The 86041-nt window shown below is 56.8% G+C and carries 100 protein-coding genes (1 of these 100 running past the window's edge); 53 read left to right on the top strand and 47 right to left on the bottom strand.

Features of this window, described 5'->3' with window-relative positions; genetic code table 11:
- Nucleotides 1–304 precede the first annotated feature (304 nt).
- The gene (locus AC2FHW_RS12345) at nucleotides 305–1696 is read right to left on the bottom strand and encodes an aminotransferase family protein (RefSeq protein ID WP_142639090.1); all 1392 of its coding nucleotides are present in this window, start codon (nucleotides 1694–1696) and stop codon (nucleotides 305–307) included.
- Nucleotides 1697–1939: 243 nt separating this feature from the next.
- On the opposite strand from AC2FHW_RS12345, the gene AC2FHW_RS12340 reads away from it, so the two are divergent.
- Entirely contained in the window at nucleotides 1940–3568 is a 1629-nt protein-coding gene (locus AC2FHW_RS12340; RefSeq protein ID WP_496821988.1) for an acyl-CoA synthetase, read from the top strand.
- Here the strand turns inward: AC2FHW_RS12340 and AC2FHW_RS12335 are convergent.
- The 7 genes from AC2FHW_RS12335 to hmgA form a co-directional block, all read right to left on the bottom strand.
- On the bottom strand, nucleotides 3565–3900 hold the full coding sequence (locus tag AC2FHW_RS12335; protein WP_142639094.1) for a DOPA 4,5-dioxygenase family protein: 336 nt from the start codon (nucleotides 3898–3900) through the stop codon (nucleotides 3565–3567). The two genes, AC2FHW_RS12340 and AC2FHW_RS12335, sit on opposite strands and share 4 nt — an antisense overlap.
- 88 nt (nucleotides 3901–3988) lie before the next feature.
- Nucleotides 3989–4627, bottom strand: a complete 639-nt coding sequence (gene maiA / locus AC2FHW_RS12330; RefSeq protein WP_282022213.1) for a maleylacetoacetate isomerase — start codon at nucleotides 4625–4627, stop codon at nucleotides 3989–3991.
- 19 nt (nucleotides 4628–4646) lie between these two features.
- Nucleotides 4647–4844 carry a DUF2783 domain-containing protein gene (locus tag AC2FHW_RS12325; protein WP_142639098.1) on the bottom strand — a complete coding sequence of 66 codons (198 nt, stop codon included), beginning with the start codon at nucleotides 4842–4844 and terminating at the stop codon, nucleotides 4647–4649.
- Between the two features lie 5 nt (nucleotides 4845–4849).
- The gene (locus tag AC2FHW_RS12320) at nucleotides 4850–6460 is read right to left on the bottom strand and encodes an FAD-dependent oxidoreductase (protein ID WP_496821987.1); all 1611 of its coding nucleotides are present in this window, start codon (nucleotides 6458–6460) and stop codon (nucleotides 4850–4852) included.
- A 127-nt stretch (nucleotides 6461–6587) separates the two neighbouring features.
- On the bottom strand, nucleotides 6588–7538 hold the full coding sequence (locus AC2FHW_RS12315) for an MBL fold metallo-hydrolase (protein WP_496821985.1): 951 nt from the start codon (nucleotides 7536–7538) through the stop codon (nucleotides 6588–6590).
- A 10-nt stretch (nucleotides 7539–7548) separates the two neighbouring features.
- Nucleotides 7549–8805, bottom strand: coding sequence for a fumarylacetoacetase (fahA, locus tag AC2FHW_RS12310; protein ID WP_271951488.1), 1257 nt, complete (start codon nucleotides 8803–8805; stop codon nucleotides 7549–7551).
- Nucleotides 8806–8870: 65 nt separating this feature from the next.
- The gene (hmgA, locus tag AC2FHW_RS12305) at nucleotides 8871–10226 is read right to left on the bottom strand and encodes a homogentisate 1,2-dioxygenase (protein WP_496708280.1); all 1356 of its coding nucleotides are present in this window, start codon (nucleotides 10224–10226) and stop codon (nucleotides 8871–8873) included.
- A 58-nt stretch (nucleotides 10227–10284) separates the two neighbouring features.
- Between hmgA and AC2FHW_RS12300 the strand changes: the two genes are divergently transcribed.
- The 4 genes from AC2FHW_RS12300 to AC2FHW_RS12285 all read left to right on the top strand — a co-directional run bounded on the left by AC2FHW_RS12300 (nucleotide 10285) and on the right by AC2FHW_RS12285 (nucleotide 14119).
- Nucleotides 10285–10737: a MarR family winged helix-turn-helix transcriptional regulator gene (locus AC2FHW_RS12300; RefSeq protein ID WP_142639108.1), complete on the top strand. Its 453-nt coding sequence runs from the start codon at nucleotides 10285–10287 to the stop codon at nucleotides 10735–10737.
- A gap of 61 nt (nucleotides 10738–10798) precedes the next feature.
- Complete coding sequence (locus AC2FHW_RS12295) at nucleotides 10799–12037, top strand: adenylate/guanylate cyclase domain-containing protein (protein ID WP_271951484.1); 1239 nt, start codon at nucleotides 10799–10801, stop codon at nucleotides 12035–12037.
- A 262-nt stretch (nucleotides 12038–12299) separates the two neighbouring features.
- Nucleotides 12300–13691: an MATE family efflux transporter gene (locus tag AC2FHW_RS12290; RefSeq protein ID WP_271951482.1), complete on the top strand. Its 1392-nt coding sequence runs from the start codon at nucleotides 12300–12302 to the stop codon at nucleotides 13689–13691.
- On the top strand, nucleotides 13688–14119 hold the full coding sequence (locus AC2FHW_RS12285) for a glyoxalase superfamily protein (protein ID WP_271951480.1): 432 nt from the start codon (nucleotides 13688–13690) through the stop codon (nucleotides 14117–14119). Before AC2FHW_RS12290 ends, AC2FHW_RS12285 begins: the two co-directional genes overlap by 4 nt.
- Nucleotides 14120–15210: 1091 nt before the next feature.
- On the opposite strand, the gene AC2FHW_RS12280 is transcribed toward AC2FHW_RS12285, so the two are convergent.
- The 3 genes from AC2FHW_RS12280 to AC2FHW_RS12270 form a co-directional block, all read right to left on the bottom strand.
- On the bottom strand, nucleotides 15211–17487 hold the full coding sequence (locus AC2FHW_RS12280; protein ID WP_271951479.1) for a serine/threonine-protein kinase: 2277 nt from the start codon (nucleotides 17485–17487) through the stop codon (nucleotides 15211–15213).
- A 298-nt stretch (nucleotides 17488–17785) separates the two neighbouring features.
- Nucleotides 17786–18808: a hypothetical protein gene (locus AC2FHW_RS12275; protein WP_271951478.1), complete on the bottom strand. Its 1023-nt coding sequence runs from the start codon at nucleotides 18806–18808 to the stop codon at nucleotides 17786–17788.
- A 94-nt stretch (nucleotides 18809–18902) separates the two neighbouring features.
- Nucleotides 18903–20474 carry a phosphate ABC transporter substrate-binding/OmpA family protein gene (locus AC2FHW_RS12270; RefSeq protein WP_142639120.1) on the bottom strand — a complete coding sequence of 524 codons (1572 nt, stop codon included), beginning with the start codon at nucleotides 20472–20474 and terminating at the stop codon, nucleotides 18903–18905.
- A 944-nt stretch (nucleotides 20475–21418) separates the two neighbouring features.
- On the opposite strand from AC2FHW_RS12270, the gene AC2FHW_RS12265 reads away from it, so the two are divergent.
- From AC2FHW_RS12265 to AC2FHW_RS12250, 4 genes are all read left to right on the top strand, one after another.
- A complete protein-coding gene (locus AC2FHW_RS12265; RefSeq protein WP_271951474.1) occupies nucleotides 21419–21868 on the top strand; it encodes a hypothetical protein in 450 nt (149 codons plus the stop codon).
- 3 nt (nucleotides 21869–21871) lie between these two features.
- Nucleotides 21872–22090: a helix-turn-helix transcriptional regulator gene (locus tag AC2FHW_RS12260; protein ID WP_142639124.1), complete on the top strand. Its 219-nt coding sequence runs from the start codon at nucleotides 21872–21874 to the stop codon at nucleotides 22088–22090.
- A gap of 37 nt (nucleotides 22091–22127) precedes the next feature.
- Complete coding sequence (locus AC2FHW_RS12255) at nucleotides 22128–22751, top strand: class I SAM-dependent methyltransferase (protein WP_282022222.1); 624 nt, start codon at nucleotides 22128–22130, stop codon at nucleotides 22749–22751.
- Nucleotides 22752–22823: 72 nt separating this feature from the next.
- Entirely contained in the window at nucleotides 22824–23447 is a 624-nt protein-coding gene (locus tag AC2FHW_RS12250) for a putative glycolipid-binding domain-containing protein (protein WP_496702918.1), read from the top strand.
- A gap of 99 nt (nucleotides 23448–23546) precedes the next feature.
- Here AC2FHW_RS12250 and AC2FHW_RS12245 read toward each other — a convergent pair whose 3' ends face one another.
- On the bottom strand, nucleotides 23547–24356 hold the full coding sequence (locus tag AC2FHW_RS12245; RefSeq protein ID WP_142639130.1) for a division plane positioning ATPase MipZ: 810 nt from the start codon (nucleotides 24354–24356) through the stop codon (nucleotides 23547–23549).
- Between the two features lie 211 nt (nucleotides 24357–24567).
- On the opposite strand from AC2FHW_RS12245, the gene AC2FHW_RS12240 reads away from it, so the two are divergent.
- Together AC2FHW_RS12240 and AC2FHW_RS12235 are read left to right on the top strand one after the other, a co-directional pair.
- Nucleotides 24568–25455 (top strand): AEC family transporter, encoded by an 888-nt coding sequence (locus AC2FHW_RS12240; RefSeq protein WP_271951468.1) that lies wholly within the window; start codon nucleotides 24568–24570, stop codon nucleotides 25453–25455.
- Nucleotides 25456–25534: 79 nt separating this feature from the next.
- Complete coding sequence (locus AC2FHW_RS12235; protein ID WP_496752440.1) at nucleotides 25535–27121, top strand: MFS transporter; 1587 nt, start codon at nucleotides 25535–25537, stop codon at nucleotides 27119–27121.
- Nucleotides 27122–27227: 106 nt separating this feature from the next.
- On the opposite strand, the gene rpmE is transcribed toward AC2FHW_RS12235, so the two are convergent.
- Both rpmE and rplS read right to left on the bottom strand, forming a co-directional pair.
- Nucleotides 27228–27449 carry a 50S ribosomal protein L31 gene (gene rpmE, locus AC2FHW_RS12230; RefSeq protein WP_142639136.1) on the bottom strand — a complete coding sequence of 74 codons (222 nt, stop codon included), beginning with the start codon at nucleotides 27447–27449 and terminating at the stop codon, nucleotides 27228–27230.
- Between the two features lie 11 nt (nucleotides 27450–27460).
- Nucleotides 27461–27844 carry a 50S ribosomal protein L19 gene (gene rplS, locus AC2FHW_RS12225; RefSeq protein WP_142639138.1) on the bottom strand — a complete coding sequence of 128 codons (384 nt, stop codon included), beginning with the start codon at nucleotides 27842–27844 and terminating at the stop codon, nucleotides 27461–27463.
- Between the two features lie 381 nt (nucleotides 27845–28225).
- Between rplS and AC2FHW_RS12220 the strand changes: the two genes are divergently transcribed.
- Entirely contained in the window at nucleotides 28226–29029 is an 804-nt protein-coding gene (locus AC2FHW_RS12220; RefSeq protein ID WP_496821981.1) for a glycoside hydrolase family 25 protein, read from the top strand.
- A gap of 133 nt (nucleotides 29030–29162) precedes the next feature.
- Here the strand turns inward: AC2FHW_RS12220 and trmD are convergent, their stop codons facing one another.
- The 11 genes from trmD to AC2FHW_RS12165 form a co-directional block, all read right to left on the bottom strand.
- Entirely contained in the window at nucleotides 29163–29972 is an 810-nt protein-coding gene (gene trmD, locus AC2FHW_RS12215) for a tRNA (guanosine(37)-N1)-methyltransferase TrmD (protein WP_271951461.1), read from the bottom strand.
- Complete coding sequence (locus tag AC2FHW_RS12210) at nucleotides 29969–30784, bottom strand: hypothetical protein (protein ID WP_496678727.1); 816 nt, start codon at nucleotides 30782–30784, stop codon at nucleotides 29969–29971. Before AC2FHW_RS12210 ends, trmD begins: the two co-directional genes overlap by 4 nt.
- A complete protein-coding gene (rimM, locus tag AC2FHW_RS12205) occupies nucleotides 30784–31287 on the bottom strand; it encodes a ribosome maturation factor RimM (RefSeq protein ID WP_496678729.1) in 504 nt (167 codons plus the stop codon). The genes AC2FHW_RS12210 and rimM overlap by 1 nt, the downstream gene beginning before the upstream one ends.
- A complete protein-coding gene (locus AC2FHW_RS12200; protein ID WP_185956731.1) occupies nucleotides 31280–31429 on the bottom strand; it encodes a hypothetical protein in 150 nt (49 codons plus the stop codon). Before AC2FHW_RS12200 ends, rimM begins: the two co-directional genes overlap by 8 nt.
- 4 nt (nucleotides 31430–31433) lie before the next feature.
- A complete protein-coding gene (gene bluB, locus AC2FHW_RS12195; protein ID WP_271951454.1) occupies nucleotides 31434–32069 on the bottom strand; it encodes a 5,6-dimethylbenzimidazole synthase in 636 nt (211 codons plus the stop codon).
- A 12-nt stretch (nucleotides 32070–32081) separates the two neighbouring features.
- Nucleotides 32082–32471, bottom strand: a complete 390-nt coding sequence (gene rpsP, locus AC2FHW_RS12190) for a 30S ribosomal protein S16 (protein WP_142639148.1) — start codon at nucleotides 32469–32471, stop codon at nucleotides 32082–32084.
- Nucleotides 32472–32513: 42 nt separating this feature from the next.
- Nucleotides 32514–32810 carry a chorismate mutase gene (locus AC2FHW_RS12185; protein ID WP_142639150.1) on the bottom strand — a complete coding sequence of 99 codons (297 nt, stop codon included), beginning with the start codon at nucleotides 32808–32810 and terminating at the stop codon, nucleotides 32514–32516.
- Nucleotides 32807–33358 carry a GNAT family N-acetyltransferase gene (locus tag AC2FHW_RS12180; RefSeq protein ID WP_142639152.1) on the bottom strand — a complete coding sequence of 184 codons (552 nt, stop codon included), beginning with the start codon at nucleotides 33356–33358 and terminating at the stop codon, nucleotides 32807–32809. Before AC2FHW_RS12180 ends, AC2FHW_RS12185 begins: the two co-directional genes overlap by 4 nt.
- Nucleotides 33355–33909 (bottom strand): GNAT family N-acetyltransferase, encoded by a 555-nt coding sequence (locus AC2FHW_RS12175; protein WP_142639154.1) that lies wholly within the window; start codon nucleotides 33907–33909, stop codon nucleotides 33355–33357. The genes AC2FHW_RS12180 and AC2FHW_RS12175 overlap by 4 nt, the downstream gene beginning before the upstream one ends.
- Nucleotides 33910–35406 (bottom strand): signal recognition particle protein, encoded by a 1497-nt coding sequence (ffh, locus tag AC2FHW_RS12170; protein WP_271951450.1) that lies wholly within the window; start codon nucleotides 35404–35406, stop codon nucleotides 33910–33912.
- A gap of 161 nt (nucleotides 35407–35567) precedes the next feature.
- Nucleotides 35568–36056 (bottom strand): hypothetical protein, encoded by a 489-nt coding sequence (locus tag AC2FHW_RS12165; RefSeq protein WP_496821979.1) that lies wholly within the window; start codon nucleotides 36054–36056, stop codon nucleotides 35568–35570.
- A gap of 118 nt (nucleotides 36057–36174) precedes the next feature.
- On the opposite strand from AC2FHW_RS12165, the gene AC2FHW_RS12160 reads away from it, so the two are divergent.
- Nucleotides 36175–36705, top strand: a complete 531-nt coding sequence (locus tag AC2FHW_RS12160) for a prolyl-tRNA synthetase associated domain-containing protein (RefSeq protein WP_142639160.1) — start codon at nucleotides 36175–36177, stop codon at nucleotides 36703–36705.
- Here AC2FHW_RS12160 and AC2FHW_RS12155 read toward each other — a convergent pair whose 3' ends face one another.
- Together AC2FHW_RS12155 and AC2FHW_RS12150 are read right to left on the bottom strand one after the other, a co-directional pair.
- A complete protein-coding gene (locus AC2FHW_RS12155) occupies nucleotides 36706–37446 on the bottom strand; it encodes an aspartate/glutamate racemase family protein (RefSeq protein WP_496821991.1) in 741 nt (246 codons plus the stop codon).
- A gap of 66 nt (nucleotides 37447–37512) precedes the next feature.
- Entirely contained in the window at nucleotides 37513–38094 is a 582-nt protein-coding gene (locus tag AC2FHW_RS12150; protein WP_271951444.1) for an FMN-dependent NADH-azoreductase, read from the bottom strand.
- Between the two features lie 117 nt (nucleotides 38095–38211).
- On the opposite strand from AC2FHW_RS12150, the gene AC2FHW_RS12145 reads away from it, so the two are divergent.
- From AC2FHW_RS12145 to AC2FHW_RS12130, 4 genes are all read left to right on the top strand, one after another.
- On the top strand, nucleotides 38212–39090 hold the full coding sequence (locus tag AC2FHW_RS12145; RefSeq protein ID WP_142639300.1) for a LysR family transcriptional regulator: 879 nt from the start codon (nucleotides 38212–38214) through the stop codon (nucleotides 39088–39090).
- Nucleotides 39087–40001: a DMT family transporter gene (locus AC2FHW_RS12140; protein ID WP_496821977.1), complete on the top strand. Its 915-nt coding sequence runs from the start codon at nucleotides 39087–39089 to the stop codon at nucleotides 39999–40001. The genes AC2FHW_RS12145 and AC2FHW_RS12140 overlap by 4 nt, the downstream gene beginning before the upstream one ends.
- A 69-nt stretch (nucleotides 40002–40070) precedes the next feature.
- Nucleotides 40071–40334, top strand: a complete 264-nt coding sequence (locus AC2FHW_RS12135; RefSeq protein ID WP_496702939.1) for a hypothetical protein — start codon at nucleotides 40071–40073, stop codon at nucleotides 40332–40334.
- A gap of 9 nt (nucleotides 40335–40343) precedes the next feature.
- The gene (locus tag AC2FHW_RS12130) at nucleotides 40344–40847 is read left to right on the top strand and encodes a universal stress protein (RefSeq protein WP_496702941.1); all 504 of its coding nucleotides are present in this window, start codon (nucleotides 40344–40346) and stop codon (nucleotides 40845–40847) included.
- Between the two features lie 5 nt (nucleotides 40848–40852).
- Here AC2FHW_RS12130 and AC2FHW_RS12125 read toward each other — a convergent pair whose 3' ends face one another.
- Nucleotides 40853–41185, bottom strand: a complete 333-nt coding sequence (locus AC2FHW_RS12125; protein ID WP_142639170.1) for an ArsR/SmtB family transcription factor — start codon at nucleotides 41183–41185, stop codon at nucleotides 40853–40855.
- Between the two features lie 83 nt (nucleotides 41186–41268).
- Between AC2FHW_RS12125 and AC2FHW_RS12120 the strand changes: the two genes are divergently transcribed.
- From AC2FHW_RS12120 to AC2FHW_RS12090, 7 genes are all read left to right on the top strand, one after another.
- Complete coding sequence (locus AC2FHW_RS12120) at nucleotides 41269–42180, top strand: DMT family transporter (protein WP_142639172.1); 912 nt, start codon at nucleotides 41269–41271, stop codon at nucleotides 42178–42180.
- A 184-nt stretch (nucleotides 42181–42364) separates the two neighbouring features.
- Nucleotides 42365–42697, top strand: coding sequence for an AtpZ/AtpI family protein (locus AC2FHW_RS12115; protein WP_142639174.1), 333 nt, complete (start codon nucleotides 42365–42367; stop codon nucleotides 42695–42697).
- 2 nt (nucleotides 42698–42699) lie between these two features.
- The gene (locus AC2FHW_RS12110) at nucleotides 42700–43458 is read left to right on the top strand and encodes a F0F1 ATP synthase subunit A (protein ID WP_142639176.1); all 759 of its coding nucleotides are present in this window, start codon (nucleotides 42700–42702) and stop codon (nucleotides 43456–43458) included.
- A 48-nt stretch (nucleotides 43459–43506) separates the two neighbouring features.
- Nucleotides 43507–43731 (top strand): F0F1 ATP synthase subunit C, encoded by a 225-nt coding sequence (locus AC2FHW_RS12105; RefSeq protein ID WP_005981269.1) that lies wholly within the window; start codon nucleotides 43507–43509, stop codon nucleotides 43729–43731.
- A gap of 86 nt (nucleotides 43732–43817) precedes the next feature.
- Nucleotides 43818–44369 carry a F0F1 ATP synthase subunit B' gene (locus tag AC2FHW_RS12100; RefSeq protein WP_271951428.1) on the top strand — a complete coding sequence of 184 codons (552 nt, stop codon included), beginning with the start codon at nucleotides 43818–43820 and terminating at the stop codon, nucleotides 44367–44369.
- A gap of 5 nt (nucleotides 44370–44374) precedes the next feature.
- Nucleotides 44375–44935, top strand: a complete 561-nt coding sequence (locus AC2FHW_RS12095; protein WP_271951426.1) for a F0F1 ATP synthase subunit B — start codon at nucleotides 44375–44377, stop codon at nucleotides 44933–44935.
- A 178-nt stretch (nucleotides 44936–45113) separates the two neighbouring features.
- Nucleotides 45114–45974 (top strand): glycosyltransferase family 2 protein, encoded by an 861-nt coding sequence (locus AC2FHW_RS12090; protein ID WP_271951424.1) that lies wholly within the window; start codon nucleotides 45114–45116, stop codon nucleotides 45972–45974.
- Here AC2FHW_RS12090 and AC2FHW_RS12085 read toward each other — a convergent pair.
- Together AC2FHW_RS12085 and AC2FHW_RS12080 are read right to left on the bottom strand one after the other, a co-directional pair.
- Complete coding sequence (locus AC2FHW_RS12085) at nucleotides 45971–46465, bottom strand: metal-dependent hydrolase (RefSeq protein WP_271951421.1); 495 nt, start codon at nucleotides 46463–46465, stop codon at nucleotides 45971–45973. The genes AC2FHW_RS12090 and AC2FHW_RS12085 overlap by 4 nt on opposite strands.
- A complete protein-coding gene (locus AC2FHW_RS12080; protein ID WP_142639185.1) occupies nucleotides 46465–47235 on the bottom strand; it encodes an FCD domain-containing protein in 771 nt (256 codons plus the stop codon). Before AC2FHW_RS12080 ends, AC2FHW_RS12085 begins: the two co-directional genes overlap by 1 nt.
- A 150-nt stretch (nucleotides 47236–47385) precedes the next feature.
- Here AC2FHW_RS12080 and AC2FHW_RS12075 point away from each other — a divergent pair, with 150 nt between their 5' ends.
- The 5 genes from AC2FHW_RS12075 (at nucleotide 47386) to AC2FHW_RS12055 (ending at nucleotide 53989) form a co-directional block, all read left to right on the top strand.
- Nucleotides 47386–48576, top strand: coding sequence for an aminotransferase-like domain-containing protein (locus AC2FHW_RS12075; protein ID WP_496708272.1), 1191 nt, complete (start codon nucleotides 47386–47388; stop codon nucleotides 48574–48576).
- A gap of 44 nt (nucleotides 48577–48620) precedes the next feature.
- Nucleotides 48621–49028 carry a hypothetical protein gene (locus AC2FHW_RS12070; RefSeq protein WP_281995869.1) on the top strand — a complete coding sequence of 136 codons (408 nt, stop codon included), beginning with the start codon at nucleotides 48621–48623 and terminating at the stop codon, nucleotides 49026–49028.
- A 140-nt stretch (nucleotides 49029–49168) separates the two neighbouring features.
- Complete coding sequence (locus AC2FHW_RS12065; protein WP_496708271.1) at nucleotides 49169–52624, top strand: chromosome segregation SMC family protein; 3456 nt, start codon at nucleotides 49169–49171, stop codon at nucleotides 52622–52624.
- 54 nt (nucleotides 52625–52678) lie between these two features.
- The gene (locus AC2FHW_RS12060; RefSeq protein WP_281973514.1) at nucleotides 52679–53029 is read left to right on the top strand and encodes a hypothetical protein; all 351 of its coding nucleotides are present in this window, start codon (nucleotides 52679–52681) and stop codon (nucleotides 53027–53029) included.
- Nucleotides 53030–53191: 162 nt separating this feature from the next.
- The gene (locus AC2FHW_RS12055) at nucleotides 53192–53989 is read left to right on the top strand and encodes a class II glutamine amidotransferase (RefSeq protein WP_271951405.1); all 798 of its coding nucleotides are present in this window, start codon (nucleotides 53192–53194) and stop codon (nucleotides 53987–53989) included.
- Between the two features lie 20 nt (nucleotides 53990–54009).
- Here AC2FHW_RS12055 and AC2FHW_RS12050 read toward each other — a convergent pair whose 3' ends face one another.
- From AC2FHW_RS12050 to AC2FHW_RS12040, 3 genes are read right to left on the bottom strand one after another with little or no spacing between them, the layout of a single operon-like run.
- On the bottom strand, nucleotides 54010–55173 hold the full coding sequence (locus AC2FHW_RS12050; RefSeq protein ID WP_271951402.1) for a lytic murein transglycosylase: 1164 nt from the start codon (nucleotides 55171–55173) through the stop codon (nucleotides 54010–54012).
- 11 nt (nucleotides 55174–55184) lie between these two features.
- A complete protein-coding gene (gene cbiB, locus AC2FHW_RS12045; RefSeq protein WP_271951399.1) occupies nucleotides 55185–56105 on the bottom strand; it encodes an adenosylcobinamide-phosphate synthase CbiB in 921 nt (306 codons plus the stop codon).
- Nucleotides 56102–57067 carry a threonine-phosphate decarboxylase gene (locus AC2FHW_RS12040; RefSeq protein ID WP_271951396.1) on the bottom strand — a complete coding sequence of 322 codons (966 nt, stop codon included), beginning with the start codon at nucleotides 57065–57067 and terminating at the stop codon, nucleotides 56102–56104. The genes cbiB and AC2FHW_RS12040 overlap by 4 nt, the downstream gene beginning before the upstream one ends.
- A gap of 182 nt (nucleotides 57068–57249) precedes the next feature.
- Here AC2FHW_RS12040 and AC2FHW_RS12035 point away from each other — a divergent pair, with 182 nt between their 5' ends.
- A complete protein-coding gene (locus AC2FHW_RS12035) occupies nucleotides 57250–57612 on the top strand; it encodes a response regulator transcription factor (RefSeq protein ID WP_271951393.1) in 363 nt (120 codons plus the stop codon).
- Here AC2FHW_RS12035 and AC2FHW_RS12030 read toward each other — a convergent pair.
- On the bottom strand, nucleotides 57594–58583 hold the full coding sequence (locus tag AC2FHW_RS12030; protein ID WP_271951390.1) for a glutathione S-transferase family protein: 990 nt from the start codon (nucleotides 58581–58583) through the stop codon (nucleotides 57594–57596). The two genes, AC2FHW_RS12035 and AC2FHW_RS12030, sit on opposite strands and share 19 nt — an antisense overlap.
- 212 nt (nucleotides 58584–58795) lie before the next feature.
- On the opposite strand from AC2FHW_RS12030, the gene AC2FHW_RS12025 reads away from it, so the two are divergent.
- A complete protein-coding gene (locus tag AC2FHW_RS12025) occupies nucleotides 58796–59149 on the top strand; it encodes a hypothetical protein (RefSeq protein WP_142639206.1) in 354 nt (117 codons plus the stop codon).
- A 35-nt stretch (nucleotides 59150–59184) separates the two neighbouring features.
- Here the strand turns inward: AC2FHW_RS12025 and AC2FHW_RS12020 are convergent, their stop codons facing one another.
- Nucleotides 59185–60357 carry a MalY/PatB family protein gene (locus AC2FHW_RS12020; RefSeq protein WP_496821972.1) on the bottom strand — a complete coding sequence of 391 codons (1173 nt, stop codon included), beginning with the start codon at nucleotides 60355–60357 and terminating at the stop codon, nucleotides 59185–59187.
- Nucleotides 60358–60451: 94 nt separating this feature from the next.
- Between AC2FHW_RS12020 and def (AC2FHW_RS12015) the strand changes: the two genes are divergently transcribed.
- The 5 genes from def (AC2FHW_RS12015) to AC2FHW_RS11995 are packed head-to-tail and all read left to right on the top strand — an operon-like array spanning nucleotide 60452 to nucleotide 62859.
- Nucleotides 60452–60970 carry a peptide deformylase gene (def, locus tag AC2FHW_RS12015; RefSeq protein ID WP_271951383.1) on the top strand — a complete coding sequence of 173 codons (519 nt, stop codon included), beginning with the start codon at nucleotides 60452–60454 and terminating at the stop codon, nucleotides 60968–60970.
- Nucleotides 60967–61461, top strand: a complete 495-nt coding sequence (gene def / locus AC2FHW_RS12010; protein WP_496678766.1) for a peptide deformylase — start codon at nucleotides 60967–60969, stop codon at nucleotides 61459–61461. Before def (AC2FHW_RS12015) ends, def (AC2FHW_RS12010) begins: the two co-directional genes overlap by 4 nt.
- A gap of 2 nt (nucleotides 61462–61463) precedes the next feature.
- On the top strand, nucleotides 61464–62378 hold the full coding sequence (gene fmt / locus AC2FHW_RS12005; RefSeq protein ID WP_496678768.1) for a methionyl-tRNA formyltransferase: 915 nt from the start codon (nucleotides 61464–61466) through the stop codon (nucleotides 62376–62378).
- A 6-nt stretch (nucleotides 62379–62384) separates the two neighbouring features.
- On the top strand, nucleotides 62385–62621 hold the full coding sequence (locus AC2FHW_RS12000) for a hypothetical protein (protein WP_271951377.1): 237 nt from the start codon (nucleotides 62385–62387) through the stop codon (nucleotides 62619–62621).
- A 1-nt stretch (nucleotide 62622) separates the two neighbouring features.
- The gene (locus AC2FHW_RS11995; RefSeq protein ID WP_496821970.1) at nucleotides 62623–62859 is read left to right on the top strand and encodes a GlsB/YeaQ/YmgE family stress response membrane protein; all 237 of its coding nucleotides are present in this window, start codon (nucleotides 62623–62625) and stop codon (nucleotides 62857–62859) included.
- A gap of 7 nt (nucleotides 62860–62866) precedes the next feature.
- Here AC2FHW_RS11995 and AC2FHW_RS11990 read toward each other — a convergent pair whose 3' ends face one another.
- The 6 genes from AC2FHW_RS11990 to AC2FHW_RS11965 all read right to left on the bottom strand — a co-directional run bounded on the left by AC2FHW_RS11990 (nucleotide 62867) and on the right by AC2FHW_RS11965 (nucleotide 66693).
- The gene (locus AC2FHW_RS11990; RefSeq protein ID WP_142639216.1) at nucleotides 62867–63496 is read right to left on the bottom strand and encodes a trimeric intracellular cation channel family protein; all 630 of its coding nucleotides are present in this window, start codon (nucleotides 63494–63496) and stop codon (nucleotides 62867–62869) included.
- On the bottom strand, nucleotides 63493–63960 hold the full coding sequence (rnhA, locus tag AC2FHW_RS11985; RefSeq protein ID WP_142639217.1) for a ribonuclease HI: 468 nt from the start codon (nucleotides 63958–63960) through the stop codon (nucleotides 63493–63495). The genes AC2FHW_RS11990 and rnhA overlap by 4 nt, the downstream gene beginning before the upstream one ends.
- Nucleotides 63953–64537: a class I SAM-dependent DNA methyltransferase gene (locus AC2FHW_RS11980; RefSeq protein WP_282022241.1), complete on the bottom strand. Its 585-nt coding sequence runs from the start codon at nucleotides 64535–64537 to the stop codon at nucleotides 63953–63955. The genes rnhA and AC2FHW_RS11980 overlap by 8 nt, the downstream gene beginning before the upstream one ends.
- Entirely contained in the window at nucleotides 64534–64986 is a 453-nt protein-coding gene (locus tag AC2FHW_RS11975; protein WP_282022242.1) for a DUF3429 domain-containing protein, read from the bottom strand. Before AC2FHW_RS11975 ends, AC2FHW_RS11980 begins: the two co-directional genes overlap by 4 nt.
- Nucleotides 64983–65933 carry a 4-hydroxy-3-methylbut-2-enyl diphosphate reductase gene (gene ispH, locus AC2FHW_RS11970; protein ID WP_271951367.1) on the bottom strand — a complete coding sequence of 317 codons (951 nt, stop codon included), beginning with the start codon at nucleotides 65931–65933 and terminating at the stop codon, nucleotides 64983–64985. Before ispH ends, AC2FHW_RS11975 begins: the two co-directional genes overlap by 4 nt.
- Before the next feature lie 190 nt (nucleotides 65934–66123).
- Nucleotides 66124–66693, bottom strand: a complete 570-nt coding sequence (locus AC2FHW_RS11965) for a LabA-like NYN domain-containing protein (RefSeq protein ID WP_142639223.1) — start codon at nucleotides 66691–66693, stop codon at nucleotides 66124–66126.
- Nucleotides 66694–66833: 140 nt separating this feature from the next.
- Here AC2FHW_RS11965 and folK point away from each other — a divergent pair, with 140 nt between their 5' ends.
- From folK to recO, 14 genes are all read left to right on the top strand, one after another.
- Entirely contained in the window at nucleotides 66834–67403 is a 570-nt protein-coding gene (folK, locus tag AC2FHW_RS11960) for a 2-amino-4-hydroxy-6-hydroxymethyldihydropteridine diphosphokinase (RefSeq protein ID WP_496821968.1), read from the top strand.
- Nucleotides 67404–67497: 94 nt separating this feature from the next.
- Nucleotides 67498–67851 (top strand): DNA-directed RNA polymerase subunit omega, encoded by a 354-nt coding sequence (rpoZ, locus tag AC2FHW_RS11955; protein WP_142639234.1) that lies wholly within the window; start codon nucleotides 67498–67500, stop codon nucleotides 67849–67851.
- 26 nt (nucleotides 67852–67877) lie between these two features.
- Nucleotides 67878–70010 carry a RelA/SpoT family protein gene (locus tag AC2FHW_RS11950; protein ID WP_496821966.1) on the top strand — a complete coding sequence of 711 codons (2133 nt, stop codon included), beginning with the start codon at nucleotides 67878–67880 and terminating at the stop codon, nucleotides 70008–70010.
- A 16-nt stretch (nucleotides 70011–70026) separates the two neighbouring features.
- On the top strand, nucleotides 70027–70725 hold the full coding sequence (locus AC2FHW_RS11945) for a DUF2062 domain-containing protein (protein WP_142639238.1): 699 nt from the start codon (nucleotides 70027–70029) through the stop codon (nucleotides 70723–70725).
- A complete protein-coding gene (locus tag AC2FHW_RS11940; RefSeq protein WP_142639241.1) occupies nucleotides 70718–71464 on the top strand; it encodes a pyridoxine 5'-phosphate synthase in 747 nt (248 codons plus the stop codon). The genes AC2FHW_RS11945 and AC2FHW_RS11940 overlap by 8 nt, the downstream gene beginning before the upstream one ends.
- Nucleotides 71461–72084, top strand: a complete 624-nt coding sequence (locus tag AC2FHW_RS11935) for a LysE family translocator (RefSeq protein ID WP_271951355.1) — start codon at nucleotides 71461–71463, stop codon at nucleotides 72082–72084. The genes AC2FHW_RS11940 and AC2FHW_RS11935 overlap by 4 nt, the downstream gene beginning before the upstream one ends.
- 81 nt (nucleotides 72085–72165) lie before the next feature.
- On the top strand, nucleotides 72166–72630 hold the full coding sequence (locus tag AC2FHW_RS11930; protein WP_281973501.1) for an ABZJ_00895 family protein: 465 nt from the start codon (nucleotides 72166–72168) through the stop codon (nucleotides 72628–72630).
- A 3-nt stretch (nucleotides 72631–72633) separates the two neighbouring features.
- Nucleotides 72634–73053, top strand: coding sequence for a holo-ACP synthase (gene acpS, locus AC2FHW_RS11925; protein ID WP_271951349.1), 420 nt, complete (start codon nucleotides 72634–72636; stop codon nucleotides 73051–73053).
- A gap of 57 nt (nucleotides 73054–73110) precedes the next feature.
- Nucleotides 73111–73950: a signal peptidase I gene (gene lepB / locus AC2FHW_RS11920; RefSeq protein ID WP_271951346.1), complete on the top strand. Its 840-nt coding sequence runs from the start codon at nucleotides 73111–73113 to the stop codon at nucleotides 73948–73950.
- The gene (gene rnc / locus AC2FHW_RS11915; protein WP_271951343.1) at nucleotides 73947–74627 is read left to right on the top strand and encodes a ribonuclease III; all 681 of its coding nucleotides are present in this window, start codon (nucleotides 73947–73949) and stop codon (nucleotides 74625–74627) included. The genes lepB and rnc overlap by 4 nt, the downstream gene beginning before the upstream one ends.
- A gap of 202 nt (nucleotides 74628–74829) precedes the next feature.
- Nucleotides 74830–75738 carry a GTPase Era gene (gene era, locus AC2FHW_RS11910; RefSeq protein WP_496690318.1) on the top strand — a complete coding sequence of 303 codons (909 nt, stop codon included), beginning with the start codon at nucleotides 74830–74832 and terminating at the stop codon, nucleotides 75736–75738.
- The gene (locus AC2FHW_RS11905) at nucleotides 75735–76064 is read left to right on the top strand and encodes a DUF1491 family protein (protein ID WP_142639253.1); all 330 of its coding nucleotides are present in this window, start codon (nucleotides 75735–75737) and stop codon (nucleotides 76062–76064) included. Before era ends, AC2FHW_RS11905 begins: the two co-directional genes overlap by 4 nt.
- Before the next feature lie 148 nt (nucleotides 76065–76212).
- A complete protein-coding gene (locus AC2FHW_RS11900) occupies nucleotides 76213–76536 on the top strand; it encodes a SemiSWEET transporter (RefSeq protein ID WP_271951337.1) in 324 nt (107 codons plus the stop codon).
- Between the two features lie 96 nt (nucleotides 76537–76632).
- Complete coding sequence (gene recO, locus AC2FHW_RS11895) at nucleotides 76633–77358, top strand: DNA repair protein RecO (RefSeq protein ID WP_496678787.1); 726 nt, start codon at nucleotides 76633–76635, stop codon at nucleotides 77356–77358.
- Here recO and AC2FHW_RS11890 read toward each other — a convergent pair.
- Complete coding sequence (locus AC2FHW_RS11890; protein ID WP_496678789.1) at nucleotides 77342–77734, bottom strand: META domain-containing protein; 393 nt, start codon at nucleotides 77732–77734, stop codon at nucleotides 77342–77344. The two genes, recO and AC2FHW_RS11890, sit on opposite strands and share 17 nt — an antisense overlap.
- A gap of 232 nt (nucleotides 77735–77966) precedes the next feature.
- Between AC2FHW_RS11890 and AC2FHW_RS11885 the strand changes: the two genes are divergently transcribed.
- Nucleotides 77967–79196: an SGNH/GDSL hydrolase family protein gene (locus AC2FHW_RS11885; RefSeq protein ID WP_496678791.1), complete on the top strand. Its 1230-nt coding sequence runs from the start codon at nucleotides 77967–77969 to the stop codon at nucleotides 79194–79196.
- 2 nt (nucleotides 79197–79198) lie between these two features.
- On the opposite strand, the gene AC2FHW_RS11880 is transcribed toward AC2FHW_RS11885, so the two are convergent.
- Together AC2FHW_RS11880 and AC2FHW_RS11875 are read right to left on the bottom strand one after the other, a co-directional pair.
- Entirely contained in the window at nucleotides 79199–79756 is a 558-nt protein-coding gene (locus AC2FHW_RS11880; RefSeq protein ID WP_496821963.1) for a hypothetical protein, read from the bottom strand.
- 216 nt (nucleotides 79757–79972) lie between these two features.
- Complete coding sequence (locus AC2FHW_RS11875) at nucleotides 79973–81664, bottom strand: acyl-CoA dehydrogenase family protein (RefSeq protein WP_496821961.1); 1692 nt, start codon at nucleotides 81662–81664, stop codon at nucleotides 79973–79975.
- 144 nt (nucleotides 81665–81808) lie between these two features.
- On the opposite strand from AC2FHW_RS11875, the gene AC2FHW_RS11870 reads away from it, so the two are divergent.
- The gene (locus AC2FHW_RS11870) at nucleotides 81809–82573 is read left to right on the top strand and encodes a sulfite exporter TauE/SafE family protein (RefSeq protein ID WP_271951324.1); all 765 of its coding nucleotides are present in this window, start codon (nucleotides 81809–81811) and stop codon (nucleotides 82571–82573) included.
- Here AC2FHW_RS11870 and AC2FHW_RS11865 read toward each other — a convergent pair.
- The 3 genes from AC2FHW_RS11865 to AC2FHW_RS11855 form a co-directional block, all read right to left on the bottom strand.
- On the bottom strand, nucleotides 82570–83112 hold the full coding sequence (locus AC2FHW_RS11865; RefSeq protein ID WP_271951321.1) for a hypothetical protein: 543 nt from the start codon (nucleotides 83110–83112) through the stop codon (nucleotides 82570–82572). The genes AC2FHW_RS11870 and AC2FHW_RS11865 overlap by 4 nt on opposite strands.
- 36 nt (nucleotides 83113–83148) lie before the next feature.
- Nucleotides 83149–83526, bottom strand: coding sequence for a hypothetical protein (locus tag AC2FHW_RS11860; RefSeq protein ID WP_246097302.1), 378 nt, complete (start codon nucleotides 83524–83526; stop codon nucleotides 83149–83151).
- A 275-nt stretch (nucleotides 83527–83801) separates the two neighbouring features.
- Entirely contained in the window at nucleotides 83802–85400 is a 1599-nt protein-coding gene (locus AC2FHW_RS11855; protein ID WP_142639267.1) for a phosphoenolpyruvate carboxykinase, read from the bottom strand.
- 347 nt (nucleotides 85401–85747) lie between these two features.
- Between AC2FHW_RS11855 and AC2FHW_RS11850 the strand changes: the two genes are divergently transcribed.
- On the top strand, nucleotides 85748–86041 hold the 5' portion of the coding sequence (locus AC2FHW_RS11850) for a response regulator transcription factor (protein WP_142639269.1). 411 nt of this gene lie beyond the right edge of the window; 294 of the gene's 705 nt are visible here — the first part of the coding sequence; the start codon lies at nucleotides 85748–85750; its stop codon lies beyond the right edge, outside the window.

Raw genomic sequence — 86041 nt, 5'->3', positions numbered from 1 at the left:
GATCAGACATGTTCACCGCTCGTTTTTGAACCGTGAATCACGCCGCAAAACGGAAATCAATGGGTCCTGACCCTAGACAATATGCAATGGAAACAAGAGGCAGATCAGGGGCTAATTCGGGGGTCAGTTGCACCGCTTACGCTCAAAGAATACATCAACGGATTCTACAACCCGGGCCACCGACATTCAGCACTGAGCGGGAGCATCCGGTCGCATATTGAGGGTTCGGGCATCCGTATTGAGAAAAAACCGACGCAAGCAGCGCCGGTTTTCATAGTCTCATCCTAAGAGACTGCTAACGGTGTCAGCCGAATACACGCCCCAGTGCGCCATCGACAGCATCGGTGATTTGGTCGATGTCATCCGCGGTGGCAATCAGCGCTGGTGAGAAGCACAGAGTGTTGTTCCGACCGGGGACCGAGCGGTTGGTGACGCCGATGATCACGCCTTGCGCCATGCAGTCGGCCACAACGGCCTGGGCAAGCTTCTCATCAACTGGCTCACGGGACGCGCGGTCTGCGACCAGCTCAGCACCCAGGAACAGGCCCTTGCCGCGGACGTCGCCGACGACCTTGTGCTTTTCCATCAGCGCCTGAAGGTTGCCCGTCATCCGGTCACCCATAGCGACACAGTTGGCCAGCAGGTTCTCATCCTCGATGATCCGCATGTTCTCGATCGCGGCCGCTGGACCGGCGGTGCAGCCCCCAAAGGTCGAGATGTCGCGGAAATAGCCCATCGGGTCCGAGGCGTCTTCTTTGAACATGTCAAAGACTTCCTCAGTAGTTACCATGCAGGCGATGGCGGCATAGCCCGAGGCGACACCCTTGGCCATGGTCACGAAATCCGGCTTCACACCATATTGCTGATACCCGAACCAGGTACCGGTGCGGCCAACGCCACAGACGACCTCGTCGATATGCAGCAGGATGTCGTACTTCTTGCAGATCTCCTGCACACGCTGCCAATAACCCTCGGGCGCTTCGATCACGCCGCCGCCTGCGGTCACGGGCTCAAGGCACAGGGCGCCAACCGTATCCGGGCCTTCGCGCAGGATCACCTCTTCGATCTGATCCGCGGCCCATTCGCCGAAATTCTCTTCGGGCGCACCGTCCAGCTCGTGCTTGCGGTATTCCATGCAATGCGGCACGCGGATGAAACCGGGGGCGAAAGGCCCGTACTGCGCGTTGCGCTCGTCCTGACCACCTGCCGACATCGCTGCCAGGGTCGAGCCGTGATAGTCGCGGTCACGGTACAAAATCTTGGTCTTCTTGCCACCGTATTTCTTGTGGGCGATTTGGCGAACCATCTTGAACGCCTTCTCATTCGCCTCGCTGCCCGAGTTGGTGTAATACACGCGGCTCATGCCAGGCATTTTCTCGATCAGCTTTTCGGCGAACAAAGCACCTGGGATCGAGCCCGCCGAGTTGGCGAAATAGCACAGCTTCATCAGCTGGTCGTAAACCGCCTTACAGATCGATTCGCGGCCATAGCCGACATTCACAGTCCATACGCCGCCCGATACAGCGTCCAGATGCTCTTTGCCTTTTTGATCCCAGACACGCATGCCCTTACCTTCGACAATGATGCGCGGGTCGTTGGTTTCAAAGGGTTTATGCTGGATCAAGTGGTGCCAAATATGGGCGCGGTCGGCTTCGACGACGCGGGAAAGATCGTTTTCGTTGAACGTGCCGTCCATGACATGTCCTTTCAAAATTAGCGTGTGCACATCTTACAGAGGCGGTGTCGCCTCGGCTTGTATATTCGATGGCTCAGATCAGCGTGAATGGCCAGTACAAGATAGGGCCAGATCGGGTAGGTTCGTATCGCCAGTCGGGCACAGCACAGTTATTTGGCCGCCTCAGCCCGTATTTCTACGGGTTTGTCATGGGACTATGTTTGTGTTCAATTCGCGCAACTTGCGATTTGGGAGGATCCGCAGATGACAGGGGCCAACATATATGAACGCCACTTGGATCAATGCCAGGCGAATTATACGCCGCTGTCACCGCTAAGCTTTATCGAACGGACGGCGCAGGTCTACCCTGATTACCCATCAGTTGTTTATGGCGTCCGCCGGTATTCCTGGGCCGAAACCTATACCCGTTGTCGTCGACTGGCGAGCGCCCTGGATAGGCGTGGAATAGGGCGAGGAGATACAGTTTCGATCATCGCAGCAAACATCCCCGAACTGTACGAGGCCCATTTTGGCATTCCCATGGCCGGCGCCGTGCTGAACGCGATTAACACCCGGCTGGACGCGCCGATCATTGCCTTCATCCTGAACCATGCTGAATCCAAGGTGCTGCTGGTCGATCCGGAATTTTCTGCGATTGTGCAAGACGCATTGGAACAGGTTGATCACGATATTCTCGTCATCGATATCGAGGATCCCAGCTTTGATGGTGGCGAGAAACAGGGCAGTCTGACTTACGATGCGCTCTTGGCCGAAGGCGATCCCGAGTTCGCATGGTCCCTGCCAGCGGATGAATGGGATGCGATCACGCTGAATTATACCTCGGGCACCACAGGCAATCCAAAAGGGGTTGTGTATCATCACCGCGGTGCGGCCCTGAATGCCCAATCTGATCTGCTGGACTGGGGCATGCCCCGGCATTCAGTCTATCTGTGGACCTTGCCGATGTTCCACTGCAACGGCTGGTGTTTCCCTTGGGCCATGGCGGCAAATGCAGGGGTCTCGGTTTGCCTGCGGGCGGTTCGGGATGAGCCGATTTATGCCGCCTTCCGGGACGAGAAGGTCACGCATTTCTGCGGTGCGCCGATTGTTCTGAACATGTTGGCCAACGCGCCCGATCACCTTAAGGATTTCGATCACGAGATCAAAGTGATGACCGCAGGCGCTCCACCTCCGGCGGCTGTGGTTAAGAAGATGGAGGATATGGGGATCGAGGTTACCCATGTCTATGGCCTGACCGAGACTTATGGTCCGTCCGTGGTCTGCGCCTGGAAGGATGAATGGAACAGCAAAGAAGGCGAAGAACGCGCCGCTTTGAAGGTTCGTCAGGGTGTGCGGTATTCGGCCCTGTCCGGCCTTATGGTGGCCGACCCGGATACGTTGGAACCCGTGCCTGCGGATGGCGAGACGCTGGGTGAGATTTTCATGCAGGGCAATGTTGTCATGAAAGGTTATCTCAAAAACTCCGATGCCACGGACAAGGCGTTCCGGGGCGGCTGGTTCGCCTCGGGCGATCTTGGGGTGATGCATGCGGATGGATATGTCGCACTCAAGGACCGGTCCAAAGATATCATCATCTCAGGAGGTGAGAATATCTCATCGGTTGAGGTTGAGGATATCTTGTACAAGCACCCCGTCGTGATGGAGGCCGCCGTGGTCGCCCGCCCCGATGACAAATGGGGCGAAACACCCTGCGCCTTTGTTGAACTCAAACCAGATGGGCAAGCGACAGAAGCAGAGATCATCGCGTTCTGCCGGGACAACATGGCCCATTTCAAGGTGCCTAAGACGGTGGTCTTCGGTCCTTTGCCAAAGACCTCGACCGGCAAGATTCAGAAGTTCAAGCTGAGAGATCAGGCGAAGGCGTTGGGTTAAAGCTGGTCGAAGATCGACAGATCCAGATCCAGCATCTCACCCATCCAAATGGCGCGGTCGCGGTGGTCTGCCAGATGCTCGCCGGTTTCGGGATGGGTGAATATCGTCAACCCTTGCCGATTCAGCGTCAGCCAGGGAATGACCTGATCAAATGCGTCGGCTGCAAAGCCCAACTGGCAGCTCCACCTTGGATGTGGGCCTACATTGCGGGCGTGCATCCGCCCCATTGCAACTGGGAACAGGCGCACTGCTTCTTCACAGAGCTGCCGGGCGGTATCCTGCGTTTCTGCATCGAAATAGACATGGGCGTGATAGCCGATGATTTCGGGCATTGGGGCCTCCTGCATTTTGTTTTGAAGAACGTAAGGCAGGGGTCAGGCAATTCCCATTCGCATCGTCACACAGACCCTGTGCAGAGGATCAGGTGGGGGCGTGTTGATCGGGATGCGCTGCGGCAAAGGCTGGGTGTTTGGCGCAGGCGGCCTCGACGCCCAGGATACGGGGCAGGTCGGTCAGATCGACCTGATAGCGGCGGGCATTGTACATCTGTGGGATCAGGCACAGATCAGCCAGCCCTAGCTGCGGCCCAGTGCAATATGGGGTCTGTTGGAAACCGCCCAACTGGGCTTCGAACGCAAGCAGACCCGGTCGTATGAAATGGTTCATCCAGTTGCCAGGCATGCCTTCTGCATTCCCACTGAGCGCGGTTGCATGGCGTGCGACTGACAAATTGCAGACTGGGTGAAGATCAATGGCTATCGTTTGTGCCAGCGCCAGTGCTTGTGCGCGAATACCGGGTTCCGCAGGAAGCAACCCCAGACCCCGTGTCATGTCCAGATAGTCGATGATTGCCAAAGATTGCGTCAGCCGCAGCCCGTCAATCTCAAGCACAGGAACCAGCCCCTGCGGGTTGCGCCTCAGATGAGCGTCAGATTTGTGATCTCCGGCGACAAGATCGACAGACACCGCACGATAGGTGATGCCAGCCAAGTTTAATGCGATCCGCACCCGGTAGCTGGCCGACGAGCGCCAATAATCATACAGAACTACGCCACTCATCGCTGGCCTCCTGTTTACGTCAATTCTCGTTCAGCTTGGCGGCTTTCAGGGCTTCAGACAACACCTCGGCATTTCCGATATGGTTGGCTAGCACCAGTACCAGCCGCGCATTCAGCGCGTCGCTGTCGGTTTTATCCAGCCCGTCATGGGCGGCGATCAGTTCAAAATAGAAATCATCTGCATTGTCCAGATTAGGGGTGAGGATCAGTTGGGTCATCTCGCTTACTCCTTACCGGTGGCCCTGCGGATCGCCTGCCGGAATGCGTTTTCTTCGTACGTATCACGGCGGGCGGCCACGTGTTGATCGGGACGGATCAGATAAACCGCGCTGGTGGCATCCCCCAGATAGCGGCGCTTGAGCGCCAGGGTCGGATCGTCCTTAACGGACAACGCCAAGCGGGTTGCCTGAACCCCGTCTTCCTCAAGAGTGTCTGGTGCGTCGGCGTCAATCGTCAAAAGGGTAAACTTGCCCGCGAGTTTCGGCAGCAGGAACGCGGCGCCGAGGGGGGCATCCGGACACGCAGCGCCGGGACGGGTAATATCTGGCCCGTTCAGCGCATCTGCGGAATTCAACGACGAGCCCGCATAGGTACAAGGTGTGCTCAGACGGCCGGAATTCACCAGAGGGCGCGCGAATTCGTAGTGCTCGCCCAGGTCAAGAACGGCGTCGCGCAACAGGCGGGACATCTGGGATTTCGGCGTGATGAAGTCGGTCGAGCGACTGGAATAGGCAATATTCTCATCAGCGGCCTGCACCCGTTCATGGCTGTAGCTATCCAGCAAATAATCGGGCGCTTTTCCGTCGATAACCAGCTTCAGCTTCCAACACAGGTTGTCCGAATCCTGCACACCCGAATTGGCCCCACGCGCACCAAACGGGCTAACCTGATGGGCGCTGTCGCCGGCAAACAGGACCCGGCCATACCGGAATCGCTCCATCCGGCGACACTGGAAGGTATAGATCGAGACCCATTCTAAATCGAATTCGACATCTTTGCCCAGCATCTCCTTGAGGCGCGGGATCACATTCTCGGGCCGTTTTTCCCGTTCCTTGTCGATATCCCAACCCAGTTGCAGGTCAATGCGCCAAACATTGTCAGGCTGTTTGTGAAGCAGGGCGGATTGCCCCCTGTTGAACGGTGGATCAAACCAGAACCAGCGTTCGGAAGGAAAGTCAGCCTCCATCACGACATCAGCTATCAGGAAGTTATCTTCGAACACGCGCCCGTCGAAATCCAACCCGAGCATCCTGCGGGCCGGAGAGTGCGCGCCGTCACAGGCGATCAACCAGTCGGCTTCTATGTTGTAGGGGCCTTCGGGGGTCTCTACCTCAAGCGTGACATGGTCCTCATGGGTGCCGATCGCCTCGACCCTATTGCGGCCGCGAATATCGATTGGCGCGCCTTCAGCTTGGAGTGCGCGCAAGCGGTCCACAAGGATCTGTTCTAGGTGATATTGCTGCAGATTGATAAATGCCGGATTGGCATAGCCTTGTTCTGGCTGCAAATTGAACTCATAGATCTGTCTTGTGTCGAAAAAGACCTTGCCGGTATCCCAAAGAACACCTTTCCGGACCAAGGGCTCTGCGCATCCAAGCCTGTCGGCTATGTCCAGCGTGCGCTGGGAAAAACAGATGGCCCGGCTGCCAAAGCTGACCTTGTCATTTTCGTCCAGAACGACAACCTCAACGCCCTGTTGTGCCAGATCAATAGCTGTGGCCAAGCCGATTGGCCCGGCGCCGATGACGATCACCTTGTGGCGTATTGGGGCTACGGCGTCCTGATCGGGATTTCGCGCGTAGGCGTAAAGCGGTATTTCGAAGATCTTGTTCATGGGGCTCTCCCATTGCGCTGCGCTGAGGGTCCTTTCCACCAGCCGTTCAGGCTCAGTGGTCCCGATCCCAGGGTCTCACCAATCCGTCCTGCGAAAAACGATCTGGATCAAATGCGACCGTATGTCCTTAACTCTGCAAGGCTTCCCACATCTCCAGATCTCGTTGGGCGGTCCAGATGCGCGGGGTGTCGATCCCGCGCGCCTCGTCATAGGCACGGGCGACGTTGAAGGGCAGGCAGTGTTCATAGATCGCGTAATCGGCGAATTTCGGGTCGCATTCGGCGCGCACCGCGTCCCATGCTTCTTTCAGGCTTCCTCCGCGCGCCGCAACCTTGGCTGCTGGACGATAGGTGCTGTCGACAAAATCCCGGGTGTTTTCGATGGCTGCATTGACCATGTCCTTGCCGACCAGGGCATCGCCACGGCCTGGCGCAATGGCGTCGACATCAAACCACTTGATCTCATCCAGTGTATCGCCCCAGTCGCCGAAATGCCCATCGCCGCAGTAGCAGGCCGAGTGATACTCGACGATGTCACCGGTAAACATCACATTCTGATCGGGTACATGGATCACGATATCGCCTGCTGTATGTGCGCGGCCCAGATGCATCAGGTCAATCCGACGTTTGCCCAGATACACCGTCATGGTGTCGCTGAACGTGGTCGTGGGCCAGGTCAGACCGGGAATGCTTTCGTGCCCTTCGAACAGGCGCGGGAAACGCTGGAACTCACTGTCCCAATCTTCCTGTCCCCGTTCCACCACCATCGCGCGGGCCATGTCTGACATCATGATCTGCTGCGCCCCAAAGGAGCTGGCACCCAGAACACGGACGGCGTGATAATGGGTCAGCGCCACATGCGTGATCGGCTTGTCGGTGACCGAGCGCACGCATTCGATTACCTTGTTGGCCAAACGGGGCGTCGCCTGTGCCTCGACAATCATGACACTGTCATCACCGATGATGACGCCCGAATTCGGATCCCCTTCGGCGGTAAAGGCATAAAGCCCGTCTCCTACCTCGGTGAACGAGATTTTCTTTTCCGACATGTCCCCTTGGGACGCAAATGCCTTGGCCATTTCTGGTTCCTTATCGCGAATATGGGTTTTCGAGAGCGGGCAGCACGGTTCCGGCACATTCGCCAAATCCGATCGTGTACCCTTTCCCCTTGGCCGCCCCTGTCAGGGTCAGCGTGTCGCCATCCTCGATAAAGCTGCGGCTTTCGCCGGTTTCCAGTGTCAGCGGCTCTTTCCCGCCCCAGCTGAGCTCCAGCAACGAACCGCGCTCGGGCTTTGTCGGGCCAGAGATCGTGCCGGACCCCAGCAGATCACCTGTGTTCATCGGGCAGCCCGACGTCGTGTGATGGGCCAACTGCTGTGCGGCGGAATAGTACATCTGACTATAGTTTGTTCGCGCGATTGTGGTTGCGGCCTTGCCGTCCGGAGCCATCGTGATCGACAGATCAATGTCATACAGCATCGGGCCGGTCTCTTTGAGGTGACCCAGCAACTCAAAATCCCGCTCGGGCGTGTCACAGCGGAAAGGTTCCAGCGCCGCCTTGGTCACGATCCATGGGCTGATCGACGTTGCGGTTGCCTTGGCCTGAAACGGCCCAAGCGGCTGATACTCCCACGCCTGAATATCGCGGGCGGACCAGTCATTCAGAAGGACATAGCCAAAGATATTGTCGTCTGCCTCTTGTACGGAAATTGGTCCGTCAGAGGGCGTGCCCACGATGGCGCCCATCTCAAGCTCGATGTCGAAACGACGGCTGGGAAGGAAGGCCGGAAGGTCCTGATCGGGGGATTTCAACTGGCCCCAGGGGCGGCGGATATCTGTTCCCGACACCACGACCGAAGACGCCCGGCCATTATACCCGATGGGAATATGCAGCCAGTTAGGGGGCAATGCATTCTCTGGTCCACGGAACATGGTGCCGACATTTTGGGCGTGGTGCCGACCGGCGTAGAAATCGGTATATTCGCTGACGGCAAAAGGCATGTGCAGCTCGGCATCTACCTGCGCCACAAGCAAAGGCGCGACGTCATCTTGTGCCGCGCTGCCTTCGGCCAGCAGATCCATCAGACGGTTGCGCAGGGCGGCCCAAACGGCGGGGCCTTGCTCCATCAGCGGGTTCCAGAAAGGCAGGTCGAACAGCGGTTCGTCGTCCAGAACGACCAGTCCCTCGGCCTCGGCAGCTGTGACATCAAGGATCATTTCGCCGATTGCAACACCACAATGCGGGTCTTCGCCGCCTGTCGAAAACACGCCATAAGGCAGGTTGTTCAAAGGAAAAGGGTGATCGGCAGAATTGGCCGAGCTCACCCAGGATTTCTTCAATGGCATTTTGTCTCCAAACCTTTGTCAGGGGCCAAGATTTTTCGTCGAAAAATCTGCGACCTCAATCGGAATTATTTCTTGCCCGGTGTACCGTCGAACTTTTTCTCAAGCGACGTCCAGCAGTCAATGTAATCATCCTGCAGCGGGGCCTCGGTCGCTGCAAATGATGTCAGATGCTGCGGGAACCGGGTTTCGATCATGAAGGACATCGTATTATCCAACTTATCCGGTCCAAGGTTCGAATTCGACGCGTTGTCAAAGGCATCCTGGTCAGGTCCGTGCGGCAACATCATGTTGTGCAGACTCATGCCGCCGGGAACAAAGCCCTGTGGTTTGGCGTCATACTGGCCATAGATATTCCCCATCAACTCAGACATGATGTTCTTGTGATACCAAGGGGGGCGGAACGTATCTTCGGCCACCATCCAGCGTTCGCGGAACAGGACAAAGTCGATATTGGCCGTGCCCGGTTGTCCAGACGGCGCGGTGAGTACGGTGAAGATCGACGGGTCAGGGTGGTCAAACAGGATCGCACCCACCGGGCAATATGTGCGCAGGTCGTATTTGTACGGGGCATAATTGCCGTGCCAGGCGACTACATCCAGCGGGCTTTGCCCAATCTTTGTGGTGTGGAACTGCCCGCACCATTTGACAGTGACGGTCGATGGTACCTCACGGTCTTCATAGGCCGCGATAGGTGCCTTGAAATCGCGTGGGTTGGCCATGCAGTTGGCGCCGATCGGCCCGCGTCCGGGCAGTTCGAATTTTTGCCCGTAATTCTCGCAGACAAAGCCGCGGGCAGGGCCCTCAAGAACCTCAACCCGATAGACCAACCCGCGCGGCAGAATGGCGATTTCCTTGGGCTCAAGGTCGATGATCCCCAACTCGGTCGCAAAGCGCAGGCGGCCTTCTTGCGGCACCACCAGCAATTCGGAATCGGCCGAGAAGAAATAGTCATCCACCATCGATTCGGTGACCAGATAGATGTGGCTGGCCATCCCGACCTGCGTATTCACATCCCCTGCTGTGGTCATCGTGCGCATGCCTGTCAGCCATGTCAGCCTATCTCGGGTATGAGCGACGGGGTCCCAGCGATACTGGCCCAGGCTGGTCACATCTGGGTCAACACAAGGTGCCGATTTCCAATAGGGCAGGTTGATCTTATCGTAGCGATGCGAATGCTTCACCGAAGGGCGGATACGATAGCACCAGGTGCGCTCGGGTGGGTTGGCGGTAAAGGCAGTGCCGCTCAGTTGTTCGCCGTATAGCCCATAGTTGCAGCGTTGCGGGCTGTTCATGCCCTGCGGCAGCGCACCGGGTAGGGCCTCGGTTTCGAAATCATTGCCAAAGCCGGGCATATAGCCCGGATGGGTGCCAGCGGGCGTACTGGCCTGGATCATTTTATGCGGGTCTGTCGGATGGTTCATCCTTGGCTCCTGCTGTTTTCTGCTTGTGAGATAATAGTTGATTTTGTAACTAACAAGCATGACAAAGACAGAAAGTACCGAAAGAGACGGGTTTGATCTGCTGGATTTCCTGCCCTATCTGCTGAACCGGGCAGCCGAAGAAAGCGCACTGGAATTTCAGCGTGTATACAAAGACCGCTATGGGATGCTGCGCACGGAATGGAGAGTGTTGTTTCATCTGGGCAATTACGGAGAATTGAGCGCGAAAGAAATCGGTCAACGCGCCAGGATTCACAAAACCAAGATAAGCCGCGCGGTCAGCAGGCTTGAGCAGCGCCGATTTCTTGTCAGAACCGTCAGCCAGACGGATCGCCGCGTTGAACATCTTGCATTGACCACGGCCGGACGGTCGGTTTATCGCGAATTGCGTGGTATTGCGCAGCAATATGATGCTCAGCTTGCCGCAATGTTCACAGAAAACGAGGCTACCTTGTTGCGCAAAATGTTGCGAAAGCTGGCTGATATGAATTGACCTCTGGTAATTCGAACCCTTCGCTCCCAGATGGAAGCCAGAGCGGACACAGGAATGTGAAATGACAGCCCCGAACCAAAACGCGGCAAAATCAAATGATCTGATCAACTGGCTGGTGACGCGGGGCATTGAAGGTGCCGAAAAAGAAGAATTGCTGGACGGCTATTGTACCCGTCTGATTGAACTTGGTGTGCCCCTGATGCGATTTCATGCGGCGCAATCGGCGCTGCACCCGGTATATGGCGGCACCGGATACAGCTGGTATCAAGACACCGGCGGTGATTATCAGAAATTCGAGTATTCAGAAGAGACCAGAGAAGACTGGATGAGCAGTCCTCTATATGCGATTTTACATCACGATCTTGACGGCGTCCATGAACGCATGGTCGATCAGAACGAGCCCAGCCGCTATCCATTGATCAATGAATTACGCGAAGCTGGTGCGACCGAGTATTACGCTAAAGGTGTGAATTTCGATCCGCGGTCGCAGACCTCAAAAAAAGCCGTAGATGGAGTCCTGTTGTCGTGGGCCTCGAACGCGCCGGATGGGTTTCGGGAACAGGATCTTGACCTTATCAATACGGCTCTGCCCCATTTGGGCCTGGCACTAAAGTCAGCCTCGAACGCGCGGATATCCAAAGATCTGATGCGCGTCTACTTAGGTCGGGATGCTGGACGGCGTGTTTTGTCGGGTGAAATTCGTCGCGGATCCCTACAGCAGATCGACGCCGTGATATGGAATTTCGACCTTGAAGGCTTTACCAGCCTCTCCGAGAATCTGCCCGGAATCGAGATCATCGATATGTTGAACGACTATCTGGCGGTTGCCGTTGGCGTCGTGCACGATAATGGCGGCAATATCCTGAAGTTCATGGGCGATGGACTGATGGCTATGTTCAATGTCGGCGAGATTGAAGAGGACGTGCAGGCGGCCCTGCAGGCGGTTCCCATGTTGCAGGACCGGATCGCCGAACTGAATGCGCAGCGCGAATCCGCTGGACTGCCGGTGGCCAACTTCACACTGGCCTTGCATGCGGGCGAAATTCTGTATGGCAATATCGGTTCTGAGACACGTTTGGATTTCACGGTGATCGGCCCAGCGGTGAATCAGGCCGCGCGTATCGCTGGCATGCATCGGTCCTTGGGGCAACGGATACTGATCTCGGATGACGTAGCTCGCGCGGCGCAGCCCTGCGATCAGGATCTGATCTCGGTCGGGCGCTATATGCTGCGCGGTGTGGCCGAGCCGAAAGAGCTGTTTACGGTTTATAATGTTGCCGGAACGCAATCAGGCGTTTGAGCGTCCGGTTTGAGCCCATATTAGCGATTTTCTGCAACGCGGCGTAAGTCAGCTTCCGCAAAATCGGATGCAGTCTAACCGCTTGACGACAGAAAAATTTCAGATTAGCCAACGTACAGGCTGTGGACGCCTGCCTCCCGCTGACTTTTGTCTTGGTTAAGTTCTGCGACTTAATTCTCTATCTACCTCTTTCCGCATATCGCGCGGATGGTAATGCGGGTCCCATCTCAAATTGCGCGATCAGGCAAGAGAGATATGGGATATGACTGATACCCCCACTAATACATTCACCGATGGGCCGCTTGGCACCATCTACTTTAGGACCGCATTTCCGATCATTTTCGTGATGGGGATGAATGGGCTTCTGTCTGTTGCAGATGCGCTGTTTCTGGGCATTTATGTGGGTCCTGATGCGCTGGCTGCGGTCACGTTGATGTTCCCGATCTACATGCTGATTGTGGCGCTTTCCACGCTTGTGGCGAACGGCATGTCGAGCCTTCTGGCGCGATCCCTTGGCGCGGGTGACATGAACGCCGCGCGTGCCACGTTTGCAGGCGCACATGGGCTGGCAATTGGACTGGGCGCAGTCCTGATAGTGTTGTTCCTTCTATTGGGCCAGCCAGTTGCATTGCTGGCCGCTGGTGGGTCAGAGACTTTGGCCCAGATGGGGGTGGTCTACCTGCGGATTACGGTGTTTTTCTCGCCACTGTTGTTCGTGTTGTCAGTCAATTCTGATGCGTTGCGCAACGAAGGGCGCGTGGGCTTCATGGCGGCGATGAGTCTGTTGGTTTCGATTGCAAACATCGGGTTCAACTACGTACTAATCGCCGTTCTGGACATGGGCGTCGCTGGGTCAGCCTATGGAACTGCGGCGGCACAAGCGCTCGCGTTTGCGATCATTTTTGCGTTCCGATTGTTTGGGGAAACATCGCTGCGTCCTGCGACCTTGCTGTCCCATTCCGCATGCGGAAAATGGGGGCGGATCCTCGCACTGGGTGCACCACAAAGCCTCAATTTCATTGGACTAGCTCTCGGGTCGGCCGCGATTATCTCAGCCCTGCAATGGATTGGTCGTCCGGGTTATGCCGACACAATTACTGCTTACGGGATCATCACGCGAGTCATCACCTTTGCTTTCCTGCCTCTTCTGGGCTTGTCGTTTGCAATGCAGACGATCACGGGCAACAACTATGGTGCTGAACTTTGGCAAAGGTCAGATGCAAGCCTGCGCATGGCACTTTGGGTCGCGTTTGTTTATTGCGCAATCGTACAGGTCGTTGTGATTAGCATGCCTAGCCGGATCGCCAGCGCGTTTGTAGACGACACGTCGGTCATTGCAGAGGTTGCGCGCATTTTGCCGGTAATGACATGTGTCTTTTTCCTGTTGGGCCCGTTGATGATGATTGCGACCTATTTTCAGGCGATTGGATCTGCAGGAAAGGCAGCCCTTCTAGGGCTGACAAAACCTTATGCCTTTGCGATCCCGTTGACGTTCCTGTTGCCCCTCTGGTTTGGCGAAGTTGGCATCTGGTATGCGGGCCCGCTGGCCGAAGTGATGATGTTGGGTCTCACTGTTGTAGTGTTGTGGCTCTCCGCCCAAGACCCAGAGTTAAAATGGGGTATTTTCCACACCAAAAAAGGAGTGGCGTCATGAACACGCAATTTCCGTCAGCTACGCAAGCCAAGGATCAAGCTAAGCGTTTGCGCACAAAATTGACCGAAGAAGGGGCATCGATTGGCCATGCCAAGTCCCTCGAGTTGGTCGCCCACCAACACGGGTTCCGCGATTGGAACACGATGTTTGCAGCCATCGGAAACGGACCACCCAATGGATGGGCCATCGGGGACAAGGTCAGCGGAACGTATCTATCGCAACCGTTCACGGGGCATGTGGTCTCTATTTCGATCATGAAACCAGGATGGTTCCGGTTAGAGCTGCACTTGGATGAAGCCGTAGACGTTGTCACATCCGAAGGCTTCTCAAATTTCCGCTCGCGCATTCGTGGTGTAATTGGTCCCAAAGGACATTCTGTTGAACGGACAAGCGACGGGCAGGCGCACCTTCAAATCAATTTATGCTGACTGGGAAATCCGGTTCTTAAATTTGTCAGCGGCTGTTGGCGCGATTGAAGCCGATGGCGGTCTTGTCCCGTAACCTGTGAATATGTCGTATTAGAAATTCTGCGCAATCGGCGAATGGCAGATTTTGCCGCTGTCTTGCGGCGGCGGAACCTGACCTCTTACGGAGATTTTCGTGCGCGAGCGCGCGCAGCAAAAATACCAAAGGTACAGATTGGGCTCAAAGCCGTCATCTGACAGTTTTTGTATGGTTCAAACGATCAGAAGTGGTGGTCGATGTCTGCTGTGCGGACAAACATGCCCCTGGTATTTTCCGCTCGAATGACCGCTTTGTACGCTTTGTGATCGCGGTGAAAAACATCTCTGGCGGGAAGTAGGCCTTCGGTGGTGATGTAAAACTGAACGGTTGCTGGATAAGATCAAACCTTCAATCTGACAGAAACAGTAGACTTCTTTCTGTGGAGAAAGCCTCTGATTGAGTTATGTAAATTGCAAGATTATCGAAGTCCTTTTGATCTGTTTGAAACGAACCCACGTTGTTGGCTTCGAGTACTGATTGATGGACCAAACCAAGGTTAAAAGGCCAAGAAGGTTTTTCCGTGAGGACCAAAGACGGCAATTGCCCAGCACCTGCACTCCGATTTTCTCTGGTAGGAAACTGAAAACACTGCATTTTCAGATCCTGAGTCTCTAGTATTCGGACCTGATACCGAGAGGCTTCCAAACAATAAAGCCTAGCCATCTTTTCGCATGGAAATACCGTTCATCCAACGTTCACATTCTATATATGCGCTTTTCATCTCTGCGAGCCATATTGTCCTACTGAATTTAAATACCGTTGGTTCACAGAAACAACCGACGAGTAACCATACCGCTGCTCAGAACACCGGCTTGTTCAGAGAACTTTGGCTCACTCTCACCATATACGGTGAAATGAAACATACCGGTTTCGTTATCTTTGTCTGTTACGCACGCCCAGACAGTGGTGTCGCAAACTTTTCGAAAGACTAGAACCAGTGTTATGCTTTTTCACAACCCACCTATTCAATGTGGCGTGGTCAACTCGCACACTGCGTTCAGCCATGATCTCTCTATTACTTGCCCACGTAGTGCAAGTCCGCCAGCCACAAAGAAGTGCCTCTTCTGACCGTGAACTTGAAGTCAGTCTGGCCGTCATTCAAACCTGCACGCAGAAGATCGGCAATCGTATCTTGCCCATCGATATTTTCATCTGTCGGAAAATATGCTGTCAGCTGGTCGTTCGGTTTCAGAGTTGTGCCTGGGCCTACATCTTCTGGGACATGAACCACGCTCGTAACCCATTTTCCATTCTCTGCATATTGAGTTTGAAAAACGACTCCATTCGACAAGGTCGTGTCTTGTACGACACCCAGTGTAACGTCCCGCACTTCTACACCGTCTCTTGGGTTTGAAAGCCCGATGGTCACATCCATGGTTCCCTCTTGCGAAGGAGTAGCCCCAGATTGAAGTAGAACGGCAGCGATGGAGTTCAGATCATTGATTTCAATCCCATTGACAGAGTCAATACGCAGCCCCGCGTGAACCCAAACCGGGGCCTCGCTAGCGACGTATTCCACAGTATCGGGACTATCCGCCGACGCTACAAAAGGCAGAAGAACCTTCCATTCAGATTTCACTGAAGTCGGCCCTAAATCCTGAACGATTTGAGTGGTAGTATCAGCTTCGAGATTCGCCTGATCTGTGTCGCCAGTGCTCACTTTAGCAGCAACTTCAACGCTAGCCTGCGCGCGCGATTCTGCCTCTGCCATCGCCATTGCGACTGCTTCGATCTCAGCCTGTGCTCGGGCTTGCGCTTCTGCTGCGGCTTTGGCTGCCGCTTCGACTTCGGCCTGCGCGCGCGCTTCTGCCTCTGCCGCGGCTTTGGCGGCCGCTTCAACCTCGGCTTGCGCGCGTGCTTCTGCCTCGACAGCGGCTTTGGCACGTGCTTCGGCTTCGGCTTGGGCCGCCGCCTGAGCAGCCGCTTCGGCCTCAGCCTGTGCACGAGCTTCCGATTCGGTTGCCGCTTTGGCGCGGGCTTCGGCTTCGGCCTGAGCCGCTGCCTGAGCTGCGGCTTCGGCCTCAGCACGCGCTATGGTCTCTGCCTGCGCGCGGGCTTCGGCTTGGGCCAGTCGTGCCTCGGCTTCTGCGACCCGTGCGGTGGCATCTGCGATTGCTTCTGCTGTCGCCGCTGCTTCGATCTCAGCTTGGGCGCGGGCTTCAGCTTCGGCAGCCAAAACGTCCTCTTGCGTTGCTTGTGGCTCGGAGGATGGTGAAAATGCTCCGATGGCCAGCACGCCGACTACGGCACCTACAACTCCAAATGCCAGCAGCCCGCCGGTTATTGCGACACGGTTGATTCCGCCGGATGAAGAGACCGCAACTCTAACATCCTGTTCAACGGCGGTCGGTTCGGTCAAGTGATCTATCGCCTCGAGCCACTCATCAGCGGTTTGAAAGCGATCCTTTGGCATCGCCGACATAGCCTTGTCGAGCGCTTCGAGAAAGACGTCATCATACTTATCAAAGCGCCCCTGCAAAGGTTTGCAAGGATCGGGCTTTTGCTCGGCAATCGCAGAGACCCGAGTCTGGCTGTCTGGCGCGCGCTCTCCGGTGATCACATGATAGAATGTTGCCGCCAAGGAATAGAGGTCGCTAAACGGTCCTTGCACGCCGTCAGTGACATAAAATTCCTGTGGGGAATAGCCATCCTTGACTGCGCGTAAGGCAGACAAAACTCGGTTTGTTTTCCTATTTTGCTCGCGTGCAGCACCAAAATCAATCAATACAGGTATCTTGTTTGGTCCGACCAGAATGTTGTCAGGCGATATGTCCCGATGCAACATCCCTTGCTTGTGCATAAATGCGACCGCATCCAGAATCTGCCGCAGGATCGACATGACATCGGCTTCGTCCAGCTGGGTTTCAGCGTCGTCGATTGCGTCCAAAAGATCCGGGCCTTCAACGAAGTCCAGTGCCATATAGGCGGTGTCATTGTCCTCAAAGACTTGGTGCACGCCAACGATATTGGGGTGATCCATAGTTGCCAGGCGCTGTGCTTCGTTGATGAAGTGCCGCACAATCTGGCGAAGATCTTCTTTGTGTTTTTGCACACGAGCCTTCACCAGCAGATTCTGTCGGCGCGCGAACATGGCTGGAAAACACTCTTTGATGACCACCTTGCGGTTGAGACTGTCATTGGCCAGATAGGTAATGCCGAAGCCGCCGCTGTTCAGGTAGTGGTCAATTTTGTACTGACCATGCAACAACCGGGCGCCGGCAGGGAGATCATCTGCGGAAGAGGCTCCGATCATCTGACCCGTATCTTCATCACCAGTCGTTACTAGTTTCATTACGTTGCCCATGCCTCGTCCCGTCCGTTATCGTCCCTTGCACATCAGGAATTATTCAATTTCCAATCACAAAACGTTTCTCAGTTATACACACTCTTTACGCGAGTCCGTTTGTTTCGTGATTTCCAGTATGCACACTGTTCGATCCAAGTTGGTCAGCGTAGGAAGTCAGTACATACAAACGTTTTACTTTTGCTTTATCGGAACCGGAACCATTGAACGGTTAAGCTATTTTGCAAAGGTTCACGACGCCTTCAAACATGTGATAATCTCAATCAAACCTTGTTTTAGCTATATGTTAGATCTTGGCTTTCAGATTAGCGGCAATGCAAGACGATCGAATGCCACGAGAGTAGTGGCGGCGCATGTTGTTTACCAACTGCGCGAAGATTTCGACCGAACGATTAGAATTCATGAATGTAGCCTGGTCAATTGACCCCTCAACTGGGGTGCGGATGGACATCAGCGTCTTGTAGCCACCTATGATTTCCAGAGCCTGAACCACGCAATCGTAGTCTACTGTTTCACCTTCGCATGAGTCGCAGTAGCGTTTTACGATGTTCAAGTATTTATCGGTTTCACTGATGCGAGAAATGCTTTCGTTCAAGCGAACCAAATCGACACTTTCAGGCAAGTCCGAGCCCCGGCCCAGCATCACTGTCGTGAACTGGTTGGCTTCGTCGGAAAAATGCTGATTGAGGTTCAACAGCCGTGCCAGTCGTTTGAGACCCAACAACCCCGAAACACGTTTGGGATTGGATTCTTCCACAAAGGCCCGCATCGTGATCGCCTTGTTTTCCCGCGCCATATAAGCTTCGATCCACTTGAGAAAACCGGCTTCGGACAGGCCGTAGTTTTCTGAAGGCATGGAATTGATCAGATCAAAGCGGCCGTTATTCAGTGTATTCCACAATACATACTCGGCGCCTTCAATCTCACCATGAGTTTGCAGTGCTATCGCATTGCTGATTGGCTGACGACCAACCCGATATCCAAAGATGGCCTCGCCGTGTTTTTGTAGGGCAGGATTGCTCAGAGCAAGCAACCAGTTTACGGTTCCCTTATCGGGATCCGGTGCACGAAGAAGCTGGTCTCGTGCCTGATGATTGATCAAGTAATCGGAAAATCCTCCAGGTACAGTATCGCGATCGATCTGACCAAGGATCATTTGCGCCGATGTGTTCCCCTGACTGGCCGCTTCCGACAAACCTTGCAGGCCTACGGCCTCGCTACCATTGAGCCAGCTGTCTACTGCGGATTTGTATGGGTCTTCCTGCGCGACAGCCGCCCCTGACAATTGCAGTAGGAAAACATTGGCCAATACTGCGAGCATTCTCATACGACGTTACTCCATTGAATTATCGTCTTGGTCACTGACCGTTGTATTCCCGTTCCGAAGCTGAGTTGGCGCTTCGCTACTGGGATGTGGTGACAACGTCTCGCAACCAGACTTCCACTCGGCGGTTGATACGGCGACCATTCTCAGTGTCGTTGCAACTTAGCGGCGAGATCTCACCATAACCCAGAGTTCGGATGGTTAACCCGTCCAGGCTGTTGGTAGGCGCTGCTTGTAGCAACGCATTGCTAACTTGTTTGGCACGCTGCTGACTGAGTGACCGGTTGGATCCGCCAGCACCGACAGAGTCTGTGTATCCGATCAAAAGAAGTTCTTTGTTTGTGGTTTCTTCCTTGGCAAGCAACGAAGCAAGGCGCCTTATGTCGTCCTGTGCCCGCGTATCCAGGCGAGAGGATCCGAATGCAAACCGAAAGGTTATAGAACTACGGTCGGCACCCGACAGCTCAGCCGACATTTCCTGCAACTGTTTCAGAGTAACCTCTGCATCGGTTGGCATAACTGCGCCAAGATAGCGTAGTCCCTGCTCATTGGGGCCTTGCAGGGATTCCCCAAGTGACACAAAGCCCGAAGCATCAATTGTCTCTTGCGCCTTTTCGCTTTCGAGGAATTGCATGAAGCGGTTCAACTGTGCTGGCGCAGTTTTGCCGGTATATGCATACAAGCGTCGGCTAAGCGGGTATTCTTCTGTCTTGATGGTGAAAGGTGTCGCTGGAACCTGAATTCCACAAACACCGCGAATTGCAAGAACCTTGGCCTCATCAGCACTTGCGAGGCTGGTAATTCCGATGCCAAGCGGATCAGAAGCAACTGCTGCAACCAATTCCGTGTCTGTTTCGAAAAAGCTTGTATCGCTCGCGTATGTTGCGCCCACGGGGTTCATGATCAGGTCATTGAAAACCAACGCAGTTCCGCTTTCAGGCACTCGCATGTAAAGCTGGATCGGGGCATCGGGCCCACCAATCTGGCTCCAGTTGGAAATGGCTCCGGAAAATATTCGCGCTAGATCCTGTTCGGCGACTGCCCGCAGTTGGTTACTTTGCGATGTAATAACAACTAGACCGTCCAGCGCAAAAATTTTCTCGTTTTCACTCGAGGTGATATCCCCGAGTCCAGCCTGCGATGCGCTTGCCAGCTCGTCGGGTTGAGCCGGGCGTGTGGTCACTGCCAGTGCTGAGTTTCCATCGACCAGTTGTTTGATCCCGTCTGCGGAGTCACCACCCATCAAGGAGACTTCGGCCAAAAACTCGCCTAGTTCGTTGCGGAGCAGTAGCTTATCAACACCTTCTTCCTCAGAGCGCAAAGCAGTGCCGCCAATCTCCTCACCGAATTGCGTCGTAAGATCGGCGAATAAGACATCGACCAGGCGAGAAGAACCTGAAATGCCATATTCGACTGGACCTTCGTTCCGACTGGGGCAGGCTTCGCCAATGCATTCAACTTTGAAAGCGTCAACCGTGATTGTACCAACCACCGTTCGGAGTTCGTAATTGGCGCCATCAAAATCTATTAGCTCTCCGGTCAGAGTCATTCCGCCGTCTAAACTGTTCAACTGAACAGTTTCAGCGTTTGCCATGGTCGCGACGGACAACATCAACGCACCAGAGGTAGTTTTCAGGACCCGATTTAACATTTTCCTAACCTCAAACTTCTGATTATTGATTCTCATTTTACTCAAGGTTGTTTCGCAAAAACTGATACAACCTTCATAATTTCTTAATGACGTAGCGGTACCCGGGAAGTTTAGTCAAGGCTGCAGCGGGGATACATAAAATTGCCTTGCTTCCCCCCACTTATGGACACGTTTGAGGCAGATTCTGACCACAGTTGGCGCTCTTTCTTAGCTTGTATCCGAAGCTGACGCGATTCAACGTCGAATTGAGTCGTGATTTTAGGGGCTCAGGTTTTCCCTGAGATTTCCCAGAACGAACCTCATACCTTTCTTGCCACGCATTCGCAGCCTTTGACCCAGGTGATTCTTAACTATTTCGAGCACTCGAACGGTTCTGTTACAAAGTTCTGAACCTGCCGAGCGGTTTCAGCAATCGCTCGTGAGTTAGGCCGCGAGCTCGGCGAACTGCCGAAACGGACAGAATCCGGGTGTGAATTGCCCCTTGCGGATTATGTGAGGGACTTTGATATCGTCCAAAGTTGCCGCTGCTGAAGCGAAGGGGTTGTGCCGCAAACTTTAAATGACGCGTACGGCACATGTGTGGGTTCAAGCCATTTAGATCAGCTTCAGCCACACTGGATGGCATTGAGGTAGTCAACATGATCCGGAAGAAACAATTCTCTAGTAATACAACCTCTGGCTTTCGGATGTTTGCTGAGATCGCAGGATAACTGGGTCTAGCATAACGCTGGTTCTAGTCTTCGAAAAGTTGGCGACGCAACCTTTGGGCCAGTCGCAAACGCGCAGCACTCCAGTTGAAGGGTAGATGCCCATCATCGAGCATAAGCTGCAACTACGCTTCGATATTGAAGTATAATATTTTTGACATTGAGTATAATATTTCATACAAGATGTAAATAATAATCGACTCACTAGAAGTGATTTGTCCAGAAGGGATTTCAGAAATGACCTACCAAGATCGCAATACGGTCGTCTCGATCTTCGTGAACCTCGCCGTTAGTGCATTTGTTGTTTCACGGCTTCTGGATATGAATGCCTCTGGATTGTTTGATGGCCCAGACGCTGTAAACAACTGGGCCCGCATGGTGATCTGGCTGATCCCCTTGGGCGTCGTGGCCACCATCATCGGCACCATACTGTTCAACATTGGGTTTGCGATTGTTACTCACGAACCCAAACCCAGCTTCGTCGTTGATGAACGTGACAAGATGTTCGAGCGCCGTGGCAGCTACGCCATCATTATCTTCGCGGGTGCGGGTTTTGTCTCAGCTGTCGTCGCCATGGCTCTCAACGCATCAGCGCTCACCGGCTTCAACATCATCTATTTCGGAATGGCTTTCGGATCCCTGTCAGCAGATATTGTCAAATTTGCTAGCTATCGGCGGGGGTATTGATCCATGGGCAAGCTCAGGATCACCAACAACATTAGACGTCTACGCTTTGACGCAGATGAAATGACGCAAAAAGAACTCGCCGAAAAGGTTGGAGTCACCCGACAAACCATCGTTGCCATTGAAAACGCCAAGTATTCGCCAACGCTCGAACTGGCGATCTTGATTTCTCGTGTATTCGACAAGCCCCTCGAAAAAGTCTTCGACATCCAAGACGCCAGCTAAATCATCGCGTCTGCTGCACCCTACCATAGGAATAGATATGTTCATCAAACCCACCCGGTTCTGGAATCTGATGGCGAGATCCTATGCCCGCCGTCCGGTCCAAAACCAAGCCGCGTATGAATACAAACTGGACATCACTGCAAGACACCTGTCCCCCCAAGATCGTGTCCTGGAATTTGGTTGTGGCACAGGTACGACGGCGCTCATTCACGCCCCAAAAGTCGCCCATATCGACGCCATCGACTATTCATCCGAAATGATCTCAATCGCCCGGGAAAAAGCCGACGCGCAGGGCAGCAAGAACATCAACTTTGAAGTCAGCGCGTTCGAGTGCTGGCCTATTCCGGCGAAGGGTCAACATTATGATGCCGTACTGGCTATGTCGATCCTGCACTTGGTACTGGATCTTGACGCGACACTGGATCGTGTTCGCAGTTCCTTGAAGGAAGGTGGCCTGTTCTTCAGCTCGACGGTCTGCCTGGAAGGTCTCGAGAAGTTCGTCATACCAGCTCTCGGGACCATCGGCCTATTGCCCAAGATCCGCGTCCTGACGCAAGAAATCCTTGTAGAGCGTATGCAAGCTCATGGGTTCGAAATTGAACAAAAGTGGCGTCCCGAAACGGGTTCGACTGCTTTCATCATCGCAAGGAACAGCGGTTAGCTCGTTCGACTTCTGACAACACTGACCCAGCCGTTCATGCACGCCGCCGAGAACGGTTGGAGAGAGCCCTGATTGACCTATGCTGAAACACGCATGAATGTCCGCTATGGGGCAAGCAAAGCAATAGCGATGGTTGAGGCGATGATGCGAAGTACAATGTGGCGACGGATTGATGTCGTGGGCACAGAAGCCTGTTCGGTTAACCGTAACGGAACGTCTCGCGTAATCTCGGGCATGGCTGTCTACGTAGTTGAAAATTCTCCTGTCAGAATAGCTTATTCCGTGACCTGTAATGACGAATGGGAGTGTAGCGCCGCCACCGTACAGCGTTGGATTGGGGCAGATAGGGTTGATCTTGTTTTAGTGAAGCAAGACGATGGTACATGGACCTCGAATGACAAAGTTGTGGATGCTGTTGATGAATTGCTCGACATCGATCTTGGGTTTACACCGGCCACGAACACGAGTGCGATCAAGCGACTCCAGCTAGGGATTGGAGATCAGGCAGAGTTCACTGCTGTTTGGTTGGATGATGAAACCTGGACATTCAAACCGCTGAAGCAACGATATGAGCGGCTGAACGAGAATACCTATAGGTACACTTCGATCAATAGTGGATACGAAGCAAATTTGACTGTCGATGGATTTGGTTTCGTTCGAGTTTACCCTGAGTATTGGAAAGCAGTGATAGCTTAGGCCCAACAAGGGCTCTGAAGCTAAAACGATTGCCAGAAACGGACTTTCGTTTTTCCAGGTGAGCGGCAGTATAGTCCGTCTACCCGTCGTAAAAAGCCTCTAAAAATCGATCTCAACACCCGGCAGGTTCAGCTCTTTCATCATGTCGCGCAATTCCTGACGTGCTGCGATGTTCGAAATGTTCAGCTGTTTGATCCCGATATCCTTGAGGTCCAATAGGGTCAGCCCGCGCGGGAACAGCTCACGGAAAATAACGCGTTCGGAAAAGCCCGAAGCAACCCGGAAGCCGATCCGCTGCGACAGCATCTCGATCGCGCGCTGCATCTTTTCCTTGTTGACCATGCGTTGGGTACCGACGCGGTTGCGCACAACGACCCAGTCGATGGGCTTCAGGCCGGCTTGCGCGCGCAGCTGGCGTGCGTTCCAGACCATCTCGGAATAGACCGACGGACCCAGAATTTTCTCACCCTTTGAATCGATGCGTGCCAGCAGGTCAAAATCGATAAAACTGTCGTTCAGCGGAGTGATCAGCGTATCAGCCAGCGAATGCGCCACCTGGCTGAGACGGGTATGAGAGCCGGGGCAGTCGATCAGGATGAAATCGCTATCGCTTTCCAGCTCGGACACAGCTGCTGACAGGCGGTGGTCATAGATGTTCTCGCCGGGTTTCAGCGTGCTTGCATCAATCTCGGGCAGGTCATGGTGGCGGGGGCTGGGAAGGGTCAGGTCCGCGCTTTTCAGAAAGCTATTCCGGTTCTCGAAATACCGTCCCAAGCTGCGTTGCCGCAGGTCCAGATCCAGGGTGCTGACCTTGTGACCCAGGCGGGCGAGTGCGGTGGCCACATGCATCGACACAGTCGATTTGCCCGCGCCGCCCTTCTCGTTCCCAACTACGATAATATGTGCCATGCCTGTATTCCCAAGTCTCGCCGTGTTTGCGTACACGTTGTTGCAGGCCACTATATGTTGTGGAAAGCGGGAAGGGAAGAACCCGAAACAAGGTAGGGCTGCATAAAAAGCCCCTGTTGCGGAAATCTCAGCCTGCCCATAGGCCGCTGACTTGCGAAAGCCGGGACTATGTTTCAATCTCCAGGCTTAAGGACTGTGAGAAAGACATGGCTTGGAGCATCTGTTTCTGAACGTACTGAATGTGGTGCTGCCGGTGCTGATCTGTGCCGGGGCTGGGTATGTACTGGCGTTGACCAAAACGCCCTTTGACAACAAGGTCATTGGCGCGATCGTTTCGCGGGTTGGATATCCCACACTGATCATCTCGCATCTGTCGGCCACAAAGATCGCTGTTGGAACGTTTCTGGACGTGATGGCCGCTGCGGTGTTGGCGATTGCCGGGTTTGGTGTTCTGGGATTTGCGGCGCTGAAGGTTATGCGCCTGCCGGCGCGGGCCTTTCTGACGCCTCTGATGCATGGGAATGTGGGCAATATCGGATTGCCAATCACCTTGCTTGCGTTAGGCGATGCGGGGATGGCCTATACGATGGCATTTGTAGTGGTCGTTCTTGTCAGCATCTTCACAGTAGGGATGTGGATACCAGCCAAAGAGTTTTCGCCCAGAAAGCTCGCCACCTCGCCGATCATATATGCGGTGGTCCTATCGCTGGTGCTGATGGCCAGCGGCTATAGCCTGCCTCAGCCTGTTGCGAAGTCATTCGATATCCTGGGTGGGCTTTCCATCCCGCTGATGCTGCTGACATTGGGCCACACATTGGCCAGCCTTCGGGTCAACCGCCTTGGGCGTGCGGTGATGCTGACCGCTTTGCACCTGGTGATGGCAGTTGCAATCGCCAGCGGGTTGGTCTGGGCCTTCGGCTTTACAGGCGCTGAGCGCGGCGCGGTGATCCTGTGCTGTTTGATGCCGTCTTCGGTGGCGACCTATTTGTTCATAGATCAGCATGTGCCGGAATATGGCCCCGATGTTGCCGGGTTCATACTGGTTTCGACGCTGACAACGATCATCGCTTTGCCGCTGGCACTGTCATACTGGATCTAAAGCTAGGCGGCTTGCACATTCCTGTTAAACTATCGTTGTGACGATCCAAAACCGCCACCCGTATTTAAGGACGTATTTGATGTTAAAAGCGAATTCATCTGATACTGGCGCACGCGTTGTATTGGTCATGACGGCGATTTGCATGGTTGTTGTTGGCTTCAATTCCACGGCGGTTGCGACCATCCTGCCTGATCTTAAGAATGAGTTCGATCTGTCGCCTTCGGACCTGCAATGGGTCATGGCCATCTATACCGTGGTCAGTGCCACGTTGGTGACGATTATCAGTCGGCTGGGTGATATCACGGGCAAGCTGGGCGTGTTTCTGGTTGGCATGATCGTTTTTGCCATAGGCTCTGCCTCGGCCTTGTTCGCGCAGGACGGGGCGATGATGCTGTTTGGCCGTGGGGCGCAGGGGGCAGGGGCCGCAGCGCTGTTTGGCACGTCGTTGCCCTTGTTGACGGCAGCGACCCCGGAGGAAAAACGCGCCAGCGTTACCGGAGCATGGGGCGCCATCGTCGGACTGTCGATCGGGATCGGCCCTATCCTTGGCGGCGCATTCGCCCATTACATCAGTTGGAGAGCCGTATTCGCCACCGATCTGATCCTGCTGACCACCGCGTTTATCATTGGCTTGACCGTGAGAAAACGGAACTATGTACCGAACACGCGACTGGCCGGTGCCCGGTTCGATTATCTCGGCGCTGTGGCTCTTGTGCTGTTTCTGGGGCCGCTGTCATTTGCCCTGAGCAATGGGGAAAGTGGAGGATGGCAGGCACCGTTGACGCTGGTGCCGTTGGGTGTGGCCATGCTGGCCATGGTCGGCCTTGTGCTGGCTTCGCGCCGCAGTGAAGATCCGTTGGTCGAGCTGCGCTATTTCCTTCATCCGCGCTATTTCATGGCGGCAGCGGGGATGTTCCTTACCGGCTTTATGCTGTTTGGTTTTTTCGTCTACTTCAACACATTCGTCCAATCGCCTGATACATTCGGATACACGTCTGTCGGGGCTGGGCTTGCGATTATGCCGTTGAGCCTAAGCATGTTCGCGATCTCGGTCATCGCGCCCCGATTTCTTGCGCCCTACAGCTTTCAATGGCCTGTTGTGATCGGGCTGGGCGCAATGGCCGCTGGGTTTTTGTTGCTGACCACGATTACAGTTCCCACTCAATATGCGCAGATCTGGTGGAAGTTGATGATCGTCGGCATTGGTCTTGGTATCTGTTTCTCGCTGCTACCGCGTCTTGGGTTGCGGCTTTTGCCTGATGAGCATGTGGGGCAAGGCTCAGGTGTAATCAATGCCTGCCTCTATTTCGGGGCTACGTTGGGGGCTGTGGTCTGCGGGCTTGCCGAAGCCATCACCTCTCGTCGGGGTCTTACCGAAGTGATCGACGCGTTACCGGCCGGCTCGGCCCCCCGCGATGATCTGGCTCATGCGCTGACCCACGGAACGCCCAGTCAAATCCAGCAACTGATCGCCGGCATGGATCCGACGTCGGGAAGTGCTCTGTCAAAGGCTTTGCGCGACCTGCAGGACAACGCTTTTGACAGCGCCATGATGGTGACGGCGATTGCGGCGCTGATCGGCGTGACGCTGGGGTTGATGTTGCTGCGCGGCCCTGTGCCCCCGGTGCACAGCGCGGCGGATCTGACACGCGCGACGAAACCCTGAGGGATTGATCCTGACCCGTTTCTTGTCAGGGCGGTGTCAGAGGTTTCGGGTAAAACGAAAAAGGCCGCCCAGAAGGGCGGCCTTTCGCATTCGAAACGGGTCAGGCTTAGAAGCCCAGACCTTCGTATTTCTTTTTGAACTTCGACACACGGCCACCGGCGTCCATCAGACGCGCGCCGCCACCGGTCCATGCGGGGTGCACGGAGGGGTCGATTTCCAGAGCCAGCTGATCGCCTTCGGAGCCCCAGGTGGATTTCATCTGAACTATGGTGCCATCGGTCATTTTGACGTCGATGACGTGATAATCGGGATGGATGTCTTTTTTCATCTTTCCGTTCCTTACGCTTCGGCGCCAGCTTTGGGCTTGTAGTTGGTGACCTCTGCGATACGTGCGGATTTACCGCGACGAGTGCGCAGATAATACAGTTTGGCGCGACGAACGCGGCCACGGCGGACAACGGTGATGCTGTCGATATTGGTTGAATACAGCGGGAACACACGCTCCACGCCTTCACCAAAGGAAATCTTACGCACGGTGAACGCACCGGCGATGGTGTTGCCACCTTTACGGGCGATGCAGACGCCTTCGTAGTTCTGAACACGGGTGCGCGACCCTTCGGTCACTTTAAAGCCGACACGAATGGTGTCACCGGCTTTGAAATCAGGGATGTCTTTCCCCAGGGCGGCAATCTGTTCCGCCTCAAGCTGTGCGATCAGGTCCATCGCAGGTTCTCCTATCTGCTCGTGGTTGGTCCACGAAGTTTGGGCACGGCCTGAGAGCTCTTGGTCTTCACCGGGTCCTGCGTACAGCCCGCCAGAGGTCAGATCGAATGTTCACTTGGTCTCTGGCCTGCCCGCCGCGCCGTGGCTGAAGAAAGCCGGGCGTCACGACATGATGCAAACCAAAACACCGGAGTCGCGAAGTTGCGGCACCGGATTGCGGTCATTTACGGGCATCGGGGGCAGGGATCAAGCCTAAATCGCCATGCAAGGCGGGGAAAACGGTGGGTTTCCGCCGCACGCAAACAGAACCATTGCCTTGCGGGGCTGATCAGGCAAACTGGACGTAATTATAAGAGCAGTCATTTGATACAGGATTAGATCATGCGCACCGCATTGATGCTCGCCGTCATGGCCTTTGCGACCCTGTCCTGCGGTCGCAGCAGCCCGCCGCCGCAACTGGTCGAGGCCCAGTCGTTTCCAGATGCTACGCCGCCCTCTGTGATCTTCCCAGCCTTTGCAGATGCAGACCCCCACGAATGGGAAGGGAGACATCCGGGGCATTACCCGGTGCACGGGCTGGACGTATCGCGCTGGCAAGGAGCGATAGACTGGCGCACCGCCAAGCAGTCCGGCGTTAGTTTCGTCTTTATCAAAGCGACCGAAGGGGGCGATGTCGCCGACCCCATGTTTGCCAGCCATCGGCAAGGTGCGCAGGCTGCGGGCGTGCCGTGGGGGGCATATCATTACTACTATTTCTGCCGGTCGGCGCGGGAACAGGCCCGCTGGTTCATCCAGAACGTACCCAAGGGATCGGATCTGCCACATGTGCTGGACATGGAGTGGACCCCGCATTCTAAGACCTGCACCTTGCGCCCCGATGGTGCGACGGTCCGGGCCGAGGCTCAACAGTTCCTGGATATCCTCGAACGCCACTATGGGCGCCGTCCGATCGTCTATACGACGGTGGATTTCTATGGTGATACGAATATCGGGCGGCTGCCCAAGACTGAGTTCTGGTTGCGTTCGGTCGCCGGTCATCCGCGAAATGTGTATCCCAAAGCGGTGTGGCGGCTCTGGCAATACACCGGCACCGGGCTGGTGCCCGGTGTTCAGGGGAGGGTTGATATCAATGTCTTCAACGGGCCACCGGAAATCTGGGCGCACTGGAAATCTGGTAGCCCTTAGACTTTGGGCACCCCATAGGTTTCGATGGTGTCGCCCACGACGAAGTGATCAAGCCTGCATTCGCGCTTTTCCCCCCCGAATAATTCTGCAACCGGGACCGCTCAGCTGCGGGGCTCATGTCACACGGGGGATGTCAGTCAGACGTCTCTTCCCGTTCACTCAGATAGGCCTCCCACAGATCGGGTCGCCGTTCGCGGGTGATCTGTTCGGACATATCGTGACGCCATTCGGCGATGCGACCATGATGGCCTGACATCAAAATCTCGGGGATTGGGCGGCCTTTCCATTCGGCCGGGCGGGTGTACTGGGGGTGCTCCAGCAGGCCCGACGAAAAACTCTCTTCTTCGGCCGAGGCCTGATTGCCCAGAACGCCGGGGATCAGACGCACCGTGGCGTCGATCAGCGCTTGCGCGGCAATCTCGCCTCCGGTCATCACGAAATCCCCCAGCGAGACCTCTTGGACGCCGTAATGCTCCAGCACCCGTTCATCAACACCTTCAAACCGCCCACATAGCAGGGTCATGCCATCACAGCGCGCGAGGTTCTGCATCATGCGCTGGTCCATGCGGCGACCGCGCGGGCTAAGGTAGATCAGAGGCCAGTTTCCTTGCGCCTCGGTCATCGTGTGCTCGATTGCTTCGCCCAATACATCAGAGCGCAACACCATCCCCGCTCCGCCCCCGGCCGGGGTGTCGTCCACATTGCGATGCTTGCCGACACCGAACTGACGCAGGTCAACGGTTTCCAGCTGCCACAACCCTTCTTGCAGGGCTTTTCCAGTCAGGCTTTCGCCAAGAACTCCGGGAAAGGCCGACGGAAACAAGGTGATGATCTTGGCCTTCCACACCCCATGCAAATCGGGCGTGGGCGTAAGCAGTTCGCGCGGTTTCAGCGTAGGACGGATCGCCTTGCGACCATGAGATTTCGGGGACGTATCAGTCATGATGTACCAATCAGGTCTGTCTGCGCGCGTTCAATCACGGCAGTCTTTTGCGCAACCAGAGCCGCTTCGTCCAGGCGCGAACGGTTCAGTTCCAGCAACTCGGACAGGACGTCTTCGGGGAGCCGGGTATTGACCTGAGTCGGAGGCACCAGAAGGTTGGCCTTGTCACGCGACAGGTCCATAAATTCGGCAAAGGGGTCGCCAGGTCCAAGCCGTCGCAGTTGCAAATCTTCCAGCCATTCAGTCGTAACAGAGACGGAAGGCAGCTTTTCCTTGATGCGGCTGACGGTGTCTTGCAGCGGGGGCAGGTGGTCCAGGTTGTCGCGAAAGGTTTCAAAGTCAAAAACCTGTCGCATCCGTTCCAGATCATGTGCCCACAGGCTGCGCAACCAGCCTCCGCGCTGGCGCAGAGACAGGTATATCGTGATCTCAACTTCTTGCCCTGAAAATCGCTGGCGAATTGAATCCACCAGACAGGCAGCCAGATCGGAGGCCGCAGCATAGCCTTGGTCGATATTGCGGCTGGGCCTTAGGCCGGCGAAGTTTTCTTCGCTCAGGATCAGTCCCCGCTTGTCGCCGAAATCCAGGCTGTCCAGAAATTCGCGCAGCTGACTGCCAAACTCGGAGAGGGTTCCCACTGTTCCATAGACGGAATGGTTGGTGGCCGCGCGGGACAGGCCGGAATTGCGGGTGCGATACGGTAGGACCAGCGCAAAATGCGGCCAAATCAGCTCGCGATTTTCATAGAGGAAGGATTGCGCTGCTGTTGTGCCAGTTTTGTGCAGGCCCAGATGCAGCAGGACCCGACGCATCAGATCAGCCCTTCGGGCGGGTCGGCGACGATGCGGCCCTGTTCCAGATCAACTGTTGGAACCGACTCGAGTGTGAACGGTAGCAAAATAGTGGAATTCAGGCCCGGCCCGTGCAATTCCAACAGGTCCGCCGCACCGTGGTTCTGGACAGATTTAACCTGACCCAGCAACGCGCCCCCTGTGTCATAGACCGCAAGCCCGATTAGATCTGTGTGGTAGAACTCGTCATCAGGAAGCGAAGGCAACTGATCGCGCCGCGCAAACAGGCGCAGCCCCTTCAGGTCATCTGCCTGTTCCTTGGTTTCAACTCCGCCCAATCTGGCGGCAAAGCCATTCTTGATCGGACGAGTCAGGACCAGCGGATAGCGTTCCGCGCCCTGTTCATCCGTCAGCGGCGAATAGGCTTCGATATCCTCAGGGATCGCGCAATAGCTTTTCAGGCGCACTTCGCCGCGCACCCCGTATGAGCCCGCAACACTTCCTACGCAGATCAGGTCATTCATTTGGTCCATCCACCGTCACACATAGCCCGTCTTGCCATAACCCGCGTGCCTCACACGCTTCGCGCTGGTTCGAGCGTTCGAAAAACACGCCCACAATAAAGGCGATCATCAACAGGATAGGAAGCCGTAATAGTCCGAACATACGTCTATCGTACCTCCACAAGCAGGTTGTCGTCGCGGAATTCCCAGCCAGATTGCTGCAACTCGGGGGTTTCCGAGTGCTCTTCTGGCCATCCGACACAGAAGTAACCGATCAACCGCCAGCTATCCGACACATTCAGATCACGCGCCATTCGTTCGGGGTCCAGAATAGACACCCATCCCAACCCCATCCCTTCGGTCCGCAAGGCAAGCCAGAACAGGGTGACTGCCGAGACCACGGAATAGCGCCGCATCTCGGGCATCGAACCTGCACCCAAACCGCGCCCCTTGTCGGTGGAATCGTCGCAGAACACGGCCAGCTGCACCGGTGCTTCCTGCATTCCCGTCAGTTTCAGCTGACTGTAGAGCCGCGCATTGTCGCCCGAGTATCCCTTTAGGGCCTGGGCATTCGCCGCCTGAAAGTTCTTAAGCGCAGCCTCACGCGCGGCGGTACTTTCGACTCGGACCACACGCCAAGGCTCGCTGAGCCCAACAGACGGCGCCAGTCGAAATGCGTCGAGGCAGCGCGTCAGCACTGCCTCGTCCACAGCATCGTCGCGAAACCGGCGCACATCGCGCCGGAGCCGCAACAACAGATCGAACTGCGCGCGAAAATCGTCGGTAAAGGTCTGATCCCGCACGCGCCGCCCTGCTTACTCTTCTGCTGCTGCTTCTTCAGCAGGCGCAGCAGCAGCTTCGGCAGCTTCAGCGGCCTTTGCAGCTTTTTCTTCCGCGCGCTCCTGAGCTTTCTTGCCCGGGGTACCCTTGTTGGGGTTGCTACGCTCAGCTTTTTCCTTGGCGCCGGCTGCTTCCAGCATGCGGGCGATCCGGTCGGTGGGCTGGGCGCCCTGGTCCAGCCAGTACTGGATGCGCTCCATGTCCATTTTAACGCGCTCTTCGTTGTCTTTCGGCAGCAGCGGGTTGTAGGTGCCCAGCTTTTCGATGAAACGGCCGTCGCGCGGCATGCGGCTGTCGGCAGCCACGATGCGGTAGAAGGGACGCTTTTTCGAGCCGCCGCGGGCGAGACGAATTTTCATTGCCATGGTGGTATCTCCTTTAGATGGCGTGTGCCGGGAACGGCCCGGTCAATTCTGGTGTTTCTTATGGTGTCGGATGACTTCCTGAATGATGAAATTCAGAAAAGCCTTGGCGAAATCGGGGTCAAGATCGGCCTCTTTCGCCAGGTCTTCTAACCGTGCGATCTGCGCAGCTTCGCGCGTGGGATCGGACGGGGGAAGGTCGTGTGCCGCTTTCAGTTTGCCAACGGCTTGTGTGTGCTTGAACCGCTCGCCCAGTGTGTAAACCAGAATCGCGTCCAAGCGATCGATGCTTTCGCGGTGGTCCTTGAGCAACGCGGCAGCCTGAGTCACGGGATTGGTCATTGGCCGGTCCTTTCGGTGGTCAAAGCAGGTTCGGATAAATCGAGCGTGGGATGGCGCCAGACCTGGCAGGGCTTGCCCATCACTTCGCCTTCGCGCTCGAAGCTGGCCCCCATACGCTCGGCCAAGGCACGAGAGCGCGTGTTTTCATGCGCGATATAGCTGATGACGCCATTCAAACCCTGTTGGCGCGCAGCATAGTCGCGAGCTGCAAGGGCTGCCTCGAAAGCCAGACCTTTGCCTTCCGCCCCGTCCATCAGGGTCCAGCCGAGTTCGGGTTCGTCCCAGCCAGGTACATCAATGATGCCAACCGCGCCAACAAAGCGACCGCTGGAATTCTCGGTCAGATGCCAAAGGCCGTAGCCTTTCAGCGCCCAGTGACCCAGACGCGTTGCCAGAGAGCTCCAGCTGCCCACCTGATCCCGCGGACCGCCAACCATATGGCTGCGCTCGGATGCATAGAAGGCAGTCAACTCAGGCAAGTCATCCGCATGCGGGGCCCGCAGAACAAGGCGTTCAGTTTCGATGATCGGGATGGAGAACGTCGTCATGCGTATGCCTCCACTCCACCGTTCTCAAGGTCTGATGGAGCCGGATGCCGCCAAACCTGCATCTCGCCATAGGCCGGGTGTTTATAGATGCTGTCAAACCGCGCACCCAATCGATCGGCCACGGCTCTGCTCGCCAGATTGTCGGGGTCGATCAGAGAAATAGCAGTATCCCAGCCCAGTACGTCATAGGCATATGTCCGTGCTGCGAGCGCCGCCTCGGTCGCGTATCCTTTGCCTGTTGCGCTGCTCATCAGTGTCCAGCCGATTTCCGGCTCAGGCCAGCTATGCGGAAACCACAGCCCTACATGGCCGATGTATTTGCCGGCGCCTTTTTCCTCTACCGCCCAATACCCATAGCCGCGAAGGGTCCAGTGACCCAGCAGTAGGGCAAGTGTCCGCCATGTCTCATCCGCACGTTTGGGACCGCCGACGAATTTCGATGCGTCGCTGGCAAAGAATGCTTCCAGCGCGCTGAAATCGTCCTCGCACGGGGCGCGCAGGATCAGGCGTTCGGTTTCAAGCCGGGGGATATGAGGTGCAGCGGCGGTCATTTACTTCTTTTTGCCAAATCCGCTGAGGCCCGGAGGCAGGGCCATGCCTCCGCCCATTCCGGGCATCTTGCCACCCATCGCTTTGGCCGCCTGCTCCAGCGCCTTGGGGTCCATGCCTGCCGCCATGTCTTCTGGCGAGGGGCCGCCTTTACCAAACATGCCCTTCATGGCCTGTTTCAGCATCTTGCCTTTGCCCATCTTGCCCATCTTCTTCATCATGTCCGACATCTGCCGGTGCATCTTGAGCAGCTTGTTGAGGTCGCTGACCTCCATACCCGAACCCGCCGCGATACGTTTCTTGCGGCTGGCTTGCAGCAGTTGCGGGTTGGCGCGTTCACGCTTGGTCATGGATTGGATCAAGGCGATCTGGCGCTTGAGCACCTTGTCATCCATGCCCGATTCTTCGACCTGTTTGGCCATCTTGCCCATGCCGGGCATCATGCCCATCATGCCTTGCATGCCGCCCATCTGGATCATCTGTTCCAGCTGCATCTTCAGGTCGTTCATGTTGAACTGACCTTTGACCATACGCTTCATCATGCGCTCGGTCTGTTCGATCTCCATCGTTTCCTGGGCCTTTTCGACCAGGGCAACGATGTCGCCCATTCCCAGAATACGTCCTGCAATCCGGTCCGGCTCGAACGTCTCAAGCGCGTCCATCTTTTCGCCCAAGCCCACAAAGCGGATCGGTTTGCCGGTGACCGCGCGCATCGACAACGCCGCGCCACCGCGCCCGTCACCATCCATCCGGGTCAGAACCACGCCCGAGATACCGACCTTGGCTTCAAATTCCTCGGCGACCTCAACGGCGACCTGACCGGTCAGACCGTCGACGACCAGCAGGGTTTCGCGCGGGTCGACCGCGTTGCGAACCTGCTCGACCTCGTTCATCAGCACTTCGTCGATGTGCAGACGGCCCGCGGTATCGAGCATATAGACGTCATAACCACCCAGCGTCGCTTGCTGCTTGGCGCGTTTGGCGATGTCGACGGGCTTCTGGCCGGGAACAATCGGCAGCGTATCGACGCCGACCTGCGTGCCCAGAACGGCCAGCTGATCCATCGCCGCCGGGCGATAAACATCCAGCGAGGCCATCAGGACCTTCTTGCCCTCTTTCTCTTTCAGGCGTTTGGCCAGCTTACCGGTGGTTGTCGTCTTACCCGAACCCTGCAAACCGACCATCAGGATCGGGGCAGGCGGGTTGTCGATCTTGAGCGCACCGGGGTCTTGCTCACCGCGCAGCACGTCAACCAGCGTGTCATGCACGATCTTGACGACCTGCTGGCCGGGGGTGATCGACTTGGTCACCGCTTGTCCGGTGGCTTGGTCCTGCACCTTCTTTACGAATTCCCGCGCGACCGGCAGCGAGACGTCAGCCTCAAGCAAGGCAACCCGTACTTCGCGCAGGGCGGTCTTGACGTCCTCTTCAGACAGCGCACCCTGTTTGGTCAGCCGGTCAAAGACGCCAGAGAGGCGTTCGGATAGATTTTCAAACATGCCTGCGGCCTCCTTAGCCGGTTATCTGGTGGCGCTTCTCAGATAAGAAACACCGGTTAAATACACAATTGCCCCCACGGGCGAAACTCGCTGGTGGGGGGCGATCCCTGAACGACTCAAGGGACCGGAAGATCTGAGGCTTCCGGATGTTGCGGTGGGATTTAAGCTGAACGGCTAGCGGTGTCAACCTTGTGCGCGGGAAGCCAGTTATTGACCGCATCAACCAGCCGATGCGCACCACGACCGTTCGAGAACGCTTCGACGATAGGATGACGTCCCGCGCTCATCCCCTTGTCCAATATTAGCACAGGGCGATAGAGGGTGGATGACCCCTTGTCGCTTCTAGATATCGTGCTTTCGATCTCCGCATGGGATAGGTTTGAAAGCACATGCTCGACAGTATCATAGCCAAAAACCGACTGCCTGCGGATCATTATGCGGTCTTCCTTTCGGTCCAGGATGACCTGAACACGACGGACAAAGGCGCAGAATGCTCCAAAGCCCATTCCACCGCCGAACAGTGCAAAGAAGATGCCGAACAAGATGCCCTCACCGCCTTCGCTGGCCAAGAACAGGCCTGCGCCGACAAATGCCAGAATGAAGAAGACCAGCATGATGCCGATAAACCAAGGGGTATCGGAAAGGATCAACTGGTTAGAGGAATTGCGCGTCACTTTCATGGCGGCACGCTAGCACCCGTTTTGCGGTTTGTCTCGGCTTGAAATCGTGCCCGTGTTGGGCGATGAGCGAGGCAGACAGGAGGTTCCCATGGACGCATCATCCGCTTTTCAAGACACATTGCCGCTCAGTTCCGATGGGCTGTTGGCGCAGCTGGATGCGTGGGGCCTGACCTATAGGCTGCATACCCACATCCCGCTGCGCACGGTTGAGGATGCGAAAGGCGTCGAAGATCAGTTTCTTGTGCCGGGTGAGCGTACCCTGCGCCTCAAGAACCTCTATCTGCGCGATAAGAAAAAGCGGAACTATCTGGTGACGCTGGAACAGAGCCGCGACATCGACCTCAAGGCGCTGGGCGCCGAGCTGGGTGTCGGCAGCCTGTCCTTTGGCTCGGCGGATCGGCTGTTGCAAAACCTCGGCATCCGCCCTGGGGCTGTCAGCCCGCTGGCGATGATCAACGGGGTGCAGAATGATGTACGCTTTTACATGGATGCTGCCGCACAACAGGCCGATGTGATCAACATGCATCCCTTGGTCAACGACCGCACAGTTGCCATATCGCGCGCTGATTTGATGGCCTTCTTCGATCGGATTACATGCGCGGTGAACTGGCTGCCCTGATCAGGGCACTAACGCCTCCTCCAGGGCCGCGGCCACATGTGCAGCGGACGGGTTGATGAACAGATGCCCGTCAGCCTCGAACACAGGGTCGTCCAGATGATCGGGAAAGGCCAGCGGCAGTTCCGTACAGGCCAGAAGGATTGCGGTTCCGTGTTCGGCATGCCGGTTACAAAAGGCCAGCAGGCGCACACGGGCGCTTTCTGACGCGCCGCCGTAGAAATCACCGTCGATCATCGCTTGCATCTTTGCAATTTCGCCTTCGGGCAGGCGGGCGTTTGCGCTGATGCCAATCTCGCCCAGTTTGTTGGCATAGTGCGTCGCCTGCATCGTTACCGTGGTGCCCAGAACCAGCGCGCGCGTGGCCTCTGTCGAGGCCGTAACCTCGGCGGTTGCATCGAAGATGCTGAGAATGGGCATCGTAACGCCCTGTCGGATTGCATGCAGCCGCGCGTGGGGTGTGTTCGAGGCGATAATCCCAAAGTCACAGCCAGCGGCTTCAAGAGTTAACAAAGCTTCCCGAAATACAGCATCAAATCCGGTCCAACTGGCCTCATCGCCCGCGACGCCGCGTAGGGCGCGGGTTTTAGCCTGGGTCACGGACTCGATGGTCATGGGTGGGATGGGCAGAGGGGATCCATGTCCGCGCTGGGCGAAAAACCGCCCCGCGCCTTCGGCAATCGCCCGGTAATAATCAACGGTCGAGGCCCAGCCCACGCCGCCCAGAATGCCGATCTTTTTCATTGCGTGCGTCCAGTCTGCCCATTTGGTATCCAGGACAGACTGGACGTTTTCTGAGGTGAAGGTCAATCAGGCTGCCAGTTGCGAAACCGCATTTCGTGCATTGCTGAGAGAACCTTCGGCATCCAGCGCCAACTGGTCGGCGGCGACGATTTCGACGTCATGGATACCGATAAAGCCAAGTACATGCTTGGCATAGGTGGTGGCAAAATCGACATCAGACCCGACAGCTGTGCCACCCGACGCCACGGCTAAAACCGCGCGCTTTCCATCCAACAGGCCTTTTGGACCGCTTTCGGAATACGAAAAAGTCACTCCGACGCGGGCAATCAGGTCGATCCAGGCTTTGAACGCCGCGGGCACCGAGAAATTGTAGATCGGCAGGCCTATGACAAGCGTATCGGCCTGCTGCAGTTCAGTTACCAGCTCGTCAGACAGGGATAACTGGTCCTGTTGCATGGCACTGCGCTGATCGGCAGGGGTGAAATTTGCGCTGACCCAGGCTTCGGTCAGCAGCGGTAGAGGTGTGGCAAGGTCACGGCGAATTATGCGGTCAGCGCCCAAGTGATTGACGATGCGTGCCGACAGGTCACGAGTGGTCGAGCCTTCGCGGCGGGCCGATGCGTCGATATGCAGGATAGTTTTAGTCATGGTTCAATTTCCTTTGGTGTGCAGGATGTGTCTTGGCCCGATATGAGCGTTGCGCGAGCGAACAAAACTCTGGTAAGTCAACAGGGTCTGTTAGAATTTGCACAATGGAAAACCGCAGTGGACAACTGGGACGAGGTAAGAACCGCCTATCAGGTGGCGCGTATGGGAACGGTCAGTGGCGCGGCCGAGGTGCTGGGTGTGCATCATGCCACCGTCATTCGCCACATTGATGCAATTGAGGCCCGGCTGGCGGTCAAGCTGTTCCAGCGCCATGCGCGCGGCTATACACCGACCGAAGCCGGAGAGGACCTGTTGCGTGTGGCACAGGCGACTGAGGATCAGTTCAATCAACTGATCGGCCGGATGAAGGGTCGGGGTGATGACGTGTCGGGCGAGTTGGTCGTGACGTCGCTGTCCTCTCTGGCATCTCTGGTGGTGCCGGTTCTTGCCGAGTTTCAGCGACGGCACCCGGAACTGATCGTCCGGTATCTGACCGGTGATCGGCTGTTTCGTCTGGAATATGGCGAAGCGCACGTGGCGATCCGTGCCGGGTCAGCGCCTGATCAGCCCGACAACGTGGTTCAGTCCTTTATGAAGCAAGAGGTCGGGTTATACGCCAGCACCGATTATGTCGCGCTGCACGGCAAGCCTGGCAGTCTCGATGACTTTGCAGATCATTCTTTCATCAGTACCGATGACGAAAACAGCCGAGCGCCGTTTTCCCGCTGGTTGCGCCAGACCGTGCCAGCCGAGCGCATCACCTTCCGTTGTACCAACAACTTCTGTATCCGCGAGGCGGTCCTGTCCGGCGCGGGTATCGGTTTTATGCCACGTTGGTCAGCTGCAGGAGATCCGAACCTGGTCGAAGTGATCGACCCGATGCCGGAATGGTTTGGTGATCTGTGGCTTGTTACCCATGTGGATCTGCATCGCACGACCAAGGTGCAGGCCTTTCTGACCTATCTGAAAGAGCAATCCAAGAGCTGGGCAAAATGAGTCAACAGGCGCGTGGCCATCTGGCCATGCTGATTTTTTCGGCCCTGGTTGCAGGGAGTTTCTCGCTGGGGTCACTGATCGCCAATCAGATCGCGCCCGAAGCCATTACCGCGGCCCGGTTCGGCATCGCATCCGTGGTGATTGGGGGTGCCGCCCTTATGACCACCGGCCTGCCGCGCAGCGCGGCACAAGCCCCGTGGCGCTATTTGGTTCTGGGCGGAGTATTCGCGGCCTATTTCGTGTTGATGTTCTACGGGTTGAAAACTGCACCGCCTGTCAACGCGGCAGCGGTCTTTACGCTGACTCCGGTTATGACCGCATTCGCCGGTTGGATCTTGTTGCGCCAGATCACCACACCAAGGATGGCGCTTGCACTGACCCTTGGGGCAGTCGGGGCGCTGTGGGTGATCTTTCGCGCCGATTGGCAAGCCGTGCGGGCGTTCGATATCGGGCAGGGGGAAATCATCTATTTCTGGGGCTGTGTCGCGCATGCTTTGTATACCCCCCTTGTACGCAAGCTGAACCGTGGAGAGCCTGCAGTGGTGTTTACCTTTGGTACGCTTCTGGCGGGATGCCTAATGCTGACGATCTACGGGTGGTCCGAGATCCGTGCTACCGACTGGGCGAACCTGCCAGCGATAGTCTGGGTGGGTTTGATTTATGTTTCGGTCTTTGCAACCGCGGCCAGTTTCGTGCTGGTTCAGTATTCAACGCTGCGCCTGCCATCGGCAAAGGTGATGGCTTATACTTATCTGGTTCCCAGTTGGGTCATTCTGTGGGAAATCTCTCTGGGGCAGCAGGCGGTTGGCCCTGTCGTCTATTTTGGTGCCGGTCTGACGATCCTGGCCCTGGTTTTGCTGCTGAAATCCGAGGAGGGCAAACCCGCGCGTCCTTTGCCGCAAGCCGATTGAACTTGTGAAACGACCAAATTGTGTCAGGCTTGGCCCTAGACCAGAATATGAAACGTCCAAGGGGACGACATGAAACCAGTTCTTTCCATAATGATATTGGTGGTTTGCGGCGCCTGTGCCGGGTCATCTGAAACGGATTTACAAGCCAGTTGCGAGGCGCTGGTCGCAGCCGAAACCGGAACGCGGCCCGGGGATGTTCGGGCATTGTCCACCGATACCGAACCGGGCGGGTCGGTCACGACGGTTTCCGTTACCGGGGCCCAGGCCCCGTGGTTGTGTCGGGCGGACCCTTCGGGGGTCGTGACCGGTGTTGAATACAGTCAGGAAGGCTAGCCCGTTTCAATGTTTGACCAAGCGGGCGAGGGTGTTGAGGCAGATCAAGGCCTGGCACCCTCTGGTTTCTCTATGCTTCAGGCCAAGGAGGAACGTCCCATGTACAGTCATATCATGATCCCGGTTGATCTTCATCTGCCACCCGAGGTGCGCAAGGCCGCCAAAGTTGCAGCAGCTATAGCCGAATGGCAGGGGGCCAAGATTACTTTGGTCAGTGTCACCGGCACCCAACCGGGTGACCCTGTTCAGTCAGATGCTGCGATTGACAAGAACCTACGTGATTTTGCCAAACAGTTGGCTGAAAGCAGCGGGACCGAAGTGGCGTATCGCAATATCCATTCGGTTGATGTCGCCGCCGAAGTTGACGGTGACCTGACACGAACTGCCGAAGAAATCGAAGCTGACCTTATCGTCGTCGGCACCCATGCGCCGCGTATTACCGACTATATATTCTCGAGCCATGCGGGGTATCTGGCGAAACATGCCAGTGTCTCTGTTTTTGTAGTCAGGTAGGCGGATCATTCCTCGGCTGCGGGCAGTTCAACCTCAAGAAATCGTTCGAACGCGTCCAGATTGACCGGCTCGAACTGCCCGAACCCTTGCATCCAGACGGATGCGGATCGCAGCGCGTCAGGCTCCAGCTTGCACCACTTCACCCGTCCGCGCTTTTCTTGGCTGATCAGACCGGCTCTGGTCAGGATCACCAGGTGTTTTGAAATCGCGGCAAGCGACATCTCGAACGGTTCGGCGACATCCGTCACAGCCATGTCATCCTCCAGCAGCATCGCAAGGATGGCGCGGCGTGTGGGGTCGGCAAGGGCCGCAAAAACGGTATCGAGATCGTTGGACATACTCCTTTCCTAAAGCGCAAGAACCGGTTTGACAATTTTCGGTATGAGGTCACTGTGCCCCGGCATGTGTTTCGGGGGTTGGGATGTCACTAAAATACTGGCTGGTGATTTGTATTCTTGGCATCGGCTGGGGCATGTCCTTCATGTTTAATGCCATTTTGCTGCGGGAACTTGGGCCGCTTTCGGTGTCGATGGGACGGGTTGCATTTGGGGCGCTGGGGTGCTGGGTCTATGTGATCGGGGCGCGATTGCCAGTCAATCTGACACTGGCACGTGCGTTTGGGTTGTTGGGATTTGGTGCGCTCAGCTATGCCGCGCCCTTTGCCTTCTATGCGCTTGGGCAACAGCATATCGCTTCGGGTGTGGCAGGGATCGTCAATGCAACGACACCGGCCTTTGCCGTCATTGTTTCGCATTTCTGGCCCGGAAGTGAACGTGCCACCCTGTTAAAGTCTCTGGGCGTGGTTTGCGGCTTCACCGGTATCGTTGCGCTGTCCCTGCCTGTACTGGGCGGTGGCGCGTCGTCCGAATTTTGGGCGATCCTTCTGACACTTTGCGCACCGATCTGCTATGCGTTCTCAGTCAACATCGCGCGGGCCTTCCGGGATATGCAGCCTGTGGTTCTGACCGCCCTTGCATTGACGGGTGCTACGCTGGCCATCACGCCCTTGGCGCTTTGGCAAGAAGGACTACCCCATATAACCCGGGCCGAGACTTGGGCCTCGCTGGCGATGATTGGGTTTGTGCTGACATCCGCCGCCTTTATCGCGTTCTACTGGCTGCTGCCCAAAGTTGGCCCGACCAATATCTCGACAGTGACATTGATTGCGCCTGTTTCAGCGCTGGTGCTTGGAACATGGGTGCTGGGGGAAACCCTGCGGCCCGAGCATCTACTGGGAATGGCAGCGATCTTCGCCGGTCTGCTGCTGATCGACGGGCGCGTGATCAGACGTATCTGGCAGGGGGTGTCGGGCAAAGATCAACCAAAAGGTTGAATATGCGGATTCCGTACCTTTGTACCCGCTTCCTGTGGTTCGGGCTGATCACGCCTATGCTGACTCAGAATAAATACCTTTAAAAACAATAGAGTAAAGTGCGGCAATTCGAGCTGCCAACGCCGTTGACTCTGCGCTCTCCGCCCCTTAGCACCGTGCCCAAGACTGTACGAGGGAAACGCCCGTGACTGATGATGACCAAAAGCAGCGTATGGCGCAGCTTGAGGCTAAGATCACGGCGGCGAAAAAGGCCAAGTCAAAGCCTGAGGCCCGTGCGGACGCCGATTATTCGGGAGGCGAGCTTGCCTGGCGGATGGTCATCGAAATGGTATCCGGTCTGGGGATCGGATTTGGCATCGGATACGGGCTGGACAGCCTGTTCGGGACAATCCCGATCTTTCTGGTGCTGTTCACATTGCTGGGTCTGGTCGCCGGGGTAAAGGTTATGCTCCGCAGCGCACAACAGGCGCAAGAGAAACAGATGGCCGACAAGGCCGACGAAGACGAGAGGGACTGAACGTGGCAACCGAGACCACCGCAGCAGAAGGCAGCAGCCTGGTTTTCCATCCGATGGATCAGTTCATCGTCAAACCGCTTTTTGGCGACGGTGCGATTGCTTGGTACACGCCCACTAACGTCACTCTGTGGCTGTTTTTCGCAATTCTCGCCGTGATCGGCCTGCTGGTGCTCAGCACGTCCAAGCGCGCCATTGTTCCGACGCGCATGCAGTCGGTGGCCGAACTGGCCTATGGCTTTATCTACAAGATGCTTGAAGACATCTGCGGCAAGGATGGCGTCAAATACTTCCCTTATGTCATGACCCTGTTCATGTTCATCGTGACCGCGAACTTCCTGGGTCTGATCCCGACCTCGTTCACAACCACATCGCATTTCGCCGTGACCATCCCACTGGCGCTGGCCGTGTTCCTGACTGTGACCATTCTGGGTTTTGTCAAGAACGGCGCCGGGTTCCTGGGCCTGTTCTGGGTCTCCAGCGCGCCGCTGGCGCTGCGCCCGATCCTGGCGATCATCGAGCTGATCTCGTATTTCGTGCGCCCGGTCAGCCACTCTATTCGTCTTGCCGGTAACGTCATGGCAGGCCACGCGGTTATCAAGGTTTTCGCAGGCTTCGCCGCGATTGCCGTGATCTCGCCCGTGTCCGTTCTGGCGATCACCGCAATGTATGGTCTTGAGGTCCTGGTGGCCTTCATCCAGGCCTACGTATTCACCATTCTGACCTGTGTATATCTCAAGGATGCACTGCATCCGTCGCACTAAGGTCCGATACCCAAACATCGAAACTTCCAATTCGTAAGGAGAAACATCATGGAAGGCGATCTCGCACACATCGGCGCAGGCCTGGCAGCAATCGGTTCCGGCGCAGCCGCAATCGGGGTGGGCAACGTAGCAGGCAACTTCCTGGCTGGCGCTCTGCGCAACCCTTCGGCGGCTGCTTCGCAGACCGCAACCCTGTTCATCGGTATCGCATTTGCAGAAGCCCTGGGGATCTTTGCATTCCTAGTTTCGCTGCTGCTGATGTTCGCCGTCTAATCTGCGGAACCTGATCCTTACGCGCAGGTGGGCCCAAGCCATAGCGGCCCGCCTGTTGTAAAGACAACGTTCCGACGGAGGACATCATGGCGACAGAACCCGTATACGAAGAGGTGGCTGGCACCTGCGTTGACTCTCATGGGTCGGCGATTGGTATGCCTCAGCTTTGCTTCGATTGGTTCCCCAACCAGATCTTCTGGCTGGTCATCACGCTGGTCGTCATCTTTCTGGTCCTGTCCCGCGTGGCTCTGCCCCGCATCGCGGCAATCCTGGCGGAACGTCAGGGGACCATTACAAATGACCTGGCTGCGGCCGAAGATCTAAAGGCCAAAGCGGTCGAGGCTGAAGAGGCCTATAACAAGGCGCTGGCCGATGCCCGTTCTGAGGCACAGCGTATCGCTGCCGAAGCACGCGCCGAAATCCAGTCTGGTCTGGATGACGCGATTGCCAAGGCAGATGCTGAAATCGCTGCAAAAGCGGCTGAATCGGAAAAGGCTATTGCCGACATCCGTGCAGGTGCGCTGGAAAGCATTCAAATCGTTGCCAAGGATACGGCAGTAGAACTAGTTACCGCTCTGGGTGGCGAGGCTGATGCCAAAACCATCAACGGTGCGGTTGACGCGCAGACAAAAGGATAAGTGACATGCGGAACACTCTTGCCCTTATCCTGACATTTGCTGCCGCCAGCCCCGCGCTGGCCGCAAGTGGCCCGTTTTTCTCGCTTGGCAACACCGACTTTGTGGTTCTGCTGGGCTTCATCGTTTTCATCGCAGTCCTGTTCTACTTCAAGGTCCCGGGCATGATTGGTGGAGCGCTGGATAAGCGTGCCGAAGGCATCAAGTCCGAACTGGACGAAGCTCGCGCCCTGCATGAAGAAGCGCGCAGCCTGCTTGCCTCGTACGAGCGCAAGCAACGCGAGGTTCAGGGTCAGGCGGATGCCATCGTGGCCGCCGCAAAGGAAGATGCGGTTCTGGCAGCTGAGCAAGCCAAGGTCGATCTGGAGAAATCCATCGCGCGCCGTCTGGCGACCGCGCAGGACCAGATCGCTTCGGCTGAAGCGTCGGCTGTCAAGGAAGTCCGCGATCAGGCTATCACCGTTGCTATTTCTGCAGCCAATGCTGTGCTGGCCAAGCAGATGACCGCCACGCAGGCCAACAAGCTGATCGACGCATCCATTGCGGATGTGAACGAAAAGCTTCACTAAGACAATTCCGGCCCGGCAGCACATCTGCCGGGTCCGGACATTGGGCTGCGAATCTCGCGCCCCGCTTCCCGATTTGACCGGGGACCGATTGTCTGCGTTACATATTCGGAAACACTCCAACCAAATTTTGCGCCCGTGCGACGGCATATGCCGAAACCGGACTGGATAAGAGCCCTTTATGACCGAATTGCCGACGATCAGTGTCGTTATTCCCAACCTGAACTGCGTCGATTTCATCGAACGGACAATCCTCTCTGTGCTCGAGCAGGAATATCCCAAGCTGGACCTGATCCTGTCGGACGGCGGTAGCACCGATGGTTCGATGGAGGTGGTCGAAAAGTACCGCGATGCGTTTTCACATATCATCTCGGGCCCGGATACCGGGCAGGCCAACGCTGTAAACAAAGGCTTTGCAGTGGCCACGGGCGACGTAATGGGTTGGATCAATTCGGACGATGTTCTTATTCCCGGCGGCCTTGCCACGGTAGGATCGCTGTTTGCGTTGAACAAAAACATGAATTGGATGACCGGGCGGGTCACGTGCATTGACGAGGAAGACAATGTCCTGACTGTACGGCGCCCAAAGCCTGTTTCACGGGTAAGACTGCTTGCCGGGGATTATCAGTGGGTTCAGCAGGAATCGACCTATTGGCGGCGTGACCTATGGGATCAGGTCGGGGGCCAACTGAACGAGAACCTCAAGCTTGCCGTCGACGGAGAGTTATGGCTGCGGTTTTCGCGACATACCGATTTGGTGCCCGTGCATGCTCAGGTTGGGGCTTTCCGGTTCCGCAAGGGCCAGCGGTCCGAAGCGGCTGAGGCTTACCATGCGGAAATGCTTCAGGCGATTGAGGTCGAGCGTCAGGCGCAGAGCCGGTCGGATGACCTGATCGGGGCGATATTGGACACGCCGTTGGAATTGCGCTCTCGGACCGAAGCTGAAGGGTTGTTTCCGTCGCTGTCCAGTCAGGACCCGAAGGCAATGAAACGGCCAAATTTGTGGGTTCACAGTCTTAAGCGGCGGCTGAACGGAATTTAACCCTCAAGGCCCTGCTGTTTCTTGCGCCTGCTGGTCCACCACACATAGGCCGCCAGGAGAGTGATTGCGATTTCGATCTTGAAGGTCCAATGGCTTAGAAAAGATAAAATCCAATGAGAATGCGTGGCCTGAACAACCACCAGCGGGTGGGTGAATTCGGAAATTGGCCAAGCCCATGCCACTTCGCCAACGATCGAATCCAAGGTCATATGCACCAGACCCCCGGCGCCGAAGGCTGCAGTAATGAGACCTGCGCGCGGGAATCTTAGCCGCAGCAGCAGGCCGAGCGTCAGGATGCCGAGCCAGAGCAGAGGGCGGTGTGTGAGGTATTCGTGATGGTGGTGGCTGCGATTGTCTACGAAATAGAACCACAGCAAATCGATATCCGGGGCGATGGAACCAATCATCGCAGCGGCAAACGCAGCTTTATCCAATCCGGGCGTCGCAGTGCGAAAGACCAGATACGCACCTGGTAGGTGCCCAATGAACATCAGTGCTGTCCTGTCTCATGGTCCAGGCGCTGCTGCGCAATGGCTTCGTTCCGCAGGGCTTTCTGGTGGTCTTCCATGCAGATGCGAACAAAGCCCAGATGCTCCTGGACTGCAACGCGCGCCGCCTCAGGGTCGCGAGCCTGCAGCGCTGAATTGATTTCCCGGTGCTGATCCAGAATGGCGTCTCGCGTCGTACGCTGCCGGAACATCATCTGCCGATTGTAGAAGACACCCTGTCGTAGCAGGTCGAACATCGACCGCATCATATGCAGCATGACCACGTTGTGACTGGCTTCAATGATGGCCATGTGGAACTGCGCATCCAGATGGGCCTCTTCCTCGGCCGCATTGCGGGCATGGGCGGCTTCCATCTTGTCAAAGATCGCCTGTACGACCTTCAGGTCGCTTTCCGACCCCAGTCTTGCCGCGCGTTCTGCTGCAAGCCCTTCCATGTCCCGACGGAAGGACAGATAGTCGAAAACCGCCTCGTCATGGCTGCTGAACAACCGGATCAGAGCCGGTGAAAAAGCTGAGCCTAAGACTTCGGCAACATAGATTCCTGACCCCGCCTTGGCTGTCAGCAAACCCTGATGCTGAAGATCAGAAATCGCTTCGCGTAGTGAGGGGCGTGAAACGCCCAGACGGTCGGCCAGTTCCCGTTCTGCAGGCAAACGTTCTCCGGGGCGCAGGATCCCGCGCAGAATCAGCAACTCGATTTGTTTGACCACCGCAATGGACAGCTTTTCAGTTTGGATCTTTTGGAAGGGCATGGCGGCGCGTTTTCGAAATTGGTCAATTCATATGACCACGTATCCGGGCCTGGTTCAAGCAGGGGGGTGGAGTTGAATTTAGGTCAGCAATGTTGACATTAAAGAAATTGCCCCTAGAGTAGGTCGCAACAGGGCAGGAGGAGGCCAAGGATGACCCAGAAACTATTTGCAACGCGGGCGTCCCGGATGAAAGCATCGGAAATCCGCGAGTTGTTGAAACTTCTTGATCAGCCGGGAATCATCTCGTTCGCGGGCGGCATCCCAGACCCAAACCTGTTTCCCACCGAGGCCTTTGCCCAAGCTTGTCAGGCCGCTTTGAATGCTGGGCCGCAGGCGCTGCAATATTCAGTCAGCGAGGGCTATGGTCCATTGCGCGAATGGCTTGTGCAGCATATGCGCGAGATCGGCGTCGATTGTAGTGTCGATAACATCCTGATCACCTCGGGATCGCAACAGGCCTTGGATTATCTGGGCAAGCTCTATTTGTCGCCAGGGGATACTGCGTTGATCGGCTGGCCGACCTATCTGGGGGCGATCAACGCCTTTGATGCCTATGAGCCCCGGTTCGACCGTCTCATGCTTAATGGCAATAGAGGTGCCGCCGAATATTCCGAAGCCGCAGGCGAGGGCGCGGTCAAATTCGCTTATCTGTCGCCTGATTTCGCAAATCCAACCGGTGAAACCGTTGACCTGCGTGGTCGAGAATACCTGCTGGATCTTGCCGATGATCTGAATATCGCGGTGATCGAGGACGGCGCCTATCAGGCTCTGCGCTATGAGGGTGACGCGATCCCTCCGGTCCTGGCGTTGGAACAGGCGCGAAAAGGGTCGATCGAGGCCTGCCGTACGATCTATTGCGGCAGCTTCTCGAAAACGCTGTCTCCGGGTTTGCGCGTTGGTTGGGTGGTGGCTGCCAAGCCTGTCATCTCGCAACTGGTGTTGGTCAAGCAGGCGGCGGATTTGCATTCGCCCACATTGAACCAGATGGCGGTTGAGCAGGTTGCGCGCACGCATTTTGACACACACATCCCACTGTTGCGGCAGGCCTATGGTGCCAGGCGTGATGCGATGCTGGAGGCGCTGCAACAGAACATGCCCGATGGTGTTCAGTGGACGCATCCGCACGGGGGCATGTTCATCTGGGTGACTCTGCCTGCCGGTATGAACGGGGCAGACCTGCTGGCCCGTGCGCTCGACACAGTGAAACTGGCCTTTGTGCCGGGTCGGGCCTTTTTCGCAGATGGTTCGGGCGCCAATACGATCCGGTTGAGTTTCTCGAACTCGGATGAGGATACGATCCGCGAAGGTATTCGCCGCTTGGGAACAGTACTTAGGGCCTGAGCGAAGGAAAGGTTCTGTTAACCAGTTTTGGCAATGATGCGGATATGATCCGGATTTTGTCTTTTCTGATGCTGGCAGCATGTTCGGCCGGGACCCCTCACTTTCGCGATGTTCAGGTGACGCGTATCGCTGTGAATGGCAGCGTATTTGATGTTCGCGTGCGCGGAGATCTGGCCGAAGCCGTTCGGGTTAATTCGCAATACGCTCCGCGTCTTGGCCCGATCCGCGAACGAGCGGCCATGGCGATGGCTCAGGTCTCGGGATGCCCGATACTGGATGTCCTGGGCGACGCGGCCGTGACCGTTGGCGTTTTGGGTTGTGACCGCGCCATGGGCAAGCGGTTGCTGCTGACGGCGGTTTCAGTCCCGAATTACGAATGCATTGATACCGGGCTGTTTCAAGACCTTGGTAACGGCGACGGCTATCAGGTCTTTGAGTGTACAGCCTACTGAATCGCGCTTTTTCTTGCGGATTTAGGCAAGATGTTGTGGATAAGTGGGCCATATATCCCATATCCTGCGCGACTCCGTTGACTCACCCCCAATCCGTTGCGCAGACTTCGAAGGTATAGGAATCACGGGACCCATTGCCTTTGCGCTTTAGCAAACTCAAACTCACCGGCTTCAAAAGCTTTGTTGATCCGACCGATCTGATTATCGCGGATGGGTTGACCGGTGTTGTGGGCCCTAATGGTTGTGGCAAATCCAATCTGCTGGAAGCTCTGCGTTGGGTGATGGGGGAAAACCGACCCAAATCCATGCGCGGTGGCGCGATGGAAGATGTGATTTTCGCCGGGGCCGCCACGCGGCCGGCCCGCAATTTTGCCGAAGTTGTGCTGACCATGGACAACTCCGAGCGGCTCGCGCCCTCGGGTTTCAATGACAGCGACCAGCTTGAGATTGTCCGCCGCATCACCCGAGATGTCGGCAGCGCCTATAAGACCAATGGCAAGGATGTGCGGGCGCGTGATGTGCAGATGTTGTTCGCCGACGCCTCAACGGGTGCGCATTCTCCGGCGCTGGTCGGACAGAACCGCATTGCCGAACTGATTAACGCCAAACCCCGCTCTCGCCGCCGCATTCTGGAAGAGGCGGCCGGAATTTCGGGCCTCTATCAGCGCCGACACGAGGCCGAGTTGAAGCTGAAGGGTACCGAGGCCAACCTGACCCGTGTGGATGACGTGCTGGAACAACTGGGCGGACAGCTGGCGCAGCTGGCCCGTCAGGCGCGTCAGGCCGCCCGCTATCGCGAAATCGGAGAGCAGCTGCGCCAAGCCGAAGGCATGTTGCTCTATCGTCGCTGGAAAGAGGCCGACATGGCCCGCCAGCAGGCCGAGGAAAAGCTGCGCGAACGCCTGACCGAGGCGTCGCGCGCCGAAGCTGATGCACGCTCTGCCGTCGCAAGTCGGGCGGAAATCGAAGAAACCCTGCCACCCCTGCGCGAAGAAGAGGCCATTGCCGCCGCCGTCCTGCAGCGCCAGCAGGTGCAGCGGGATCAGTTGTCAGATCAGGAAACCCGCGCCCGTCAGACGATTGAGACATTGACTAATCGCATTCAGCAGCTTGGTAACGATATCGAGCGCGAGGCCGGGCTGAACCGCGATGCGGGGCAGATGATCGAACGGCTGGAATGGGAAGCTCGTGAATTGGCCAAAGCTGCCGATGGCCACGACGAAAAAGTCGCCGAGGCCGCCGAGGTCGCGCGCGAAGCGGCCTCTGTCCTGCAAGACCGCGAAGACCACTTGTCACAAGAGACTGAGGATATGGCGCGTCTGGTTGCGCGCCACCAGTCCGGCCAGCGATTGGTCGACGACAGCCGCAAAACGCTGGCCAGGTCGGAAGGTGAAGAGGAAAAGGCCCGCGCAGCGGTGGATGAGGCGAAAACAGCCCTGACCCGCGCCGCCGAGGCATTTGAGGCCGCGCAAGAGGGTGAAGAAGAGGCTCGCGAGGCCTCTGAAGCCGCCGAAGAGGCACTGGCCGCCGCTGACGAGTTACGCAATGAAACCCAGGGCCGCGAGGCCGAGGCCCGTGCGAAAAGATCCGAAGCTGAAGGTGAGCTGGGTGCGATCCGCGCCGAAACCACAGCTCTGGCCAAGCTGGTTGAACGGGATACCGCAGAAGGCGGGCAGGTGCTCGACATGCTGCGTGTGGCTCCGGGTTATGAAAAGGCATTGGGCGCTGCGCTTGCGGATGATCTGAGGGCACCCTTGGTCGAGGGCGACGGGCCATCAGGCTGGGTACCGGTTGCTGGCTATGATGCCGATCAATCGCTGCCCAATGGGGCCGAGCCGCTGGCCTTGCATGTATCCGGTCCTGATCGCCTCAGCCGCCGGATCGCGCAGATCGGTTTGGTTGACGCGGATCAGGGCGCACGCTTGCAAGCCTCGCTGAAACCCGGTCAACGGTTGGTTTCGCGTTCGGGCGACCTGTGGCGGTGGGACGGATTCCGTGCCTGGGCCGAGGATGCGCCAAGTGCGGCCGCCCTGCGGCTTGAACAGCTCAACAAACTTGAGGCACTGAAACAGGAACTGGCCAGGACCGAGGCGCAGGCCGACGGGGCCCGCGCCGCGCACGAGACGCTGTCGCAACAACTGGCCGACGTGACCGAGGCTGACCGCCGCGCCCGCGAGGCACGCCGCGCCGCCGATCAGCGTATGGCTGAAACCGCGCGTCTGCTCAGCAGGGCCGAGGCCGATCGCAATCTGGCGCAGGGCAGGCTGGAAACGCTGGCGCTTGCCGTTGATCGCCACAAAGAGGATGCGATGTCCGCCCGTGCCCAGCTGCGCGAGGCCGAGGGCGCCTTGACCGGTCTGGGCAATCTCGACAATGCCCGCGCGCAGGTCGAAGACATCAAACAGACGGTCGAGGCGGCGCGGATCACGATGCTGACTCACCGCTCGTCCCATGACGAGCTGCGCCGCGAGGGCGAGGCCCGTACCCGCCGTACACAAGAGGTCACCAAAGACCTCAGCGGTTGGCGGCACCGCCTGGACAGCGCCGAAAAGCGAATCTCGGAACTGGCCGAGCGCAAGGAAAGTTCCGAGGAAGAGCTATCCGAAGCGATGGCTGCTCCGGGCGAAATCGCCGAGGCGCGTGAAGAGTTGAACGAATTGATCGAAACTGCCGAAGCCCGCCGGGCCGAGGCCGCCGACAAGTTGGCTGCCGCCGAGGCCCGCCAGCGAGAGATTGTGCTGGCTGAGCGCGAAGCGGAACGTCTGGCTTCGGAGGCGCGCGAAAGCCGCGCCGCCGCTGAGGCGCGCTGTGATGCAGCCAAAGAGGCCGTATCGGCAGCGGCCGAGCGTATCGCTGAGGATCAACAGCTAACCCCGAACCAGTTGCTGAACCAGCTGGATGTGAATCCCGACCAGATGCCGGCTGCCGATGCTCTTGAGGCCGAGGTCAACCGCCACAAACGCCAGCGCGATGCGATGGGCGCGGTAAACCTGCGTGCCGAAGAGGACAGCAAAGATGTTCAGGAAGAATTCGACACGCTGAACGGCGAAAAGGCCGATCTCGAAGAGGCGATCAAAGCGCTGCGCAGCGGCATCTCCAGCCTCAACCGCGAAGGACGCGAACGGCTACTGACCGCGTTTGAACAGGTGAATTCGAACTTCGCCATGTTGTTCAAGCATCTCTTTGGTGGTGGCGAGGCCAATCTGGTCATGGTCGAAAGCGACGACCCTCTGGATGCCGGCCTTGAAATCATGTGCCAGCCGCCGGGCAAGAAATTGTCGACGCTCAGCCTGCTTTCGGGCGGTGAACAGACCCTGACCGCGACGGCCCTGATCTTTGGCGTCTTTCTGGCGAACCCGGCTCCGATCTGTGTTCTGGACGAGGTCGATGCGCCGCTGGATGATGCCAACGTGACCCGGTTCTGCGACCTTCTGGACGAGATGTGCCGCCAGACCGACACACGGTTCCTGATCATCACCCACCACGCGGTGACCATGGCGCGGATGGATCGTCTGTTCGGCGTCACCATGCAAGAACAGGGTGTCAGCCAGCTGGTCTCGGTTGATCTGAAGAAAGCCGAACAGATGGTCGCCTGACCTCTCACTGCAACGTTATGAGCGGTTTCGTAAGAATTGGGTTAGGCTGCTGCCATGACCCGTTTCCTGATCATCGCCCTACTGACTGCTACCCCTTTAGGGGCCGCGGAATGGACGACCAAGCCCGATGACGTCCCTCTGACCCAACAAGAGTTGACGGCGCTGGCGGGTCGGACGCTGACCTTTTATGATGACGGGCAGTCGCGATACTCGGCTGGCGGGGCCTATTCCTATACCTATGCCAGCGGAGAATCCGCGTTCGGAACCTATTCCATCGCGGAGGATGGCAGTATCTGCGTGCAATACAGAAACGGGTTCGGTCGATGTGATCTTTATGTCCTGAGTGCTGGACGCCTGATCCTGATCACGGAAAAGGGAGAGCGTTTCCCGGTACGGCCCGAGTGACATTCAAGAAACCGCGGCATCTGTTGAAAATGATCTGAAAATTTGGATCTTTGGTGGTCATTTAATCGTAATATTTCAAAATTAGATGGGGATCAGGGGCGAATTCTCACCCCGCGTTGTTGTAAGTTCCCGTATCAACAACGGATCAAAAGAGGCGGGTCGATGTGCAGATTTCTGGCTTGGGCGGGTGCGAAACGGTTTCTGGACGAACTTGTCATGGACCAGGAACAGTCGCTGGTGCATCAAAGCAGAAACGCTCTGATTGGCAAAACGCCGATCAACGCGGATGGTTTTGGGTTGGCCTGGTATTCCGGGCGCGAAACGCCGTGTTTTTACAAAGACACCAACCCGGCTTGGTCGGATGCCAACCTGAAACAGTTGACCCATCACACGAAATCGCACCTGTTCCTGGCGCATGTACGTGCCTCAACTGGGACTGCCACGTCGCGGAACAACTGCCATCCTTTTGGCTGTGGTAAGTGGAGCTTTATGCATAACGGGCAGGCAGGTGGCCATGACCGTATCCGCCAACAGCTTGACGGGATGATACCTAGCCACCTGTACGATCATCGCCTTGGCGCAACTGAAAGCGAGGCGATTTTTCTGATTGCCCATGGCGAAGGGTTGGACGCCGAACCCATCGCCGCGATGGAGCGTGCGGTGCACCGTGTCGAGGTGCTTGCCCGCGCCAAAGGAAGCCTACCCCATATGCGCTTTGCCGCCTGCTGGTCCGATGGAGATCGCCTGTTTGCTGCGCGCTATGCCTCGGACCGTTTCGCACCCAGCCTGCATTACAGGCCCTGCGATGATGGGATCATTATCGCGTCTGAGCCGCTGGATGCGAAGAATGGCGATTGGGCCGAGATCCCGGCAAATACCGCCATCGAAACACGCGGCGATAGGCTGCAGATGCATGTGTTTGAGCCGAACGGGCGATCTTTGGACGCCGAAGTCGCCTAGATCGCCGTATCGAAGAGCGACTAGAGCCGGTTCAACAACTCAGCCGTTGGCCAGGCATCCGCAGGCAGGCCTAGTCGTGCTTGCTCTGACTGTACAGCCGCGCGGGTCCCTGCGCCCAGAATCCCGTCGATCTTGCCCACATTATGGCCGCGCGCCTGCAGCTTGCTTTGCAGCTGCTTCATCTGTGGACCCGATAAGCCTTGGGCCGCGTTGCCCGCGTCATAGACCTGTGCCCCTTCAAGCCGGGTGCCGAAATAGGCGGCGGTCAGCACATAGACAAAGCTCTGGTTCCATTCGAAATACACATCGAAATTTGGATAGGCCAAAAACGCCGGCCCGTTATGCCCTTGCGGTAGGATCAGCGAGGCGGGCAGGTTGGACAGCGACCCGTTGCGCGCCTGAACGCCCATCGCCTGCCAGTCAGAAATCGAACGCGGTTTGCCCGGGCCCGATAGCGACCAATCCATCCGTGCGGGTACGGTGACCTCTTGCAGCCAAGGCTGCCCCGGTTGCCAGCCCAGATGCGACAGCATCTTGGCGCCCGACATAAGCGCATCGGGCGCAGAGGTCTTTAGCGAAACCTTGCCGTCACCATCGCCATCGACCCCGTTTTCCAGAATGTCTCGGGGCAGCATCTGTACCATTCCAATCTCGCCAGCCCAAGCACCTGACGTGCGGGCCGGGTCGAAATTTCCCCGGCTGTACAGCTCAATCGCGGCGAACACCTGAGGCCGGAACAATTCTGGACGACGGCAATCATGCGCCAGTGTCACCAGCGCATTGCGGGTGTTGAAATCCCCCTGAAACGACCCGTAATCCGTTTCGAACGCCCAAAATGCCAACAGCACCCCGCGCGAGACACCATATTGTTGCTCGATTCGGTCAAACACCGCGTCGTATCTGCGCGACATGGCCTGACCCCGGTCGATCCGGTTTTGTGAAATCAGGTGTCGCGAAAAATCAATGAACGGTTTCTGGAACACGCCCTGTGCCCGGTCGGCTTTCAATACCGCGTTGTCTTGTTGCACACCTTTGAAGAAGGCATTGACGGTGGATTTGTCAAAGCCTTGCTGAACGGCCTCGGCCTTCAACCCCTTCACGAAGGAGTTGAAACCCCCACCACATTGGGCAAACGCAGGTGAAGCAAACAAGGCGGCGGCAACAAGGCCGGAAAGAAAACGCATGGACAGGTCCGTCAGATTATGAAGCTGACCCCAACCCACACTGACACGAGGCCAAGCGCAAGCCCCCATATCCTCCAAAGCATGTCGCATGCGCGGAAAACCTCTGGCGCGCCGATGTCGCGCGGGGCCTCGCCGTTGACCCAAGCCAGATCCCTGAGCTGCCCGTCATAGCTGCGCGGCCCGGCAAGGGCCACGCTCAGCGCGCGTGCCATTGCCGCCTCGGGCCAGCCAGCGTTGGGAGAGATATGGCGGCGCGCATCGCCCACCATCTGCTCCCATTTCGCCCATTGGTTTGACAAGATGACGATCAATAGAAAGGTCAGTCGTGCGGGGACCAGGTTCAGGACATCGTCCAACCGCGCAGCTGCCCATCCGAAATCACGGTATTTATCCGTGCGATAGCCGACCATGCTGTCGGCGGTATTGATCGCCTTGTAGACCAGAAGCCCTGGCAGGCCACCCACCAGAAACCAGAAGGCCGGCGCGATGACTCCGTCGCTGAGGTTTTCAGCCGCGCTCTCGATCGCGGATCGGGCGACCTGTGCTTCGGTCATGTCCTTGGTGTCGCGTGACACGATCATGGCGACCTTCGCGCGCCCATCGACCAGCGAGGTCTGCAAACCCTCGCCAACAGCGCGAACATGTTCCACCAGCGATTTTTGTGCCAACAGCACAGCGCAGATGATGGTGCCGATGATCGGGCCAAGCAAAGACAGAAGCCCCCCAAGCCCAGCGGCACCTGCGACCAGCAGCGCGGCAACAGCTATGCCCTTAAGGCGACGGTACGAGTCATGGTTCAGGCGGTCGTCAAGCCACTCGATGAGTTTACCAATCATAACGGCGGGGTGCCGGATGCGCGACCACAGCCAATCCGGCTCGCCCAGTGCCGCATCCAGACACATGGCGCAGACCAAGATAAAGGCGGTGCTCACAGGGCCGCCTCAAGCCGCGCCCAGCCATCTGCCGGTGGCAGGCCAAGGCGCAGATAGGTTTGCGAATAGGGGAATACACGACTCCAGATATGTGCGCGGGCCAGACGGTCTTGCCAGGCACTGGCGTCGTCGACCTGATAGAGCCGGAACAGGCTGGTGCCGCCGATCAGCTGCGCGCCTTTCTGCGTTACCATCCGATCCATCCGGGCGGCATCGGCCGCCAAAAGCAGGCGGGTCTCGTCAGCCCAGGCCGTGTCGCGCAGCGCTTGCTCTCCGATCCGCAAGGCGGGACCTGAGACCGCCCAAGGCCCGGTCAGATCGTTCAAACGTGCGATCAGACCGGAGCGTGCGATGGCAAATCCCAGCCGTAGCCCCGCCAGCCCCCAAAACTTGCCAAAGCTTTTCAGCACGATAACTCCGGGCCGGTCGGCAAGATGGATCAGCGAGGCATCGGGCGTGACGTCGCAAAAGCTCTCGTCGATAATCGTCAGGGGGGCATCCACATCGCCCACGCTCCAGATGCGCCCATCTGGGTTGTTGGGGTGCACGATCACGCGTGCCTCAACTGGGCCGGAGTTCTGTAGCGTCCAGCCCTGCACGGCAAAGGCGGCGGCATGTTCGTTATAGGTCGGAGTGGTAATCTGAACCCGGCCGGTTGCAGCCAGCGCAGGAATGCGGGCGATCAGAGCAGATGCGCCGGGCGCAGGCAGGATCTCTGCACCCTCGGGAACTGACCAGAAACTGCGGGCCGCATCGGCCAGCCGTTCAAATGCGCCATGGTCGGGCAATTCCATCCAATCCGATGGGGTGAGCCCGGCAACCTCGTATGGAACCGGATTGATTCCGGTGGACAGGTCGATCCAATCGGTTCGCTTACCGCCATAAACTGACATGGCCCCATCCAGCCCACCGCCATGGTCCCGAGCGGCCCGCGGATTCAAATCTCTATTTTCGCGCGCCATCGGGCCCCTCGCCGGAATCACCAAATTTTGCCTGTTTCAAGCGGATTTCTGCCAGTTTTACAAGCAAATCCGCGTGATCAGGGGCGTGCTCCGGCTCGGTTAACACTTTGTTAATGAATTGGCGTGAACACAAACCTTAGGGGTCGGCACCACTCACCATAAATGTGCCGAGGTTGTTGAGAATGAATGTATTGATTGTTGAGAGTAACCCCGATTTAGGTCGGGTTTGGAAAAGGCATCTTGAACGCCAGGGTGCCGATGTCACGCTTGTGGCCGGTCAGGAGGATGCAATCCTCGCCCTGTATGGGGCCGAGTTTGAAATCATCGTTCTGGATTTGGTGCTGGAGACCGGCAGCGCTTTGGCCGTGGCAGACTTTGCCAGCTATCGCAGGCCCGAGGCCCGTGTGATTTTCGTGACCAACACCACTTTCTTTTCGGATGGCTCGATCTTTGCCCATAGCCCGAATGCCTGCGCCTATGTGCAAAGCGGCACGCCGCCAGAGGATTTGGCGGCGATGGTTGAGCATTACGCGGCGGGGCGCTGATCGCGCCCATGGGGCTCCAGATAGTTCAGGATCGGGTTCGTCGGGATGATCCGGTGCGGGTTAATGCTCTCATGGCTGTAGTGATAGTGGCGCACGATATGGTTTAAGTTCACGGTCCGCGCAACACCCGGCCACTGGTACAGCTCGCGGGTATAGGCCCACAGGTTGGGATAGTCGATCAGACGCCGCCGGTTGCATTTGAAATGCAGATGGTAGACCGGATCAAACCGGATCAGCGTGGTGAACAACCGCCAGTCGGCCTCGGTGATGCGGTCGCCCATCAGATAGCGGCTGGTGGACAGCCGGTCTTCGAGCCAGTCCAGCGTGTCAAAGAGCGGGCCAACGGCTGCGTCATACGCCGCCTGGCTGGTGGCAAAGCCGGATTTGTAGACCCCGTTATTGATGTCGGAATAGATGCGGGCATTGACCTGTTCGATTTCGTCACGCATTGCCTCGGGCCAGTAATCATCGGTGTTCCCGGTGATCCCGTCAAAGGCCGAGTTGAACATCCGGATGATTTCCGAACTTTCGTTCGAGACGATGGTTTCCTGTTCCTTGTCCCACAGGATTGGAACGGTTACGCGCCCCGAATAGGTCGGGTCAGCCTTGGTATAGATTTGGTGGGCATAGTCCATTCCGTACAGTACGTCGCCCGCCGCCCCGTGTTCGTCGGTTGCAAATGTCCATCCCTTGTTCAGCATGTCTGGGTGTACGACCGAAACCGGGATCAGATCGGACAGCTCTTTCAGTTCGCGGAATATCAGTGTCCTGTGGGCCCAGGGGCAGGCATGGCTGACATAAAGATGGTACCGGTCAGGTTCGGCTTTGAAGCCGCCCGTGCCCGAGGGTCCGGCGCTGCCATCAGCGGTCAACCAGTTGCGAAATTGCGCCGCGCTACGCTTGAAGGCGCCGCCTGTGGATTTGGTATCATACCATGTGTCGTGCCATTTGCCGTCGACCAATAGGCCCATGCTTGAATCCTCCGTAATGCGGTTTCCCGGAACATACGCTTTGAAGGGGACTGATCCTATGCGAGCCGCCGCGCATTGTGCCTGCGTTTTCGCACAGGTTGGAATGGGATTTCCGTGCAACAGGTTTGGATTCGACCGCGTTGAATGATCGGCTTCACTGGATTTTTACAGTCTACGTTCCAAAATAGAGTCCGCTGCGGGGGAGTTTTGATATGAGTACCTATGTTTCCAAAGAAATCAGCGCCGAATTGGATGCTGCGCGAATCGCGAGTCTGAAGAAAACCAGCCGACTTCGTGTCGAATTGGGTGACAATACCTACAAAATTCTCCGATTGTGGAAGGATGGCTTCACCGTAGAGGCCGCGACCACGCCTCGATTGCGCGGTTTGGTCGATATCTACGATGGCGCGCGTCACTTATATCAATGCCTGATCATTGCCGATGAATGTGAGGCAGGCGAAATGCGTTATGAATTCAAGCGCAGCACGGCCGCCTCCGACAAGGCCCCATTGGATTTCTATCGATCTCCGGACGCGCCCATCGCGCTGCTTGGAAACAAGGACTAGGCTTTTGCCCATCGGGTCTGCCGATGGGCATCCCGCTATTGCAGATCGGAAAACGCGTGTTTCAGCCGTTTGCTGGCCTCTTCAACACGCCCGCGTTGCGTCGCAAGATTGAACCGCTCGAATGTCTCTCCGCCCGCACCAAAGCCGGGGCCGGGCGAGGTGGCGATTTTTGCATCCTCGCGCAGACGCCGGGTAAATTCTGCTTGGTCCATTCCGGTGCCCGAGAAATCAATCCAAGCCAGATAGGTTGCCTGTAAGGGCATTGACCACAGGCCAGGGATTTCTGCGATTGCAGCGTCAAAGATTTTTCGGTTGCTATCAAGATGGGCGATCTGTTCATCCACCCAAGCGGCCCCTTCAGGCGAATAAGCAGCGGTGATCATTGCGACTCCCAATGCGCTGGGGTCATAGTCCAGTGTCTGGATTCGGTGACGCATCGCAGCGCGCAGGTCCGGGTCGGGGATGATCATATTCCCCGTCCGTTGACCGGCGATGTTGAAAGTCTTGGACGCTGCCGTCAGTGTCACGGTCCAGGGCCGCGCATCCGGCGCGGCGACATCCATCGGAACAAAGGTCGTGCCGGGATAGACCAGATCGTGGTGAATCTCGTCCGATACCAGAATAAGGCTGTTCCGTTCCGCAAATGCCGCGACTGCGCGCAATTCTTCTGGCGTCCAGACCCGGCCCGAGGGGTTCTGAGGCGAGCACCACAAAAGCAACTTCTCGGTTCCGTCCAGCCGCGACTGCGCGTCTTCCAGATCAAGGCCATAGCCGTCGCCGTCGCGCATCAAGGGGCATTCCACCACGCGCCGACCTGACTTGTTCACCTTATGTGCAAACTCATGGTAGACGGGTGTAGAGATGACCACTCCGTCGCCCGGACTGGTCCAGACATCGAGGCAGAGTGCAATCGCATTTCCCAGACCCTGCGACGTCAGAATCCAATCAGAATCGATCTCCCACCCGTGGCGGTTCTTCATCCACCATTGGACGGAATTCAGGTAGTCCGGGTGCATCCAGGAATATCCGAAAACACCGTGATCCGCCGCGTTACGCACAGCGTCGATCACACAAGGCGCCGTAGAATAGTCGGAATCGGCCGTCCACATTGCCAGACCGTCATCCGGCGAAAGGCCATACAGCTTTTCAAGCTTGTCCCATTTCGTACTGTTGGTGCCGCGGCGGTCGATCAGGTCGTTGAATGTCATATCTGCTCCATCTGTCCGGATGAAAGCTAGCCGCATATTCGGCAGGTGCAAGGGGGGCGTTGCGGCTTAGGGCGTGATGGCCTAAATCAACCTCATGAAACGCAATATACTGATCCATCCCGACCCCCGCCTGAAAAAGATCTGCTCTCCTGTGGTGGATCTGACGGACGAATTGCGCCAGCTGGCTGATGACATGCTTGAGACGATGTATGATGCGCCTGGTATCGGGCTGGCAGCGCCTCAGATTGGGATGCTGGACCGGCTGATTGTTATGGACTGTGTCAAGGAAGAGGGCGAGGCACCGCGCCCGCTGATCATGTTCAACCCCGAAGTGGTCGCATCGTCGGACGAGACGAATGTCTATGAAGAAGGTTGTCTTTCGATCCCCGAACAATTCGCCGAAGTCACGCGCCCAAAGGTCGTGGACGTGGCTTGGATCGATCGTGATGGCAACGCGCAGCGGGAAACATTCGATGGCCTTTGGGCAACCTGTGTCCAGCATGAGATTGACCACCTGAACGGGAAGCTGTTCATCGACTATCTCAAGCCTATGAAACGCCAGATGATCACCCGAAAAATGCAAAAGCTGAAACGCGAGCAGGCGCGCGAATGACCGTTCGTACCTGCCTGCCATGGCCTGATAAGCGCCTGCGGACCAAAGCCGAAGATATCACCGAAATTACTGACGAGGTTCGTGCCATCTGGGATGACATGATCGACACAATGGAGGCGATGCCCGGCGTGGGCCTTGCCGCACCGCAGATCGGCGTCATGCTGCGGCTGGCGGTGGTCGATGGCTCGACCGAGCGGGGGCGGGCTGTGCTGCTGGCAAACCCTGAGATCCTGCACAGATCGGTCGAATTGCGCGAGCATGAAGAAGCCAGCCCAAACTTGCCTGGCGTGTCGGCCAAGGTGAAACGTCCCCGGGCAGTGACGGTAAAGTTTCTCAACGAAAAAGGCATCATCGACCGCCGTGACTTTGTCGGGATCGAAGCCACCAGCGTGCAGCACCAGATCGACCATCTAAACGGGCAGATGTATTTCGACAGGCTCAGCAAGGTCAAACGCGACATTCTGCTGCGCAAAGCTAAAAAGCTGGGGTAGGCATGCGGCTGATCTTTATGGGGACACCCGATTTCTCGGTTCCGGTGCTGGACGCGCTGATTGATGCGGGGCATGAGGTTGCCGCCGTCTACTGCCAGCCTCCGCGCCCAGCGGGCAGAGGCAAAAAGGATCGTCCAACCCCCGTTCATGCTCGGGCCGAGGCATTGGGACTGACCGTTCGGCATCCGGTCTCATTGAAATCGGCGGAAGAACAGGACGCCTTTGCCGCGTTGAATGCGGATGTGGCTGTCGTCGTGGCCTATGGCCTGTTGCTGCCCCAACCGATTCTGGATGCGCCATCGCAGGGATGTCTGAACATTCATGCAAGCCTGTTGCCGCGTTGGCGCGGGGCCGCTCCGATCCATCGGGCGATCATGGCGGGTGATGCGCAGACCGGTATTTGCATCATGCAGATGGAGGCTGGTCTGGATACCGGGCCAGTCCTGTTGCGGCGGGCCACTGACATTGGTGCGCGGGAGACCACAGGGCAGTTGCATGACCGGCTGTCCGAAATGGGCGCTTCTCTGATCGTCGAGGCACTGTCCAAACTGCCGAACCTGACGCCCGAGCCTCAAACCGACGACGGCGTGACCTATGCCGCCAAGATCGACAAGGCTGAGGCGCGTGTTGACTGGGCCAGACCCGCGGTCGAAATTGACCGTCAGATCCGTGGCCTGTCCCCCTTTCCCGGCGCCTGGACCGAGATGAATGGCGAGCGGATCAAGCTGCTTGGTTCCAAATTAGCTGAGGGGCAGGGTGTTGCAGGAGAGGTTCTTGACGACCAACTGAAGGTTGCCTGTGACGATGACGCGATCGAGCTGCTGCGCTTGCAACGGGCGGGTAAAGGGGCGCAGGATAGGGAAACTTTTCTGCGGGGGTGGCCGATTGCCGTTGGTACCCGCCTGTCATCGGAGTAGGCCGCCATGTTCATGATCCTGATGGGGACTGTCGTTATTGCTGGGATTGTCGGCTATCTGTCCGAGAAATCCGGCTTTACCCATAATGGCATTCTGCAGTCGATCATCATCTGCGTAGGTGGTGCATTCCTGTTCTATTTCGTGCGCATCATGTTCGGGGTCAGCTTTGGCCCGCCCGGTCTGGATGCAGTGCTGTCCTCTGTCGGGGCGCTGATCATCGTTCCGACCCATTGGAGGAAGTGACATGCCCCTCATCGCCCTGATCGTCATCGGCGCCGCTGCGGGTTTTCTGGCCACCCGCCTGATGCGGATTGAGGCAGATATTCCCACCACCATGCTGATCGGTATCATTGGTGCCTTGGTAGGTGGGTTTCTCCTGCGGGCATTGGTCACGATGATGGGCTGGCTGTCCGGGTTCATCGGCGCTGTGCTGGGCGCGCTTCTGGTGATCTGGATCTGGCAGACCTATATGCGCTGCTAAGCCTTGATCAAGGGCGACTGCGTGGCGGGCGGCTTTTGTAGACGGGCAGTTTCCAGCCGAACAGCAGCGATCCTGCCCGCAATGCCCAGCAGATCAGGGCGCAGGCGGCAAGCACGGTCAGCTCCTCGAACCCCATCCGTTTGGCAATAACGGCCGCTACCGAGCCTGCAAGGGCGCAAGACACATAAAGCTCACCCTGTTTCAGCACCAGCGGAACCTCGTTGCAGACCACGTCCCGCATCAGGCCACCAAAGCATCCGGTGGTGACACCCATCAACACCACGATCGTGCCGGATTGGTCCAAGGATAATGCGACGCCCGTGCCGGCAGCTACTGCAATGGACAGGGCGAAACTGTCCAACCAAACCAGCCAGTTATATCGGCTTTCGACCAGATGGGCTGTAAAGAACACAAGCACCGCCGCACTGCAGGCCATCAGGACATAGCTGGGCTGGCCAACCCAGAACACCGGATTCCGATCCAACAGCAGGTCACGCACCGTGCCGCCGCCAACGGCGGTCAGGCAGGCGATAAAGGCAAACCCTACAAGATCAAGCTGCGCGCGACTGGCGACCAATGCGCCAGTCAGCGCAAAAACCAGAACCGAGGCATAATCGAGCAGGTCCAAACCGCTCATGTCTGTGCCTTCTTTGGTTTGAATGGGGCCATGCCTGCGCGGGCAAGTTCATCGGCCTTTTCGTTTTCCGGGTGACCCGCATGGCCCTTGACCCATTCCCAAGTCACATCATGGCGCATCTGCGCCTCATCCAGCCGTTGCCACAGATCGACATTCTTAACCGGCTTCTTGTTCGAGGTCTTCCAGCCATTCTTTTTCCAGCCGAAGATCCAACCGGTGACGCCGTTTTTCACATAGGCGCTGTCAGTGATTACGGTGATTTTAGAGGCACGTTCAAGCGTTTCAAGCGCGCTGATCGCGGCCAGCAGTTCCATTCGGTTGTTGGTGGTTTCAGCTTCGCCGCCGCTCAGTTCACGCTGTTTCAGGACGGTGTCGCCTTCCATTGCACGCAGCAACACGCCCCAGCCACCCGGGCCTGGATTGCCGGAACAAGCACCGTCAGTATAGGCAAACAGTTCAGGCATGGGCCAGCACCAGAATGAAGCCATCGTAAGAACCCGCCAGACCTTTGCCGATCCCGGTCCTAATCCCGTCGATGGTAAAGCCGGCATCTGCCAGGGCCTCCTCGATCTCGGCCTGCGAGAAGTAGCTATAATAGCGATCCAGATGATCGCGATGTTCGCCCGTGCCCAGTTTGAGGCCCAGGAAAAAAACGCCCTGCGGTTTCAGCGCCCGGTGGATGGCCACCAAATGGCGTGGGAAATCCTTGCGGGGCGCGTGCAGCAGCGAGAAGCTGGCGTAGATGCCGTCATATGCGGCCACTTCGGTCACGTCGTCGAAAGTACCCAGATGCGCGTCCACGCCATTGGCGCGCGCATAGTCAACAAAAGCGGGCGTCGCATCCAATGCGCGCACGCTCAGACCCTGACGCAGAAAGAACGCGCTGTCCGACCCGGGGCCCGAGCCCAGATCCAGCACAAGCCCCTGACCGACGGCATCGGCGAATTCCTGACGCGATGTCAGCTGCTCCGGTGGTAGAGGAACCTTGAGGTATTCGGCCACGTTGTTGGTATAGGCGTTGATGGTTTTGGGATCGCTCACAGATAGACTCCGACGGCAAGGCAGGCCAATACGACTGCGGTCAGCAAAATGCGCAACCGCATCCACCAGACTGGTGTTAGCCGCCAATACGAAAAGATGGCATCCAACACCAGTAGCCCGCCAAACCCCCACATCAGATTTGTGCCAGTGCTGACAGGCCCGCTGCCGGTTTTCAGAAAGGCCCACAGGGCGGGTAATGTGGACAGCGCATAACAGGTCGCGGCCTTGCTGCCAGAGGTTTTACTGGAAAACCCCCACAGCACGCCGGACATAAAGCTGAGGATGATCGCCCCATAATACAACTGGATATACGGACCGACAAAACGTGCGCCCAGTGCCTGTCGGCCCCAGTCGTTCAGATCGTCGTTCAGATAGGTCAGAGCGCCCCAGATGAAGGGGATCAGCCCGGCCAACCCCAGAAACAGCGGCGCCCTTGGTATGCCGCTCATGCGGGTTGGCGCAGGACGCGCGGGACTTTGAATTCGACATTCTCGGTCGCTGTTTCAACCATTTCGACCGTCACATCGTAATGCTGTCTGAACGCATCAATAACTTCGTTGATCAGAACCTCGGGGGCAGAAGCGCCTGCTGTCAGAGCGATCGAAGAGATACCTTCGAGTGCGCGCCAGTCGATGTCGGTCGCGCGCTGCACCAGTTGGGCATAGCTGCATCCCGCGCGTGCCGCGACCTCGACCAAACGGCGTGAGTTAGATGAATTCGGCGCCCCCACAACCAACAGGGCATCGGACTTCCGGGCCACAACCTTGACTGCTTCTTGCCGGTTGGTTGTGGCGTAACAGATATCTTCTTTGTGAGGGCCGACGATAGATGGAAATCGGGTCTGAAGCGCTGCAATGATATCCTTTGTATCGTCAACCGACAGGGTCGTCTGAGTGACAAAGGCCAGTTTGTCAGGGTCGCGGACCTGGACGTCTGCAACGTCTGCAACCGTTTCGACCAGCAAAACCTCTCCTTCCGGTAGCTGTCCCATCGTTCCGATAGTTTCGGGATGGCCCTTATGTCCGATCATGATCATCTGCAGCCCGGCTTCGGCGTGGCGCTGTGCTTCGACATGGACTTTGGAGACCAGCGGGCAGGTGGCGTCGACATAGACCATCTGGCGCTGCGCCGCCGTCGCGGGTACCGATTTGGGAACCCCGTGCGCCGAGAATATCACTGGGCGATCGTCGGGGCAGTCTTCCAGTTCATCGACAAAGATCGCACCTTTGGCACGCAGTCCATCGACCACGAATTTGTTATGGACAATCTCGTGCCGAACATAGACCGGGGCACCCCATTTCTGCAGCGCCATCTCGACAATCTTTATGGCCCTGTCGACACCAGCACAGAACCCGCGCGGGGCGGCGAGATAGAGGGTCAGGGGGGGCTTGGTCATGTCGCGTTCTCCTTACCGACACAGGTAAGTCTTTTCACGGCCATGGTCCAGTCAGGACAATGTCATTGATCCGACATGGTTCAATGCTAGCCAATGGGTGTTTTCAGCACCTGATCTTTGTTTAAAAAGCGCGGCCAGGGTTTCCCCTGACCGCGCTAATTTTCAACCGAGTTTGCTTTGGGGCCAGTTACTACCCGCCTGCGGCAACGGTGCGCGGTTCCATCGGCATTTCGCGCGGCGGGCGACCGATCACGTCGCGGAGATCTTCCAGCTCGATGAAGTTGTCGGCCTGGCGGCGCAATTCGTCCGAGATCATGGGTGGCTGGCTGCGGATGGTCGACACCACAGAAACGCGTACCCCCTGACGTTGCAGGCTTGCGATCAGCGGGCGGAAATCCCCATCGCCGGAAAACAGCACGATATGGTCTACACGTGGTGCAAGCTCCATGGCATCGACGGTCAGTTCGATATCCATGTTACCTTTGACTTTCCGACGCCCCATGCTGTCGGTGTATTCTTTTGCCGGTTTCGTAACCATGGTGAAGCCATTGTAATGCAGCCAATCAACCAGTGGACGGATGGGCGAATACTCGTCATTTTCAAGTAGCGCTGTGTAATAGAAAGCTCTGAGCATCTTACCGCGGCGCATGAATTCCTGGCGCAGCAGTTTATAGTCAATGTCAAACCCCAGTGCTTTTGCGGCTGCATAAAGATTCGAGCCGTCGATGAACAGCGCTAGCCGTTCGTCTTTATAAAACATAAATAGGTCCTTCCGGTACAAATCAGCGCGCTGCGTGTTACGTGAGTGAGTCTTGGGAAAATACAGCGCATTGATATCCCCATAATTAGGGGTTTTATGGTGTATCGCAAGTATGCAATTCGCCGAATATAGGGAGTAGGATGCGCAAAACCACCTCAAAAGCAGTGCTTGCCCTCGGTGCAAATCTCAAAGTGAGAGGTTTTGAGCCCCATCTGACGCTACGGCATGCCATTGACGCGATTTTGCGCCAGGGGCTGTTGATTCGGGCTGAAAGCCGCTTTTATGCGACCCCTTGTTTTCCTGAGGGCGCGGGCCCTGACTATGTGAATGCGGCCGTGTTGATCGAGACTGAAAGGTCACCCATTGAGTTGCTGCAGATATTGCATGGAATTGAACATGATTACGGGCGCGAGAGGATTCAGCGCTGGGGAATGCGGACGTTGGATCTGGACCTGGTCTGTTACGATGATCTGGTTCTGCCCGGCCGCGAGGTTTTTCAAAGCTGGTTATCGCTGCCGCCCGAAGATCAGAAACAGCAGGCGCCGGATCAGTTGATCCTGCCGCACCCAAGGGTACAGGATCGTGCGTTTGTGCTTGTTCCCATGGCGGATGTTGCCCCGAATTGGCGGCATCCGATACTGGACCTGACCGTCAGGGAAATGCTTGCGGGGCTTCCTTCGGACGATATTGCGGCAGTTACCCCGTTATGATTGGTGCATTTGCAGCATTTCCTGCTTGTCAAGGCAGGGATTCGCCCTTAGATAAACCTCTTCCTGACATGGATTCAGTAACGGAGAGCGCCCCATGGCCCGCGTGACGGTTGAAGATTGCGTAGACAAGGTTCCGAACCGGTTTGAACTGGTGATGCTTGCCGCCCATCGTGCGCGCGAGATTTCCGCCGGTGGTCCGATCACCGTTGACCGTGACAACGACAAAAACCCGGTTGTTTCTCTGCGTGAGATCGCCGACGAGACCCAGAGCGCTGATGAGCTGCGCGAGCGGCTGATCGAGGCCAACCAGACCCAAATCGAGGTCGACGAGCCTGAAGAAGACCAGATGGCGCTGCTGATGGGTGCGGAAACAGACAAGCCTGCGGATGACGACATGTCCGAAGAAAAGCTGCTGCGCGCTCTGATGGAGGCTCAAGGCCAGGGGTAATCCCCACAAATGAAGGTGCGGACCGGATGATTTCTGCTGAAGACCTGATTGCGCTGGTCCGCAACTACAATCCCAAGACGAATGCAGACCGCATTGCCAAAGCTTATGAGTTCGGCAAGCAGATGCATGATGGGCAATTCCGCCATTCTGGCGAGCCCTATTTCACCCACCCTGTTGCCGTTGCCGCCATCCTGACCGAACAGCGTCTGGATGATGCGACTATTATCACGGCGCTACTGCACGATACGATCGAAGACACCAAGGCCAATTACGGCAAAGTGTCTGAGCTGTTTGGCGAAGAAGTCGCCAAGCTGGTTGATGGGGTCACCAAACTGACAAACCTTCAGCTGTCCAGCCGCGAAACCAAACAGGCCGAGAACTTCCGCAAGCTGTTCATGGCGATGTCCAAGGATTTGCGGGTCATTCTGGTCAAGCTGGCAGACCGTCTGCACAATATGCGCACGATCAAGGCGATGCGGCCCGAAAAGCAGATCGTCAAAGCGCGCGAGACGATGGATATCTACGCGCCGCTTGCAGGCCGTATGGGTATGCAATGGATGCGGGAAGAGCTGGAAGACCTCGCCTTCCGCGTTCTCAACTCTGAAGGGCGCCAGTCCATCATTCGCCGCTTCATCACGCTGCAGCGCGAAACGGGCGATGTGATCCACCGGATCACCGGCGACATGCGGCACGAACTTGAAAAGGCCGGGATTGAAGCCGAGGTTTTTGGCCGTGCCAAGAAACCCTATTCGATTTGGCGTAAAATGCAGGAAAAGGACCAGGGGTTCTCGCGTCTGTCCGACATTTACGGGTTCCGCATCATTACGCAAAGCGAAGAAGACTGCTATCGAACCCTTGGCGCGATCCACCAGCGTTGGCGCGCCGTGCCAGGGCGGTTCAAGGATTATATCAGTCAGCCGAAATCGAACGGTTACCGGTCGATCCACACCACCGTTTCAGGCCGTGACGGCAAGCGGGTCGAGGTTCAGATCCGCACCCGTCAGATGCATGATGTCGCCGAAACCGGCGTGGCCGCGCACTGGTCCTATCGGGATGGCGTGCGTTCGGAAAACCCCTTTGCCGTCGACCCGGCTAAGTGGATCGCCAACCTGACCGAGCAGTTTGACAGCGAAGAGGATCACGAGGATTTCCTCGAGGCGGTCAAGCTCGAGATGTATTCGGACCAGGTCTTTTGTTTCACGCCTAAGGGGGATGTGGTGAAACTGCCGCGTGGTGCGACGCCGATCGACTTTGCCTATGCCATCCACACGCGCATCGGGCACGCCTGTGTGGGGGGCAAGGTTGATGGTATTCGCGTGCCACTTTGGACCCGGATCAAGAACGGGCAGTCGGTGGATATCATAACAGCTGACGGTCAGACTCCCCAAGTCACGTGGTTGGAAATTGCCGTCACCGGCAAAGCCCGTACAGCCATTCGTCGCGCCCTGCGCGAGGTTGACCGAGAGCGGTTCATCAAGCTGGGCAAAGAACTCGCGCGATCGGGATTTGAACATGTCGGGCGCAAAGCGACCGACAAGGCGCTGGACACTGCTGCCAAGCATCTGCGCCTGAAAGACCGGCATGAGCTGCTGGCGCGCCTGGGCAGTGCAGAACTAACTGCCCATGATGTGGTCAGCGCCGTCTACCCGGAACTGACGCAGGATGATGGTGATGCCATTCCGATGCGCCGGGCCGTGATCGGTCTTGAGCCGGGGCAGAAGTTTGACCGCGCCCCTTGCTGCCAGCCATTGCCGGGTGAACGGATCGTCGGGATCACCTATCGCGGCAAAGGTGTTGTGGTGCATGCAATCGACTGTGATCGCCTGAGCGAATACGAGAGTGAGCCCAAACGCTGGGTCGATCTGCACTGGCACTCGGGAACTCACCCGGCTGTTTACGGGGCAACGATTGATGTTACGATTGGCAATGACGCAGGTGTGCTGGGTCGCATTTGTACATTGATCGGCGAGAAAAAGGCCAATATCTCGAACCTAGAATTTGTGGATCGCAAACCGGATTTTTACCGCCTGCTGGTCAACGTTGAACTGCGCGACCTTGAGCAGTTGCATTCGTTGATGTTGATGCTTGAGGCCGAAAGCGATGTCGCAGCGGTTGAACGTTTCAGAGACAGAGCTAAATCCGCAGTTGCGGCTGGCTGAGAAGGGGTGATCAGGAGTGGTATTCAAGCGCCGAGATCGACGCTCGCCTGTCCAGATCGCATCGGAATTCGTCTATCCTCGTGGTGGCTGGACCCGGGCCTTTCACTATGTGAAACACCGCGTTCGGCGATTGCCGGATTCACCTGAACGCATCGCCCGCGGGGTAGGGTTTGGAGTGTTTGCGGCCTTTACACCTTTTTACGGGCTGCATTTTGGCATTGCCGCCCTGGCTGCGCGATTGTTCAACGGCAATATGCTGGCTGCACTCAGCGGTACGTTTTTCGGAAACCCATTGACCTATGTGCCCATCGGGGTGGTTTGCCTTCAGACCGGGCATTTCCTGTTGGGCACCGAGTTTGAAGAGGGCGACACCCATGGGCTTATGGGGAAGTTTGCCAATGCGATCGGTGATCTCAAAGACAACCTGATTGCAGTATTCACTGACCGGGTAGCTGACTGGCACGGGCTGGGAATTTTCTACGACGAGGTTTTCTTTCCGTACCTGATTGGCGGCATTCTTCCCGGATTGCTGGCTGGGGTGGTTTGCTACTATCTCAGCCTGCCGCTGGTCCACACCTATCAGCAGCGGCGTCGCGACAGGATCAAAAAGAAGTTTGAAGAAATCAAACGTCTGGCTGAATCCGAGGCTGCCGTTCCAGAGTCAAACCAACTAGGCTCGAGCCAGGATTTGGGAAAGGAATCAAAGGATGTCTGAGAACCGTTTGCGTCTCGGTGTGAATATCGACCATGTGGCCACAGTGCGGAATGCACGTGGTGGGGTCTATCCCGACCCTTTGCGCGCGGCCACACTGGCCGAGCAAGCCGGTGCAGATGGCATTACTGCCCACCTGCGCGAAGATCGCAGGCATATTTCGGACGCAGATATTGACGGGTTGATGGAGGTTCTTTCGGTACCTCTGAATTTTGAAATGGCAGCCACGCCCGAGATGCAACAAATCGCTTTGCGCCATAAGCCGCACGCGGTCTGCATCGTCCCCGAAAAGCGCGAGGAACGGACTACCGAAGGCGGGCTGGAAGTCGCGCGCGAGGAAAACAAACTGGCCCATTTCATTGCACCTTTGCGTGATGCGGGCTGTCGCGTGTCGATCTTTATCGCCGCTGACCGTCGCCAGATCGAGGCCGCGCATCGCATCGGCGCCGAAGTGATCGAACTGCACACAGGCGCCTATTGTGACGCCCATGCCGAAGGCAAACTGGATGAGGCAGCGCAAGAGCTGGAAGGCCTACGCGATATGTCCGCCTTTGCCCATTCGCTTGGCCTCGAAGTGCATGCCGGACATGGTCTGACATACGACACGGTCAAACCTGTCGCCGCTTTTCCCGAGGTGCGCGAGTTGAACATTGGTCACTTTCTGATTGGCGAATCGATCTTTTTGGGCATGACCCCCGCCATTCAGGAAATGCGTCGCCTGATGGATGAGGCGCGGGGATGATAACCTCGGGTTTCATAGCAATCTGGATCGCCTGGTTGATGGCCGGAGGCTCACCCGGTCCGGCAACCATGGGCATCGCCGGAACTGCAATGAACGAAGGCCGCCGCGCCGGTCTGGTCTTTGCACTGGGCATCTGTGCGGGGTCCGCTGCCTGGGGCATCGCCGCCGCGCTGGGCCTGTCGGCGATCATGCTGGCCAATGTCTGGGTGTTCGAAGTAATCCGCTATGTCGGTGTAGCCTATCTGGGCTGGCTGGCGCTCAAGGCCCTGAAACGGGCGCTGTCGTCGGATGAGATGGCGTTGGGCAACCCGGTCACCGGCTCGCTACGCACCATCTTTGCCAAAGGTGCGGCGATCCACCTGACCAACCCCAAGGCGATCCTCAGCTGGGGCTCGATCTATGCCATCGTTGCCCCGAATGACGCCAGCTTGTCGATGCTGCTTGGCTATTTCGGCCTACTTTACGCGGGCTCGCTGCTCATTTTCATCAGCTATGCATTCCTTTTCTCTTCCGAACGCACAGTCCGCGCCTACCGTCGCGCCCGCCGCTGGTTCGATTTTGCCTTTGCCGGGTTCTTTGGGGTGGCAAGTTACAAGATTTTGACGGTGCGGTTGTCGTAAACGTTAGCTCTTAGTTCACAAGCCGACGCTTCGGGCGTTGAATATGTATCTGGAACACAAAATCAGGATATCAGAGTTACCATGAAGAAGACCAATCTGGCGCTCTACACAGTATTGCTTTTCGGAATTCGAATGGCTTTCCCGGCTTTAGCGATCCTTATCGCGATGTTTCTAAATTACGAAATCGGATCATCCGGAATCTCGATAATCGCTCCAATGATTGCGGCAATGATTGTAGGCCAGCAATACGGAAACAGGTATGGTGAGTTGATACCGCAATCAGAAGTGACCAGATTTGCACGCAGGGCGATCTTTGTTGCAATTGCAGCAGAAGCTATCACGTCACTAGTGTGGGGATACTTGTTGATGGGTGCTGAGTTTATTCAGTTTCTTTCATCGGTTGCACAAGCTGACGGCAAAATCTTGATGGTCGCGGTAATTCTCTTTCTTTTTGTTCTCACTTATTTCGTGAATCGGTGGTGTGTGCAGATGGGCGCGAAGGGGGCGTTAAAGTCCAGATTAAGAAAAACACAACTCGGGAAATAACCTTTGATCCTAGGCATCGGCACAGACCTCGCAAACATAGACCGCATTCAAGGCACGCTCGACCGGTTTGGTGACCGGTTTCGCAACCGTGTTTTTACCGACATCGAACAGCGCAAGGCCGAACGCCGCCACGACACCGCGGGCACCTATGCCAAGCGCTGGGCCGCGAAAGAGGCGTGCTCCAAGGCGCTGGGCACCGGGCTTCGTATGGGGATTTCCTGGAAGGACATGGCTGTCACCAACCTTAAAACCGGCCAGCCAGTGATGCATGTGACCGGTTGGGCGGCGGAACGGCTCAACGATATGACCCCCGAGGGTCATGCGGCGATCATCCACGTCACCCTAACCGATGACCACCCCTGGGCGCAGGCCTTCGTGGTGATCGAGGCGCGCCCAATTCGCGAACGCAGCGCTCTGTCTTGACTAACCCCGCCGCGCCGCGCATGTAGCACCCCAACAAACCAAGGACCGGAGAGCAGTATGGCCGAGGACGTCAAAACCGGAAATCCCGTGTGGGAGACGATCAAAACCATCGTCTATGCGCTGTTGATCGCGGGCGTTTTCCGTACCCTGTTCTTTCAGCCGTTCTGGATTCCGTCAGGGTCAATGAAACAGACCTTATTGATCGGGGATTTCCTGTTCGTCAACAAAATGGCCTATGGATATTCCTATGCCTCTTGCCCCAGTCTGATCATCCCCAGCGTCGGCCTCAATATCGACGCCGAGGATGTTTGTGGCTGGATGCAAAGTGATGACAACACCCGTATTTGGGCCGGCGATCCCGAGCGCGGGGATGTGATCGTATTCCGTCATCCGGTAACGGGCCGCGATTATATCAAACGCCTGATTGGCCTGCCCGGCGATCGTATCCAGATCATCGAGGGCCAGATCATCCTGAACGGTACTCCGGTTCCGCAGCAACCCGATGGCGTCTTCACCGAGGTCGCGGCGCCGCAAGGTCCGCAAGGGTTGCGCCCGCGCTGTGAAAACGGCCCGGTTGGCCGTGGTGGCGTGTGTGAGAAATCCCGCATGATCGAAACCCTGCCCAACGGGGTGTCCTATGATGTGCTCAATATCGGTAATCAGGGGTCGGACAATACCGGCGTCTATACAGTGCCCGAAGGCGAATACTTCTTTATGGGCGATAACCGCGACAATTCCAGCGACAGCCGCCTGCCGCAATCGGCCGGGGGTGTCGGATATGTACCCTATGAAAACCTGATTGGTCGTGCAGATCGTATCATGTTCTCATCCGCTGGCCGGTCGATGCTGTTCTTCTGGACCTGGCGCGGAGACCGCTTCTTTAAGGCTGTGAATTGAAGCTTTCCGCCGAAATAAAGGCGTTTCAAAAACGTCTGGGGCATGAATTTGCCAACCCCGAGCTGCTGGTGCGTTCGCTGACCCATGGATCGGTTTCGTCCGCCACACGCCCGGACAACCAGCGGCTCGAATTTCTGGGTGATCGGGTGCTGGGTCTGGTGATGGCGACGGCCTTGCTGGAGGCGGACAAAAAAGCGAGCGAAGGTCAGCTTGCACCCCGGTTCAATGCGCTTGTGCGCAAAGAGGCCTGTGCAGATGTGGCGCTGCAGATTGATTTGGGTGCTGTACTGAAACTGGGCCGATCTGAAATGCTGTCCGGAGGGCGGCGCAAACAAGCTTTGCTTGGCGACGCGATGGAGGCAGTCATTGCTGCGGTTTATCGCGACGCCGGGTTCGAGGTCGCCAGCGCCGTTATCCTAAAGCTCTGGGGTGATCGCATCCACGATGTCGAGGCCGACGCCCGTGACGCCAAAACGGCGCTTCAGGAATGGGCGCAGGCACGGGGCCAGAAACCGCCCAGCTATGTCGAAGTCAGACGCTCTGGCCCGGACCATGCGCCGGTCTTCACCATCGCTGCGCGTCTTCAGGACGGGGCGGAAGAGCAGGCAACAGCAGGGTCAAAGCGTCAGGCCGAACAGGCGGCCGCCAAGTCGTTGCTGGACCGTTTGCAGAATTAGTCTACCGGGTAAAAACAGTCTGTCTCCTGAGGGCTGGCCGGAAATGCCTATCGGTCGAACACGGATCCTATCCGGTGATGGGTCGCCCACCATACCCCACCCAATGCCATCCTGAACGCATGTGCCAAAGCTGCAAATCGCTCTGGTCCGCTGCCTCTTTCTGCGATAGGGAGGCCCATCTGCAAACAGGATCAAACCCCAGATGACGACACGCGCCGGATTTATCGCACTGATCGGAGAGCCCAACGCAGGCAAATCCACCCTTCTGAATCGCATGGTCGGGGCCAAGGTCTCGATCGTGACACATAAGGTTCAGACGACCCGCGCCCGCATCCGGGGCGTGGCGATGGAAGGTGATGCACAGCTGGTCTTTGTGGACACGCCGGGCCTTTTCAAACCGCGTCGCCGTCTGGATCGGGCAATGGTGGCCGCCGCATGGGGCGGGGCCGCGGATGCCGATGTGGTTGTCCTGATGGTCGAAGCGCATCGTGGCATCACCGAGGGCGTAGAGCGCATCCTTGAAGGTCTGAACGAGATCGGGCAGGGCCGCACCGTCGCGCTGGCCATCAACAAGATCGACAGGGTGCAGTCCGAAGTTCTGCTGGCCCTGACCAGCGACCTCAACTCCCGCTATTCTTTCGCCGAGACATTCATGATCTCGGCCGAGAAGGGCCATGGCGTTGACGATCTGCGAAAATGGTTGGCGGGCGAATTGCCCGAGAGCCCGTGGCTATATCCGGAAGACCAGATCGCTGATCTGCCGTTGCGTATGATCGCGGCTGAAATGACACGCGAAAAGCTGACCCTGCGGCTGCATCAGGAACTGCCCTATCAGCTGACCGTCGAGACCGAGAACTGGGAAGAGCGCAAGGACGGGTCGGCAAAGATCGACCAGATAATCTATGTCATGCGCGACGGACATAAAGGTATCGTTCTGGGCAAAAAGGGCGAGACCATCAAGGCCGTCAGCCAGGCGGCCCGTGCCGAGCTGGAAGAGTTCCTTGATCGCAAGATCCACCTGTTCCTGCAGGTCAAAGTCCGGCCAAACTGGCTGGAGGAATCTGAGCGCTATTCGGAAATGGGTCTGGAATTCAAAGACGGAAACGCATGACGCGACTGACGGCAGACTTCTGGGTTCACGCCTATCTGGCACGGTTGCGATTTCAGGAAATACCGGCCTTTGTTGTGGCCCATGGTGACGACACAGCCGGCGCGGTTTTGATCAAGCTCAACACGTTGGACGGTCAGGCCACAGCCTTTCAGCGCAGCTTTGATCTGATGAGCGGTGAGCGCAAGTGGGTTGAACTCTCCTCTGGTCCCGAGGTCGATGTGGACGAGGCGATCCAACGCCAGCGCAGCTTTGACCCTGACCTCTGGGTGATAGAGGTCGAAGACCGGCAGGGGCGCCATTTGCTGGGTGAGGACGGTCTGGATTAGCGGTACTAGCACAGACGCGGTGCAGGCCTCTGCCAAAGTTATGGCATAGGTCTTGGTAAGACGGTCCATTTTCGCTATTTGTACGCGTATTTAACGGATGGTGCGGAAACGGGTCATTGCAGCCTATGACAAGGATAGAGGTCTTACGTTGGCTGAAACAATTGGTCAGAAGTTCATAAAGTCAAACCTTGGTCTTGTGATGAAGCACTTCGAGGGCTTCATGGTATTTGTCGGCATTTTAGGCCCATTTGCCACGCTTCCACAGCTTGTGAAGCTCTTCTTTACCCACTCTCAACATGCGTCGGGCCAATCGCTGTTAACATGGTCGCTCTATGCGGCGTTGTCTTTGCTTTGGTTCATCTACGGTCTGATCGTCAAGAAGTTGCCCATCTATGTTGGCAACGGCATTTCTATGGTGCTGAACCTTCTTATGGTCCTGGGCATCCTGATCCACGCGGGGGTCACGTTCTGACTCAATAGGTCGTCGATTTCCCTGTCTCTCTTGCAGTGGTCCCGGCTTTGCGTTCTTTTGCTCGGGCAGGACTGACCCCACAAGATTGGACACGCTTTGGACTGGCGCGACCACGGCATACTTCTGACCTCACGCCGCCATGGCGAAACGGCGGCAATTATCGAGGTCTTTACCGAAGGCCACGGTCGTCATGCCGGCGTCGTACGTGGTGGAACCAGCCGCAAGATTGCGCCGATCCTGCAGCCCGGGGCGCAATTAGATGTGCTTTGGCGCGCACGGCTCGAAGAGCATATCGGCACTTTTCAGGTCGAGCCCCTGCGGTCGCGGGCGGCGGCGGCGTTTTCGGGTAGGCTTGCGCTGGCTGGATTGAATACGGTGGTGGCCCTGCTCTCGTTCTGTTTGCCTGAGCGCGAAGCGCATCCGCGCATCTATAAACAAACCGAACAGTTGATGGATCTGCTGGGTCAGGACGAAATTTGGGTGCTTGCCTATCTGCGGTGGGAATTGTCGCTGCTGGAAGAGCTGGGGTTTGGCCTTGACCTGACACGCTGTGCCGTGACGGGTGTAACAGAAGGTTTGGATTATGTTTCTCCGAAAACAGGTCGTGCGGTAAGCGCTGATGGGGCAGGGGACTGGGTGGATAGGTTGCTTCCCTTGCCACCTTGCCTGCGTGGCGTGGGCGACGCGCCGGATACCGAAGTGGTGCAAGGATTGCTGACCACCGGACATTTTCTAGAGAACCGTGTTGCTCCGTCGTTGGGGAACAACCCTCTGCCCGGCGCACGGGCGCGGTTTATTGATCAGATCAATCGGCAGCTTTGAACACCATTTCCTGCCCGTCCTCATTGCGCAATATCAGCAGGTTCCCTGATACTTCTGATTGGGTCATGGCAAGCAGGGCGGCGAAATAGATCCCTTCTGCCTCAAGCCCGGCACAGGCGGCACGGGTTGCTGTCAGGCCGGTCAGCTCAAACCATGGATAGGGCGCGTTAAGCCTGCCCGTGTAGCTGTTGCAGGGGGCGTTGCCCGCTACTTTGCCTTCTTCCGGAAATCGCAATAGGGCACTGGCATTGTAGGGCTGACCGTTGATCTCTTGCAGGGCCCATTCCCGGTCGGCAGCACCATAGGCTGCAACGGTTTCATCCTTCTGACATTGGAGTAATCCGGAAAGGGAAAGCAGCATTATGTAACGCAACATGGCAGAATTCCTGAAATCAGCGAAGAACAGTTTCCTGGGCTTGGACGCATTGTTTTGAACCGACTAGGTAAAGGATCGGATACAATGGTGACCGTTGACTTGCAAAACATCTTGGACATATTGAAAGCGAATAACGGGCCTTTCCTAAGATTTGGGCAGTTAGGTGGAATTTTTACACCGGTATATACGCCAGGTTTATTTGATTTTGACCTGATAGAATTGGAGCTTCGTAGTGAGCGGAAATGATGATGTTGGCATGGGGCGGATGCGACCTGTAACCAAGTTTTTTATGATTTTGATCTATGCCCTCTTTCTCTTCCTGCTGGTTGAACTGCTTTCGTATTTCACCGTGGTTTATGTGTATGACAACACGCTGGGCAATACGGCAGAGCGACATCTATACTCTTCGATCCGTGGTCACAAACTGAACCCAGACTATCAGCGAGGATTTGATACTGGCGGACAGCGTATCCATTCCGATCAAGGGTTCCGCCACGATACGCTGATTGAACAGCCAAAACCCGACGACACGTTCCGCATTTTTCTGATGGGTGGCTCAACTGCTTATGCCATCGGATCGCAGGGCAGTATTTATCCTGACCACCCAACGCTCGCCAATCAGGAAACGGTTGCGTATTTCCTGCAGCAGGACCTGCGCGAGCGGTTGGGCGATCAGATGCCTGGTGTGACGATTGAAGTGATCAACGCCGGAGTTGTTGCGTATCACAGTTTTCAACATGTGTTGTACCTGTACGAGACGCTATATGAGTACAGCCCGGACATGATTGTGTTTCTGGATGGCCACAATGATTTTTACAATGTTGGGGTCGATAATCCGGTCCAAAGTTATGCTTACTCGTCCGCACGCATGATTGACGCCTTGAATGATCGCAAACCCTTCTTTTCAGCCTATGCGTTCCTGCGGTACCCGGCGCAGTATTCCTATACCTTCAAACTGGCTTCGAAATTTACGCAAGGCTTGTTCGACCGCTATGAAATCCCCAAAAATATCACGTATGGGGATGTTACCGCCTTGCAAAGAGACTTTTCAGCAGAGCTTGCGCAGACTGCAAAGGTCGGATTTTTGCGCAATTACAAGCTGATCGAAACATTCGGCGACTACCACGGGTTTTGCTATCACGTCTTTTTGCAGCCTGAGGTCGTCTATGAGGACACCAATGTCCTAAGCGAGACCGACCGCGAAATCGCCCAGCTCACGCGGGATTGGTACAAGCCGGGACGCGAAGATCTGATGCATCGCGCGCGGGTCGATTTCCCTGCTTTGTTTGAAGAGGCCAATGTGCCTTTCACCGATATTGCCGAGATCGGCGGTCCCCTCCACAAAGACAAGGTGCTGTATGTCGATTACACGCATCTGACGCCCGAAGGGTCAAAGCTGGTGGCTGCGCGGATGCTGCCCGTGGTGGCGGAACGGATCAGCCAGTGTAAGACCCCGTCCTGACCTCAGTAGGGTTGCTCTCCGTTTAGCAAAGCGGTGCGCACCTCCATCCGGGTACGCCAGTTGTATCGCGTATCTTCGCGCGTTGGCGCCCATGTCAGCGCGCCACTGTTGCGCCATGGGTCAAGGATGATGCCTTCGAACATCGTGTCGCCCTTTGCGCTGATCACTGCGGCATGGTGGATGATCCTCAGCGGCGTTGGCGGTGATGTAGCCCAGTGCATTTCCAGGGTGCGGAAGTTTTCGGCCCTTAAACGGCTGGTCATCGCTTCGGCCCAGTCGTTGCACAGGCCGCGCTCACGAAATCCGTTAATGACCTTGGCGTTGTGGATGATGGCCGGGTCGGTGACCTGCCATTCTCGGGCCAGACGCTGCGAATAGGTATAGGCAATGTTGGCCGCCTTCTGTGCCTCGGCCGGATCAACCGCGGGACCCATGGAACGGATGGCCAACGCCAGTTCGTCTATGTCGTTCTGCGTTGCTGTCGGCTGAGAGGTGGTGGCACAGCCAGCAAGGGCCAAGGCCGCAAGCGTGGCCAGAAGGGCAAGAATGGATCGGGTCATGTGGTTCGCCGCTGGTTCGTGATCGCACGCTGATCTACCGGGAATATCGGCGCTGCGATAGGGGGAAGTTTCTGCGGTGGCTGGTCATGGCTGAACGCAGACAGCAGGGAAGGTAAGGGCAGGATTTTGAGGAATTGAGGGCTGCAGTAGTTTGGGCAAAAAAAGACCCGGCGCGCGCGCCGGGTCAAGTCGGGGAAACAGGGTTGCCGTTACAGGTTAGCTCAGCAAACGCCGCGCGATCACCTGTGCCTGAATTTCGGCAGCCCCTTCAAAAATATTGAGAATACGTGCGTCACACAGCACGCGACTGATCTTGTATTCCAGTGCAAAGCCGTTGCCGCCGTGGATCTGCAGGCCGTTATCGGCAGCAGCCCAGGCCACGCGGGCGCCCAGCAGCTTGGCCATCCCGGCCTCAAGATCGCAGCGATGACTGTTGTCTTTTTCCCAAGCCGAGAAATAGGTCAGCTGTCGTGCGATCATGATCTCGACCGCCATCATCGCCAGCTTGCCGGACACGCGGGGGAAGTTGATCAGCGACTTGCCGAACTGTTTGCGGTCCTGCGCATATTGCATGGCGATGTCCAGTGCGCTTTGGGCCACACCGATGGCGCGGGCTGCGGTCTGGATGCGGGCGGATTCGAAGGTTTCCATGAGCTGCTTAAAGCCTTTGCCTTCTTCGCCGCCCAGTAGGTTCTCACCCTTGACCTTGAACCCATCGAAGCCCAACTCGTATTCTTTCATCCCGCGATAACCCAGAACTTCGATCTCGCCACCGGTCATGCCTGGGGTGGGGAAGGGGTTGTCGTCCGTGCCGGGCGTCTTTTCCGCCAGGAACATCGACAGGCCGCGATGATCGGAAGTGTCAGAGTTGGTGCGCGCCAGCAAAGTCATCACATGGGTCCGGGCCGCATGGGTGATCCAGGTCTTGTTGCCGGTGATCTCGTAATCACCTTCGGCATTCTTGACTGCTCGGGCGCGCAAGCTGCCCAGATCAGAGCCTGTGTTGGGTTCAGTGAAAACTGCTGTCGGCAGTATCTCGGCGCTGGCGATCTTGGGCAGCCACTGCGCTTTTTGCTCATCCGTTCCACCGGCAATGATCAACTCGGCCGCGATCTCGGACCGGGTGCCCAGCGATCCGACGCCGATATAGCCGCGCGACAATTCTTCGGACACCACGCACATCGAGGCCTTGGAAAGGCCAAACCCTCCGAACTCTTCGGGGATGGTCAGGCCAAATACACCCATCTCGGCAAGTTCCTCGATGATCTCCATCGGGATCAGTTCATCCTTTAGGTGCCAATCATGGGCGTTTGGTTCGACCTTTTCCTGGGCATAGCGGCGGAACTGGTCGCGGATCATTTCCAGTTCTTCGTCCAGGCCCGACGTTCCGAACATCGTGGCACCGGCCTGTTCTTCCATCAGTTCAACCAAGCGACTGCGTGCAGCCTGTGAATTGGCCTGTGCCATCAGTGTCTGAACTTCAGCGCATTGGAAACCGGACAGCGCGTCCCAGCCCAGACCCATGTCCTGAAGACGCAAAATCTCACCCTGGTTCATTGGGATGCCGCCCGCGACCTGATGCAGGTATTCACCAAAGGCGATTTGGTGCAGCAGCTGCTCGATCTCGCCGAATTTGCCTTCTGCCTCCAAAGCATCGGCCCAGCGTTGCATTTGCTGCAGCGACTGGTTGTATGTCGCCAGCCATGCCAACCCATGAGCGGCGGTCTGATTGGCCTCGATCAGAGCGCCGGACACGCGACCATCTTCTGTCACCATCGCGCGGACCGACTCGCGGGCGCGTTCGAATACGGTGTCCACAGCCGGCAGAGCCGCACGTGTTAGCGTCAGAAGCTCGGGCAAAATCGCGGATGCAATCATCTGGGTCATATCCTGTCCGTCATGGGCCATGAATCAGCTCTCTCCTAAAGTCGTCTGGTCATATCATGCTGCACGTGCAGCGCAACAAAAATACGAATTATGCGACTAAAAAGTTCTAAAGTTGCTTGATCATTTTTGCAGTGCAGCACCTGTCAGGAGTGATATCAGGGGGACATGACGTTGTTTTCTATACTCTCTGCCCAAGAACTGCTGCTGGCCTGTGGGGTTGCCTTCATTGCCGGTTGGGTCAAAGGCATGGTCGGGTTCGCCATGCCAATGGTTCTGATCTCGGGGCTGAGCATGTTCCTTTCGCCGGATATGGCGATCGCGGGGCTTATCCTGCCAACCCTGGTGACAAATGGGGTGCAGGCATTGCGCGGGGGTGTTCCGGCCGCCGTGTCCTCGATCCGTCAATTCCGTGTATTTCTGGTTGTCGGGTTGGTGTTTCTGCTGATTGGTGCTCAGTTGGTCAGCGCAGTGCCAGCATCAACTTTTTTGTTGATGATTGGCATCCCGGTGACAGTCTTTGCATTGATCCAGGTATTGGGGCTGCGTCTGAAATTGGCCAGCCCATCTGCCCGAATAGAGGGCATGATCGCTGCGGTTGCAGGCTTTGTCGGGGGGATGTCTGGAATTTGGGGACCACCAACCGTGGCTTATCTGACCGCCTTAAACACCCCGAAAGCGGTGCAGATGCGTGTGCAGGGGGTCATCTATGGTTTGGGGGCGCTGGCGTTGCTGTTCGCGCATATGGGCTCCGGGATTTTCCGCGCCGAAACCGCTCCGTTCTCGGCTGCTCTGGTGCTGCCGGGGCTGGCGGGCATGTGGGTGGGGTTGCAACTGCAGGCGCGCATAGATCAGGCGCTGTTTCGCAAGATCACCCTGTTCGTGCTGCTTATCGCAGGGCTGAACCTGTTGCGACGCGGGCTGATGGGCTAGGCACGCCGATCTATCGCGCGCAGCGTGAAATAGAGCCCCAGCATCAGAAAGAACAGGCCCGAGATATCGCCGATCAGGAAGGCGATATATTCCAGCCCACCGCTGCCAAAAGCCAGGTTGGTCAGTACGGACACCAATACTGACGTGACGATCCCGACCCCCATCACGCAGGACCAGCATGGTTTGCGGTCCGGGTGGGGAAACAGATCGAAGCCGACCCATTTGCATAGGTAAAATACAGCAGGAACGGTTGTGACGGCGATTGCTATGGCGGCCAGACGGTTGGGCAGGAAGACGTCGCTTCCGCCGAGAAAGGCAAAGACAAGAAAGACACCGGGCAAGAGCGCAAAAATCGCCCGCCACCCCAACAACCAAGCAGAGAGCACACGCACACCATGCGGGAGAAACAGCAGGCTGGCCTTGCTGGGATATTCGGGGAAGAATACGTTCTGCAGTGGCATCAGAACCTCGAACGTAAGGAACGAGGCAATTACGTAGGCCAGTGAGGCAAAGAACGTTTCAGAGGCCCATCTGCGCACGGCGGTCAGCCAGCAATGCGCAGATCAAACGCTTTATTACTTAGGCGCATGCACAACATACCGTCCACGGTTCGCGCTACCGCTTTGTGACAAATACCCCTTCTGCACCAGCGACTTCAGAGCACGAAAAAAGGTCGGGCGCGAGACGCTTTGCACAAGCGTGTGTTCAATCAACCCAAATGTCCGAACTTCCTGGTCAGCTTTGGACAGTTCTTCGGCGGCGTAATAGATATCGCGCTCTACCGGTGAGAGTTGTTCCAGCCCCAGCGTGCGCTCCATGCTTTGCATCAGTTTGCGCAGTTCGGTCAGTTTCAAGATTTCAGTCATTTCGTTACCTGTCGTTTCCCATGTCACGCGCTGCGACAAAGCAGCGGTATGAGACGAACTGAAATCTGAATGTTCAGAAAGTCTCATATTGACACTCATCCCCATTGGCATACACTTGCTATCTGATTAGGTTTCTCAATTCGCGAATGTGAGTGCGCGGCTGAGTTACCCAAGGTATTTTTAAACAACGCCCGGCGCGATTGCGTCGGGCGAATTTGTCTTAATGACATCATTGGATAGCTTAAACCGGCAAATCGGGCAACGAATTTGTAAGGACACCTTACGTTAGACGTATAAGGACGATTGCCAACAGATGTGCTGTCCGAAAAAAAGGGGAGAGGTTTGCCCCCCCTTTTGCAACATTAACCGATTGCTACGGCTTTGATGTCTTCGTCGATGAAAGGCAGATACTGCTCAAAGTTTTCAGCAAACATCTGAACCAGCTTCTCAGCCTGTTTATCGAAGGCGGCCTGGTCGTCCCAGGTGCGACGCGGATCCAGCAGAACTTCGGCGACACCAGGGACGGAAACCGGCACATCAAAGCCAAAATTCGCATCCTTGCGAAATTCCGCATCCCGAAGCGATCCATCCAGAGCGGCAGTCAGCAAACCGCGGGTCGCACGGATCGGCATCCGGCTGCCAACGCCATAGGCGCCGCCAGTCCAGCCGGTATTCACCAGCCAGCAGGTCGCGCCGTGCTGGGCGATCTTGTCGCGCAGCAGGTTGCCATAGACTTCTGGGCGACGCGGCATGAACGGCGCGCCAAAGCATGTCGAGAATGTGGGTTGGGGCTCGGTCACGCCGCGCTCTGTGCCAGCAACCTTCGAGGTGAAGCCCGACAGGAAGTGGTACATCGCCTGAGCGGGGGTCAGCCGCGCAATCGGGGGCAGAACACCAAACGCGTCACAAGTCAGCATGATGATGTTCTTCGGATGCCCGCCCAACGCGCTTTTCGAGGCATTGGAGATATACTCGAGCGGATAGGCGCAACGCATGTTTGCGGTCAGCGAGTCATCTTCGAAATCCAGCTCCTTGGTCTCGGGATCGAAAACCATATTCTCGATCACGGTGCCGAATTTGCTGGTGGTTGCATAGATCTCGGGTTCGGCCTCGGCGTTCAGGTTGATCGTCTTGGCATAGCACCCGCCCTCGAAGTTGAAAGTGCCACGGTCTGACCATCCATGTTCGTCATCGCCAATCAAGGTGCGGGCCGGATCAGCGGACAGGGTGGTCTTGCCAGTTCCCGAGAGGCCAAAGAAGACTGCGGTATCAACGGGATTGCCGACCGCGTGGTTCGCCGAGCAATGCATCGGCATCACGCCTTTTTCGGGCAGCATGTAATTCAGCAGGGTGAAGACGGATTTCTTGTTTTCACCGGCATATTCTGTGCCGCCGATCAGAATCAATTTGCGGTCGAAGTTCAGTGCGATCACTGTCTCGCTACGGCAGTTGTGCTTGGCCGGATCAGCCTGGAAGCTGGGACAGTTGATGATTGTGAAATCCGCGATGAACTCATCCAGGTCTTCACGATCCGGGCGGCGCAGCAAGTGACGGATGAACAGATTATGCCATGCCAGTTCGGTGACCATGCGCACGTTGATCGAATAAGCGGGGTCGGCGCCACCGACCAGATCCTGCACAAAATAGTCACGACCCTTCATGTGCTCGATCATATCGGCATAAAGCGTTTCGAAACCCTCGGGGCTCATCTCGGCGTTGTTTTCCCACCAGATCGAATCGGCGACACTGTCGGTGCGGACAACATGCTTGTCCTTGGGAGAACGGCCAGTGAACTTGCCGGTACTGACAAGAAAAGCTCCGCCATTGCCAAGTGTACCTTCACCCCGCTTGAGAGCTTCTTCAATCAGTGCCGGTTCCATGAAGTTGTAATAGACATTGCCCAGACCCTCGATGCCCTGATCTTCGAGGCGGAATTGCGGGTTCACCCGTCCAGATGTCATGTGTGTCTTCTCCTGTGGCGGCGCGGCGGCAGATTGGCCAAGGTGCGCTCTTGGGGCAGTGTACCGGGAAAACCGGCGATTGGGCGGGTCTTATCATGGTCGTTTAGGGCGTGAACAGGACGGTTTGGCGCAGTTAGCGCAACCAAGTTCAGGTTTAGCGCCACCATGTTTTTTCTGCCGGAAATACAGACACTTTTCGAAGACCATTAACGGCTTTTTTGCCGCATGTGTGTGACAACAATCGCACGATTCGTAGATGGTGATTGATTCGCGGCCATAAAAACGACAAAAATGCTCTACAAATAAGCGAATTGTTTCGTATGAGAGCAGGAATAGGGGTTAACCCGATGTCAAAGATTGCACTGGTGGATGACGACAGGAACATTCTGACGTCCGTATCCATGACGCTCGAAGCCGAGGGTTTCGAGGTAGAAACGTATAACGACGGGCAGGCTGCTCTGGATGCGTTTAACAAGAAGCTGCCCGATATGGCAGTGCTGGATATCAAGATGCCGCGTATGGATGGCATGGATTTGCTGCAGCGACTGCGGCAGAAGACCCAGATGCCGGTGATCTTTCTGACTTCGAAAGATGACGAGATCGACGAAGTTCTGGGTTTGCGTATGGGTGCTGATGATTAT

The sequence above is a fragment of the Ruegeria sp. YTSA108 genome (genome assembly GCF_059610185.1).
The sequence above is the reverse complement of the archived record's forward strand: the minus strand, read 5'-3'. Positions and strand labels throughout refer to the sequence as shown.

What these genes read in the sequence shown, in the direction of transcription:
- AC2FHW_RS11880 (WP_496821963.1), bottom strand. Translation starts at nt 79,756, where the DNA reads ATGACCCGATCCATTCTTGCCCTTCTGGCCACGCTTGCGGCCTTGGCC.
- AC2FHW_RS12020 (WP_496821972.1), bottom strand. Translation starts at nt 60,357, where the DNA reads ATGACATTCAACGACCTGATCGACCGCCGCGGCACCAACAGTACGAAA.
- AC2FHW_RS11855 (WP_142639267.1), bottom strand. Translation starts at nt 85,400, where the DNA reads ATGACATCTGGACGGGTGAACCCGCAATTCCGCCTCGAAGATCAGGGC.
- AC2FHW_RS12180 (WP_142639152.1), bottom strand. Translation starts at nt 33,358, where the DNA reads ATGACGACGTTCTCCATCCCGATCATCGAAACTGAACGCCTTGTTCTG.
- AC2FHW_RS12320 (WP_496821987.1), bottom strand. Translation starts at nt 6,460, where the DNA reads ATGAACAAGATCTTCGAAATACCGCTTTACGCCTACGCGCGAAATCCC.
- AC2FHW_RS12340 (WP_496821988.1), top strand. Translation starts at nt 1,940, where the DNA reads ATGACAGGGGCCAACATATATGAACGCCACTTGGATCAATGCCAGGCG.
- hmgA (WP_496708280.1), bottom strand. Translation starts at nt 10,226, where the DNA reads ATGAACCATCCGACAGACCCGCATAAAATGATCCAGGCCAGTACGCCC.
- AC2FHW_RS11940 (WP_142639241.1), top strand. Translation starts at nt 70,718, where the DNA reads ATGTCTGAGAACCGTTTGCGTCTCGGTGTGAATATCGACCATGTGGCC.
- AC2FHW_RS11965 (WP_142639223.1), bottom strand. Translation starts at nt 66,693, where the DNA reads ATGTTTTATAAAGACGAACGGCTAGCGCTGTTCATCGACGGCTCGAAT.
- def (WP_496678766.1), top strand. Translation starts at nt 60,967, where the DNA reads ATGACCGTTCGTACCTGCCTGCCATGGCCTGATAAGCGCCTGCGGACC.
- AC2FHW_RS12265 (WP_271951474.1), top strand. Translation starts at nt 21,419, where the DNA reads ATGACCTACCAAGATCGCAATACGGTCGTCTCGATCTTCGTGAACCTC.
- AC2FHW_RS12345 (WP_142639090.1), bottom strand. Translation starts at nt 1,696, where the DNA reads ATGGACGGCACGTTCAACGAAAACGATCTTTCCCGCGTCGTCGAAGCC.
- def (WP_271951383.1), top strand. Translation starts at nt 60,452, where the DNA reads ATGAAACGCAATATACTGATCCATCCCGACCCCCGCCTGAAAAAGATC.
- AC2FHW_RS11950 (WP_496821966.1), top strand. Translation starts at nt 67,878, where the DNA reads ATGATTTCTGCTGAAGACCTGATTGCGCTGGTCCGCAACTACAATCCC.
- AC2FHW_RS12085 (WP_271951421.1), bottom strand. Translation starts at nt 46,465, where the DNA reads ATGTTCATTGGGCACCTACCAGGTGCGTATCTGGTCTTTCGCACTGCG.
- ffh (WP_271951450.1), bottom strand. Translation starts at nt 35,406, where the DNA reads ATGTTTGAAAATCTATCCGAACGCCTCTCTGGCGTCTTTGACCGGCTG.
- AC2FHW_RS12135 (WP_496702939.1), top strand. Translation starts at nt 40,071, where the DNA reads ATGAAACCAGTTCTTTCCATAATGATATTGGTGGTTTGCGGCGCCTGT.
- AC2FHW_RS12325 (WP_142639098.1), bottom strand. Translation starts at nt 4,844, where the DNA reads ATGACCCAACTGATCCTCACCCCTAATCTGGACAATGCAGATGATTTC.
- lepB (WP_271951346.1), top strand. Translation starts at nt 73,111, where the DNA reads ATGGCCGAGGACGTCAAAACCGGAAATCCCGTGTGGGAGACGATCAAA.
- fmt (WP_496678768.1), top strand. Translation starts at nt 61,464, where the DNA reads ATGCGGCTGATCTTTATGGGGACACCCGATTTCTCGGTTCCGGTGCTG.
- AC2FHW_RS12185 (WP_142639150.1), bottom strand. Translation starts at nt 32,810, where the DNA reads ATGACCAATCCCGTGACTCAGGCTGCCGCGTTGCTCAAGGACCACCGC.
- AC2FHW_RS11935 (WP_271951355.1), top strand. Translation starts at nt 71,461, where the DNA reads ATGATAACCTCGGGTTTCATAGCAATCTGGATCGCCTGGTTGATGGCC.
- rpmE (WP_142639136.1), bottom strand. Translation starts at nt 27,449, where the DNA reads ATGAAAAAAGACATCCATCCCGATTATCACGTCATCGACGTCAAAATG.
- AC2FHW_RS12060 (WP_281973514.1), top strand. Translation starts at nt 52,679, where the DNA reads ATGACCCGTTTCCTGATCATCGCCCTACTGACTGCTACCCCTTTAGGG.
- AC2FHW_RS12105 (WP_005981269.1), top strand. Translation starts at nt 43,507, where the DNA reads ATGGAAGGCGATCTCGCACACATCGGCGCAGGCCTGGCAGCAATCGGT.
- AC2FHW_RS11870 (WP_271951324.1), top strand. Translation starts at nt 81,809, where the DNA reads ATGACGTTGTTTTCTATACTCTCTGCCCAAGAACTGCTGCTGGCCTGT.
- rpoZ (WP_142639234.1), top strand. Translation starts at nt 67,498, where the DNA reads ATGGCCCGCGTGACGGTTGAAGATTGCGTAGACAAGGTTCCGAACCGG.
- AC2FHW_RS12260 (WP_142639124.1), top strand. Translation starts at nt 21,872, where the DNA reads ATGGGCAAGCTCAGGATCACCAACAACATTAGACGTCTACGCTTTGAC.
- era (WP_496690318.1), top strand. Translation starts at nt 74,830, where the DNA reads ATGACGACACGCGCCGGATTTATCGCACTGATCGGAGAGCCCAACGCA.
- AC2FHW_RS12140 (WP_496821977.1), top strand. Translation starts at nt 39,087, where the DNA reads ATGAGTCAACAGGCGCGTGGCCATCTGGCCATGCTGATTTTTTCGGCC.
- AC2FHW_RS11905 (WP_142639253.1), top strand. Translation starts at nt 75,735, where the DNA reads ATGACGCGACTGACGGCAGACTTCTGGGTTCACGCCTATCTGGCACGG.
- AC2FHW_RS12155 (WP_496821991.1), bottom strand. Translation starts at nt 37,446, where the DNA reads ATGAAAAAGATCGGCATTCTGGGCGGCGTGGGCTGGGCCTCGACCGTT.
- trmD (WP_271951461.1), bottom strand. Translation starts at nt 29,972, where the DNA reads ATGACTGATACGTCCCCGAAATCTCATGGTCGCAAGGCGATCCGTCCT.
- AC2FHW_RS11995 (WP_496821970.1), top strand. Translation starts at nt 62,623, where the DNA reads ATGCCCCTCATCGCCCTGATCGTCATCGGCGCCGCTGCGGGTTTTCTG.
- AC2FHW_RS11990 (WP_142639216.1), bottom strand. Translation starts at nt 63,496, where the DNA reads ATGAGCGGTTTGGACCTGCTCGATTATGCCTCGGTTCTGGTTTTTGCG.
- rimM (WP_496678729.1), bottom strand. Translation starts at nt 31,287, where the DNA reads ATGAATGACCTGATCTGCGTAGGAAGTGTTGCGGGCTCATACGGGGTG.
- AC2FHW_RS11860 (WP_246097302.1), bottom strand. Translation starts at nt 83,526, where the DNA reads ATGAGACTTTCTGAACATTCAGATTTCAGTTCGTCTCATACCGCTGCT.
- AC2FHW_RS12050 (WP_271951402.1), bottom strand. Translation starts at nt 55,173, where the DNA reads ATGCGTTTTCTTTCCGGCCTTGTTGCCGCCGCCTTGTTTGCTTCACCT.
- AC2FHW_RS12130 (WP_496702941.1), top strand. Translation starts at nt 40,344, where the DNA reads ATGTTTGACCAAGCGGGCGAGGGTGTTGAGGCAGATCAAGGCCTGGCA.
- AC2FHW_RS12070 (WP_281995869.1), top strand. Translation starts at nt 48,621, where the DNA reads ATGATCCGGATTTTGTCTTTTCTGATGCTGGCAGCATGTTCGGCCGGG.
- AC2FHW_RS12175 (WP_142639154.1), bottom strand. Translation starts at nt 33,909, where the DNA reads ATGACCGCCGCTGCACCTCATATCCCCCGGCTTGAAACCGAACGCCTG.
- AC2FHW_RS12000 (WP_271951377.1), top strand. Translation starts at nt 62,385, where the DNA reads ATGTTCATGATCCTGATGGGGACTGTCGTTATTGCTGGGATTGTCGGC.
- rplS (WP_142639138.1), bottom strand. Translation starts at nt 27,844, where the DNA reads ATGGACCTGATCGCACAGCTTGAGGCGGAACAGATTGCCGCCCTGGGG.
- AC2FHW_RS12035 (WP_271951393.1), top strand. Translation starts at nt 57,250, where the DNA reads ATGAATGTATTGATTGTTGAGAGTAACCCCGATTTAGGTCGGGTTTGG.
- folK (WP_496821968.1), top strand. Translation starts at nt 66,834, where the DNA reads ATGCGCAAAACCACCTCAAAAGCAGTGCTTGCCCTCGGTGCAAATCTC.
- AC2FHW_RS11875 (WP_496821961.1), bottom strand. Translation starts at nt 81,664, where the DNA reads ATGGCCCATGACGGACAGGATATGACCCAGATGATTGCATCCGCGATT.
- AC2FHW_RS12160 (WP_142639160.1), top strand. Translation starts at nt 36,175, where the DNA reads ATGGACGCATCATCCGCTTTTCAAGACACATTGCCGCTCAGTTCCGAT.
- AC2FHW_RS12090 (WP_271951424.1), top strand. Translation starts at nt 45,114, where the DNA reads ATGACCGAATTGCCGACGATCAGTGTCGTTATTCCCAACCTGAACTGC.
- rpsP (WP_142639148.1), bottom strand. Translation starts at nt 32,471, where the DNA reads ATGGCAATGAAAATTCGTCTCGCCCGCGGCGGCTCGAAAAAGCGTCCC.
- maiA (WP_282022213.1), bottom strand. Translation starts at nt 4,627, where the DNA reads ATGAGTGGCGTAGTTCTGTATGATTATTGGCGCTCGTCGGCCAGCTAC.
- AC2FHW_RS12235 (WP_496752440.1), top strand. Translation starts at nt 25,535, where the DNA reads ATGTTAAAAGCGAATTCATCTGATACTGGCGCACGCGTTGTATTGGTC.
- AC2FHW_RS12255 (WP_282022222.1), top strand. Translation starts at nt 22,128, where the DNA reads ATGTTCATCAAACCCACCCGGTTCTGGAATCTGATGGCGAGATCCTAT.
- fahA (WP_271951488.1), bottom strand. Translation starts at nt 8,805, where the DNA reads ATGCCATTGAAGAAATCCTGGGTGAGCTCGGCCAATTCTGCCGATCAC.
- AC2FHW_RS12200 (WP_185956731.1), bottom strand. Translation starts at nt 31,429, where the DNA reads ATGTTCGGACTATTACGGCTTCCTATCCTGTTGATGATCGCCTTTATT.
- AC2FHW_RS12125 (WP_142639170.1), bottom strand. Translation starts at nt 41,185, where the DNA reads ATGTCCAACGATCTCGATACCGTTTTTGCGGCCCTTGCCGACCCCACA.
- AC2FHW_RS12270 (WP_142639120.1), bottom strand. Translation starts at nt 20,474, where the DNA reads ATGTTAAATCGGGTCCTGAAAACTACCTCTGGTGCGTTGATGTTGTCC.
- AC2FHW_RS11890 (WP_496678789.1), bottom strand. Translation starts at nt 77,734, where the DNA reads ATGTTGCGTTACATAATGCTGCTTTCCCTTTCCGGATTACTCCAATGT.
- AC2FHW_RS12080 (WP_142639185.1), bottom strand. Translation starts at nt 47,235, where the DNA reads ATGCCCTTCCAAAAGATCCAAACTGAAAAGCTGTCCATTGCGGTGGTC.
- AC2FHW_RS12290 (WP_271951482.1), top strand. Translation starts at nt 12,300, where the DNA reads ATGACTGATACCCCCACTAATACATTCACCGATGGGCCGCTTGGCACC.
- AC2FHW_RS12295 (WP_271951484.1), top strand. Translation starts at nt 10,799, where the DNA reads ATGACAGCCCCGAACCAAAACGCGGCAAAATCAAATGATCTGATCAAC.
- AC2FHW_RS12095 (WP_271951426.1), top strand. Translation starts at nt 44,375, where the DNA reads ATGCGGAACACTCTTGCCCTTATCCTGACATTTGCTGCCGCCAGCCCC.
- AC2FHW_RS12220 (WP_496821981.1), top strand. Translation starts at nt 28,226, where the DNA reads ATGCGCACCGCATTGATGCTCGCCGTCATGGCCTTTGCGACCCTGTCC.
- AC2FHW_RS12120 (WP_142639172.1), top strand. Translation starts at nt 41,269, where the DNA reads ATGTCACTAAAATACTGGCTGGTGATTTGTATTCTTGGCATCGGCTGG.
- AC2FHW_RS12245 (WP_142639130.1), bottom strand. Translation starts at nt 24,356, where the DNA reads ATGGCACATATTATCGTAGTTGGGAACGAGAAGGGCGGCGCGGGCAAA.
- ispH (WP_271951367.1), bottom strand. Translation starts at nt 65,933, where the DNA reads ATGACCAAGCCCCCCCTGACCCTCTATCTCGCCGCCCCGCGCGGGTTC.
- AC2FHW_RS12280 (WP_271951479.1), bottom strand. Translation starts at nt 17,487, where the DNA reads ATGAAACTAGTAACGACTGGTGATGAAGATACGGGTCAGATGATCGGA.
- AC2FHW_RS12040 (WP_271951396.1), bottom strand. Translation starts at nt 57,067, where the DNA reads ATGGCGCGCGAAAATAGAGATTTGAATCCGCGGGCCGCTCGGGACCAT.
- AC2FHW_RS11930 (WP_281973501.1), top strand. Translation starts at nt 72,166, where the DNA reads ATGAAGAAGACCAATCTGGCGCTCTACACAGTATTGCTTTTCGGAATT.
- AC2FHW_RS12315 (WP_496821985.1), bottom strand. Translation starts at nt 7,538, where the DNA reads ATGGCCAAGGCATTTGCGTCCCAAGGGGACATGTCGGAAAAGAAAATC.
- AC2FHW_RS12210 (WP_496678727.1), bottom strand. Translation starts at nt 30,784, where the DNA reads ATGCGTCGGGTCCTGCTGCATCTGGGCCTGCACAAAACTGGCACAACA.
- AC2FHW_RS12300 (WP_142639108.1), top strand. Translation starts at nt 10,285, where the DNA reads ATGACAAAGACAGAAAGTACCGAAAGAGACGGGTTTGATCTGCTGGAT.
- AC2FHW_RS12055 (WP_271951405.1), top strand. Translation starts at nt 53,192, where the DNA reads ATGTGCAGATTTCTGGCTTGGGCGGGTGCGAAACGGTTTCTGGACGAA.
- AC2FHW_RS12075 (WP_496708272.1), top strand. Translation starts at nt 47,386, where the DNA reads ATGACCCAGAAACTATTTGCAACGCGGGCGTCCCGGATGAAAGCATCG.
- AC2FHW_RS12285 (WP_271951480.1), top strand. Translation starts at nt 13,688, where the DNA reads ATGAACACGCAATTTCCGTCAGCTACGCAAGCCAAGGATCAAGCTAAG.
- AC2FHW_RS12335 (WP_142639094.1), bottom strand. Translation starts at nt 3,900, where the DNA reads ATGCCCGAAATCATCGGCTATCACGCCCATGTCTATTTCGATGCAGAA.
- AC2FHW_RS12150 (WP_271951444.1), bottom strand. Translation starts at nt 38,094, where the DNA reads ATGACTAAAACTATCCTGCATATCGACGCATCGGCCCGCCGCGAAGGC.
- AC2FHW_RS11975 (WP_282022242.1), bottom strand. Translation starts at nt 64,986, where the DNA reads ATGAGCGGCATACCAAGGGCGCCGCTGTTTCTGGGGTTGGCCGGGCTG.
- AC2FHW_RS12100 (WP_271951428.1), top strand. Translation starts at nt 43,818, where the DNA reads ATGGCGACAGAACCCGTATACGAAGAGGTGGCTGGCACCTGCGTTGAC.
- AC2FHW_RS12025 (WP_142639206.1), top strand. Translation starts at nt 58,796, where the DNA reads ATGAGTACCTATGTTTCCAAAGAAATCAGCGCCGAATTGGATGCTGCG.
- rnhA (WP_142639217.1), bottom strand. Translation starts at nt 63,960, where the DNA reads ATGCCTGAACTGTTTGCCTATACTGACGGTGCTTGTTCCGGCAATCCA.
- AC2FHW_RS12030 (WP_271951390.1), bottom strand. Translation starts at nt 58,583, where the DNA reads ATGGGCCTATTGGTCGACGGCAAATGGCACGACACATGGTATGATACC.